The sequence below is a fragment of the Cryobacterium sp. TMS1-20-1 genome (assembly GCF_004402355.1).
Lineage (GTDB): Bacteria > Actinomycetota > Actinomycetes > Actinomycetales > Microbacteriaceae > Cryobacterium > Cryobacterium levicorallinum.
The window spans coordinates 1-113,681 of the sequence record NZ_SOGF01000055.1; the positions used below are offsets into that span (position 1 = coordinate 1).

Annotated in this window: 108 protein-coding genes, 1 tRNA gene and 1 other RNA gene (1 of these 110 running past the window's edge); 65 read left to right on the forward strand and 45 right to left on the reverse strand. The window is 63.0% G+C overall.

The window, feature by feature from the left end; all coding sequences use genetic code 11:
• On the reverse strand, positions 1-101 hold a 101-nt coding region (locus E3O45_RS13545; RefSeq protein ID WP_166789507.1), incomplete at its 3' end, for a recombinase family protein.
• A 1,188-nt stretch (positions 102-1,289) separates the two neighbouring features.
• Entirely contained in the window at positions 1,290-1,796 is a 507-nt protein-coding gene (locus tag E3O45_RS13550; RefSeq protein ID WP_134443857.1) for a GNAT family N-acetyltransferase, read from the reverse strand.
• A gap of 88 nt (positions 1,797-1,884) precedes the next feature.
• Between E3O45_RS13550 and E3O45_RS13555 the strand changes: the two genes are divergently transcribed.
• From E3O45_RS13555 to E3O45_RS13600, 10 genes are all read left to right on the forward strand, one after another.
• Entirely contained in the window at positions 1,885-2,931 is a 1,047-nt protein-coding gene (locus tag E3O45_RS13555) for a S66 peptidase family protein (protein ID WP_134443858.1), read from the forward strand.
• Positions 2,932-3,052: 121 nt separating this feature from the next.
• Positions 3,053-3,445 carry a VOC family protein gene (locus tag E3O45_RS13560; protein WP_134443859.1) on the forward strand — a complete coding sequence of 131 codons (393 nt, stop codon included), beginning with the start codon at positions 3,053-3,055 and terminating at the stop codon, positions 3,443-3,445.
• A gap of 84 nt (positions 3,446-3,529) precedes the next feature.
• A complete protein-coding gene (locus tag E3O45_RS13565) occupies positions 3,530-4,021 on the forward strand; it encodes a GNAT family N-acetyltransferase (RefSeq protein WP_134443860.1) in 492 nt (163 codons plus the stop codon).
• A gap of 4 nt (positions 4,022-4,025) precedes the next feature.
• Positions 4,026-4,463, forward strand: coding sequence for a VOC family protein (locus E3O45_RS13570; protein ID WP_134443861.1), 438 nt, complete (start codon positions 4,026-4,028; stop codon positions 4,461-4,463).
• A gap of 440 nt (positions 4,464-4,903) precedes the next feature.
• Complete coding sequence (locus E3O45_RS13575; protein ID WP_166789498.1) at positions 4,904-5,299, forward strand: GyrI-like domain-containing protein; 396 nt, start codon at positions 4,904-4,906, stop codon at positions 5,297-5,299.
• A gap of 582 nt (positions 5,300-5,881) precedes the next feature.
• Complete coding sequence (locus E3O45_RS13580; RefSeq protein ID WP_134443863.1) at positions 5,882-6,508, forward strand: hypothetical protein; 627 nt, start codon at positions 5,882-5,884, stop codon at positions 6,506-6,508.
• A 2-nt stretch (positions 6,509-6,510) separates the two neighbouring features.
• Positions 6,511-6,804: a transcriptional regulator gene (locus E3O45_RS13585; RefSeq protein WP_134443864.1), complete on the forward strand. Its 294-nt coding sequence runs from the start codon at positions 6,511-6,513 to the stop codon at positions 6,802-6,804.
• A 310-nt stretch (positions 6,805-7,114) separates the two neighbouring features.
• Positions 7,115-7,480 carry an SdpI family protein gene (locus E3O45_RS13590; RefSeq protein ID WP_134443865.1) on the forward strand — a complete coding sequence of 122 codons (366 nt, stop codon included), beginning with the start codon at positions 7,115-7,117 and terminating at the stop codon, positions 7,478-7,480.
• Between the two features lie 91 nt (positions 7,481-7,571).
• Positions 7,572-8,093 (forward strand): hypothetical protein, encoded by a 522-nt coding sequence (locus E3O45_RS13595; RefSeq protein ID WP_134443866.1) that lies wholly within the window; start codon positions 7,572-7,574, stop codon positions 8,091-8,093.
• Between the two features lie 292 nt (positions 8,094-8,385).
• Positions 8,386-9,597, forward strand: a complete 1,212-nt coding sequence (locus E3O45_RS13600) for an FAD-binding domain-containing protein (RefSeq protein ID WP_134443867.1) — start codon at positions 8,386-8,388, stop codon at positions 9,595-9,597.
• A gap of 783 nt (positions 9,598-10,380) precedes the next feature.
• On the opposite strand, the gene E3O45_RS13610 is transcribed toward E3O45_RS13600, so the two are convergent.
• The 4 genes from E3O45_RS13610 to E3O45_RS13625 form a co-directional block, all read right to left on the reverse strand.
• Complete coding sequence (locus tag E3O45_RS13610; protein WP_134443869.1) at positions 10,381-10,695, reverse strand: hypothetical protein; 315 nt, start codon at positions 10,693-10,695, stop codon at positions 10,381-10,383.
• A gap of 94 nt (positions 10,696-10,789) precedes the next feature.
• Positions 10,790-12,418, reverse strand: a complete 1,629-nt coding sequence (locus tag E3O45_RS13615) for a GMC family oxidoreductase (protein WP_134443870.1) — start codon at positions 12,416-12,418, stop codon at positions 10,790-10,792.
• Positions 12,415-14,001: an AMP-binding protein gene (locus E3O45_RS13620; RefSeq protein ID WP_134443871.1), complete on the reverse strand. Its 1,587-nt coding sequence runs from the start codon at positions 13,999-14,001 to the stop codon at positions 12,415-12,417. Before E3O45_RS13620 ends, E3O45_RS13615 begins: the two co-directional genes overlap by 4 nt.
• 58 nt (positions 14,002-14,059) lie before the next feature.
• Complete coding sequence (locus tag E3O45_RS13625) at positions 14,060-15,811, reverse strand: aldehyde dehydrogenase family protein (protein ID WP_241985362.1); 1,752 nt, start codon at positions 15,809-15,811, stop codon at positions 14,060-14,062.
• A 168-nt stretch (positions 15,812-15,979) separates the two neighbouring features.
• On the opposite strand from E3O45_RS13625, the gene E3O45_RS13630 reads away from it, so the two are divergent.
• The 5 genes from E3O45_RS13630 to E3O45_RS17805 all read left to right on the forward strand — a co-directional run bounded on the left by E3O45_RS13630 (position 15,980) and on the right by E3O45_RS17805 (position 22,200).
• Positions 15,980-17,230 (forward strand): CdaR family transcriptional regulator, encoded by a 1,251-nt coding sequence (locus E3O45_RS13630; RefSeq protein WP_134443872.1) that lies wholly within the window; start codon positions 15,980-15,982, stop codon positions 17,228-17,230.
• Positions 17,231-18,887: 1,657 nt separating this feature from the next.
• Positions 18,888-20,276, forward strand: a complete 1,389-nt coding sequence (locus E3O45_RS13640) for a hypothetical protein (RefSeq protein ID WP_134443873.1) — start codon at positions 18,888-18,890, stop codon at positions 20,274-20,276.
• A gap of 416 nt (positions 20,277-20,692) precedes the next feature.
• Complete coding sequence (locus tag E3O45_RS13645; RefSeq protein ID WP_134443874.1) at positions 20,693-20,962, forward strand: helix-turn-helix domain-containing protein; 270 nt, start codon at positions 20,693-20,695, stop codon at positions 20,960-20,962.
• Positions 20,955-21,326: a HipA N-terminal domain-containing protein gene (locus E3O45_RS17800; protein WP_198418264.1), complete on the forward strand. Its 372-nt coding sequence runs from the start codon at positions 20,955-20,957 to the stop codon at positions 21,324-21,326. The genes E3O45_RS13645 and E3O45_RS17800 overlap by 8 nt, the downstream gene beginning before the upstream one ends.
• 79 nt (positions 21,327-21,405) lie before the next feature.
• Entirely contained in the window at positions 21,406-22,200 is a 795-nt protein-coding gene (locus E3O45_RS17805; protein WP_198418265.1) for a type II toxin-antitoxin system HipA family toxin, read from the forward strand.
• A 482-nt stretch (positions 22,201-22,682) separates the two neighbouring features.
• On the opposite strand, the gene E3O45_RS13655 is transcribed toward E3O45_RS17805, so the two are convergent.
• Both E3O45_RS13655 and E3O45_RS13660 read right to left on the reverse strand, forming a co-directional pair.
• Entirely contained in the window at positions 22,683-23,087 is a 405-nt protein-coding gene (locus E3O45_RS13655) for a nuclear transport factor 2 family protein (RefSeq protein WP_134443966.1), read from the reverse strand.
• Positions 23,088-23,089: 2 nt separating this feature from the next.
• On the reverse strand, positions 23,090-24,664 hold the full coding sequence (locus tag E3O45_RS13660) for a cytosine permease (RefSeq protein WP_134443875.1): 1,575 nt from the start codon (positions 24,662-24,664) through the stop codon (positions 23,090-23,092).
• 96 nt (positions 24,665-24,760) lie between these two features.
• Between E3O45_RS13660 and E3O45_RS13665 the strand changes: the two genes are divergently transcribed.
• From E3O45_RS13665 to E3O45_RS13680, 5 genes are all read left to right on the forward strand, one after another.
• A complete protein-coding gene (locus tag E3O45_RS13665) occupies positions 24,761-25,429 on the forward strand; it encodes a cyclase family protein (protein WP_134443876.1) in 669 nt (222 codons plus the stop codon).
• 70 nt (positions 25,430-25,499) lie between these two features.
• Positions 25,500-26,438, forward strand: coding sequence for an agmatinase (speB, locus tag E3O45_RS13670; RefSeq protein WP_134443877.1), 939 nt, complete (start codon positions 25,500-25,502; stop codon positions 26,436-26,438).
• Between the two features lie 113 nt (positions 26,439-26,551).
• Positions 26,552-27,136: a helix-turn-helix domain-containing protein gene (locus E3O45_RS13675; protein WP_134443878.1), complete on the forward strand. Its 585-nt coding sequence runs from the start codon at positions 26,552-26,554 to the stop codon at positions 27,134-27,136.
• Between the two features lie 208 nt (positions 27,137-27,344).
• Positions 27,345-27,488: a hypothetical protein gene (locus tag E3O45_RS17575; protein ID WP_166789499.1), complete on the forward strand. Its 144-nt coding sequence runs from the start codon at positions 27,345-27,347 to the stop codon at positions 27,486-27,488.
• Positions 27,489-27,660: 172 nt separating this feature from the next.
• Positions 27,661-28,122: an SRPBCC domain-containing protein gene (locus E3O45_RS13680; RefSeq protein ID WP_166789500.1), complete on the forward strand. Its 462-nt coding sequence runs from the start codon at positions 27,661-27,663 to the stop codon at positions 28,120-28,122.
• Between the two features lie 147 nt (positions 28,123-28,269).
• Here the strand turns inward: E3O45_RS13680 and E3O45_RS17810 are convergent, their stop codons facing one another.
• Genes E3O45_RS17810 through E3O45_RS13695 form a run of 4 tightly spaced genes read right to left on the reverse strand, consistent with a single transcriptional unit; the run spans position 28,270 to position 30,139 of the window.
• Positions 28,270-28,581, reverse strand: coding sequence for a PLP-dependent transferase (locus tag E3O45_RS17810; RefSeq protein ID WP_198418271.1), 312 nt, complete (start codon positions 28,579-28,581; stop codon positions 28,270-28,272).
• A 15-nt stretch (positions 28,582-28,596) separates the two neighbouring features.
• Positions 28,597-28,758, reverse strand: a complete 162-nt coding sequence (locus tag E3O45_RS17815) for a hypothetical protein (protein ID WP_198418267.1) — start codon at positions 28,756-28,758, stop codon at positions 28,597-28,599.
• A gap of 39 nt (positions 28,759-28,797) precedes the next feature.
• A complete protein-coding gene (locus E3O45_RS13690) occupies positions 28,798-29,517 on the reverse strand; it encodes a B3/4 domain-containing protein (RefSeq protein ID WP_134443880.1) in 720 nt (239 codons plus the stop codon).
• 13 nt (positions 29,518-29,530) lie between these two features.
• Entirely contained in the window at positions 29,531-30,139 is a 609-nt protein-coding gene (locus tag E3O45_RS13695) for a helix-turn-helix domain-containing protein (RefSeq protein ID WP_198414327.1), read from the reverse strand.
• 66 nt (positions 30,140-30,205) lie between these two features.
• Here E3O45_RS13695 and E3O45_RS13700 point away from each other — a divergent pair, with 66 nt between their 5' ends.
• The 9 genes from E3O45_RS13700 to E3O45_RS13740 all read left to right on the forward strand — a co-directional run bounded on the left by E3O45_RS13700 (position 30,206) and on the right by E3O45_RS13740 (position 37,614).
• Positions 30,206-31,111, forward strand: coding sequence for a dihydrodipicolinate synthase family protein (locus tag E3O45_RS13700; RefSeq protein ID WP_134443882.1), 906 nt, complete (start codon positions 30,206-30,208; stop codon positions 31,109-31,111).
• A gap of 371 nt (positions 31,112-31,482) precedes the next feature.
• A complete protein-coding gene (locus tag E3O45_RS13705; RefSeq protein WP_166789501.1) occupies positions 31,483-32,070 on the forward strand; it encodes a phosphatase PAP2 family protein in 588 nt (195 codons plus the stop codon).
• On the forward strand, positions 32,060-32,734 hold the full coding sequence (locus E3O45_RS13710; RefSeq protein WP_134443884.1) for a response regulator transcription factor: 675 nt from the start codon (positions 32,060-32,062) through the stop codon (positions 32,732-32,734). The genes E3O45_RS13705 and E3O45_RS13710 overlap by 11 nt, the downstream gene beginning before the upstream one ends.
• On the forward strand, positions 32,731-33,744 hold the full coding sequence (locus E3O45_RS13715) for a HAMP domain-containing sensor histidine kinase (RefSeq protein ID WP_134443885.1): 1,014 nt from the start codon (positions 32,731-32,733) through the stop codon (positions 33,742-33,744). Before E3O45_RS13710 ends, E3O45_RS13715 begins: the two co-directional genes overlap by 4 nt.
• Positions 33,745-33,874: 130 nt before the next feature.
• On the forward strand, positions 33,875-34,693 hold the full coding sequence (locus E3O45_RS13720) for a hypothetical protein (RefSeq protein ID WP_134443886.1): 819 nt from the start codon (positions 33,875-33,877) through the stop codon (positions 34,691-34,693).
• Positions 34,694-34,765: 72 nt separating this feature from the next.
• On the forward strand, positions 34,766-35,419 hold the full coding sequence (locus tag E3O45_RS13725) for a DedA family protein (RefSeq protein ID WP_134443967.1): 654 nt from the start codon (positions 34,766-34,768) through the stop codon (positions 35,417-35,419).
• 149 nt (positions 35,420-35,568) lie between these two features.
• Complete coding sequence (locus E3O45_RS13730) at positions 35,569-36,249, forward strand: response regulator transcription factor (RefSeq protein ID WP_134443887.1); 681 nt, start codon at positions 35,569-35,571, stop codon at positions 36,247-36,249.
• On the forward strand, positions 36,249-37,196 hold the full coding sequence (locus tag E3O45_RS13735; protein WP_134443888.1) for a cell wall metabolism sensor histidine kinase WalK: 948 nt from the start codon (positions 36,249-36,251) through the stop codon (positions 37,194-37,196). The genes E3O45_RS13730 and E3O45_RS13735 overlap by 1 nt, the downstream gene beginning before the upstream one ends.
• Before the next feature lie 103 nt (positions 37,197-37,299).
• Positions 37,300-37,614: a hypothetical protein gene (locus E3O45_RS13740; RefSeq protein ID WP_134443889.1), complete on the forward strand. Its 315-nt coding sequence runs from the start codon at positions 37,300-37,302 to the stop codon at positions 37,612-37,614.
• A 987-nt stretch (positions 37,615-38,601) separates the two neighbouring features.
• Here E3O45_RS13740 and E3O45_RS13750 read toward each other — a convergent pair.
• Entirely contained in the window at positions 38,602-39,429 is an 828-nt protein-coding gene (locus E3O45_RS13750) for an SDR family oxidoreductase (RefSeq protein WP_134443890.1), read from the reverse strand.
• Between the two features lie 343 nt (positions 39,430-39,772).
• Between E3O45_RS13750 and E3O45_RS13755 the strand changes: the two genes are divergently transcribed.
• Positions 39,773-40,447 carry a haloacid dehalogenase type II gene (locus E3O45_RS13755; protein WP_134443891.1) on the forward strand — a complete coding sequence of 225 codons (675 nt, stop codon included), beginning with the start codon at positions 39,773-39,775 and terminating at the stop codon, positions 40,445-40,447.
• Between the two features lie 6 nt (positions 40,448-40,453).
• Positions 40,454-40,906 carry a HipA N-terminal domain-containing protein gene (locus E3O45_RS18125; protein ID WP_255452986.1) on the forward strand — a complete coding sequence of 151 codons (453 nt, stop codon included), beginning with the start codon at positions 40,454-40,456 and terminating at the stop codon, positions 40,904-40,906.
• Here the strand turns inward: E3O45_RS18125 and fdhA are convergent.
• The 3 genes from fdhA to E3O45_RS13775 all read right to left on the reverse strand — a co-directional run bounded on the left by fdhA (position 40,814) and on the right by E3O45_RS13775 (position 44,891).
• Positions 40,814-42,034, reverse strand: a complete 1,221-nt coding sequence (gene fdhA, locus E3O45_RS13765) for a formaldehyde dehydrogenase, glutathione-independent (protein ID WP_134443892.1) — start codon at positions 42,032-42,034, stop codon at positions 40,814-40,816. The two genes, E3O45_RS18125 and fdhA, sit on opposite strands and share 93 nt — an antisense overlap.
• Before the next feature lie 140 nt (positions 42,035-42,174).
• Entirely contained in the window at positions 42,175-43,590 is a 1,416-nt protein-coding gene (locus tag E3O45_RS13770) for a ferredoxin reductase (RefSeq protein ID WP_134443893.1), read from the reverse strand.
• Positions 43,587-44,891: an SRPBCC family protein gene (locus E3O45_RS13775; RefSeq protein WP_134443894.1), complete on the reverse strand. Its 1,305-nt coding sequence runs from the start codon at positions 44,889-44,891 to the stop codon at positions 43,587-43,589. The genes E3O45_RS13770 and E3O45_RS13775 overlap by 4 nt, the downstream gene beginning before the upstream one ends.
• Positions 44,892-45,046: 155 nt before the next feature.
• On the opposite strand from E3O45_RS13775, the gene E3O45_RS13780 reads away from it, so the two are divergent.
• On the forward strand, positions 45,047-45,979 hold the full coding sequence (locus tag E3O45_RS13780) for a LysR family transcriptional regulator (protein WP_134443895.1): 933 nt from the start codon (positions 45,047-45,049) through the stop codon (positions 45,977-45,979).
• 202 nt (positions 45,980-46,181) lie between these two features.
• Here E3O45_RS13780 and E3O45_RS13785 read toward each other — a convergent pair whose 3' ends face one another.
• The 8 genes from E3O45_RS13785 to purU all read right to left on the reverse strand — a co-directional run bounded on the left by E3O45_RS13785 (position 46,182) and on the right by purU (position 58,305).
• Entirely contained in the window at positions 46,182-47,162 is a 981-nt protein-coding gene (locus tag E3O45_RS13785) for an ABC transporter substrate-binding protein (protein WP_134443896.1), read from the reverse strand.
• A 65-nt stretch (positions 47,163-47,227) separates the two neighbouring features.
• Positions 47,228-49,168, reverse strand: a complete 1,941-nt coding sequence (locus tag E3O45_RS13790) for a proline/glycine betaine ABC transporter permease (RefSeq protein WP_198418268.1) — start codon at positions 49,166-49,168, stop codon at positions 47,228-47,230.
• Between the two features lie 104 nt (positions 49,169-49,272).
• Positions 49,273-50,307, reverse strand: coding sequence for a glycine betaine/L-proline ABC transporter ATP-binding protein (locus E3O45_RS13795; protein WP_092448690.1), 1,035 nt, complete (start codon positions 50,305-50,307; stop codon positions 49,273-49,275).
• The gene (locus E3O45_RS13800) at positions 50,304-51,794 is read right to left on the reverse strand and encodes an aldehyde dehydrogenase family protein (protein WP_134443968.1); all 1,491 of its coding nucleotides are present in this window, start codon (positions 51,792-51,794) and stop codon (positions 50,304-50,306) included. Before E3O45_RS13800 ends, E3O45_RS13795 begins: the two co-directional genes overlap by 4 nt.
• Positions 51,795-51,856: 62 nt before the next feature.
• Entirely contained in the window at positions 51,857-53,554 is a 1,698-nt protein-coding gene (betA, locus tag E3O45_RS13805) for a choline dehydrogenase (protein ID WP_134443898.1), read from the reverse strand.
• 493 nt (positions 53,555-54,047) lie between these two features.
• Positions 54,048-54,485: a hypothetical protein gene (locus E3O45_RS13810; RefSeq protein ID WP_134443899.1), complete on the reverse strand. Its 438-nt coding sequence runs from the start codon at positions 54,483-54,485 to the stop codon at positions 54,048-54,050.
• Positions 54,486-54,841: 356 nt separating this feature from the next.
• Complete coding sequence (locus E3O45_RS13815) at positions 54,842-57,334, reverse strand: FAD-dependent oxidoreductase (RefSeq protein ID WP_134443900.1); 2,493 nt, start codon at positions 57,332-57,334, stop codon at positions 54,842-54,844.
• 56 nt (positions 57,335-57,390) lie between these two features.
• Complete coding sequence (gene purU / locus E3O45_RS13820) at positions 57,391-58,305, reverse strand: formyltetrahydrofolate deformylase (protein WP_134443901.1); 915 nt, start codon at positions 58,303-58,305, stop codon at positions 57,391-57,393.
• A 120-nt stretch (positions 58,306-58,425) separates the two neighbouring features.
• On the opposite strand from purU, the gene E3O45_RS13825 reads away from it, so the two are divergent.
• A complete protein-coding gene (locus E3O45_RS13825; protein ID WP_134443902.1) occupies positions 58,426-59,109 on the forward strand; it encodes a GntR family transcriptional regulator in 684 nt (227 codons plus the stop codon).
• 26 nt (positions 59,110-59,135) lie between these two features.
• On the opposite strand, the gene E3O45_RS13830 is transcribed toward E3O45_RS13825, so the two are convergent.
• Complete coding sequence (locus E3O45_RS13830; protein ID WP_134443903.1) at positions 59,136-59,798, reverse strand: GntR family transcriptional regulator; 663 nt, start codon at positions 59,796-59,798, stop codon at positions 59,136-59,138.
• 133 nt (positions 59,799-59,931) lie between these two features.
• On the opposite strand from E3O45_RS13830, the gene glyA reads away from it, so the two are divergent.
• From glyA to E3O45_RS13860, 6 genes are read left to right on the forward strand one after another with little or no spacing between them, the layout of a single operon-like run.
• Positions 59,932-61,260, forward strand: a complete 1,329-nt coding sequence (gene glyA, locus E3O45_RS13835; protein ID WP_134443904.1) for a serine hydroxymethyltransferase — start codon at positions 59,932-59,934, stop codon at positions 61,258-61,260.
• A complete protein-coding gene (locus E3O45_RS13840) occupies positions 61,257-62,477 on the forward strand; it encodes a sarcosine oxidase subunit beta family protein (protein WP_092448680.1) in 1,221 nt (406 codons plus the stop codon). Before glyA ends, E3O45_RS13840 begins: the two co-directional genes overlap by 4 nt.
• Positions 62,478-62,509: 32 nt before the next feature.
• The gene (locus tag E3O45_RS13845) at positions 62,510-62,857 is read left to right on the forward strand and encodes a sarcosine oxidase subunit delta (protein ID WP_134443905.1); all 348 of its coding nucleotides are present in this window, start codon (positions 62,510-62,512) and stop codon (positions 62,855-62,857) included.
• Positions 62,854-65,802, forward strand: coding sequence for a 2Fe-2S iron-sulfur cluster-binding protein (locus E3O45_RS13850; RefSeq protein ID WP_134443906.1), 2,949 nt, complete (start codon positions 62,854-62,856; stop codon positions 65,800-65,802). The genes E3O45_RS13845 and E3O45_RS13850 overlap by 4 nt, the downstream gene beginning before the upstream one ends.
• Positions 65,795-66,457, forward strand: a complete 663-nt coding sequence (locus tag E3O45_RS13855; protein WP_134443907.1) for a sarcosine oxidase subunit gamma — start codon at positions 65,795-65,797, stop codon at positions 66,455-66,457. Before E3O45_RS13850 ends, E3O45_RS13855 begins: the two co-directional genes overlap by 8 nt.
• Positions 66,448-67,821 (forward strand): L-serine ammonia-lyase, encoded by a 1,374-nt coding sequence (locus E3O45_RS13860; RefSeq protein ID WP_134443908.1) that lies wholly within the window; start codon positions 66,448-66,450, stop codon positions 67,819-67,821. Before E3O45_RS13855 ends, E3O45_RS13860 begins: the two co-directional genes overlap by 10 nt.
• Before the next feature lie 888 nt (positions 67,822-68,709).
• Here E3O45_RS13860 and E3O45_RS13865 read toward each other — a convergent pair.
• From E3O45_RS13865 to E3O45_RS13875, 3 genes are all read right to left on the reverse strand, one after another.
• Positions 68,710-68,970, reverse strand: coding sequence for a Txe/YoeB family addiction module toxin (locus tag E3O45_RS13865; RefSeq protein WP_134443909.1), 261 nt, complete (start codon positions 68,968-68,970; stop codon positions 68,710-68,712).
• A complete protein-coding gene (locus tag E3O45_RS13870; RefSeq protein ID WP_134443910.1) occupies positions 68,967-69,290 on the reverse strand; it encodes a type II toxin-antitoxin system Phd/YefM family antitoxin in 324 nt (107 codons plus the stop codon). Before E3O45_RS13870 ends, E3O45_RS13865 begins: the two co-directional genes overlap by 4 nt.
• Before the next feature lie 400 nt (positions 69,291-69,690).
• Positions 69,691-70,095 (reverse strand): heavy metal-responsive transcriptional regulator, encoded by a 405-nt coding sequence (locus E3O45_RS13875; RefSeq protein WP_134443911.1) that lies wholly within the window; start codon positions 70,093-70,095, stop codon positions 69,691-69,693.
• 54 nt (positions 70,096-70,149) lie between these two features.
• Between E3O45_RS13875 and E3O45_RS13880 the strand changes: the two genes are divergently transcribed.
• Positions 70,150-70,449 carry a thioredoxin family protein gene (locus E3O45_RS13880; protein WP_134443912.1) on the forward strand — a complete coding sequence of 100 codons (300 nt, stop codon included), beginning with the start codon at positions 70,150-70,152 and terminating at the stop codon, positions 70,447-70,449.
• On the forward strand, positions 70,446-71,807 hold the full coding sequence (locus tag E3O45_RS13885; RefSeq protein WP_134443913.1) for an NAD(P)/FAD-dependent oxidoreductase: 1,362 nt from the start codon (positions 70,446-70,448) through the stop codon (positions 71,805-71,807). The genes E3O45_RS13880 and E3O45_RS13885 overlap by 4 nt, the downstream gene beginning before the upstream one ends.
• Before the next feature lie 212 nt (positions 71,808-72,019).
• Here the strand turns inward: E3O45_RS13885 and E3O45_RS18290 are convergent, their stop codons facing one another.
• Complete coding sequence (locus tag E3O45_RS18290; RefSeq protein WP_134443914.1) at positions 72,020-72,574, reverse strand: TetR/AcrR family transcriptional regulator; 555 nt, start codon at positions 72,572-72,574, stop codon at positions 72,020-72,022.
• 71 nt (positions 72,575-72,645) lie between these two features.
• Between E3O45_RS18290 and E3O45_RS13895 the strand changes: the two genes are divergently transcribed.
• The 7 genes from E3O45_RS13895 to E3O45_RS13920 all read left to right on the forward strand — a co-directional run bounded on the left by E3O45_RS13895 (position 72,646) and on the right by E3O45_RS13920 (position 79,549).
• Positions 72,646-73,002, forward strand: coding sequence for a DsrE family protein (locus tag E3O45_RS13895; RefSeq protein ID WP_092448666.1), 357 nt, complete (start codon positions 72,646-72,648; stop codon positions 73,000-73,002).
• 33 nt (positions 73,003-73,035) lie between these two features.
• Positions 73,036-73,329 (forward strand): putative quinol monooxygenase, encoded by a 294-nt coding sequence (locus E3O45_RS13900; protein WP_092448665.1) that lies wholly within the window; start codon positions 73,036-73,038, stop codon positions 73,327-73,329.
• A gap of 208 nt (positions 73,330-73,537) precedes the next feature.
• The gene (locus E3O45_RS17580) at positions 73,538-73,681 is read left to right on the forward strand and encodes a hypothetical protein (protein WP_166789502.1); all 144 of its coding nucleotides are present in this window, start codon (positions 73,538-73,540) and stop codon (positions 73,679-73,681) included.
• Between the two features lie 642 nt (positions 73,682-74,323).
• Positions 74,324-75,337, forward strand: a complete 1,014-nt coding sequence (locus E3O45_RS13905) for an endonuclease/exonuclease/phosphatase family protein (RefSeq protein ID WP_174843091.1) — start codon at positions 74,324-74,326, stop codon at positions 75,335-75,337.
• A 724-nt stretch (positions 75,338-76,061) separates the two neighbouring features.
• Positions 76,062-76,562 carry a hypothetical protein gene (locus E3O45_RS13910; protein WP_134443915.1) on the forward strand — a complete coding sequence of 167 codons (501 nt, stop codon included), beginning with the start codon at positions 76,062-76,064 and terminating at the stop codon, positions 76,560-76,562.
• 111 nt (positions 76,563-76,673) lie between these two features.
• Entirely contained in the window at positions 76,674-78,545 is a 1,872-nt protein-coding gene (locus E3O45_RS13915) for a bifunctional 3'-5' exonuclease/DNA polymerase (RefSeq protein WP_241985364.1), read from the forward strand.
• A 482-nt stretch (positions 78,546-79,027) separates the two neighbouring features.
• Entirely contained in the window at positions 79,028-79,549 is a 522-nt protein-coding gene (locus E3O45_RS13920; protein ID WP_134443916.1) for a DUF3145 domain-containing protein, read from the forward strand.
• Positions 79,550-79,700: 151 nt separating this feature from the next.
• Here E3O45_RS13920 and E3O45_RS13925 read toward each other — a convergent pair whose 3' ends face one another.
• The 6 genes from E3O45_RS13925 to aceE all read right to left on the reverse strand — a co-directional run bounded on the left by E3O45_RS13925 (position 79,701) and on the right by aceE (position 87,333).
• Positions 79,701-80,936: a beta-ketoacyl synthase gene (locus E3O45_RS13925; RefSeq protein ID WP_092448662.1), complete on the reverse strand. Its 1,236-nt coding sequence runs from the start codon at positions 80,934-80,936 to the stop codon at positions 79,701-79,703.
• A 104-nt stretch (positions 80,937-81,040) separates the two neighbouring features.
• The gene (locus E3O45_RS13930) at positions 81,041-81,289 is read right to left on the reverse strand and encodes an acyl carrier protein (RefSeq protein ID WP_092108059.1); all 249 of its coding nucleotides are present in this window, start codon (positions 81,287-81,289) and stop codon (positions 81,041-81,043) included.
• A 58-nt stretch (positions 81,290-81,347) separates the two neighbouring features.
• A complete protein-coding gene (locus E3O45_RS13935; RefSeq protein WP_134443917.1) occupies positions 81,348-82,352 on the reverse strand; it encodes a beta-ketoacyl-ACP synthase III in 1,005 nt (334 codons plus the stop codon).
• Between the two features lie 17 nt (positions 82,353-82,369).
• A complete protein-coding gene (locus tag E3O45_RS13940; protein WP_134443918.1) occupies positions 82,370-83,290 on the reverse strand; it encodes an ACP S-malonyltransferase in 921 nt (306 codons plus the stop codon).
• 108 nt (positions 83,291-83,398) lie between these two features.
• On the reverse strand, positions 83,399-84,601 hold the full coding sequence (locus E3O45_RS13945) for a CdaR family transcriptional regulator (protein ID WP_241978827.1): 1,203 nt from the start codon (positions 84,599-84,601) through the stop codon (positions 83,399-83,401).
• A gap of 5 nt (positions 84,602-84,606) precedes the next feature.
• Positions 84,607-87,333, reverse strand: a complete 2,727-nt coding sequence (gene aceE, locus E3O45_RS13950) for a pyruvate dehydrogenase (acetyl-transferring), homodimeric type (RefSeq protein ID WP_134443919.1) — start codon at positions 87,331-87,333, stop codon at positions 84,607-84,609.
• A 265-nt stretch (positions 87,334-87,598) separates the two neighbouring features.
• Between aceE and E3O45_RS13955 the strand changes: the two genes are divergently transcribed.
• The 3 genes from E3O45_RS13955 (at position 87,599) to E3O45_RS13965 (ending at position 88,504) form a co-directional block, all read left to right on the forward strand.
• A complete protein-coding gene (locus E3O45_RS13955) occupies positions 87,599-88,069 on the forward strand; it encodes a peroxiredoxin (protein WP_092448732.1) in 471 nt (156 codons plus the stop codon).
• A 39-nt stretch (positions 88,070-88,108) separates the two neighbouring features.
• Positions 88,109-88,181, forward strand: a tRNA-Val gene (locus E3O45_RS13960).
• A 104-nt stretch (positions 88,182-88,285) separates the two neighbouring features.
• Positions 88,286-88,504: a hypothetical protein gene (locus E3O45_RS13965; RefSeq protein WP_134443920.1), complete on the forward strand. Its 219-nt coding sequence runs from the start codon at positions 88,286-88,288 to the stop codon at positions 88,502-88,504.
• 114 nt (positions 88,505-88,618) lie between these two features.
• Here the strand turns inward: E3O45_RS13965 and E3O45_RS13970 are convergent, their stop codons facing one another.
• Positions 88,619-90,490, reverse strand: a complete 1,872-nt coding sequence (locus E3O45_RS13970; protein ID WP_134443921.1) for a PA domain-containing protein — start codon at positions 90,488-90,490, stop codon at positions 88,619-88,621.
• A gap of 757 nt (positions 90,491-91,247) precedes the next feature.
• Here E3O45_RS13970 and E3O45_RS13975 point away from each other — a divergent pair.
• The 6 genes from E3O45_RS13975 (at position 91,248) to rnpB (ending at position 95,172) form a co-directional block, all read left to right on the forward strand.
• The gene (locus tag E3O45_RS13975; protein ID WP_370450380.1) at positions 91,248-91,859 is read left to right on the forward strand and encodes a GAF and ANTAR domain-containing protein; all 612 of its coding nucleotides are present in this window, start codon (positions 91,248-91,250) and stop codon (positions 91,857-91,859) included.
• A 9-nt stretch (positions 91,860-91,868) separates the two neighbouring features.
• Positions 91,869-92,606: a GAF and ANTAR domain-containing protein gene (locus tag E3O45_RS13980; RefSeq protein ID WP_174843092.1), complete on the forward strand. Its 738-nt coding sequence runs from the start codon at positions 91,869-91,871 to the stop codon at positions 92,604-92,606.
• A gap of 112 nt (positions 92,607-92,718) precedes the next feature.
• Positions 92,719-93,054, forward strand: coding sequence for a hypothetical protein (locus tag E3O45_RS13985; protein ID WP_134443923.1), 336 nt, complete (start codon positions 92,719-92,721; stop codon positions 93,052-93,054).
• 81 nt (positions 93,055-93,135) lie between these two features.
• Positions 93,136-93,954 (forward strand): Nif3-like dinuclear metal center hexameric protein, encoded by an 819-nt coding sequence (locus E3O45_RS13990; RefSeq protein WP_134443924.1) that lies wholly within the window; start codon positions 93,136-93,138, stop codon positions 93,952-93,954.
• Between the two features lie 52 nt (positions 93,955-94,006).
• Complete coding sequence (locus E3O45_RS13995) at positions 94,007-94,744, forward strand: zinc ribbon domain-containing protein (RefSeq protein WP_134443925.1); 738 nt, start codon at positions 94,007-94,009, stop codon at positions 94,742-94,744.
• Positions 94,745-94,792: 48 nt separating this feature from the next.
• Positions 94,793-95,172, forward strand: an RNA gene (rnpB, locus tag E3O45_RS14000) — RNase P RNA component class A.
• Positions 95,173-95,179: 7 nt separating this feature from the next.
• On the opposite strand, the gene E3O45_RS14005 is transcribed toward rnpB, so the two are convergent.
• Both E3O45_RS14005 and E3O45_RS14010 read right to left on the reverse strand, forming a co-directional pair.
• The gene (locus tag E3O45_RS14005) at positions 95,180-95,932 is read right to left on the reverse strand and encodes a response regulator (RefSeq protein ID WP_134443926.1); all 753 of its coding nucleotides are present in this window, start codon (positions 95,930-95,932) and stop codon (positions 95,180-95,182) included.
• Positions 95,929-97,506: a sensor histidine kinase gene (locus E3O45_RS14010; RefSeq protein ID WP_241985366.1), complete on the reverse strand. Its 1,578-nt coding sequence runs from the start codon at positions 97,504-97,506 to the stop codon at positions 95,929-95,931. Before E3O45_RS14010 ends, E3O45_RS14005 begins: the two co-directional genes overlap by 4 nt.
• Before the next feature lie 175 nt (positions 97,507-97,681).
• On the opposite strand from E3O45_RS14010, the gene E3O45_RS14015 reads away from it, so the two are divergent.
• Genes E3O45_RS14015 through E3O45_RS14025 form a run of 3 tightly spaced genes read left to right on the forward strand, consistent with a single transcriptional unit; the run spans position 97,682 to position 100,788 of the window.
• Positions 97,682-98,689 carry a tripartite tricarboxylate transporter substrate binding protein gene (locus E3O45_RS14015; RefSeq protein WP_134443928.1) on the forward strand — a complete coding sequence of 336 codons (1,008 nt, stop codon included), beginning with the start codon at positions 97,682-97,684 and terminating at the stop codon, positions 98,687-98,689.
• 4 nt (positions 98,690-98,693) lie between these two features.
• Positions 98,694-99,245 carry a tripartite tricarboxylate transporter TctB family protein gene (locus tag E3O45_RS14020; protein WP_134443929.1) on the forward strand — a complete coding sequence of 184 codons (552 nt, stop codon included), beginning with the start codon at positions 98,694-98,696 and terminating at the stop codon, positions 99,243-99,245.
• Positions 99,238-100,788 (forward strand): tripartite tricarboxylate transporter permease, encoded by a 1,551-nt coding sequence (locus E3O45_RS14025; protein ID WP_092448648.1) that lies wholly within the window; start codon positions 99,238-99,240, stop codon positions 100,786-100,788. Before E3O45_RS14020 ends, E3O45_RS14025 begins: the two co-directional genes overlap by 8 nt.
• A gap of 92 nt (positions 100,789-100,880) precedes the next feature.
• Here E3O45_RS14025 and ppgK read toward each other — a convergent pair whose 3' ends face one another.
• Together ppgK and map are read right to left on the reverse strand one after the other, a co-directional pair.
• Complete coding sequence (gene ppgK / locus E3O45_RS14030) at positions 100,881-101,639, reverse strand: polyphosphate--glucose phosphotransferase (protein ID WP_134443930.1); 759 nt, start codon at positions 101,637-101,639, stop codon at positions 100,881-100,883.
• Between the two features lie 29 nt (positions 101,640-101,668).
• Positions 101,669-102,532 carry a type I methionyl aminopeptidase gene (gene map, locus E3O45_RS14035; RefSeq protein ID WP_134443931.1) on the reverse strand — a complete coding sequence of 288 codons (864 nt, stop codon included), beginning with the start codon at positions 102,530-102,532 and terminating at the stop codon, positions 101,669-101,671.
• Positions 102,533-102,544: 12 nt separating this feature from the next.
• Between map and E3O45_RS14040 the strand changes: the two genes are divergently transcribed.
• Positions 102,545-102,733 carry an SPOR domain-containing protein gene (locus E3O45_RS14040; RefSeq protein ID WP_092448646.1) on the forward strand — a complete coding sequence of 63 codons (189 nt, stop codon included), beginning with the start codon at positions 102,545-102,547 and terminating at the stop codon, positions 102,731-102,733.
• Between the two features lie 15 nt (positions 102,734-102,748).
• Here the strand turns inward: E3O45_RS14040 and panB are convergent, their stop codons facing one another.
• On the reverse strand, positions 102,749-103,603 hold the full coding sequence (gene panB, locus E3O45_RS14045; RefSeq protein ID WP_134443972.1) for a 3-methyl-2-oxobutanoate hydroxymethyltransferase: 855 nt from the start codon (positions 103,601-103,603) through the stop codon (positions 102,749-102,751).
• A 116-nt stretch (positions 103,604-103,719) separates the two neighbouring features.
• On the opposite strand from panB, the gene E3O45_RS14050 reads away from it, so the two are divergent.
• Together E3O45_RS14050 and E3O45_RS14055 are read left to right on the forward strand one after the other, a co-directional pair.
• A complete protein-coding gene (locus E3O45_RS14050) occupies positions 103,720-105,057 on the forward strand; it encodes a glutamine synthetase family protein (protein ID WP_092108031.1) in 1,338 nt (445 codons plus the stop codon).
• Positions 105,058-105,094: 37 nt separating this feature from the next.
• Positions 105,095-108,178: a bifunctional [glutamine synthetase] adenylyltransferase/[glutamine synthetase]-adenylyl-L-tyrosine phosphorylase gene (locus E3O45_RS14055; protein WP_134443932.1), complete on the forward strand. Its 3,084-nt coding sequence runs from the start codon at positions 105,095-105,097 to the stop codon at positions 108,176-108,178.
• Between the two features lie 72 nt (positions 108,179-108,250).
• Here E3O45_RS14055 and glnA read toward each other — a convergent pair whose 3' ends face one another.
• Positions 108,251-109,675 carry a type I glutamate--ammonia ligase gene (gene glnA, locus E3O45_RS14060; protein ID WP_092448643.1) on the reverse strand — a complete coding sequence of 475 codons (1,425 nt, stop codon included), beginning with the start codon at positions 109,673-109,675 and terminating at the stop codon, positions 108,251-108,253.
• Positions 109,676-109,819: 144 nt separating this feature from the next.
• Between glnA and E3O45_RS14065 the strand changes: the two genes are divergently transcribed.
• Positions 109,820-110,248, forward strand: a complete 429-nt coding sequence (locus E3O45_RS14065) for an RDD family protein (RefSeq protein ID WP_134443933.1) — start codon at positions 109,820-109,822, stop codon at positions 110,246-110,248.
• Between the two features lie 103 nt (positions 110,249-110,351).
• On the opposite strand, the gene E3O45_RS14070 is transcribed toward E3O45_RS14065, so the two are convergent.
• From E3O45_RS14070 to lipB, 3 genes are read right to left on the reverse strand one after another with little or no spacing between them, the layout of a single operon-like run.
• The gene (locus E3O45_RS14070) at positions 110,352-111,059 is read right to left on the reverse strand and encodes a DUF4191 domain-containing protein (protein WP_134443934.1); all 708 of its coding nucleotides are present in this window, start codon (positions 111,057-111,059) and stop codon (positions 110,352-110,354) included.
• Between the two features lie 59 nt (positions 111,060-111,118).
• Positions 111,119-112,108, reverse strand: a complete 990-nt coding sequence (lipA, locus tag E3O45_RS14075) for a lipoyl synthase (protein ID WP_134443935.1) — start codon at positions 112,106-112,108, stop codon at positions 111,119-111,121.
• Positions 112,105-112,785 carry a lipoyl(octanoyl) transferase LipB gene (lipB, locus tag E3O45_RS14080; protein ID WP_134443936.1) on the reverse strand — a complete coding sequence of 227 codons (681 nt, stop codon included), beginning with the start codon at positions 112,783-112,785 and terminating at the stop codon, positions 112,105-112,107. Before lipB ends, lipA begins: the two co-directional genes overlap by 4 nt.
• A 166-nt stretch (positions 112,786-112,951) precedes the next feature.
• On the opposite strand from lipB, the gene E3O45_RS14085 reads away from it, so the two are divergent.
• Positions 112,952-113,681, forward strand: the 5' end (the start) of a protein-coding gene (locus E3O45_RS14085; protein WP_166789504.1) for a protein kinase. 1,169 nt of this gene lie beyond the right edge of the window; 730 of the gene's 1,899 nt are visible here — the first part of the coding sequence; the start codon lies at positions 112,952-112,954; the stop codon falls past the right edge of the window.

A 113,681-nucleotide genomic window follows, 5' to 3' on the forward strand; every position in this document is an offset into this window, starting at 1 on the left:
AGTGACGATCTAACGCCCAGTCGTTCCAGGGCGTTTTGTTGGGCGGTGAGATCTTGTTCCTCTGTGGAAACGCGTGCGTATCCAATTAGTAATCCATCCAGGGCGAAACCATCCCGCTCTGATGTGAACGGGTCAATAACCGTCGCAGTGGGGGTCCGGCTTGCGGACTGCCCTTCAGGACCATCGGGTGACGGCGCTCACCGGCCGTGAACCGGACTAGGCCCACTGAATCTGCGACCGCACGAAAGCCCATCCATCCCGGCCGAGCCCTTGAATCTGACGCGAGCATTCAAGGGGGGGGGCGTGCTGCGTGCGTTCAAGTTCAGACGGCGAGTCATGGATCGCCTCAGGCTCGACTGTGACTGCTCGCCGTCTGCTTGCTCGAAAAGCGACGAGACACAGCAGCGCTGCGCCGTGGGCCGTGGGTCCCCACCAATAGATGTTCATGACGAATCCGGACCCGAACTGCATTCCGATGCCGACGACGGCCAGCGTCGCGGCCAGGGCCACGCTGACGCTCACTAATATTGCCCATGCGGTTCGGCTGCCGCGCCACACGCCGAACAAGATCACCGCATGGGGGATCAGCCAGAGGAGAGATCATAGGGCGTCCTCGCCGCCAAAGTATCCAACGACTGTCAGCAGAACCGCAATCGCAAACCATGCTGTTGCGCCTACGCGCGCGATTCTTTCCCACAGGCCCACCATGCAACGACTCTATGGCCGGACGTCCGCAGAGGGTTCGGCTTGCGGGTACATGTGAGGACCGCTGACTCTAGCGCTTGCCCTCGCAACCTGCGGTTTTACTCAAGTTGGGGCCATCGTCTCATCGAAGTGGCCGTGACACGTGGTGAGCTCTCATGGACTCGATAGGCTAAATCGTAAGGGGGCCTCAAAATGCGAACAGAGATCCGGAGCCGCACGCCATTCAGACGTACCTTCACCGTGCTGCGCTCGATAGGTGGAGTGGTCATTACGGTGGCCATAATTCTGGCCGATGTCGTGAAATCGATATCCGGGGGCGGGGCCTCCTCATCGGCGTATCAAACCGTAATATTGCCGAGTTCGAAGACCAATGCGTCAGCGGCCACCTCCTCAGAGGAGGGACCGATCACGAAGAAAAAGAGACCGCACAGGAAGCGCAGATCTTAGCCACACTGTTTCGGTTGTAGCGGCGCAGTGGTGGGTGGGGACCGCTGGGTTATCAGCTCACTGGCTGCGCCCAATTCCCGCAGAGGGTTGGTCTAGCGACACCGTGAACAGGGCTCCCCGTCAGGGACGAAATAGGGCTATCGAGCGCAGTTCTGCTCGCGTGTTATTTTCCAATAACTCACGTCTTCGGTATCGAATGGCAGTTCAATCATCCCCAATTTTGCTGCGACGCGTTTGGAGACCTCGTTCTCCTGTTCGATCGTCGCCGAGATCGAATCCAGCGAGGAGATGCGAAACACGTGGTCGAGCATGCCGATCCCGACTTCCGTTGCATAACCGTTGCCCCAAGCCTTCTGATGAAAGACATATGTGAGTTCATCGAAGTCTCGATCCGGCGCTCGAATCACGCCACAATAGCCTACGAACTCGCCAGATCGTGCGTCGAAGACGGCCGAGGTGCCGTAACCGCGATCGACATACTTTCGCTCGCAGATTTCGATCCACTGCGATACTTCGGGGCGGCTGAGGACGGTCCCGTCCCCGACAAATCGCATCACGTTCGGGTCCGCGCAGAGGTCTGAGAAGTCGTTGAGGTCGTCGTGGCGAAACTGTCGCACCGATAGGTGTTCGGTCTGGAATAGCATCGGGCCAGCCTATCCACGCCCGCAGGTCGTTCTTTTTGCGGGCGTTATGAACGTGCGTGGTGATCCGATCCTCTGATTCAATGACTGGATGCGCACATTCACGAACGCCCCCAAAGCCAGTGTCGGCGATCGAGTCGCGATCCTATCCCCGGCGTTCGCGGCTCCTGCGGTGTCCGAGGACGTTCACGAGCAGGCGATGCGACGCCTCACAGAAGTTACTGGGCTTGTGCCGGTTGAGTATCCAACGACACGGCAGCTCGGTGCGAGCGCCGAGGCGCGAGCTGCCGATATTGAGGCGGCGTTCGCTGATCCGAGTATTCGGGCGGTTCTTGCAACGATCGGAGGGGATGATCAGATCACCGTCATCCCACATATCGATACCGACATCCTTGCCTCAAACCCCAAACCGTTCCTCGGATACAGTGACAACACGAACCTGCACAACCTTCTCTGGAAGCTCGGGGTGCCCAGCTACTACGGTGGCTCAACACAAGTTCACCTCGGACCAGGCCCGCATGTCGATGACGTGCATGTGGCTTCGCTGCGTGCGGCGCTTCTTGACGGAGGCATTATCGACCTCACCGATCCGGGCGAGTCCGAAGACTTCGGCGTCTCGTGGACGGATCGCCGCGCCTTGACGGAATTCGGTATTCGTGAACTGACCGAACCATGGGCATGGGCGGGACTAAACACGGTGGCCGAAGGTCCGACGTGGGGCGGATGCATCGAAGTCATAGATCAGATCGCTCTCGCCAATCGGATGCCCGACGTCGCCGACCTGGACGGGGCGATTCTCTTGCTCGAAACGAGCGAGGAACTTCCAAATGCCGACACGGTGAAGCGTTGGGTGCGTGCCTTGGGCGAGAGAGGAGTTCTCAATGCCGTCGCCGGTGTCCTCGTCGCCCGGCCACCCGTTAGCGAACTTAATTCAGCCGTCCCGTTAGCGATCGAGCGCGCTCGACTGCGCGCAGTTCAGCGCGGCACCATCATCGAGCAAGTCGCTCGATATAACTCAGAAGCCGTTATCTGTGTCGGAGTGCCATTCGGACACACCAGACCGCAGTGGATCGTCCCGCACGGCAACACGATCCGCCTCGACGGTAAAGCCCGCACAGTCAGCGCCGACTACAGCTGAAGGCAACGCACTACGTTTCTAGCCGTCAGCCGCAACTGATGGTGGCGACTCCAAACATGTTGTCGTCCCGCAGTGGGTTCCCGTTGAGGCACGACCGGCTCCGCCATGGAACGATGGCCACATGGCATTTGGGGTTCACCACATTGAGATTTGGGTCGCTGACCTCGACAGCGCGCGAAGGTCCTGGGGCTGGCTCCTCGTGAAGCTCGGATGGTCGGTCGATCAGGAGTGGGACGGCGGGATGTCCTGGAGGTGTGGTGACGCCTACCTTGTGATCACACGACCGCCGGCCCTCTCCGGCGACGCGCATGACCGGAGACTCCCCGGAATCAACCACGTCGCGCTCCATGGAGGATCCGCGGCCGACGTCGACCGCACTGTTGGCGAAGCGATAGACCACGGTTGGAGTTCCCTCTACGCGGATCGCTATCCGCACGCTGGAGGCCCCGGCCACTACGCCGCATACCTCGAGAACGAGGCCGGCTTCAAGGTCGAGGTAGTGGGCGCATCCTGACCCAGAAGGGTTCGGGTTATGGCCAGCACTCGTGAACGGGGTGCGAGACAGTCACGTGGTGGCTCGGGAACTAGTGTGGAAGGCATGTTGCGTGCGTTGCCGATCCTTATCTCTACGACACTACCCACGTCTGCTCACGCCGAGGGCGTGTCCCTTCGCTACTACGAGGACATTGTGGGTCGCTACCACGGGCGTCCCGCGTCTCGGCAGGAGGTCTTGGCCGCTCAGGCAGGGTACCCCAGTGATGACCTCGTCGCTCCAACCGGGCTCCTTCTGCTCGCCAGCCAGGGGCACACCGTGCTCGGCTGCGCAGGAATGAGGGTTCGCCCCGGAGCGATCGGTGAGGTGACCAGAGTCTTCGTCGAGCCGACTGCCCGCGGTAACGGCGTGGGGCGGCGTCTCATGGAAACTCTGGAACGCGAATCCCGCGCCTTGGGGGTTATCGCGTTGCGGTTAGACACTCGAACCGACCTCGTCGAGGCGCGAAGTCTCTACGCGTCGCTTGGCTTCATCGAGGGCGAAGCGCACAACGCCGACCCGTATGCAAACCACTGGTTCCGAAAAGAACTGCGGTGAACCCATGACAAGCGCGGAAACCACGCCGGGTCCAGGCCTCGTCCCGGAGCTCCTGGTCAAATCGCTGGCTTCGAGTTTGGATTTCTGGTGCGGTTTCTGCGGATTTGAGGTCTTGTACGATCGGCCAGACGACGGGTTTGCCCATATCACCAGGGGTACGGCGCACATCATGCTCGAGCAACGGGGTGCAGGACGGAACTGGATACCGGCGGCTTTGGAGCACCCATTCGGTCGCGGCATCAATTTCCAGATCACTGTCCCGTCGATCCACCCGCTCGAACGCGCTCTCCGCGATGCTCGTTGGCCTCTCTTTATGGAACCGGAGACGAAGTGGTACAAGACAGGCGCTACCGAGGCTGGTGTGGCTCAGTTTCTTGTGCAGGACCCGGATGGATACCTGATCCGATTCCAAGCGTCGATCGGCCGGAGGACTGTCGCGTAAGCCCTTCGGCTTGCGGGACGTCTGGCAGCAGTCCTTGTCCATCGCACTTCCCCTCTGAAATGTCGTAGTTGTCATTGCCGTCCATCCGGCGCTTCGCGAGCGCGCCTGCCGCGCATCCGGTTTGGAAGCTTCCCGAACCGGATGCGGGTGCGTCTGTCAGCGTCGAAGGGAAGTGCATGTATTTCAGTTTTTTCTCCTGTGAAATCAGTCGTGTACTGGAATGTTGTGTACACCTGTCGAAGTGACCTTTCTGTCTGATGACCCTCCGCCTGCGGATCCGGATTCGACCATTCAGTCCATCAAACCGGCAACAGTCACTCTGGCTAGAGTGGGGAGGCCGTTTATCTTTCGGGTAAACGAGTAAATCGTTCGGGGCCAAGCTAGGAAGGCATCGATGGAGATTGTTGAACTTGGTGAGACTGCCGTCATCGGAATCGAAGTTGTCGCTTACTTCGGCCAGCTACGCATCCGAGATGCCTGCGGCCTGGCGCGAGTTATTTTCACGTCAAGACGAGCTGCCCACCTCAGGCGCCAGCGTCTTCGTCGAGGCCAGCAACCATTTAGGCGACGGCCTTTACCGCGAGACTATTGGAGCAATAGCTGTCGCGGCCGATGCTCCCGTGCCTGATGGTATGACTGTGGCTCTCCTGCCCGGTGGAAGATTCGTCCACCACCGGCATGTGGGTTCGGTGGCAACCATCACAGGCGGTTTCCAGAGCATTTATGACTGGGCTGCAGAGCAGGGATTGACTCTCGGGAACCGTAAGCTCGATGTTGGTTATACGGGCGCCGGTGTTCAGCGGCCGCACGAACTATACGTCAACGTTCTCATCTGACGGCCTTCTCCGTCACGACGGAGTCAGGCTATATCTGGCCGAACCGCAGTTCAATGCCAGCGATCCGCGCAGCTGTCGTAGTCGACCGGATGAGGCAGCCTCGTCTCCCTGGTGAGGACGGCGGGAACGGCTCAATCGCCGTGCTTTGGCGAGATTTCTTTCCGGCACGGGTAAGTCAGGGCAAGTTTGCTCGGATGGGGCGTGTGGTCCCGTCTTCGCGGGGCCGTTCCCGTTGGGGGTCGGCGGTCAACCCGCACGCGGTGAAGGTTGGGTCTGCGACGGTGGACGCGGCGCGCGCGCGCGCCGAGCAGTTCAGCATCAATACCGCTCCGCAAATCCTGTCCGTTCCCGCGACGGCTTGGACCAACACGCCCCCGAGAAGGACGGGCTATCACTCGCCGACTCAACATCCACTGGCCTCATGTACTTCGACACAGTCCGCACGGCTGAAGGGGTCCATGTGATTCGGTGTGGTCGGTTCCGAGACTCATCGGGCAGTTGTAGCGAGCAGGCCTTGACTTCGTATGGTTTGTAATTCAAACTGGTTGTAATTTACAACCAAAAATTCGATCGGGGAACGACATGACTCAGCAGACTCCAGCTTTTGATGCTGGCTCGGCGCTATCTGCGCTGCGCCAGAGTGAGGCGAGCGTCCGCCGCGCCACAAACCCTAATCCACCGATTCTGTATCTGCTGTGGGGCACGGTTTATACCCTGGGCTACCTCGCGGTGCATGCTGCGCTGTTCGGATGGCTACCGATGAACTTGCCGCTTGCGCTCACGATTTTCGCGGCGCTAACTGCGGTTGGCGCCGCGATTTCCGCGGCTTTGGGTGCCCACGCAGGGAAGGGACTACGGGGCGAATCCCGCCGTCGAGGTATGTTCTACGGGCTGACTTGGGCCTCCGGCATGATCTGTGTCGGATTCATCGTCATCGCTCTTCTGCGGCTCTACCTCGAGTCCGCCACGGTGATTTGGCTGTCTAGCGTGATCGCGACCCTTCTTGTCGGCGTCTTGTTCGCCGCTGCCGGTGCCGCATTCCTTGACCGGTTCATCTTCTTCCAAGGCATCGCTCTACTTGTGGCTAACGTGGGAACGCTGCTGATCGGCCCCGGCCCGTATGTCCTCGTCGGGTGGCTCGCCGCCTGTGCTGTTCTCTTCATCGGAGCGGTCATCGCGGCCCGTCGAACGACAAACAGAATGGGCTGACGATGAAGACGCCTCTTGATCCCGTTATTCACGCGGACGCCCGCCTGCGCATTATGACTGCGCTGAACGCCATCGGAGAAGGAGATTCGGTAACTTTCCCCAAGCTTCGCTCGATTCTCGACATCACCGCTGGCAACCTGTCGGTGCATTTGCGCAAGCTTGAGGACGCTGGCTATATCACTCAAGAGAAGACCATCCAGGGGCGCACCACAGCCACCTATCTTGGAATCACCCCGCGAGGTCGAACCGCCTTCCTCGAGTATCGAGGAACTTTGCTTGCACTTCTCGATGAGTGAGTAAATGGACAACGGAAAAACCTAGACACAGCACGTAACACCAAGCATTTCTGGCTTGCCGGATCATCGGGCACCCCGTCGACTTCAACCGGCCTTCCATTTGGGTATCTCGTCTCTAGGAAATGGGCCCTCGGATGGATACAAAAACTGCGCTACGGCTCGAAGCCTGGCCGCGCGTGGCGCTGATCCGACCCGTGAACAAATCCAGCACACCAGAAGTCGACGTTCACGAATAATCGCCCGCACAGCGTTCCGCTAACGGGTATGCACTCGCTTGGTCGGCGGATGACGCAGACCGTAGGGTGAAAGTATGGGCGAAGAGACAATAGCCAGGTTGGTGCTGTTCGTGGTCTCGGTGGGCTCTGGCGTGCTGGTGCTCTGGATGGCGCAGGCTGCAGCCAGCGGACGACTTAGACGCAATCCGGTTGCCGGAATTCGTCTTCCCGTGACCATGGCGAGCGATAGTGCGTGGCTCACCGCACATCAAGCAGCTAAACGGCCGACCCAGTGGGCCGGCTGGTGCGCGATTGTCTTTGCTTTTCCGTGTGTACTTCCTCTTTCTTTGCCGTTCGCGCTCACATCCATTTTCATTGGGGCCGTTGGACTGCTCGTCTTCGTGCTTTACGGCGCCGTCGTGGGAAGCCGTGCTGCACGCGCCCTAGCCGACGGGGATTAGAATGCGTTCCACCACAGACGGTGATGAAGACTGCGAGCGCCACGACCAATGGCTCCGCTGCCCTCAGTGGTACGGAGCGAACGGGGGCGACATGGCCAATACAGGACTGGCCACGGCGGGAAAGCGTCTAGTCGGTCTTGGCGCTGCGTTCATCGCAAGCGCAGTACTGGTGGGATGCTCGGGTCCGATGATGAATGCGTGCCCGGCGATAGGGTGGGCCAACACGCTCACCGTGACGCTCAACGGCGAAACGGATGACGTCAGCCTCGTGCAGCTGTGCATAGATGGTGAGTGTTCCACCCCTGCTCCAAGCCAGTCGCATTCCGACGAGTCGGCTCCGGGCGAGGTGCTGGGACCGGAGGATCTTGCGACGTACACGCCCGATCCTCGTGCAGTGGAGCTCCCGTATTTTGCTTCCAAGATCAGTGACCACTCGTGGGAGATCGCCCTCAGCATGTCGTCCCCGAGAAATGTGACACTCCGTGCGTTCTCAGCGAGTGGGATTGTCCTCGCCGACGAGGACGTGACGCTCAATTGGGTCCGAGTCGGCGGTACCGAGCGTTGTGGAGGCCCTGAGGAATCTGCCCCGGTCATCCTCGTGATTTCAGCCTGAAGCCTTCAGGCTTTCTCGAGATGGGGTGTGTCCCGCAAGAGGTTCCCGTGTGACACAGCGCCGGCGCACTCAGCCACCGGGTGCTTTGGCCCAAAAAACTGTGTCGCTCGACGTCCCCGAGTGACACGGCATCAGTGGGCGCGGCCGCCGGGCGGTTTGGCCCCAGATCTGTCCCGCAGTCCGGCGGCGAATTCAACAATTCGTTGCGACGACCGGTTGAGTTCGCCGTTCTGGGTTGCCCCAGGGGGCCGACCTGGACCTTCTCAAATTCACATGGTGCATGATGAGAGGGATGTTCACTCCTACCCGAGCTGCCGGCCTCGAAACCCTCGGCCTGTTCGTCCCTCATGCGGGGCTAGATTACACGCGAGACCGCAATCACGACACTGGACCCTCCCGTGAAAACGTCTCCGGTCTCTCTCCGTACCTCCGCCACAGACTCCTGACCGAGCGTGAAGTGGTTTCGGCTGTGCTTGAACGGCATCGGTTCGGTGCATGCGAGAAATTTGTGCAGGAAGTCTTCTGGCGGACGTATTGGAAGGGATGGCTCGAACAGAATCCCGAGGTGTGGCGACGGTATCGCCGCGATGTGGCCGAGCCCGGGCTCGCGAGTGACACACGCTCCGGAGGTTACCGCGAAGCCATCGCTGGGCACACCGGCATTGATGCGATGGATGCGTGGGTGCGTGAGCTTGTGGACACCGGATACCTGCACAACCACACCCGCATGTGGTTTGCGAGCATCTGGATCTTCACGCTCGGCCTGCCGTGGCAACTCGGTGCGGACTTCTTCTATCGACACCTTCTTGATGGCGATGCCGCCTCCAACACGCTCTCCTGGCGGTGGGTTGCCGGGCTCCAGACAGCCGGAAAGACCTACCTCGCGACGGCATCGAACATTTCTCGCTACACCGAGGGCCGGTTCTCGCCATCGGGACTCGCCACGTCGGCACGAGCGATCATCGAAGAGCCACTGCCAACGCGGGCACCGATTGCTCCCGCCGAGTCCACCCCATTAGGCGCCCGAGTGGGGCTGTTGCTGCACGAAGAGGATCTGGACGCGGCAAGCCTGCGCGCCGAGTTTTCCTGGTTGGATTCGAACCGCCGACTCGTGGCTATCGCCGGATCCACCGATCCCGACGAGCGCTCGCCCTCCGGCGCCTCGGATGCAGTGCGGCGATTCACGGCATCAGCCCTCGATGACGCTGCCAAGCGGGCCTTAGACGCCCTCGGGCGACCGGGGAGAGTACTGCCCGACGCGCTCCCCTCCACGGTTCTGAAGTGGGCGGAGTCCGAACGCCTCGATACGGTGGTTATGCCGAACGCACCGGTAGGCCCGGTGCATCAACGGATGCTGACGCTCGGCGCCGCTCTCGCCTCGGAGGGAATAACGGTCACGATCGTCAGGCGGCACTGGGACACGCTCGCTTGGCCCTACGCCGCGCGCGGGTTCTTCCCTTTCCGCGAGCGCATTCCTGAACTGCTGCGCCAGCAGGGCTTGTAGACCCGGGACCCTGACACAGGGCGACACGATCAGCAGAGTCGAGCATCCGCCGGACACATCACGCGGCACAATGCTTAGAGCGTCGGTAACTGCTTACTAGTCGGTCTGGGGAAATCGGAAAGCTCAAAACCCCCACTTCGGAGGTCAACGGGACACCGGCGGTGTTCAGTCCATACTGCGATGTATTTCACAACGCCGTGCCCACATTGGAGGAGCACGCGGAGAGTATCGTTGCAACCTCACATCGTCGAGGAAATGCCCTGTCACCAATGCTTTTCTGGGGATTTCGGCTACTGTCCCTAACCGTGTAGGAGACCCCGCAAGGGTTCCCCTCTGACACGGCCTCAGAGTATTCGACCGTTGCATGGATCAGCCCCAGATCTGTCGTGCTCGACGTCCGTCAAACGAGATGCTGGGGATGCTCTCTCCTGGCCAGGCACTCGACGGCGTACTGCCTCGAACGACACCCCGGGCCTAGGCTCGCGCTAGGTAGGGCGCTCAGGTGTCCGCGAATCGAGGGGTGGTCGAAATGGAATTCAGTGCTCTTTCGTGGTGGATCTTCTGGGTGGTGGTCCAGGTTCTCGTTGTGGTTGGCATCGTCGTGGCTCTGGGGCTTTTCATCCGCTGGGGACGGCGCAAGAGTGCGATTCTGGAGTCAAGCAATCCACGGGAGGGTCACGGGCCCGCTGCCACCGGAAAGTAGCGAGCGCATGGCTGGGCGCGATAAATGCACGCTTCCGATCTGGACAGGCATCGTCGTTGCCACCTCGCGGTTTTACTCGACTACGACCGCCTTTCGCTGACCTGCTCTAGCAGCGCAGGCAGTGTTCTGGCGATATAGGGGGACTCGGAGAAGTTCGACTCGGTATACGAGGAGAGAAGCCAAGCTTCAAAGGATCGCTCCCAGGTGTCGAGAATCACACCATCACCTTTCGGGGTGAACGCCGAAACCCCACCTCGAAGTCGTTGCGCACACTCCTCAACGAGGAGATCATTCACCGCATCCAACAGCACATCATCGGTAGGGAACAGGGAACGGCAGGCGTGCGGATGAAGCCCAATCTGTTTGCAAACATCGCTGACCAGCTTCTGCTTCACGCCACCGCCGGTCGCGAGGGAGACTCTGGCCGCGACCGTGATCCTGCGCCGAATGGATCCGCGCTGCCGCGCGATCCTCGCCGCTGGACTCACCTCAATGAACCGAAGCCGCTTCCACTCTGGTCGGCACCGATGCGCGCAGAAGATCAGCCGCCTTCTCGCCGATGATGATGGATGGAGCATTCGTGTGCCCCCGGATGATCTCCGGCATGATCGACGCGTCGGCGATGCGAAGTCCCTGCACGCCGCGCACACGCAACTCCGGGTCGACCACTGATCCAGCATCCGATCCCATGCGAGCGGTGCTCGTTGGGTGGTAGAGGGTCTGTGAGAACTCATCGATCACCGTGGCATCACGCTCGGCCGCTGTCTGAGCATCCGACCCGGCGGGTTGGATGAACTTGCCGTCAGTCCGCGTTGGAGCGAACGCCGTGGCGGCAAGAATACGCTCGCACACGCCGAGGCCCGCGAGCAAGGTGTCACGGTCTTCTCCGTTCGCATCGCCCAGGTAATTCGGATCGATCATCGGTTTCGCGAGCGGATCGGCGGAGGCGAGTCGCACGCTTCCGAGGCTCTTGGGCCGCAGCAGAATAGCGCCGACACTGACGCCGTGCCGCGGCGCGGCCACGAGCCCCTCACCGATATATGGCACGGCGGCGAAGAGCACCTCGATGTCGGGGAAGGCGAGCGATGGGTCGGTCTTGACGAAACCGTACGCCTCCGCAACGTTGGAGGTGAGCATGCCGCGCTGCTGCGAGACGAAGTCGTTGAGCTGCTCCTCGGTCTCGGCACCGAAGAGGGTGTCATCGTCGGTCTCGACTGCCAGCGCCGCGAACAGGTGGTCGCGCATGTTCAATCCGACCTCCGGAGCATCGACGAGCACGGTGATTCCGAGGGAGCGGAGGTGCGTCGCATCGCCGATGCCCGACAGCATGAGCAACTGCGGTGTGTTCACCGCTCCGCCGCTCAGCACGATCTCGCGGCGCGCGAAGACCGAGGTCGGGGTGCCCTCGCTGAGGTACTCGACACCGACAGCGCGGGTTCCGTCGAACAGCACTCGAGTGGCGTGTGCCCCGGTGAGAACGACCAGGTTGGAGCGCTCGGCTGCCGGCGCAAGGTAGGCGGCCGACGTGTTGTGCCGCATGCCGCCACGCTGGCTCACCATCGTTTGACTGACCCCTTCCGGGTTTGCCGAGTTCGGCGCGACGAGTGGCATTCCGACCTCGGCGGCAGCCTCAAGAAAGGTTGCGGTATGCGATCGAGGGCTGCGTTGGTGCGAGATCGAATTCGCGCCGTCCGTGCCTTGGTCGGGATCGCTGTTGCCCTCCACTGCCTCCGCCTTGCGGAAATACGGCAGGAGCGCCTCGTACGACCAGCCGTCCCCGGCGAGCCTTGCCCAGTTGTCATAGTCGGCAGCGAATCCGCGCACCCACATCATGGCGTTCAGGGAGGATGAGCCGCCGAGCACCTTGCCACGTGGCCAGTAGATCGACCTCCCCATTAGCTCGGCCTGCGGCGCGGTCTGGTAGTTCCAGTCGGCATCGGACTTGAACAGCTTCGGGAACGCGGCCGGGATGACGATTTCCTGCTTATCGTCGACACCACCGGCTTCGAGCAGCAGAACGGAGATACTCGCGTCTTCGGTGAGTCGAGCTGCGACAGCTGCTCCGGCCGATCCTGCACCGACGACGATGTAGTCGAATTCTTCAGCGTTGGTACTCATACGAGCGCTCCTTTTGACCGCAGATCCTTGCGCAGGATCTTGCCTGACGCCGACTTCGGGATGAAGTCGATCATTTCCACCTGTCGAACCTTCTTATGCGGGGCCACCCGATCGGCGACCCACATCATGATCTCCTCCCCGGTGAGCGTTGCCTCCGGTTGCAGTCTCAGGAATGCTTTCGGCACCTCTTCACCATCCGCGTCGATCACACCGATGACTGCGGCGTCGGCGATTTGGGGATGCCCCAGCAACAACGACTCAAGCTCTGCGGGCGCGACCTGATATCCCTTGTATTTGATGAGCTCTTTGAGTCGGTCAACGACAGTCACGTACCCCTCGGCGCTCACCGTTGCGATATCGCCGGTGTGCAGAAAACCGTCGGCGTCGATGGTCGCCCGGGTTGCTTCATCGTTTCCGAGGTAGCCCACCATTATGTTCGGGCCGCGGCACAGCAATTCGCCGGGCTCACTCACGCCCACGGCCGGGATCTCGATGTCGTCTCCGGTGAGCGGGTCAACGATACGGCACTGCACGTTTGGCACCGTCAGACCGACCGAGTTCAGGGGAATATCGGTTCGACCTCGGGGTGAGGCATGCGATACCGGGCTCATCTCGGTCATTCCATAGCCTTGGAGAACCTCGCAGTTCAGCCGCACGGCAACAGCGCCGCCGACGATGCCGTCCAGGGGCGCCGCCCCCGAGAACACCGTACGCAGGCTCGACAGGTCAAATTCGCTCACCAGCGGATGCTTCGCAAGCGCCACCGCGATGGGAGGAGCGATGAAGACGTAGGTGATGCGCTCGGACTGGATGAGACTGAGGAAATCAGTCAGATCGAATCGTGCCATGGTCACGAGGGTGCTTCGTTGTGCCAGAGAGATGTTGAGCAACACCGTCATGCCGTAGATGTGGAAGAACGGCAGCACAGCCAGAACGCGATCATCGGCGCTCACGCCGATGATGGGTGCCGACTGCGCAACATTGGCCACGAGATTGCGGTGGGTGAGCATGACGCCCTTGGCCTTGCCCGTCGTGCCCGAACTGTATGGCAGCACGGCCAGGTGCGTTGCCGGATCGAAATGTACCTCGGGCGCGGGATGCGCCTCCACGATCAGGTCGGCCAGACTCGTGCTCCCGCTGACCTCACCGATGCTGATGATGTTGTCTGCTGCCACACCGGCTAGATCGGCGGCTTCCGCAGAGACGGCGAACAGCGTATCCGCTGCGATGATGGCTACCGCTTTGGAGTCGGCCAGCTGCGTGGCCATCTCACCGGCCGTCGACAGTGCGTTGACGGTCGTCGCCGTAGCGCCAGCTCGCAGAATGCCATGGAACGCCACGGCGAAAGCGGATCGGTTCGGGGAGTGCAGCGCCACGACGCTACCCACACCGATGCCACGAGCGTCGAGTGCCCCCGCAACTGCTTCGATCTGGCGCACCAACTCGCCGTACGTGGTGGTCTCACGGGTCGCCCCGTCGACGAGGGCAATGTGGTTCGCGGATGCGACTTCGAGTGAACCGAAGAGGTGGTCAAAGACGCTGAGATTGGGGATTTCGACGTCGGGAAAGGGACTGGTGAACACGGCGGCTCGCCTTCTGGCTGGGGATGAGTGTGGGGGAGCGTGCGGGATGACCGGAGGGTCAGGCCCGGAATGCCGCCAGGAAGATGGCGGGCATCTTCAGCCATGACGGTTTGGCCGCGAAACCCGCGAGACGACGTCCGGTCGTCGCGGCGGAACGCGCCTGCACGAACCACGGCGGCTTCGGGAAAAGAGTGAATTCTCCGTGTGCGAACGATCGCGGAAACGGCCGGAACGGGCCGCGAACGATCGTGCGCTCTGGCCGATCGATGAGCAGGGCGTTGTGCACGGTTCCAATGCCACTCTGCACGTTGTCGATGGTGGCACCGGGGAAGGCGCCCCACGACGCGGTTGCTGTGAGGAATCCGAGGCCGGTCCACGCATTGATGGCGATCGTGCCGTAGCGCAGGCGTGCAATGGACTCGAGGAACCCGGTTCCGAGCTGCCGGATGACCTTGGGCTCGACAATGAGATTCGCACCGAGGGTGCCGACGAACTCGTCATTGGCCAGCGTGACGGCGGCGTCGAGGAAGGCTTGCCCCGTGCCCGGCACTTCGACAACGCCCAGCACCGGGGAGAAATATTCCGTGGTGATCACGTTCGATGCGTCGTCTTCGGCTGTGACATCGATCAGCAGGCGGCAGCCGTCTTGGCCCATCCGCTCGGCGGTCGGATACGCGGCCGATGCGGCTCTCATGCGCCCATCGCTGCCGGGGTACCAGGCGGGGCGTTGAGGTGCTGCCGCCAGTGCCCGTCGGAGTTCGGCGAGGAACGCTTTCTTCTGGGGCCAGTTGCTGCTGACGACAACCACTTGGCCGGCAATGCAGTTGTATCCGCCGTTGTGCAAGCGCTGAGTAACGACGTGCTCGGCCTGATAGCGCAGGTCATGCTTCGTCCATGCGCTCGGAAGCACAATGATGGGCGATACTCCGCCGAGTTCGCTGGTGATCGGTTTGCCTAGTAACGGGGTGCCCGTTGCTTTGCGCCTCGCGGCATCCGCGCCCGTTCCCCAGACGATGGCATCGTGTGTTGCCGCACTCCCAGTGATGTGCACGTGCGCGATGCCATTGTGCTGCGTGAGATACGCACCGACGTCGCCGGCGCCCTGCACGATACGAAGCACTCCGAATTTGATCAGGGGGGCGAGAGCCTTATCAAAAACGGATTTCATTCCAGCCATGACCGGGTTGAGTTTGAGCAGCACCGACCGGTTGTTCGCGACGATCTCGTACAGCACGTCGAGCGGCGGAATCGACGTGATATTGCCGGCGCCGAGCACGAGTCCCACTCCGCCCGACGTTGTCGGCGTGAGCTCACCCAGGCCAGCGCTGGCCCGTACCTCCTCGGGAGAGCGGCCAGGAGCCATCCAAATCTCAGCGCTGAATCCGTGCAGCAGCAACCACTCGTACCCGTTGGTCGGAAGTACCGGGACGATGACGCGACCGCCGGGGGCCGTTCTGAATCGGCTGCTGGCAAGGGGGCTCCTCCCCGCAGCGAGGGCTGCGATGGACTGAGCGAGGGTACCGGCGCCTGAAAGGCTGGCATACGGGCCGGAGATCCACTCTTCCCCGACGAGCTGTGATGACGGGTCTAGTCCCTTGATCGCAGCGGCAGTCTCCGCCCATTCCTGAGCGGCCGCCGTCATGGCTGCGTGCACAGCTCCCAGTAATGCGGCTCGTTCGGAAAGTGGGGTGCTGGCCCAGCGCTTGGCACCCGAGGCCAGCTCGATGATGGCGGCGTCGAGTTGGTCGCGCTGCTGCTGGTCGAGGGGCCGAATGGGCTGTGTCCTCGACATCGGATCGGTGGTAGTCATCAATCTCCTTTGATTGTTGCCTGACGGCGACCCGGATTCCGGGTTGCGGTGTCAGGCTAGTCTCGGCTCCACCGTCAGCGATAGCGATGGGCCGCCGCCGCGATTTCGGAACTGTGCATTGTGCGGCCGCACAACCAAACGGAAGAGTCACCGGATTACACTGTGCAAATGGAACGCAATGAAGCGCCGCAGAGCATGCCGACCCAGGATGTCATGGTGGACGGCGCTCGCGAGCTCTTCTCGGGCATGATCGACTCGGTCGGCGAGTTATCAGACAGCATCGTTGCCCAGATCATCAACGGCGAGCACGACTACGCCGAGAGCGTGCTCGGCGCCGGTGTGCTCGAAGGTATCGTGCATGACAACCTCGAGGCGATCCTGCAGTGCCTGCTCGGCATCAACGACTCGCTCGCCGCACCCCGCCATGCCGGCCGCGTGAAAGCGGAGCACGGCATCCCCATGGCGAGTCTCCTGCACGCATACCGGCTTGCCGGTCTACACCTGTGGGACGCGTTGATGGCGAAGGCGACGACGCCCGAACACGCAACAGCGCTGCTCACCGCGTCATCCGGAGTATGGGGCATTATCGACCGGTACTCGAGCGCCGCTGCGGAGACGTACCGAGAGGTCGTCGACGAACGGGAACGCAAAGACCAGCAGAGCAAGAACGTCGTGCTGCTCGCGATTTTGGAAGGCGAGTTCTCGGGGGATGCCGGTCGAGCGGTTCGTGCTCTTGGCCTTCCCAAGGAGGCAACCTTCGTCGTTCTTGCCGTTGAGATGCGGCACTCAGATGATGACCCAATTCCTGCCATAACCGACCGACTGCGGGGGATGGGGGTCAGCTCCGCCTGGGCTCCGTGGAAAGGTGAGTATCTGGGCCTGCTCGGAAGTGTGGCGGGTGCGCACCCTTCCGCCGCCGCGCACGCACTGGTCGGAACCGTCAGTTCACGAATCGGGGTGAGCCTGCCGATACAAGCCCTCGAGCGCGCGCCTGTCGCGGTGCGACAAGCGCTTTTGGCCATGCGTTGCATCGCCCCCGCCGCGGTGGGAGTGCATCTCTACGGCGCGGCCCCGATCGATACCATTCTTGTGTCTCAACCCGCATACGCTGCCGAACTCCGCGATGGCGTTCTCGGCGGGCTGGCTGACCTTGATCCAGACGATGCCCGCGTGCTTCTGGACACGCTTGAATGCTGGTTCACCACCGACGGTTCGACCGCCGAGTGCGGCAAGCAACTTCATTGCCACCGAAATACGGTACTTCACCGACTGGGGCGGATAACCGAGATGACCGGGCGTTCCGTAGCCAAACCCGTGCAGGCGGCCGAACTTTTCACCGCCCTTCGAGCGGTACGACTGGCCGGTTTGTGGGCGACTCCCGTGCGCGCGCCCTTGCGGGCAGCCCCCCGGAGCGCTTGAGCGGACTCACGTCTGATGGTGTTGTCGCTCGCTGGGCACTGCAACGGTCGTCGCAGCTTTCGCGGTCGTCGTGGTCGCGATGAACGTTGGTCCTAGGGGAAAAGGACCATGGCTCTCCCCGGTCTGGGCGGCGGCGGCGCGGGTGCATGTTTTCGGGCCACAGGGTGCGGCTGGGTCTATTTCAAGGCGGCTCGAGAGGAGAGGGCGGGTTACACAACAACGTGCAATCTTTCTCCTGAGGTACCTCAAGTTGATTATCAGACGGGGGAAGTCCTGAGAGAGGTGGGGGAGCCTCTGCTTATGGTCTATACCGCGCAACAGCGGAAGGGAAGGTAGCAGGCGCCCAACTGAGCTGCTCCGGAGAGTCTTCTTTTGTGGCGATAGTATTCGGCCCCGCCGGGGCTGTCTTGGGCGGCGTCCCAGGCATCCTCGAGGTCAGGCATGCGGACGAAGTGTGTTCGGATGCGGTGGTGGCGGGCGATGCGACGCCGGTGCAGGCCATCACAGGGTGGAAGGGGCTTTTCGGGTGGTGCTCAGTCACACCAGCGGCGCGAGCTGTCGATGGCGCTCACGTACATTAGGGGTGGAACTTACCGACGTAATTATTCAGGGGTGGGTTGAGCATTTCAGCACCACCCATTGGTGCATTTCAGCACCACCGATCGTGCGAGAGAACGCCAATCGTGGTTTGGCCGGGAGCCACTGACGCTATCCGTCATCAATCACGCGCTGGCCACCGCGCTGTGGTCCCTCATGTTCTAAGTACCCGTCTCCACCCAGACCGTGTTGTGGATGATGCGGCCCATGATCGCGTCTGTATGAACTCCGGGGCGGAGGCGCTGGTGTCAGCCCTTCTGCTGATATTGAGTGCAGAAGCGCGTCGACCCAGCAGCGTGTCGCGTTTCGATTCCGCTGGCCAGTCCAGCGGCTACTCGCCAATGACCAACGGCGTGAAGAATGTATATTCACACAGGAACGTGCAGGCGCAGCCAGGAGTGTCGTGGGCTGCGACCCAGGCTTTCTCGAAGTCGGGCATCCCGGTGCCATTCGCGCCGATGCGGTGCAAGCTGTTAACGCGATTGAAAATCGTCAGCAATGAATATAGTTACGCGGAGGTTTTCTTAAGAGTCAACGTGCACTCTTGACGACATTCGGGCGGTCTTTTAGAATTTCGGCCGTGCTTGATCTCGGAAAGGCGCCGGGTCGCGATGGCCGTTCGCGGTGAGATTTGACGGACGCACATTTATTCAACGTTTATTGCCTCGAAACAGGCCGAAGCCAGTCCAGCTATTTCGAGAGAACGGAGGCCTCTAGACCGAAGAACTCCTCGTCAGGTCGAGAATACTCGAGGTTTTGGCGCGTGCCTTGAAGACTCAATAAGGAGCAGGGCGCAAACCGTCGGTCCCGGGTTCAAGTCCCGGCCGCCCTACTGTAAATCTAATCTGATCAAGGTTTCTTGTCTGTACCGAAAGGGCAAGACTTGACTCACCCATTGTCTATCCATTGCTGATTCCAAAAATTTCCGTCCTTCTGGGGTTCCCATAGAGAAGGTGCACGACCCGGTTCGAGTCATCTGGCATGACCTCGATCCATTCGGCCTCGGCGTCGTGGGCGCTGAGGAGGTTTCAGTCTGCCATCGCTGTTTCACCACCCCGGCGTGAGCCGCATCCGTCTCGTGCACGATTGCAGTCTGCGTCGACGCAGCATCCTGTTCGCTGCCCGGAAGCGCGCGATGGGCTCGGTCGACCTGATAATTGGTGTGCGCGAGGTCGAGGCCGACCTTCTTGGCGACGAACTCTTCGCGTTGGATGGCTTCGCCGTCGCGTTCGACCTGGAAGATGCGCACTTAGCCTTCGGCGACGACGATGTGTCCTTTGGTAAAACGGGGCGCCCGGTCCGCGGTGGCGCGGTCGGCGACGAGATTGTAAAGCGTCTGCTCGATGGCGGTAGTGCGATATGCGCTGCGGAATCTGTCGGGCCTGTTTCGTCTTCGATTCGAATGAAAATCAACGGTTTGCACGCACGCGCCTTTCCAGCCTGTCCTGGACGGCTACGTCCGCGACGGGCCAGCGGTGGACGACGCTTCGAGGTCGGTGTTGCGGCGCGCAATAGACTCGGGAAGATGCGGCGACAAGGGAGACGAATGAGCGAGCTGGAGCATCACGTTCGGGCACTGTGGACGTTGTTTGAGCCGATCCACGCGGTGACGTATTTCTCCCCGGAGGCGAGGGAGGCGTTCGCGGATATCGGACTCACTCGTTACTGGGACGGATACTTCGCCGGTCGAGCCGCCCCGCTCGGGGCGGTGACGGCTGCTCCGGTGGTGGCGATTTTCAGTGGGTTCGCTCCGTTCTTGGTCGAGCGGGTGCTGCCGGCTGTGTGGTCGACGGTGACCGTAGACCGGGTCCTCGACGCGCGGTCGCGGGGTGCAGCAACGACGTTGCGAAATCTCGTGCCCGACGAACGATCTGTCGCCGAAGCGGCTGACGTACTTGCCGAGATAGCGGCTCGTGTCGATACCATTGGTCGACCCCTCGCGGCGGCGAACAGCGCGCTGGCGGTAGAGGCGGATCCGTATCGCCGGCTCTGGCAGGCCGCGGCCACGCTTCGCGAGCATCGCGGTGACGGTCATGTTATGGCACTGGTGGAGGGCGGGATCGCGGGCATCAGTACTATCGTGTTGCGCAGCGCGGTGGATATCGACGCGACGAGTGTGCGGAAGGCGCGCGGCTGGACAGAGGAAGAGTGGGCTGTCGAAGTCGAAGAGCTCATGACTCGGGGGCTGCTGACCGGCCAGGGCGAGATCAGCGAGAATGGCAGGGTGGCAGTGGAGCGCGCCGAGAACATGACCAACCAGCTGGCGGTCGGTCCGTGGCGCGAATTGAACGACGCTGAGATCGCACGTATTGCCCGCACGCTCGCGCCCATCGCGAGAGTGTGCCAAACGGTTTTTCCGTTTCCAAACCCGATCGGGATGCCCCGGCCCTGGGATCCGAATCTCGACCCGAACGCATCCGCCGTCCCGGTGTCGCCGCGGGCGAGTTGAAATGATTCCCCTGTGATATCGAGCGAGCCAACCGCGGCTCAGTAATTTGCCTGAAAGTGCGACGTCGGAGGTCCCGCTTGCGGGCCTGGATTGTGCTCGCTGACGACAGAATACATCTGACGTCTGACGACATCAGCCGGCGAGACGTGACCTCGCTGATTGGATAGGTGGTTGCCCGAGCCGCGGTACGTCACGCCATCATGCCGACGCCGATGCATCCCCACTCATCCGGTCGGAAGGCCACTCCCTCGCAAATTTTCAGAGATCATGCAGTCACCAACCGCCTGGTCGTGCGCTCCGCAAGTGGGGCCAGTTCAGTATTCGTCTCTTGACGGTAGTAAAGCCTTCGCCCCGCTTGACGGCGATATTGCCATCAGATAATCTGAAGGGAATAAGACCTTCGCGAGGAGAATGTCATGGCTGCACGTGGAGAAGTGAAGGGTCCTGAGGGTCTCGGTCGAATGCTGCAGCAGGGCCGTCTCGTGCGCGGCTTGACGCAGCGTGATCTCGCGGACAGGTTGGAGACCGACCAGAAGTACATCTGGGGTTTGGAAGCCGGAAAGAACACCATCGTGCTTGAGCGCATCTTTGCGATCATGCGGGAGACCGGTATTCGCATGTATATGGAGGTCGATCCAGGCACCGACGGGCCCCAAGACGACGTTGTGGATGAGCCCCGTGGGTGACTTGCGCGTCGAGCTATACGGCGAGCTGGTCGGGCATCTGGTCGGTGCGGACCGTCACACATTTGATTTCGTAACCGCGAAGAATGCCATCGAGACCTTTGGGCTCGGCAGCACGATCCTCTCGGCATTAGTGCCGTTCGACCTGGTCCGCAACCGCAGCCGGGCAGCGCGAAGACGCAACTTCTTCGCCGAGCTCTTACCTGAGGCCACCGCTCTGGATACCCTCGCCGCTGAAATCAGAGTCTCCACCGACGACACCATTGCGCTGTTGGCACGGTTCGGCCGCGACGTCGCCGGCGCTATTCAGATTTACGATCCAGAGGGGGCCGGGGGAGCCGCGAACGCCGGCCGTCGCGCTGGTTGACAGGGTCGAAGTGGGCCGGATGCTCACCAATACTCAAACCGCTCCTCTCGGAAACCGGCCGCAGTCTGGGCGCACGTCCTTGGCCGGCGTCCAAGACAAGATCGTGCTTGCGCGACAGGATGACCACTGGTTTCAGGTCCTCGAAGGGTATCCGTCGACCCACATCATCAAGCCGCCGTCCGTGCGCCACCCGACCATTACCTTCGACGAGGAATACGGCTTCCGAGCGGCCAAAGCGGCCGGCCTCACCATGCTCCACACCTGGATCGAAGACTTCAGCGGAGTCCCCGGTCTGGTCATCGAGCGCTATGACCGATCACCCGACGCGCCACAGGGACGCATTCACCAGGAAGACATGAACCAAGCTCTCGGCGCATCAAAGAACGAGAAGTATCAAGAGTACGGTGACAAGGTCTCCCTCAAGCGCATAGCGGATGTCCTCGGTCGCGACGGCGACCGAGCCTCCGTCGAGCAGCTCCTCCGGCTCCTGACCGTCTCGCAGGCCGTGGGTAACCTTGATATGCACGCCAAAAACATCAGTATGCTCCACCTCCCGGACGGCGGCACGAGGATCACCCCGGCCTACGATGTCGTTCCGCAAACGCACCTCGACAGCGACGGCAAAATGGCTCTGGCCATCAATCGAAAATACAGCCATGCCGCCATCACACTCGATGACCTCGTCGCCGAAGGCGAGGCGTGGAAGGTGCGCGCTCCCCGGCTAATTATCACGTCGGTGCTGGAGACCGTGGAATCCTTTGCCCGTTCAGAAACTCCGGTTGAACAGTCTTACGCCGGGCTCCAGGACGACATTGCGCAGTTCACCAAGAATCTCCTCAGCGGACGCCCCACGGGTAGCAACGTCGGCGCGTGAGGACTTGACGCACGCATGTTTATTCACCGATTATCGCCCCGAAACCCGCCGAGACGGCCCGAGGTGTTGAGATAATGACAACGACATCTCACGCAAGAAGCTCCAGATCAGATCGAGGAAAAGCGAGACTAACCGAGGTCTGAATCCGGCCCGAGTATCAGCCTAAATGGCCTCGGTGCAAACCGTCGGTCCCGGGTTAAAGTCCCGGGAGCCTCGTCAAAACGACACCTGATCAAGTCTTGTCTTCACTGGCGAACGTGTCACATTCGGAGCATTTCCATTAGTTCTGGGTTCAAGTCTCACCACCGCGATTGGAACTCCCGTGATCAGGAATTTCCAGCCCGCACAGATGCATGACACCCGATGCTGTCAACGTTTATTCAACGTTTATCCCGGAAAGCTGCCTATTGTTTGCGCTGGCGCAGAAGTCGCTCGAGTCACCTTAGAGTTACTAAGAGCGACTGCGATCGCCGTCGGGGGAGTTAGTCGGCGGCGTTGTTGGTGCGCATGGACAGGTGCTCGTGGATACCGAGCCAGGTTCCGCCTGTGAGTGAAAGCACGATGGTCTCAGATTCCTGACTTGTCGACCGTTCGCCCGCAACTTCGGAGACTGTCTCGACATCGTGGGTGAACACGGCGACGGAGCCAACCAGCTGAATGCGGCGGTTCGTAGACGTGCATGAGATGACCGTGAATCCGTCTGATTCCCATTCCAGCCAGAGCTGCTCATACTCTTCCCGCGACTCCAGGCGCCGCCCGACGTTGTGGAACATGAAGGTTGCCTGCGGGCTGAACCGGGCGAAATAGGCGTCGCGGTGGTGATGACCGAAGTCCTCGATGATCTGGTCGGCTGCGGCCAACGCATCCGCTGTCACTGCTTCGGGCATGCTCACGTTGCGGATCCGACTCGGCGTGCTGCGACCTTGGCGGCGGTGGACGAATGGTCGGTTTCGATGGCAGGGATAGTCGATTCTCTGGTTGGTACGCCGCGTGCGCCTTGATCACCAAACACGAATCGTGGCTCGGGAAAGAGCCAAAGCGCTCCAAGATAGAGAACGGCCGCCGAGATCACGGCGATCGCGAGGCTGAGATCGACGCCGCCGCCCAGATTGATGAAGGGTCCAACGATGATGGGCGGGTAGTTCGCAAAGAGCAGTCCGAGGGTAGCGGCTCCGATCCAGGCGACCATTCCGCGCCAGTTGACTCCGTTGTTGAACCAGTAAGCGCCGCCGATTTCACCTCGGTTGAAAACCTGGAGATCGCGCGGGCGAAAGCTGCCTCGGCGCACGATGTAGCCAATGGCCATGATGACCATCCACGGGGTGGTCGTGACGATGATGGCTCCGACGAAAGCGTTCACGGCGCCGAGCAGGTCGAAGAAGATGCGACCGGTCAGGATGAAGAGGAAGGCGACGATGCCGATACCGATGGTGGCCTGGGCGCGGGTGAATCGAGGAAAGACGGAGGAGAAGTCGAGGCCTGTGCCGTAGAGCGAGGTCGTGCCCGTCGACAGTCCGCCGATGAAGGCCACTCCCATGAGGAGTACCGCGTACCAGATGGGCGATGCCTGGATGAGGGCGACGACGTAGTCGCTCTCGCCAGCGACGATCGTTGCGGTCGCCACACCGAAGAGGAAGGGAATGAGGGTGAGGGACTGGCCGATCAGTGTTGCGCCGAGGATCTTGCGCGGAGGGGTGGTGCGGGGGATATACCGGGACCAATCTCCGAGGAACGCCCCGAACGAGATGGGGTTGGAGGCCACGATGAGCGCGGCGGCGACGAATGTCGGCCAGAAGGAGCCGAGCGCGAAGGCCGCGGGTCCGGGATTGTAGGAGCTGTCAAACACACCGTTGAACGCGACGATAGCCAGCAGGATGAGGATCGTGTTGGCGATGACCGCGGTCTTGTTCACCAGCAGCATGAACTGATAACCGAACACCACCACGACGATGACGATCACTCCGATCACTCCGTAGACCAGGGTGCGAAGTCCGATTGAGTCCGGTATGCCTCCAAGCCGGGTGAGCGCACCCACGAGTGCGTCGCCACTGACCCACACTGAGATGGAGTAGAAGGCGATGGCGGTGAGAAGGGAGAGGAACGAGCCGACCACTCGCCCGCGCACGCCGAAGAATGCAGCGGATGACACCGCGTTGTTGGTGCCTGTTTTCGGGCCGAATAGTCCCATCGGCATCAGGAAGAACGTGCCGACGAGCACTCCGCAGATCGTTGCGAGGGTGGCTTGCCAGAAGGATAGGCCAAGGACGATCGGGAAGGTACCGAGCAGCACGGTGGCAAACGTGTTCGCGCCGCCGAACTGGATGCGGAGGAGGTCGAGCCAGGTCGAGGTACGGTCGGCGTCGGGAATGGTGTCGACGCCGAGGGTTTCAACCTCGGTGATTTTTGGCCGCGCGTTTAGCTCGACGGCGGGCGCGGTGTGATGAACGCCATTGTTGTCACTCATGGGTTTGCCTTTGACTCGTGGAGGGGGGGCCGGCGGAGGCGGCAGGTTTTGATTGACACTAGCGGGATGTTGTCTCTTGTGCAATAGTTTTTGTCTATGAAGACAAACAAGGTCGTGGATCTCTCCCTCCTGGTGAACGCAGACACCCAGGTCTATCCGGGAGATCCTGTGCCACGGTTTGACCCGCACAGCACGATCGATCGCGACGGCTTTAACCTTCTCTCGGTGTCCATGGGGTCACAAACAGGCACCCACGTTGACGCTCCGTACCACTTTGATGATGCGGCCAAGAAACTCGATGAGTTGCCGCTGGACCGGTTCGTCGGCACAGGTGTACTCGTCGACGCCCGTGCCGCGGGCGCGCGCGGTCGCATCACGTGGTCGTACTTCAAGCCCGTCGAGGCGCAACTTCTGCCGGGAGCTATCGTGCTTCTCCACACGGGATGGAGCGCGCACTGCGGCTCACCGACCTACTTCGACAATCCATTCCTCGACGCCGATGCCTGCGCCAAACTCATTGCCCTGGGCATTCGCACCTTCGGGATCGACGCGATCAACATCGATGAGACACCGAACTCCACCCATCACGGTGAGGGCTTTCCCGTGCATCACCTCATTGCAGACGTTGACGGCGTGATCTGCGAGAACCTCACGAATCTTGCGTCGGTCGACTTCGATGAGCCCTTCATCTCCCTGCTGCCCATCGCCTTCGACGCGGCGGATGGAGCGCCCGTGCGGGCTGTCGCGCTGCAACTTACGCCATAGGCAGGCCGCACTCCCTGTCACCACCGGCTCGCAGTTCACTCTTCCACCGATTCCTTCCAAGAAAGCTCCCATGAACAATCCGATCGGCCCATCCGACGCCAGCATTTCACCCCGCTATGCCGGCATCGCCACCTTCGCCCGACTTCCCCGCATCGAAGACGTGTCCAACGCAGACATAGCCGTTGTGGGTGTGCCGTTTGACAGCGGTGTCAGCTACCGTCCCGGAGCCCGCTTCGGCCCGGCCCACGTGCGCGAGGCCTCCCGGCTGCTCCGGCCCTACAATCCCGTGCAGGATGTAGAGCCCTTCTCCGCCCAGCAGGTCGTCGACGCCGGAGACATTGCGGCGAACCCCTTCAATATCGATGAGGCAGTCGCTCAGATTGAGGCAGAGGCAACCCGTCTCGGCGCTGGCGGAACACGACTGCTGACGATTGGGGGGGACCACACCATCGCCCTTCCCCTGCTGCGGGCGGTCACCAAGGTGACGGGTCCGGTCGCGGTGCTGCACTTCGACGCTCACCTCGACACGTGGGACACCTACTTCGGCGCACCTGTGACCCACGGCACGCCCTTTCGCCGCGCATCCGAGGAGGGTTTAATCGACCTCGAAGCCAGCCTGCATATCGGTATTCGTGGCCCGCTCTACGGCCGCAAGGACCTCACCGATGACGCCCGCCTGGGCTTCGCTGTCATTGCCGCCCACGAAGTCGAGACCGAGGGCGTTGCCGGAGTCGTGAAGCGGATGCTGGCCCGCCTCGGCAACCGCCCGGTATACGTGTCCGTCGATATCGACGTTCTCGACCCCGCTCACGCTCCCGGAACCGGCACCCCGGAAGCGGGCGGGCTGACGAGCAGAGAATTGCTGGCCATCATCCGTGCGCTGAGCGCCGTGCGGATCGTCGGAGCCGACGTCGTCGAAGTCGCCCCCGCCTACGACCATGCGCAGATCACGGCCGTTGCCGCCTCCCATGTCGCCTACGAAATCCTTTCGGCCATGACACCGCGCTAAGCCCGGCCCGCGGCGACGCCGGCCGCGCTTATGGCGGGAAGCGGTGAGAGATCGCGAGATACTGGGAAACAGTCCCACGTCAGGTCGAAACCCGTTAAGAAAGGCAAGGCACTGTGCGAGCTCTCAACCCAGCACCATCGGGCGCACCGCTCGCGATCGGAGCGAAACTCCGGGCAACGCGGCTAGCCCAGGCCTTGACGATCGCGGACGTAGCCGAGGCAAGTAACCTCAGCACCGGCTTCATTAGCAGAGTGGAGCGAGACGAGACCTCGCCCAGCGTGTCTTCGCTCGTGGCACTGTGCCAGGTGCTTTCCCTTCAACTCGGCTCGCTCTTCGAGGCGCCCGATAACGAGGTCATAGCCCTCGCCGATGCGGCACTCATCAACATGGGTGGGAAGGGCGCGATCGAAAAGCTGCTCACCCCACGGGGCGAGTCACGGGTGCAAGTACTCCGCTCGACCCTCGCCCCCGGAGCCTCAGGGGGAGACGCGCTATACACGATCAACTGCGATGTCGAGGTGTTACACGTGTTATCCGGGAGCCTCGTCCTTCGGCTGGTAGGAGGCGAAGTTGAACTATCGGAGGGGGACACGATGACCGTCGCGGGGCGCCAACCCCACTCTTGGGACAACCGCAGTGGGGGACAGACCGAGCTTCTCTGGACCATCGTTCCGGCCGCATGGAGCGGCTCGTCCTGACCGTTCCCACGGTTCGGCGAAACGGTTTGAGCGCGATCCGCTGCAGGAAGACTCCTCTGGGAAATGGTGTGCGCGACACTTTCGCCGGCCGACATCCGATTCTAAAATAATCGTAGTCAGCCTCTTTTATGCGCCGTCGCTCGTTGCGACAGCTTGACGACTCTCCGTCTTTCAGGTTCTTGTTGCCGAACATCTGAAAGGCCGCGCCATGTTCGAACTCATTCTGGCCGCCACCGCCCGCACCTATTCTTTCTTGCGCCGGTTCATGCCGACCGCCCTCGCGATCGACGCCTTTAACACTCGGCGCGGGCTGAATTGGGGCGTGCCGGCGATGCTGCTCGCCGTTCCGTAGGCGTTTGCAGCTATCCATTGCCGAGCACACATCCGCGTTCACGGCGCTCACCCGGCCGTGAACAGATAGGCAATCATGGGTAGGCTCGACGAGGTGCGTTTGCAGAACTTATTGATGTGCCGCTCGGCGGGCAATGTCTCGTCGCGCTCGGCTTGAACGTGAAGGAAACACCGTGTCTGATCAGGCAAGAATCAAGGGGCACACCGTGACCCGCACCGTGCACATCGAGGCTTCGCGCGCGCGCGTCTGGAAGGCGCTGACCGACCCCAAGGTGATGGTCAAGTGGTTTGGCGACGGTGTGGTGTTCACCGCCCTCGAGCCCGGTGCTACTGGCAGCATCGACTGGGATGACTACGGTAGCTTCCCGATCGAAATCACCGAGGTCGTGCCCGACGGCTCGTTCGGCTTCCGTTGGTCGGGCATCCCCGCCGAACAGCTCGACGAGTACTCGACGCACGTGCGCTTCACCATCGCCGATGCTGGTTCCGGGACGGATGTCACGGTGATCGAATCGGGCTTCGACACCCTCCCCGGCGGCACCCGCTACCGTCGCGAACGTCTTGAGCAGAACCGGGAGGGCTGGGACGTCGAACTCGACGAGCTCGCGATGCTCTTCGAGGGTGTCGCTGAGTAGTTCACGCTCACGGGGGAGTCGCTCGACGAGTTGGCCACGTTGCTCGGCCGGTGGAGGACTACTTGGCGGAGCTCAGAGGATGCGCGTGAAAGCTCTCAAAATCTGCTCAGGGCGCGGTTCGTAACCCCGCAGACGTCGACCCAGGCGTCATGGCGGATTCGGTCGATCAGGGCGGCGTTGCCGGATTGCTTCCCGGACCGCGTCGAGGCCGGCGACGTCGACGAAGGACGCTTCGATCCCGTACCGTTCCGGCAGCAGCTCAGAGAACAGTCGCCAGACGGCCTCGCAGGTGACGTCGGAGACGATCACGTGATCGCCGGTGCGTAGCAGGGTGAAGAATACCCCGTGGAGGGCCGCGACATCGGTCGCGAACGCTACCGTCACCTCCCCGCCTTCGAGCGCTGCGATCTTTATTTCAAGGGCTTCCTGGTTGGCGGAACCATTCCGCCCGCAGACCAGCTGCTCGGTCGCTGATCAGTTCATCGATGCCGGGTCCTCGGGCAGTAAATAGGAGTTCGCCATCACCAACGGGCTCCGGATCGCGCCCGTACCGGCGTCGATGAGGTTACCACCATGGACGGCCCAGGTAAGTTCGCCAACGGTCGAGGCGTCGTGCTTGTCCGGTGAAGGCGTCATGGCAGTCCTGTTCCGGGAGGTAGAACGCGAGTGGCGAGGTCAGTTGGGGGTGGGGCGCACGAGGATTCGTGATTCGACGACGACGTCGGGGCCGAGCCGGGCGAGGTGGGTGGCGAGGTCTTCGGTCGCTGTGTGCAGCTGCTCGTCGGTCATCGGGGCGAGCCCATCCAAGATGAACAGGACACGTGTGGTGCTGTCGCGCAGCTGCGTGCGGCGGCCTTGACGCCAGTTCCACCGCCGGCAGGTGACGCCGGCGTCATCGCACCAAACGACCTCACCGGAGTCGGGGTGCTCGGTGACGTCGGCGCCGCCGGCAGTGGTATCGAAAGTTTCGTCGCCAGCGGCACGGATGAGGCGGGGTGCGCCGACGTAACGGTCAAGGTCCTCGCCGCCGAGAGGCACCTGATGCAGGACAGAGATCGCGTTATAGAGGTCCGTCAGCCGGTTCACCCGTGGCAGCCCGTCCCCGGCCCGGCGAAGGAGCGCCTCGAGGCTGTTCCGCGTGCGTTGTGGTTTCGCACCGAAGCCACGGTAGGCATCCCGCCACGCCGCAACGTGCGGCACCTCCTCGACCGGTGCTGCTGCCAGGAGGTGCCGGGCTGTTGTCTCCGCCTCGTGCAGCAGAGCGTCACTGGCGTCGTCGCTTTCCCCCGGGGTGAGGCCAGACACCGTGAGGAGGCAGGCGCGGTAGTCCGGTCGAAGCGCGAAGATCTCATCGTCGACGTAGGCCCCGCTGAGGAGGTCGTGATAGGTCGTCATGGTGTTCCTGTCGTCAGGTGGTCTGGTGGGAGGGGCGTGGGCTGGACGTACCGACGCCGGGCTCGAAGACGGCGAGCGTGAACTCCGCAGTGGAATTCGACGTGTTCGCGTAGGCGTGCGCTTGGTCGCCATCGAACGCGAAGGTATCGCCGGGGCTGAGGTTCACCTCATCGGGGCCGGCGGTGAGGTTCACCACGCCTCGGCCGACGTGCAGGATCTCTCGTGTGCCTGCAACATGGGGAGTGCTTTCGTGGGTATCTCCGGGGGCGAGGGTCCACTGCCACAGTTCCAAGACGTCGGGCGAGGGGGTACCCGCAAGCAAAATTCCACTACCGCCGCTCGGGCTTGACCACAGTTCGGCGCCGTCGCCGCGACGCGTCAGTGCCGCTGGAACACCGTCCCGGGCTGCGACCAGCGTCGGAAGGCCGATTCCGAGCGCATCACTGAGAAGGAGCAGGGTCGCCACGCTCGGGTTGGCCTCGCCTTTTTCGACCGTGACGATCATCCGACGGCTGACCCCGGACTGCGCCGCCACCTCATCGAGCGTCCACTTCAGGGCATGCCGGCCCGCTCGAATGCGCGCGCCGATGACCGCCGCCAAGTCATCCCGTTCAACACCCATACGGTGCATCATAGTGCACTATGCTGGAAGGACTGCCGCAGCTACTGCCATCCGAATGGAGTGCCCATGTTCACCGGTCTGAGCGCCTTCCCCTTGACGCCGCTCCGCAACGACGCATTCGACGAGACCGCCTACGCCGCTCTGATCGGGAAGTTGGTCGCTGCGGGTGTCGACTCGATCACCGCTCTCGGCTCGACCGGGTCGTACCTGTATCTGGACCGCGAGGAGCGACGCCGCGTGGCACTGTGCGCCGTCCAGCACGCCGAGACGGTGCCAGTTATCGTCGGCATTGGTGCGCTCCGCACGTCGCACGTCCTCGCCCTGGCGGAAGACGCGCAGGAAGCCGGCGCACGCGCCGTGCTGCTGGCACCGGTCAGCTACCAGCCGCTCACGGACGATGACGTCTTCGGCTTGTTCGAGGACGTGACCTCGAACCTGTCTGTGCCGTTGGTCGTCTACGACAACCCTGGCACCACCCACGTCACCTTTACCGACGACCTGTACGCCAGCATCGCCCGACTCCCGCAAGTGGCCTCGATCAAGATCCCGGGAGTCCCCGGAGTGCCAGCCCGTGCCGCCGCCCGGGTGCAAACAATCCGGGATGCGGTGCCCGCACACGTGACCGTGGGGGTCTCTGGTGATGCCTCGGCAGCGACCGGGTTGAACGCCGGATGCGACGCCTGGTACTCCGTGATCGGCGGAACACTCCCCGAACTCGCCCTCGCGATCACACGGGCCGCACAACACGGCGATAGCAGCGAAGCCGAGCAACAGTCCGCGCGGCTCGAGCCGCTGTGGGCCCTCTTCGCCGAGCTCGGCGGGAGCTACCGGGTGGTTGCCGCGATCGCAGAACAACTGGGCTTGGTGGCCCCGGACTGTCTGCCGCGCCCCATCCGAGGGTTGGACGCTCCGGCACGCGCCCGCGTCGAAGCCGTGATGACCAGGCTGCAGCTCGGAGCCGAGACCGCGTGAGCTATTCGACAACCGCAGCCTCCACGGCCCGCAGGCCGCTGCGAATGCGGCTGTCCACCCGGTTTCCCACGGCCAGTTTGCCGGGAGGTGCACTGCTTGTGTTCACCGCGTCGTTCGGTGAACTGCTCCGGGTAGGTGTTGAAGGAACCAACTCCTGCGGAGCGGGACTGAATCGTCAGTGAGAGCCCGTCCCGGCAGACACAATTCTTAGACGGTTCTGTGACGTGACGGGTGAGTCTGGGGGGATGAGCTCAGAAACCCGACCACTCCACAGCTTCGTTCGGACCGCTCTTCCCGCGGCTGGAGTCATTCTCACTGTCATAGCCGCTGGGTTCGTACTGACCGGGTCGGCGGGGTGGACGGACGGGGAGATGAATGTTCTCCGGCAGGTAAACGCTGACCACAGCGCGCCTCTGGACGCGGTGGCCCTCGGCATTGACTGGCTGTTCAGCCCCGCAGTGGGCGTGGTACTGGTCTTGTTGGCAGCCGGGTCGGTGCTGCTGTTGACCCGGCGACCCGGCGCGGCGATCCGCTTCGTGCTGGTGGTGATGATTCCCACGCTGGGCGCCGACGTGATCAAACTCCTGGTGCAGCGGGCGCGACCTGACATACCTTCGCTGCCGCACATCCTGCTGCTTGAACCGGGTGGTCTCAGCTTTCCGAGCGGACACACCAGCTTCGCCGCCTGCTTCCTGCTCGGGGTCGTCCTCGTCACGGCCGGTCACCGATGGCATCCGTTTGTAATTGGAACGGCCGCGGTGGTGGTGCTCGCCACGGCTGCGTCCCGGGTCTATTTGGGGGTGCATTACCCGTCGGATGTGGTGGCGTCGGTCGTGTACTCGCTTGCTGCCGTGGCGCTGGTAAACGCCGCCTCGGTGCTACTACTGGCACACTGGAGCGAACGTCGATCCGGCCTCCACGCTGGACCCGTGCACGGAGGAGTCTGGAATGCCCGCTGAGAGCACAGCTCGCCCCCGGCTGTTGTTGATCGAAGATGATGCCAAGCTCGGCCCGATGATCCGCGACGTGCTCACGGAAAACTACGATGTCACCCTGGTCGCCGACGGCGCGGAGGGACTTGCGGCCGGTCTCGGCGGCGAGTTCGAGGTGATGGTGATCGACCGGCGCCTGCCGACGCTGGACGGCCTCGGAGTGGTTGAAGCGCTCCGCCGCAAACTGGTGACCACTCCCATCCTGCTCCTCACTGCGCTGGGAACGACGGGGGACAAGGTGGCCGGGCTGGACATCGGCGCCAACGATTACCTGGTCAAACCGTTCGAATTCGATGAGCTCTTCGCCCGGCTCCGGGCCATCCGTCGGGTCTTCACCGGGGAGGGCCGCACGGTGCTGGTGGGCGCCTGGGAGTACTACCCCGACAGTCGAACGATCTATTCCCCGTATGACGGGCGCATCCTGCTGACGGTGAAGGAGAACGAACTGCTCAAATTGTTAGCGGATGCCCCACAACGCACGTTCTCCCGCCAGCAGATCCTGCAGACCGTGTTCAGCGCCGCGGACACCGCCGGGACGGTGGACACCTACGTGCATTATCTGCGGCGCAAGACCGAAACCGACATCGTCCTCACCGTGCGCGGTGCGGGTTACCGCCTGGGACAGCCATGATCCGAAGCAGAACCCGCATCGTTGACAGCGACACCCTCGCCATCCGTCGGGCCTCCCGACTCGTCGGGACCCGCATCGCGATCGCGTGCGCTGCGGTTGTCGCGGTGGTCATCGTGGCCGTCTTCGTTTACATCCTGTCCGAGATCTCGCCCGGTGAGCTGTTCGAACCGGTGCCCGACACCGACAACCTGCAGGTCAGCGCGGTCAACCTGCTGCGGGCCGCGGGAGTGTTGGGCGTGGCATTGATCATTCTGGCCGGTGTGTTGAGCTTTCTGGTCACCCGCCGGGCCGTGCAACCGCTCGGTGATGTGCTGCGCATCCAACGGGCGTTTGTCGCTGACGCCAGCCATGAACTCCGAACTCCGCTTGCGGTGCTTGATGCCCGCCTGCAAATTCTGCAGCGCACCCTCCCCGCCGATGACCCGTCGTCCTCGGTCGTTGCGGAGCTCCGCAGCGATGCGAAGGACCTCATCCACATCGTCAACGACTTGCTCGAATCTGCTGAAGTCGGCGGCGCGGCCGTGCACGACACCGTCGTCGTCGATCTGGTCGCTGCCGTCGATGCCGCGGTGCAATCGATGGCACTGATCGCCGTCGACAAAAACATCACCATTGAAATGGATGCGGCCCAGCCCGCGCCGGTGCGTGTGCCCGCCTCCAGCATCACCCGATGCGCGGTCGCGCTGTTGGATAACGCTGTGCGCTTCGCCCCCAGCGGGTCGATCGTCGCGGTGGGCGTGGCCGTGACCAAGAAGACGGTGGTGGTCACCGTGCGCGATCGCGGTCCCGGCATTCAAGGCATCGACCCCGCCCGCATCTTTGATCGATTCGCGCACTCCGGCGCGGCCGTGGACGGTGGCGGGGACGCCCGAACGGGGTTTGGTATCGGCCTGTCCTTGGTGCGGGAAATTGCGGTGCGCTACGGAGGAGCCGTGCACGTCGTCGACAGCGGCGCCGCAGGCACAGCGATCAGCCTCACCCTCCCGCGCGCGAAGCCAGCCGCATCCTGATCCTGCTCCGTCGAGCAGGTCGCCGCTCAGCCGGTAAGAAAAATCGTTTTCGATGATTGCCTTCTTCTGTGAGAAGTCTTAGACACCACCGTGTTCGCTGGTGTTACCGACCCCATCCCAGGAGGAACACATGTCCACGACCTCGACCCGCTCCACGACCTTTTCGCCCGTCCGGAATATCCTCACCAAGGTGCCCGAGGTCACCCTCATCTTCTGGGTGATCAAGGTACTCGCGACCACAGTGGGGGAGACCGCCGCGGACTTCCTCAACGTCGACCTCAACCTGGGACTGACGATCACGTCGATCATTATGGCGGTCCTGTTGGTCGCCGCGCTGATCGTGCAATTCAGATTGCAGAAATACACCCCGGCGGTTTACTGGCTGGCCGTGGTGCTCATCAGCGTTGTGGGAACTCTGATCACCGATAACCTCACCGACAGCCTCGGCGTTCCCCTGTGGGTGACGACGGTCGTCTTCGCCATCGCACTGGCCGCGACCTTCACCGTCTGGGCCATCTCGGAGAAGACCCTGTCCATCCACTCCATCTTCACGACTCGGCGGGAGTCGTTCTACTGGCTGGCCGTGTTGTTCACGTTCGCCCTCGGGACTGCGGCGGGCGACCTCGTCGCCGAAGGACTCAACCTGGGCTTCTTCGTCGCGCTGCTCGTCTTCGCCGCCGCCATCGCGCTGGTCGCTGTGGCGTACTTCGTCTTCCACTTGAACGCTGTGCTGGCCTTCTGGATCGCCTACATCCTGACCCGCCCGCTGGGCGCATCCACCGGCGATCTGCTGTCTCAGCCTGTCGCTGATGGCGGCCTGGGGCTGGGGACCACGGGAACGAGTGTGCTGTTCCTGGCCGTGATCCTCATCCTCGTGATCGTGCTCACCCGCCGCGCCCGCACCGCAGACGCCCAGCCGGAAGACGCCCAGCTCACGGCCACCGCCTAAACACCTCGCGCAGCAGCGGATGCCCGGATCGCCTTCAGAAAACTCAGAGAAAGTCCCTGCAGCATGAACACCATGGTCGCCACCGCACTACCCACGTCCGGTTTTCTGGATCCGCAATCTGTGATCGCCGGCGCCGGCGTCTGGGGTCTCGTGGTCGTCTGCGCGATCGTGTTCGTGGAGACGGGCCTGCTCGTCGGGTTCTTCCTGCCCGGCGATACCCTGCTGTTCTTCACCGGCGTGCTCGTCCTCGGCGGGGTGATCAGCCAGCCGCTCTGGATCGTGATCCCGGCCATTGCCCTATCGGCGGTGCTGGGCGACCAGCTCGGCTACCTCATCGGGCGCACGACGGGCCGACGTATTTTCGACCGGCGCGACTCCGGCCTGTTCAGCCGAAAGAGCGTCATCCGAACGCAGGGGTTCTTCGATCGGTTCGGCCCGGCGGCCGTCACCATCGCCCGCTTCGTACCGGTCGTGCGCACCTTTGCCCCCGTCGCGGCCGGCGTCGGCAAAATGCGCCGGCGGGTCTTCACACTGTTCAACATCATCGGCGCCGTGCTCTGGACGACCGCGGTGGTGCTCCTGGGCTTCGGGCTGGCACACATCCCGGGCGTCGCCGACTTCGCCGCACGCTACATCGATCTCGTGCTGATCGGCATCGTTGTGCTCTCCGTGGTTCCCGTCGTCATCCGAGCCCTCGTCTCACGCCGCCAGAATGCTCGGGTGTGAGGATCAGCGGAACGCGGCAGTGCATGCCGCAGTGATCGCCGTGAGGTTTCGGGCTTCTCATCCTGGTCTCATCGGCCACGGTCTAGGGTCGAGGCTATGACCATCACCCGCTGCCCGCCACGTCCGCAATCGGTCGGGCCGGGCAGCGTATGAAGATACTCGTCGTCGAGGATGACGTCCGCATCGCGGACGTCATCCGTCGTACCCTCACCGAATCCGGCTACGCCGTCGATGTCGCCCACACCGCGCCCGACGGCGTCCAGGCCTTCGAAATTGACACCTACGATCTGGTCGTACTAGACCTGATGCTCCCGGGACTGCCGGGCGGAGGGATGGACGTGTGCCGACGCATCCGCTTGATCAATAGCGACGTGCCCGTGCTGATGCTGACCGCGCTGGATTCGATGCGTACCAAGGTTGAAGGGCTCGACGCCGGCGCCGACGACTACATCGTCAAACCGTTCCACCTGGTCGAGCTGTTGGCCCGCGTGCGGGCGCTCCTTCGGCGTTCTCCGCGGGCGCACGCACCCGTGCTGCGGGCGCAAGGAGTATTCCTCGACCCCGCCACCCGCACCGCGGTCCGGGCCGGTCGCACGATTGTGTTGACGGCGAAGGAATTTGCCGTGCTGGAATACTTGATGAGCAACGCCGGCACGGTCATCAGCGCCACCGAGCTGATCGACCATGCATGGGACAGCAACTACGAGGGATTCAGCAACGTCGTGCAAACCTACATCCGCTACCTGCGGCAAAAACTCACCCTGCCCGGCGAAACGGACATCATCGAGACCCGGCGTGGCGCCGGCTACCTGATCCAAGCGGACAGCTGATGTTTCACCGCGCGCTGGTTCGACTCACCGTCACCTACACGATTGTGCAGCTGGTCCTGTTCGCCGCGTTCGCGGTTGGCATCTACATCTTCGTGACCGGGACCTTCGATTTCGACGCCGCTGAATCGGACGGTGCCGGCGCCCTCAACGCGGCCGAGCAGGGCTTCGCCAACCTCCGCACCGGCCTGCTCGTGCTCTACGCCGTCTTGTTGGTGCTGATCCCGATCGCGAGTTTTCTCATGGCCCGCGCCGCCCTGGCACCGTTGCAGAAAAGCTACGAGCTGCAGCAACGCTTCGTGGATGGCGCCTCTCACGAGATGCGCAGCCCGCTCAGTGTCATTCAGGGCGAACTCGAACTCGCCCTGCTCAGCATCCGCACTCCGGCCGAGTATGAGCGGGCGATGCAGACCGCGCTCGACGCCGTCGGCGGCCTCACCCAGCTCACCAATGACCTCCTGCTGCTATCGCGCGGCGCGGGAGCCGAGCTGAAGAAAACGTACGAACTCGTCGACCTGAATGACCTTGTCCGCCTCGACATTGACGCGCGCGCCAGTAGCCCAGTGGATGCCGCCCGGCTGGACGTTCACTGGGGGCGGGCCGCGGCCGTTCTGGGCTCCCCGGCCCTGCTCGCTCGAGCGTTCGCGAACGTCATCGACAACGCGTTGAAATTCACCCCGCCGACGGGCGTCATCACCGTCAGCACTGCCGTCCACGACAGCACCTGCACCGTCACCGTGCGGGACACCGGCATCGGCATGGACAACAACGACCTGAAACACGCCTTCGACCGGTTCTGGCGATCGGACCGGGCGCGATCACAGCCCGGGCACGGCATCGGCCTCAGCCTGGTGCAGCAGATCATCCACGCGCACGACGGGCGCATCACGCTCACCTCCCAGGTCGGCATCGGAACCACCGTGACAGTGAATCTTCCCCTCCGCCCCTAAAGTGACTCAGTAGCTCTGACTCTCACGCTCATCTCACGTGCCCCTCTCTAGCTTGGAAGTATGGCCCCGCAGTCGCGGAGCTCACTCACGAAAGGCACACACCATGCAGAAGAAGACGAAAATCGCCGGTGGCGCAGCAGTCGCTCTGGCCCTGGCCCTCGTCGGCGGCATCACCCTCACCGCCGGCGCTCAGACCACTCCCGCCAGCCCCTCATCGTCCACCTCGCACGTCGAACGAGGCGTCACGACGGCCGACACGGACAACGTTCAGGACGAGGTCGAAGACGGCACCAACGACGGCGAAACCGCCGACGAGTCCGGCACCGAGTCTGGTACCGAAACCGAAACCGAAACCGACACCGAGAACACGAGCGACGACATCAACGGTGTCGCCGTCGAAGACGGCACACAGGACTAACCCCTGATTAGGGATGGCCGGGGCACACATGCGCCTCGACCATCCCTCCGTCAGCATCGGGTTTCCCCCAATGCTTCGGGCGTCCACAAAGTCGTCCACTGTCCCGTGCTGTGCGTGGCAATATTTTGGCAACACTTGAATGAAATCGCATCGGTGTCCCGGGTGTTTAAAAGATTGAAAAACCCGGTAATCCTGCTGATCTGGGCGCGGTCCGGCGTCTGATTAGGGACGGTCTAGTTTTCAAATCCCACCGGTACGGTGGAGACCACGTCTCACAAGCTGGCGGCTGACGCCACGATGGGACAGGTCGACGTTGCGCGATCGTGACGAGCGCCACGGTCGACATCCTTCTCGGTGATCGGGTTGTGGGCATCGCAGTCTGAAGGCAACGTACGAAGCTGCGTGTCTCGCCTCGGCTGTCAACACTATGCCGGTAGGCAAGGACGGTTGCGAGACATCGGGAGGCGTCAATGACAAAGCTTATTGGGTCTGCGCGGGTATCGACCAAGAGTGAGACAACGGATCAGCAATTCAGCGATCCGCTCACTGCTGGCGTTCGCCGCCCCAGGCCCGTGGTCTGGGAGTTACGCCAGCGCAGCTGGCTCGGCTTTCCCTTGACCCCCGGCCGAGAGCGTCCGAGCGCCGCGGGTCACCCGAGCTGGCGGTTGTTTCTCACGAATCCGCCGCTGCGCTGCACGGCATCGGAAACCTGGATGCCGACGTCTACGAGCTCACCTTAGGGGGCCACAGAACAGTTCGCCTAGGACTGAGCCCCGGACCTCCTCCGCCAGCTAACGCGCAGCCCGACTTGACCGTGAACGCGCCAGGGATGATTGGATAAGAGGATGCGTGAGGCCCGGTACGCCACGCCCGCCGCGTTCCAGCGCACAGAATGCCACTTCGGGTCTGGATTTCGGCCTTTGAGGCAAGATTGGATCCGCTTGAGGTTGCGGTGTTCTTCACGTGGTGGTCTCGTAGTTTGGGCCGCTAGATGCTGCGGTGGTCGCGCACCGCGAGTTCGAGGGCTTCGAGGCCGGGAGCCAGTGCGGCATCCACGGCCAATGGGTCGGTGAGGTTGAGTTCCTGCATTGCTCGGCGGCCCTCGGGTGCGGTGTTGATTTCATGCTCACCTGCCTGCAACGCAGCGATCAGATCGGTGATGACGTCGGCCAGGCTGCGGCGGTCCCAGCCGAGGTCGGCGCCGGCGTTCTGCGAGGTCATCATGGCGGTATCGGTGGCCCCCGGGTAGACGGTCGCAACGTGCACGCCCGTTCCGATCAATTCCCGGCGCAGCGATTCGCCGAACTGGGCTAGGCCTGATTTCGTGGCCGCGTAGATCGAATAGAACGGCATCCCGACGAGGGCTATCCCGCTGGAAACGTTCAGGAGGATGCTTCCACGGCCCTTACCGCTCTGACGAAGCGCCGGCAGGAGGGCTTTGGTGAGCAGGATCGGAGCGGTGAGGTTCAGATCGATCATTGAATGGACATCCGCATCGCTGGTGAGCTCGAGCCGACCCGCGCGTACATTGCCGGCATTGTTGACGAGCAGGTCAACCGTGCTCCACGGTGCAACGGTGTCGGCGATCCGTTCAACAGCGCCAGGCTGAGTCAGATCTTCGACGAGGATTTCTGTTGTTCCGCCCGCGGCGGCGACGAGGCGGGCGGTTTCGGTGAGTGTGGCCAATTGGCGGCCGACCAGCAGGAGGTGACCACCGCGTCGACCAAACTCGAGGGCGATGGCCTGGCCGATGCCTTGTCCTGCGCCCGTGATGATTCCGCGGCGATTGGCGAGATCCAATTTGTTGAGGTCCATGGCGATCTTCTTTCCGTTGAGTTGAACGACGGTCCGTCGGGCGGCAGTACACCCGCCGATTCCGATACGTCTAGAAGACAACCATGAGGCAGGGGAGGAATTCCCGGCGGTGCATCCCACGCCTCACAGGATCAGTTTTAGGGCGCGGGCGAGGTTTTCGTAGACTGGAGGTCCGTGGATCCGTGGATCGCATCGTGTTCGCTGCCGTGACTCTGCCTATTGGGTGGAAGGGGTCGACCACATCGTTTGTCCGACTTCGTGTTTGAGTCGAGGCACGACCGGCGTGAACAGACGCCGTCGGTTTCCGATCTCGGGCACGTTGATCAATCTTAAGGAGCCCATCATGAATGCAGCCGCGTCAGTAATCGTTTTCGATGTCAATGAAACCCTCTCGGACATGTCACCAATGGAGAATCGTTTCGTGGAGGTCGGTGCCCCGGGTTATCTGGCCCGGATCTGGTTCGCATCATTGCTTCGGGACGGATTCGCCCTCGCCGCGTCTGGCGACAGTGCGAGATTCTCCGTGATCGGTACCGCGATCCTGCATGATCTGTTCCGCGGCATCGCCCTGACGCGCACTGTCGATGAGGCCGTATCCCATGTCTTGGAGGGCCTCGGGACGCTGAACCTGCACCCGGATGTCGCAGACGGGGTCAGGGCGTTGAAGGTCTCGGGGTACCGCCTCGCGACTTTGTCCAACGGGTCGGCACGGTTGGCACAAGCCATGCTGTCCGAGGCGGGGATTCGAGATAACTTTGACGCCCTTCTCACCGTCGAGGACGCACCGGCGTGGAAACCTGTCGGTTCCGCCTATCACTACGCAGCGAATGCTCTGGGGGTTCAGCCGGCCGACATGCTCCTGGTCGCCGTGCACCCCTGGGACATCCACGGGGCAGCCCAAGCGGGCCTCAGCACCGCTTGGATCAACCGAGGCGATGCCCCTTATCCGAGCTACTTTGCGCAACCGGACTACACCGTTCCCACCCTCCACGAGTTGGCTGCACACCTAAACGCCTAGGCAGCTGTGTGTTTGGGGCTCGGCAGCACGATCCTCTCCGCCTCGGTGCCGTTCGACCTTGTCAGCAACCGCAGCCGGGAGGGGCGAAGACGCAACTTCTTCGCAGAACTTTTGCCGGAAGGCACCGCCCTGGACGACCTCGCTGCCGAGATCAGAGTTTCCAGCGACGACACTATTGCGTTGCTGGCCCAGTTCGGCCGCGACATAGCCGGTGCCATTCAGACACACGTCATCAAGCCACCGTGCCGACATCGGCATAACATTCACCTGATCCGCAACACGTTCAAGCGCCTCGAAGACGGATTGGGCGGTGCACCGCCCACACGATATGGGTGGTGCACCGGCTGCTCTAACCTGCCTGTCGGACTATTTGCTGAGGTAGCCGTTCGGGTCCAGGACATACTTCGTGGCGGCGCCCGCATCGAATTCCGCGTACCCCCGCGGGGCATCCTGGAGTGAAATGGCTGTGGCGTTGACCGCCTTGGCGATCTGGATCCTGTCATGCAGGATCGCCATCATCAGCTGCCGGTTGTACTTCATGACCGGACACTGGCCGGTAGCAAAGGAGAGGGACTTCGCCCAGCCGGTGCCCAGGGACAGTGACAGGCTGCCCTTCTGGGCAGCCTCGTCCGCGGCGCCCGGATCCCCGGTGACATACAGGCCGGGAATGCCCAGGGACCCGCCGGCGGCGGTGAGATCCATCAGTGAATTGAGTACGGTGGCCGGCGCTTCCTGGGCCCCGGCACCATGTCCGTGTCCGCGGGCCTCGAAACCGACCGCGTCGATACCGGCATCGACCTCCCGGACCCCGAGAAGCTGCTCGATCTGGTCAGCCGGGTCCCCGTTGGCCACATTAACGGTTTCGCAGCCAAAGGATCGGGCCTGGGCCAGGCGATCCTCATTCAGATCCCCCACGATGACCACCGCAGCCCCCAGCAGTTGGGCGCTGGCTGCCGCGGCCAGCCCCACGGGACCGGCCCCGGCAACATAGACGGTGGACCCGACGCCGACACCTGCAGTAACGGCCCCGTGGAAACCGGTCGGGAGGATGTCCGAGAGCATGGTCAGGTCCATGATCTTTTCCAGGGCCTGGTCCCGATCGGGGAACCGCAGCAGGTTCCAGTCCGCGTAGGGGACCAGGACGAACTCCGCCTGCCCGCCGACCCATCCGCCCATGTCGACATAGCCGTAGGCGGAACCGGGACGGTCTGGGTTCACGTTCAGGCAGATTCCGGTCTTGCCTTCCTTGCAATTCCGGCAACGTCCGCAGGAGATGTTGAAGGGGACCGAGACGATGTCCCCGACCTTGATGAACTCGACGCCGGGCCCGGTCTCGATGACTTCCCCGGTGATCTCGTGCCCCAGGACGAGACCGGCCGGGGCGGTCGTGCGGCCACGAACCATGTGCTGGTCCGAGCCGCAGATGTTGGTGCTCACGGTGCGCAGGATGACCCCGTGCGGAATCTTCCGGCCGACATTGAGGGGATTGACGCCTGGGCCGGCTTGCAGTTCAAAGGTGGGATACGGGGTATCGATGATTTCCACGATCCCCGGCGCCTTGTATGCAACGGCTTTGTTACCTGACATTAAATGGCTCCTATGGGTTGGCGATCGAACCCTCACGGTGATGCGGGTCGCATCAGACTGCCTGTGAGGACGTTGTTGTCACTTTCGTGAAGCAAATCGGGTCTATTGATACGCTCCCGGCGGGGAGAAGCCGGAGGCGGCTAGGCATCGATCACTAAATCAGTGAGCGCGGTCGAGCAGCAGGGCAGGAACTTGCCTGCATCGATTTCCCGAGCCCGGATCCCGCCCTGGTGGTTCATGTCGACTTCCCCGGAAAGCTTGACGACTTTGCAGGAGCCGCACATGCCTTCCCTGCAGTTCGCGCCGATCCTGACGCCCGCACGCTGGGCCACCCCGAGGATATGTTCGGCGGGGTCGATGCGCACGTTGATGCCGGTGCGCAGGAAGGAAAGGGTGAGACTTCCCGTGCCGACCGTGTCGAAGCTCGAGACATCGGTGGACCCAGCCTCCGGCCCCACATCCGAACTGGCGTCGGGGGCTTCGGGACAGGACGAGTCCGGGTCGACGGTTTCCAGCGGCAGTCCCGTGGCCTCCAGGGTTCCCTCGGCATCGTAGCCGGGCTCGTAGAGCCCGAATGCTGCGGGCTGGCTTTCGTAGTAGTCCTCGGCGGAATCGGCGATTTCCTCGGCGATTTCCTCCGCAATATCCACTGCAAGCGCGACCTCCGCCTGGTATTCAAGAATGGTCTGGCGGTCTCCCGAGAAGAATTCCACGTGGATGGAGGTGTCGTCGACGCCGACTTTCTCAAGGAGCTTGGTGGCTGCGTTCAGGTAACCCTCGGGGCCGCAGGCATAAACCTGGCGGCCGTTGGCATCGGGGGCTACCTGGTCGAGCATGGCCGCCGTTAGCCTTCCGGTGAGCCCTTGCCACCCCTCGGGTTCGCTGCGGTTGCCCAGGGAGTAGAAGACCTTGACGCGTGAGTCCACGGAGGCGATGTAGTTCAATTCCTGGTGGAAGGCAAACCCTCCAGCATCCGCTCCGTGGAAGAGCAGCACGACATCGGCCTGTCCGGGCAGGGAGTGGATGGTCCGCACCATCGACATGATGGGGGTGATGCCGGAGCCGGCCGCCAATAAGAGGTACCGTGCCCGCCGATCGACGTCGGGCAGGTGGAAGGCCCCGACCGGCCCGAGCATCTCCAGGACGGTGCCGGGTTTGACGTTCGCGTGCACCCACGGCGAGACCTGCCCCGTGGGGTCGCATTTGACTGTTATCTCAAAGGTCCACGGCTTGGTGGGCGAACTGGACAGCGAGTAGCTGCGGTCCACGGCGTCCTGGTCCTCGCCGTTCACGGGAAAGGCGACATTCACGTACTGGCCCGGACGGAACGCCAGGGGCGCCCCGTCGGAGCGCCGGAACACGAAGGTCATCATGCCGCCCGCCTCGGGAATGGTCTCGACACATTCGGCCATAAGCTCCTGCGGATTCCAGGGTCCCAATGCGCGGGCCGCGCCGGCGGGTCCATCGGTGCTGCCCAGCACCCTGTTCCACGGCATCTCCAGGCCGCGAATGCGCTGTGGCACCTGGATGGCCGTGACGGTGCCGAGTTCAATCATGCCAAGTGCTCCTGCACGCGCTGTACATACCAGTTGATGAATGCCTCGACCTGGTATTCACTCTTCATGTACGGGCCGGGCTCGTAGGCGGGGCTGCTGGCGCCCTTCTGGCACAACTCCACGAACGCCTTGTCCTGCAGATTGGTCTGCTTCCAGGTGTGGGTGAGCTTCTCCAGGTCGTAATCGACGCCTTCCACGGCGTCGTCAGCCACCAGCCAGGTGGTGCGTACCAGCGTCTGGTGCTCATTGACGGGGAAGACGGCGAACGTGATGATGTGGTCCGCGACGAAATGGAACCAGCTGTTGGGCTGCAGGTGCATCGAGCAGCGGCCAAGGCGGAAGTCGCGCAAGTCACCGAGCAGCTTCTTGGAGAGTCTGCGCCCGTCGGGCGAGAACGATTCGCCGTCGCCGTCGAGAGCGTCTCGTGAGATGCGGATTCCCCCTACGCGGGTGTCGAGTTCCTCGACGGCCTCATAGGGAAGGCCATAACGGCGGCAACGGTCCTCGAGCGAGGACTGTGCTTCCTTGTTTCGGCCCCACACCTCCTCAAGATGGAGCGGGATCAGGCCCTCCGTCAGGCCCCAGGTGGGAAAGAGGGAGCAGGCGAGTTCCGGGTGGCCGTCGCAGTGGTAGCACTCACGGTTGTTCTCCATGACGAGCTTCCAGTTGCCCTCCTCGACGATGTTCTGCTGGTAAGCGATTTTCGTCTTCGATAGGTCGTGGGGCGCAAGGTAGGGTTCGAAGATCTTTCCGGTTTCGTCGAAGTCCGTTGGCGGTTCATCCGCAATGCAGACGAAGATGAGTCCTGCGAACACGCGGCTGTGGGCGCGCTTGAGACCGAAACAGCCCTTGTCGAACTGCGTTTCCCCCGGTGCCGAGGCATGGACCAAATCGCCGCGGGGGGAGTAGGTCCACGAGTGATAGCCGCAGACCAGGTTGCCCGTGGTCCCCGAAGCTTCGGTCAGGACGCGGGCGCCCCGGTGGCGGCACACGTTGTGCAGCACGTTCACGCCGCCGTCGTCGTCGCGCAGCACGATCAGGGAATACGGGCCGTAATCGACAGTGACGTAGTCTCCTGGTTCCGGGAGCTCGGCGATGCTGGCGGCAAAGATCCAATGCTGGCCAAAAATGGCCTTCATGTCAATGTTGAAAATCGTCGGATCGGTGTAGAAGGGGGCATCGAGGGAATATCCCACCCGCCGAAAATCAAACAACTCGGTAATTTCCGCCATCTGCTCGGCTGGCAAGTATGAAGCGAGTCTTCCACGTGAATTGAGGGGCATGTGTACTGGAGCAGCCATGGGTTTCCTCCCGAGAGGGTTGGATGAGTGTGCGATGAGTGAGACCCGGAGTGGGGGGCAACCGGCGTTGTCGAAAACGGCTAATCCTGAGATTAGGGAGCATAGATCTGCAACAAAAGCGCAAGATTTAGCAAATAACAGTGCAGAATAAGTGCATGATCGATCCACGGCTTATAACACTTCGGGTACTTGGCCGGTGCGGCACCGTTGGGGCTACGGCGGCGCTCACGGGTTATTCTCCCTCCGCGGTCTCCGCGCAATTGCGGGAGTTCCAGCGTGTGCTCGGAATGCAGCTGCTGACGAAGGACGGTCGAGGGGTACGGCTAACCGCCGCGGGCCGCTATCTCGTGGCGGGCTCGGACGCGCTCATTGCGGAATGGGAGAGCCTGCGCGCCGCGGCCATGGAGGCCGGCGACCAGGTGCCGTCCCGTTTGGGGCTCGGTGGATTCTCCACGGCGGCTGCCCAGCTGCTCGCGCCGCTGGCCGCCACGCTGCGCTCGACACGCCCCCTGCTGGAGGTACAGGTACTCGAGGCCAACCCGGCTCGCTGCTTCGACTTGTTGGTTGCCGAGCGAATCGACCTCGCGGTCATCGTCGCCATGCAGTCCGACACCCCGGTTGAGGATGATGCGCGCTTCGAACAGACTGTTCTGCTCGACGATCCCCTGGACGTGATCATTCCCGCCGACCATCCGTTGGCATCACGGCAAACGGTGACGCTCGAGGAGCTGGCCACGGAACCCTGGATCACCGAGGCGGCCGGCTCCACTTACCATGCCCTATTTACGGCGGCGTTCACGGCAGTCGGGGTGACACCGCGCATTGCCCATGAGGCCGTGGAATGGGAAACCCAGATCGCCTTCGTTGGTGCTGGGCTGGGCTTGGGACTGCTGCCGCGACTGGCGCCGCTGCACGGTGCCGAAAACGTGGTACGACTGCGCATTGCCGGCAAGGGCAAACCCTCGCGCCGCATTGTCGCTGCGGTGCGCACGGGCAGCATCACATCGCCCCTGATCCAGGAGTCGCTCGGCATTTTGCAGGTCAGCGCCAATCGGATCCTCACCGCCCGACCCGAAGACGATCTCTGAGAGCGGATGCCCACGATTCGTCGCAGACAGGGCCAGCAGATCCGCATGGTGGCGACACGTTCGCGCTGCCCGAACAAGGAGCTGAAAACAAGTCACCCACCCACCCACGGATTTCCGGTGGGTGGGTGAGTCTACCGACCCGGCTGAGATCAGTGAGACAGCCCCGGGAGGACTCGCCGCCGCATAATCTGAAAGATCTGGACTAGTTGAGCCAAGCGTTCACAGCATCCTCGTTAGCATCCACCCATTTCTTGGCCGCCTCCTCGGGCATCATGCCGCCCTGGATATCCGTAGCAACCGCATTCTGGTCCTCATTGGTCCAGTTGAATGATTTCGCAAGCTTGGCTGCGGGCGATCCACTGTCCGCAAACTTCTTCGAAATAATCTTGTTGAGCTTGTATTCCGGGTAGTCACAGGCTACTTCTTCCGCGTTCGCGTCGCAGCCCTCGGTCCACGCCGGCAAGTTGACCTTTTTAAGCGGCACCTGGGCCAGGAACCACTGCGGCTCGTAGAAATAGCCCAGGATCGGCGTCTTATTCTGCTCCGCTGTACGGAATGACTGGATCAGGGCGGCCTCCGAACCGGAGAACACCACCTTGTAGTCCAGATTGAGGTTCTTCACCAGCGCCTCGTCATTGGTGACGAAGGCGGGATCGCCGTCGAGTAGCTGCCCTTTGCCTCCGGATTCGGACGTGGCGAGCATCGAGGCATACTTGTTCAGGTTCTCCCATTCCGTGATGTCCGGATACTTCTCGGCCATCCAGGGCGCCACGTACCAGCCGATGTAGCCCACGTTTCCGGTGGCGCCAGCGTCGACGGCCACTTTCTGATCGGTGATGTACTGCTTGGCGAGATCATCGTGGCCCCAGTTCTCGATAACGATGTCCACCTCGCCGGAGGCAAAGCCCTGCCACGAAATCTGCTCATTCAGGTCCTTCTGCACCACGGTGCAGCCCAACTCGTTCTTCGCCACATAGCTGTACACGGCGGCATTGGCCGTGTACCCCACCCAGGCGTTCATTGCGACGTTGACCGTTCCGCAGGCCGCCGCGCCATCGGCAGCCGGGTCGGCAGCCGACTGATTGACGGAGGCACCGCCGCAGCCTGCGAACAGCAGGATCGCGGCAGCAGCTCCAGCCACTGCAGGGACAGTTCGATTCAACAGCAATCTAGCTTTGTTCATTATCTGATCTCCTTATTGGGGGGAATGCGGGGGTCCACCGCGCCGGGCGCAGGGCGATCATGCGGTCAGGTTGTCGATGTTTTGGGCGAAGGGATTTTTCGCGCCGGTGTGGCTGCGGCGGCCTGGGTCATCCTGTCCAGCAGGATGCCGAGGAAGACGATGGCAAGGCCTGCAGCGAGGCCCTTGCCGAAGAGCGCGCTTTGCACGAAGCCAGCAACGACGTCGTACCCGAGGCCGCCTGCGCCCACGAGCGCACCCACCACCACCATGGCCAGGACATAGATCAGGCCCTGGTTCGCGGCGAGGGCCAGGGTCTGCCTGGCCATCGGAAGCTGGACCTTGGTGATGACCTGCCAGGGGGTGGAGCCGCTGGATACGGCGGCTTCGACAACGGTGGGGGAGATCGCCGCGATGCCGTCGGCCGTGATCTTGATGGCCACGGGGGCGGCGTAGATGATTCCGGCGATGATCGCTGTAAAACGGGTGGCGCCGAAGAGGCCCAGGAACGGGACCAGGTAGACAAAGGCGGGCATGGTCTGGCCCGCGTCCAGCATGGGCCGCATAATCTGGTCCACCCGAGCGGACCGTCCCATGGCGACGCCGAAGACTATACCCAGGACCATGACCACCGTGGTTGCTACCAGCGTCGCGGCCAGGGTGACCATGGAGTCGCTCCAGAGGCCGAGGTAGATAATAACGCCCAGGCAGGCAGTGGTCAGGGCCGAGAGCTTCCAGCCGCCCAGGGCGTAGGCGGCTAGGGCAATAGCGGCCACCAGGATGTAGAAGGGTGTCTCGGTGAGCAGCGACTGGAACGGGTTGAGGATCCCGGTGGTGACGGCTTCCCGGAAGGAGACGGTGAAGAGGGATAGGTTGGCCTGCGTCCATTCGCTGGCCGAGCTCACGGCTTGGACGATCACCCGGCCGATGTCAAGGTTGGCCGGGAATGCGGCGGCCCACAGCATGGTCCGGGAGAACTGCACCATGACCAGGGCCAGCACCAGGGTGATGCTCAGGAGGATGTATCTGGTCCTGCGGGAGACCCTGCGGTTGCGGGCTGCTCCTGGTTCCGCGCGGCGGCTTGCGGCGGTGGTCACCCGGTCCAGCATGATCGCCAGCAGGACTATGGACAGTCCAGCGTTGACGGCGGTGCCGACGTCCAGCGACTGCAGCGCCCGGACCACCACCTGGCCGAGCCCGGGGGCTGCGATCAGGGCGGCGATGGTGACCATGGACAGGGCAGCCATGGTGCTCTGGTTGATCCCCATGACGATGGTGCGGCGGGCCATGGGAAGCTGCAGGGTAAGGAGCCGCTGCACACCAGTTGTGCCCAGTGAATCGGATGCTTCGCGGGTGTTCTCGGGGATGCCGCGGATGCCGTGCGCCGTCAGGCGGATCACGGGCGGAGCCGCGTAGATCACTGTGGCGATAACGGCCGATGCGGGGCCGATGAGGAAGATCAAAGCCAGGGGGGCCAGATACACGAACGTTGGCAGCGTCTGCATGAAGTCCAGTACCGGCGTGATCAACTTGGCGACGCGGCCGTACACGCCGGCCAGGACACCGAGTGGGATTCCAACCAGAAGGGTCAGCAGCACAGCGGTGACGACCAAGGCGAACGTGTAGGTGGCCTCGAGGAACAGGCCCTGGAAGCCAAAGAATATAAAGATGGTCACCGTCAACAGTGCGACCCGGGCATTTCCGATCGTTAACGCGATCCACCCCAGCAAGCCCACCGTTCCGAGCCAGCCGATTTCCGGCAGACGAAGGCCCGTGGAACTCGCCGCAAAGGTGGTGATGAACAGGTTGGCCACGGCGTCGACGCCGGCACGCAAGGGCGTTAAGACGTACAGGAAGACGGGTTTGTCCGCGCGGTTTGCCGCTACCCAAACGTTGAACTGGTTGAGGGAGCGGTGCAGGTCCGTCAGCTCAGAGGCCGGCAGCGTCAGGGTGGAGGTTCCATGCAGGAAAACGAATCCCAGGATCCAGACGACGACTGCGCTGGCCAACAGGATGGTGCGTCTGCTGGGCCTGCGGCGCGGTTCGCGGGTACGGGAGGGGGAGGAGAACGGTGCGGGCTGCGCCGTGGCCCGATCCCGGACGAGGACGGACACTAGGCCGCTGCTTCCGTGCGCTGTAGTACCGACAGGATGCTGTCACGGTCGATCTGCCCGGTGATCCGGCCGGAATCCTCCACCAGGACGGGGCAGGGGGACTGCATGACCGCCGCGATGGCATCGCGAATGATCATCCGTGAACTGAGAACGGGCGCGTCAGCCGGTGTTGCGGCCTCAACGGGCCGGGTGATCCACTTCAGGGTCAGGACATCCGCGCGGAGGACTTCGGACACGAAGTCCTCAATGTATTTGTCCGCCGGGGACCCCACCAGCTCATCTCCCGTGCCGCACTGGACCGTCTCTCCGTTTCGCATGATCAGGATGCGGTCGCCGAGCTTGAGCGCCTCGGAGAGGTCGTGGGTCACGAAAACCATGGTCTTGCCCATTTCCTTGTGCAGCCGGATGACTTCGGCCTGCATATCACGGCGAATGAGCGGATCCAGGGCGGAGAAGGGCTCGTCGAAGAGGATGGTGTCCGGATCCCCGGCAAGGGCCCGGCCCAGGCCCACGCGCTGCTGCATCCCACCGGACAGCTGGTCCGGGTAGTGCTGTTCGTAGCCCTTGAGGCCCACGAGTTCGATGATCTCCCGGGCCCGGGTGAAGCGTTCTTTTTTGGCCGCCCCACGGATCTGCAGCCCGTAAGAGACGTTGTCAAGCACGGTGCGGTGCGGGAGGAGGCCGAAATGCTGGAACACCATGGACATCTTCCGCCGGCGCAGTTCGCGAAGCTCGGCCATGCCTGCCTGGAGAACATCCTTGCCGTCCACCAGGACCTGCCCGGAGGTGGGTTCGATCAGCCGGGTCAGGCATCGGATCAGGGTGGACTTGCCGGATCCGGAAAGTCCCATGACCACGAAGACCTCGCCTTTGGCGACGTCGAAACTCAGGTCACGGACGGCAGCGTTGCAGCCGGTACGTTCCAGCAGTTCCGCTGAGTTGAGGCCCGAGAGTTCGGGGTTTCCGGGAATCTGGTCACCCCCCGGTCCGAAGACCTTCCAAAGGTTGCGCACGGAGATGTCGGGACTGTTCATTGCTGTACTCCTGCCGGTGGAGACTCGAACCAGTGGCTGGGCTGGGGGTTGATGTTTTGCCAGATGTGTTTGGTTTCTCGGTACTCCGCGAGACCCTGGAGCCCAAGTTCGCGGCCGTTTCCCGACTTGCCGAACCCGCCCCACTCAGCTTGGGGAAGGTAGGGGTGGTAGTCGTTGATCCACACCGTTCCGTGCCGGAGCGATCCGGCAACGCGCTGGGCGCGGGAACCGTCATTCGTCCAGACGGCGCCAGCCAGCCCGTAGGCGGTGTCGTTCGCCAGCATGATGGCTTCCTGCTCAGTGCTGAAGGTCTCCACGGTCAGGACCGGTCCAAACGACTCTTCCTGGACGGCGTTCATGGACGTGTGGCAGCCATCCAGGACGGTGGGAGGGTAGTAGCTGCCGATTGCCAGCGCGCCGGTGTCGGGGATATATCCGCCGCACAGCAGCGTGGCTCCTTCCGCGATGCCGGCCTGGACATAGGCGTGGACCCTGTCACGGTGCGCGGCCGAAATCAGCGGGCCGGTTTCCGCGCGCTCGTCGAAGGGACCGCCAAGCCGGATGGACTGGGCGCGCCGCACCAGTTCGGCCATAAACTCGTCGTGGATCGATTCCTCAATAATGAGCCTCGTGCCGGCCGAGCACACCTGCCCGGAATGCAGGAACACCGCAGTGAGGGCATTATCCAAAGCAGACTCGCGGTCGGCGTCAGCGAAGACAATGTTCGGATTCTTCCCGCCCAGTTCCAGGGCGACCCGCTTCACGGTGTCGGCCGCGGCCTTCATGATGCTGATCCCGGTGGCCAGGCCGCCGGTGAAGGAGACCAGGTCAACGTCCGGGCTTTCGCTCAGGACGGCGCCGACCTCGGGGCCCGTGCCGGTGACGAGGTTTGCGACGCCGGGCGGCAACCCGGCTTCCAGGAGCGTTTCCATCAGCAGGATGGCCGTGGAGGGAGTCAATTCGCTGGGTTTCAGGACGAAGGTATTGCCGGCCAGCAGGGCCGGGGCCACCTTCCAGGAGGCCTGCAGGAGGGGGTAGTTCCATGGCGTGATGAGTCCGCAAACCCCGACCGGTGCGTGGACAACGCGGCTGATGCTGCCGGGATTTCCGGTGTCGATCACACGGCCTGCGTCCGTCCCGGCGATGCCGCCGTAGTACCTGAAGCAGGCGGCGATATCGTCGATGTCGTATTCCGCTTCGACGAAGCGCTTGCCCGTGTCGAGGGCCTCGGCCCGGGCATACCGGGCCTTGTCGCGCTCCAGCAATTCGGCGGTGCGGAGCAGGACCTGGCCACGCGCCTTCTCGCTGGTTCCCGGCCACGTTCCGCTGTCGAACGCTCGACGGGCGCTGGCGACGGCTTCCCGGGCGTCGGCGGACGTGCATTCGGCAACCTCGGCGACCTGTTCACCGTCCGCCGGGCAGCGGATGACCCGGGTGTACCCAGCGGCCGTTTCAGTCCACCGGCCGTTCGCAAACAGCCCCGGCACCGGTGCGGCATCGGGGACCGTGACGGTTCCAAGGCCGGTCAGCTGAACACCCTGAACGCGGTTCATGCGAGACCCACACTGGGCGCGGCCTCGGTAGTAGCTGCAGGTGCGTGCCGGTAGAAATCGGCGTGCTGGGGTGCCAGTGGGGTACGGTCCAGGATGAGGTCCGCAGCCTTTTCGGCGAGCATCATGACCGGTGCGTAGATGTTGCCGTTGGTCACATAGGGCATCGCGGAGGCGTCAGCCACGCGGAGCCCCGAGGTCCCGTGGACCTTCATGGTGAGCGGATCCACCACCGCCAGGGGGTCAGAGGCCGGGCCCATCTTGGCGGTACAGGAGGGATGGAGTGCCGTTTCGGCGTCCCGAGCCACCCAGTCCAGGATTTCCTCGTCCGTCTGCACGGACGGGCCGGGTGAGAGTTCGCCGCCGCTGTAGGGAGCCAGGGCCGGCCGGCCGAGAATGTCGCGGGTAACCCGGATGGCTTCGACCCATTCGCGCCGGTCCTGGTCCGTGGACAGATAGTTGAATTGCAGGGACGGGTGCGTGGCCGGGTTCGTGGAGATGATCTTCAGACTGCCCCTGGTGTCGGAGTACATGGGGCCGACGTGGACCTGATACCCGTGTTTGGCATCGGCCTTCTGGCCGTCGTAGCGCACAGCCACCGGCAGGAAGTGAAACATCAAGTTGGGGTAGGCGACGTCATCGTTGGAGCGAACGAATCCGCCTCCTTCGAAATGGTTGGTGGCAGCCGGGCCCTTGCGGCTCAGCAGCCACTGGAGTCCGATCAATGGGTAGCGCCAGAGGCTGAGGCTAGGCTGCATGGACACGGGCTGCGTGCAGGAGTGCTGGACATAGACCTCCAGGTGGTCTTGCAGGTTTTCGCCGACACCGGGCAGAGCCACGACAGTCGTGATGCCCAGCGACGAGAGGTGGGCCGAATCACCAATGCCGGACAGTTGCAGCAACTGGGGCGTGTTGATGGCCCCGCCGCACAGCACCACCTCCTTGGCGCTGACGGTGTGTAGCCTCCCGTTCCGGCGGTAGCTGACCCCCGTGGCCGTTGTGCCGTCGAAGTTGACCCTGGCCACCAGCGCCCGGGTGCGGACTGTCAGGTTCCGACGGCCCTTGTTGGGGCGAAGGTAAGCCCGGGAAGCCGACAGCCGCTGGCCCTTGTGGATGTTACGGTCGAACGGGCCGAAGCCTTCCTGCCTGTACCCGTTGACGTCATCGGTGCGTTTGTGACCCGCTTCCTCGGCCGCGCGGAAGAAGGCCTGGAACAGGGGATTGCGGGCGGGCCCGCGCTCCAGGACCAGAGGTCCGTCATGGCCGCGCAAGTCATCGTCCGGAGCTGCGGCCAGCGTGGTTTCCATGCGTTTGAAGTAGGGCAGACAGTGCGCGAAGTCCCAGGTCTCCATGCCGGCGTCCGCTCCCCAGCGTTCGTAGTCCAGGGGGTTACCGCGCTGGAAGATCATCCCGTTGATGGAGCTGGAGCCGCCGAGCACTTTGCCGCGGGCGTGGGCGATCTTCCGACCGTGCATGCGGGGTTCGGGGTCGGATTCGTATTGCCAGTCGTAGAACCTGTTGCCGCTGGGGAAGGTGAGGGCCGCCGGCATCTGGATGAAAAGGTCCCACGGGTAGTCGCTGCGGCCCGCTTCAAGGACCAGCACCGTGTGCTGTCCGTCGGCGCTCAGCCTGTCTGCGAGGACCGATCCGGCGCTTCCGCCGCCGACTATCACGTAATCGAAGCTCTCGTTCGTCATAAGGTAAATCTCCTTGGGCGTGATCTGGGAGTCATTTTGGAGGGCCAGCAATGTTAAGGACGAACGGACAGGATCTGCCGTTTGCTGAGCCGTGTGTGGATGCGGTATTCGCGGATGTGGTCCATTGCGCGTCGCTGTCGAAACAGTTCCGAAAATGCGGCCGGGCGCCAAGGACTGTTAATCAGGGCGCGGGACGCCGCCGCAGTCAACGAGGACCGAGGTCACTGTCAACATACGAGCCCGGGCGGTTCCCGTGGTCGTGTTGGCAGTTGCAGCCGCCATCCAGTTGCAGCTGAACAGTGACTGGATTTGAGCACTCCAACTGGATATCCACGAACTCCTTACCGGCGCTGCTAATCCGTAGAGTCTCGTGTTGGTCTCGGAGCTGGGACATGTAGTTACCTTTGCTATGCGTGGGGGTCGGTGTGCCTGGGCGGCATGGGCCGGAACAAGCCGGTTGCCGCCAAGGTGGACTGGTATTGAAGGTGCGCAGTTATTTTCTGTCCGGGTCCGGGTCCGGGTTGGGATGCTGGGGCTTGCGGGTTGGAATACTGCCCGTCGAAGTGTCCGACAGGCTGTCGCGTCCTATGAAGCTCCAGACAATAAAGGCAATGGCGATGACGCCGGTGATTCCGAACGTGATCTTGTCGAGGACGAGCTTGTGGTTCCGGCGATCCGCAACTGCCTCGTCGGTCTTGGCCTGGCGCAACTCTTCGAGGATTTGCTCGTTCTCGACGTCCGGCAGGGGGTGTGCGCCTCCTTCGTCCGGATCGAGGTCAGCGAGGTTTCTGTCTACTTCGCCGGATGCACTAATGAATGCTTTACTCTTGCCGACACTTTCAAGTTCTTCGTTGCGCGGAGTGCCTGCCACATCGTTGTTAGCAGGTAAGTCCTTGGGTGTATGGGATTTCAGGTCACTCCTAGAGTGCATAAGCGTGTCCTTTGTTCGGTGTGGCAGGGGCCTGCGGTTAGATATGGCCCGTGGTAGTCAGATCGGGCAGAAGGTTGAGGACCTCGTCCGATTCGATGATCATGATGCTGTCTTCTACGACTGATATGCCTAAATCACCATTTCAGATATATCAGAAGCAGCGTATTGCAGGACTGGGTGTGTGTCCAGAGATTTCTTAGCGCCCGTATATCACGGCTGAGCGCTTCAGTCCGGGCCGCCGGCAGATCTAGCTCCCCGCGGACGGCTAAGTGATTGTCTTCGCCCGGGCTTGAGGACACCGCGCATCGACCCAGAGAGGTGCTCGCGCTCAACCACCTGGATGGCCCCCGGGGCTCTTAGCCGCGCAGCCTGGACATTGTGGGGTCGTAGAGCGGATCTGCGGTGACCGTGGCCTGAATGCGCCGGCCGAAGTACTCGATCTCAACAGAGTCCCCGACAGTGACAGCCGCCGGAAGGTACGCGTAAGCGATCGGTTTAGCGACGGTGTAGCCGTAGGCGGCGCTGGTGACGTAGCCGACCGCCTGGTCCTTGTAAAATACCGGTTCCTTGCCCAGGACGATACTCCGGCCGTCGTCGACCGTCAGGCAGCAAAGGTTCCGTTCGGAGTTTTCCTCGCTACGGTCTTCCAGCGCTTTTTTTCCGACGAAGGATGCCTTGGCCATCTTCACGGCGAATCCCAGTCCGGCTTCCAGGGGGTCGTGCTCGGTCGTCATGTCCGTGCCCCAGGATCGGTAACCCTTTTCAAGACGCAGCGCACCAAAGGCTGCACGGCCTGCCGCTATGACACCGTGAGGCTGGCCGGCCTTCCAGAGCGCATCCCAGAGGCGCTGACCGTTGTCGGCACTTGTGTAGAGTTCCCAGCCCAGTTCGCCGACGTAGGACAAGCGCATGGCCGTTACGTTGACGCCGCCGATGACTACCTTTTTAGCGCGGAAGTATTTGAGACCTTCATTGCTGAAATCATCGCTGCTGACGGTGCTGATCAGGTCCCGAGCGAGGGGCCCCCAGAGGCCAATGCAGCACGTGCCGCCCGTCGTGTCGCGCACCTGTACCCAGTCGCTGGCGCTCCCGCTTTCAGTCTGATGGCGGGCTGCCCTTTCAAAATAGGCAGTGTCGATGTTTCCGTTGGCTCCGAGCTGGAAGGTGTCTTCGCTCAACCGGGCCACGGTGATGTCGCTTCGGATGCCGCCGGCGTCGTCCAGCAGGAGGGTGTACGTGACTGCACCGGGCTTCTTGGCCAGGTCCGCAGTGGTGAGTTCCTGCAGCAGCTTCAGAGCGCCCGGGCCGGAGACCTCGAGGCGCTTGAGCGGAGTCATGTCGTACATGGCAACTGCCGTGCGGGTCTTCCAGGCTTCCGCGGCAGCAATGGGCGAGCTGAACATCCCCGACCACGCGTCGCGAGCTGGCGGCAGCCAGCTGTCCGGCATCTCCTTCAACAGCGCCGCGTTTGCTTCGAACCAGTAGGGGCGTTCCCATCCGCCGCTCTCCAGGAAGAACCCGCCCAACTGCTTGTGGCGCGCGTGGAACGGACTCACGCGGAGGTTGCGGGGGGACAGCTTGGACTGGAGTGGGTGGAGGACGTCGTAGATTTCGACGAAATTCTGCTGTGATGTTTCGCTGACGTATTCCGGGGTTAACTGGACCTCTTCAAAGCGGTGAATATCACAATCACCCAGATCGATCTCCGACCTTCCGGTGGTCAGCAGTTGGGCAACGGCGCGGGCGATACCGGCAGAGTGGGTCACCCACACGGCTTCGGCAACGAAGAAGCCGTCCAACTCCTTGGACTCGCCCACCAGGGATCCGCCGTCGGGGGTGAAGGAGAAAATGCCATTGAAGCCATCCTCTATATTGCTTTCCGAAAGCGCGGGCAGGATCCGCTTGGTGGCCTCCCAGGCCGGAAGGAAGTCATCCACGGTGAAGTCCAGCCGGGAGGGCATGTTGTGTTCGCTGATCGTGGCGGGCTCAAAGGTGCCGAGTTCGTCGAGGTCCACGGGCATTGGGCGGTGGGCGTAGGAACCGATGCCGTAGCGCTCGCCGTGCTCGCGGTAGTACAGGTCCTGGTCCTGGTGTCGCAGGATGGGTAAGGAGGCCCCGTTGGGCAGGCTGTTCTTGCCCTTCAACGCTGGTACCGGAGTGGTCGTGACGTACTGGTGGGCCAAGGGTAGAAGAGGAACGGACATGCCGATCATTTCGCCGATCTTGGCCCCCCAAAAGCCTGCGCAGGAAACCACGATGTCCGCGGGGATAACACCGTCGGACGTCTGGACACCTGTGACGCGCCGGCCGGACTGTTCAATACCCGTGACAGTGGTGTTGCCCAGGTACTGGACGCCCGCGGCTTCCGTGCGCTTGATCAGCAACTGAACGGCGCGGGCGGCGTTGGCCAGGCCGTCGCTGGGAACATGTAGTCCACCGAGGATATCTTCCTCGTTCAGGAGCGGGTAGAGCTCCATGCACTCTTCACGTGAAAGAATTTTTCCGGTAATTCCATACGATGCTGCGTATCCGAGCTTTCGCTTCAGGTCAGCGAGACGGGTCTCGGTGGTGGCGACTTCGAGGCCGCCGACCTGGTTGAAGCAGTTGACGCCGTCTTCGGTCAAGGAGAGTAGCTTCTCCACCGTGTATTTGGCGAAGAGTGCCATGGATTTCGAGGCGTTTGTCTGGAAGACGAGACCGGGGGCGTGGGACGTTGAGCCCCCGGGCATGTGCAGCGGCCCTTGGTCCAGCACAGTGATGTTGTTCCAACCCCGGGTGACGAGTTCATCGGCCAGGTTCGTTCCGACTATTCCAGCTCCGATAATGACAATGCTTGGCGTCGATGCCATATGGTTTCTCCTCCTGATTTATGTGTGTCAATACCTGCTGGTTTGGTGGCTTCTACTTACCGGAACACGACGGTGCTGTTCCGATCCAGAAGTACACGGTGTTCGCAGTGCCAGCGCACGGCCCGGGAGAGTGCCAGTGCTTCGGCGTCCTGTCCGACTGTTGAAAGAGCGGTCGGTCCATAGCTGTGGTCGACCCTGATGACTTCCTGTTCGATGATTGGACCCTCATCGAGTTCCGCAGTAACGTAGTGGGCCGTGGCACCCACCAGCTTTACGCCACGGTCGTAGGCCTGGTGGTAAGGGCGTGCGCCCTTGAATCCCGGGAGAAAGGAATGGTGGATGTTGATAGCGCGGCCTTCCAGCGAGCGGCAGAGGTCATCGGACAGAACCTGCATGTACCGGGCAAGCACGACGAGGTCGATTTTCTGCTCCTCCACCAGTTCCAGTAGGCGCCGCTCGGCGTCCAATTTGGTCGCGGGGGTCACCGGGAGGTAGATGAAGGGGACGCCGGCGGCCTCAACCATTGCCCGGTGGGTTTCATGATTGGAAACCACAAGGGCAATGTCGCCGTGGAGGCTTCCGCCCCGCCAGCGAAAGAGCAAGTCGTTCAGGCAGTGCCCGAACTTGGACACCATGACCAGGATGCGTTGCTTCGTCTCGTCATGAAAGCTAAATTTCATGTCGAAGCGGGCAGCAATCGATCGGAATTCTTCCTCGAGACCGTCCGGGGTGTAAGTAGAAGGGCCCGAGAATGCGGTGCGGAGATGCAGAGTCTCTCGGAGGCCGTCATCGAACTGCTGGTGTTCTTCAATGTTGAAGCCACGCTCGAAGAGGAACGTGGTGACCCCGTGGACGATGCCTGCGCGTTCGACGCACGACAACGTGAGGACGAACTTCTTCGCCTGCTCTTGCCCAAGAACCTCCGATTGAGGCAGTGTGCTGGTAGATGAGTCTGTCGCCATTAGCGTCATGTCTCCGCCCTTATATATATTGGCAGTATTACTACTGATATATCTGATTTGGTGATCAGCGTATACTGGCGACTGAGATAGGTCAATAGCCTTCTTGCTCGATTTGAAAGGGGTCAGCGAATGGCGGTTGAAGCTTGGGTGAGTGCTGGTGCTGATGCCACACGGAGGTCGTTGGCGGATATAGCCTACGAACGCGTTCGCGATCGGCTGCTGACTCTGGACATCAAGCCTGGTGATCTACTTAGTGATGGCGAGCTCGCCAAAGACTTGGGCGTCGGGCGCACGCCGGTGCGCGAAGCCCTGAAACGGCTGGAGCTCGATCGCCTCGTTGTGTCTTACCCGCGGAGAGGAACTTTCGCGACCCGCGTGGACGTTACTGACCTTGCTTTCATTTCCGAAATCCGCACGCAGCTGGAACCCCTTGCCGCTTCCCGGGCTGCCCGCGTGGCCACGGCGTCTGCCAGGGAACAGTTGCGGGAGGTCATGCGCGCCGTCGAGGGATTCGACGCGAGCGCAGCGTCCGTCGTCGAAACACTGCGGTTGGACGCCAGCGTGCACCGCGGCATTTATGCGGCGGCCGCCAATCCCCACCTCGAAGATGTCCTGATCCGCTACGACAATCTTGCGACACGAATCTGGTGCATGGTCCTGGATCGCCTGCCCGACCTGTCCCGGCATGTCCATGAGCATGTGGACCTGCTCCGTGCCGTTATCGACGGAGATGAGGCAGGTGCCGCCGAACTCGCGCGGATCCACGTGAGTGGCTTCGAGCAGGCGGTACGCGAAGCTCTTTTCGCCGCCTGAGGCAGGCACCGCCCACCAGGAACCGTCTAAAGGGCGGTGCGGATGGTCTTCTCAAAGTTGGTCACGTGCTCGAGGGCCAGCCCAGCGGAAAGTTCACCGTCACCGTCGGCGATGGCCTGGAGCAGCTTGACATGCTCGGTGATGTGCCCGGCCACGGACGGGATTTTGTCGAGCACCAAACACCAGATGCGCGTTGCCAGGTTGTCGTACCGGATCAGGACGTCTTCCAGATGCGCATTGCCGGCTGCGGCATAGATCTGCCGGTGTACTTTGATGTCAAAGCGCATCAGGTCATGCTGGTCCGAGTTGCCAGGTTCTGAACGCGCAATATTAGCGGCTAAATCTCGGAATTTTGCGCGCATTGGCGCCGTGGCGTTCCGCGCCGCACGTCGGGCCGCGAGTGGCTCCAGTAATTGGCGGATCTCCGAAATGTCTCCCAACTCGGTGAAGTCGACGCGAGTGGCAAAAGTTCCGCGGCGCGGGTACGAGACGACGAGGTGATCGCTCTCGAGTCGCTTGAGCGCCTCGCGCACGGGGGTACGCCCAATACCGAGGCTCGCCGCCAGGGCCGAATCGTTGATGGCATCGCCCGGGCGTATCTCCAGCATGATCAGCTGGTCGCGCAGACTGCGGTAGGCATGCTCTGACAACGACAGATCTGGCTCGGCCGCTGCTGTAGCGTTCGTCATGGTTTCTCCTCGGGTCGCTTGCCCCAGAGGAAGTCCTTGACGTCGAACTGGCCGCACTATATTGTTGCACTTAATCTAATATATCAATTGGCTAATAGTTACGTATTAGCGGCGATTTGCAAGGAGCTAGCCCATGGCCGATGTGCTCACCGGTACTCTGTCCAGCGTAGATGCCGAGGTCGGCGAGGCCATCACTCGAGAACTGGCTCGTCAGCAATCGACACTGGAAATGATCGCCTCTGAAAATTTCGCCCCCGCAGCCGTCATGGAAGCACAGGGCTCGGTACTGACCAACAAGTACGCGGAGGGTTACCCGGGCAAGCGCTATTACGGTGGCTGCGAGCACATTGACGTGATTGAACAGCTTGCGATCGACCGAGTGAAGGCACTCTTTGGTGCCGAGGCCGCCAACGTGCAGCCACACTCGGGCGCGCAGGCGAACGCTGCCGCCATGGCGGCGCTCCTAAACCCCGGCGACACCATCCTGGGATTGGACCTGTCCCACGGCGGGCACCTGACTCACGGCATGCGGCTGAATTTCTCCGGCAAGTTGTACAACGCCATTGCGTACCACGTGCGCGAATCAGACATGACCGTGGATATGGCCGAACTGGAAGCGCTGACATTGGAACACCAACCCAAGCTGATCGTGGCCGGGTGGTCCGCATACACCCGACAGCTCGATTTTGCGGAGTTCCGCCGCATCGCAGACCTCGCCGGCGCATATCTGATGGTGGATATGGCGCACTTCGCCGGGCTGGTAGCTGCTGGTCTGCACTCGAACCCGGTTCCGTACGCCGACGTCGTCACCACGACGACACACAAGACCCTGGGTGGCCCTCGGGGCGGGGTGATCCTCAGCCGTGAGTTCCTGGCACGAAAGATCAACAGCGCGGTGTTTCCCGGTCAGCAGGGCGGCCCGTTGGAACACGTCATCGCCGCGAAGGCGGTCGCCTTCAAAATTGCAGCCACGCAAGCTTTCCGCGAGCGCCAGGAACGCACCCTCGAGGGTGCCAAAATCCTCGCCGAACGTCTGCTCGCCCCGGATGTCGCGGAATACGGAATCTCCGTGGTGGGCGGCGGCACGGACGTGCACCTCGTGTTGGTCGACCTGCGCAACTCCGCCCTTGACGGCCAGCAAGGCGAGGATCGGCTGCACCGCATCGGCATTACCGTGAACCGTAACGCCGTTCCGTTCGACCCGAGGCCGCCCATGATTTCCTCCGGGCTGCGGATCGGCACACCGGCACTGGCCACCCGCGGATTTGGCCGTGCCGAATTCACCGAGGTGGCTGACATTATCGCGGCCGCCATTTCGGGTGACCTGAGTGAGGATTCCGCAATCCTGTTGCGCGAGCGGGTTCGGAAGCTGACGGAGAAATTTCCGCTGTATCCGCAGCTGTCCGCGCCGGTATCGTCCGAAGAACCAATCGTGGCCGTGCTGAGCGGAGTCGCCCAGTGAGTACCCAACAGCTGAAGGAGCACCCGGAGTTCCTGTGGCACAACCCCGATCCCAAGAAGTCGTACGACGCCGTGATCATCGGTGGCGGCGGTCACGGGTTGGCGACGGCGTATTACCTGGCGAAGAATCACGGGATGACGAACATCGCGATCCTGGAGAAGGGCTGGCTGGCAGGCGGAAATATGGCCCGCAATACCACCATCATCCGCTCTAACTACCTGTGGGATGAGAGCGCAGCCATCTACGAGCAATCGCTCAAACTCTGGGAGATCCTGCCGGAAGAGCTCGAATACGACTTTCTCTTCAGCCAGCGTGGCGTCATGAACCTCGCCCATACTCTTGGGGACGTTCGTGAAAGCATCCGTCGGGTCGGCGCCAACCAACTCAACGGGGTCGACGCCGAATGGCTCGACCCGAAGCAGGTGAAGGAACTCTGCCCGATCCTGAACATCAGCGACAACATCCGTTACCCGGTCATGGGTGCCACCTACCAACCCCGGGCCGGCATCGCCAAGCATGATCACGTGGCGTGGGCGTTTGCCCGCAAATGCGACGAGCTGGGGGTCGACATCATCCAGAACTGTGAGGTCACCGGCTTCATCAAAGACGGCGAGCGGGTCACTGGCGTGGAAACCAGCCGTGGCACCATCAGCACCGGCAAAGTGGGACTGTGCGCGGCCGGACACAGTTCGTTGCTCGCCGAAATGGCCGGGTTTCGGCTGCCGATCCAGTCCCACCCGCTGCAGGCATTGGTGTCCGAGCTGCACGAACCCGTGCACCCGACGGTGGTGATGTCGAATCAGGTACACGTGTATGTCTCCCAGGCCCACAAGGGCGAACTGGTGATGGGGGCCGGAGTCGACTCGTACAACGGCTATGGCCAGCGTGGATCCTTCCACGTCATCGAAGAGCAGATGGCCGCCGCCGTCGAGCTGTTTCCGATCTTCGCCCGGGCCCATGTGCTGCGCACCTGGGGCGGCATCGTCGACACCACAATGGATGCCTCGCCCATCATCGGGACCACACCGGTTGAGAATATGTACGTTAACTGCGGGTGGGGAACCGGCGGCTTCAAGGGAACGCCGGCAGCGGGCCTGACCTTCGCCCACACCATCGCCACCGGGGCCCCGCACGCCCTGAACAAGCCGTTCTCTCTGGAACGTTTCGAAACCGGCGCCCTGATCGACGAGCACGGCGCCGCCGCCGTGGCTCACTAGAAATCGACCCCTCAGAACGTAAGGAGCACGCCATGCTGCTGTTTCCATGCCCCAACTGCGGGCCGCGCAACGAAACCGAATTTCATTATGGGGGACAAGCCCACGTGGCCTACCCCGAGCATCCGGCAGAACTCACCGACCGGGAGTGGGCGGAGTACCTCTTCTACCGCCAGAACACGAAAGGGCTCTTTGCGGAGCGATGGGTGCACAGTGCGGGATGCCGAAAGTGGTTCAATATGCTCCGGGACACCGTGAGCTATGACATCACGGCCGTCTATCGCATTGGCCAGGAGCCGCCAGCCCTGCGGACGTCGCAACCCACGACGGGTCTGGCCACGAGTACTACCCGCCAAGGAACACCGGAAGGAGTCCAGCTATGACCGGTCAGCACACTCAATCCAATCGGCTCAGCCATGGCGGACGAATTGACCGCGGTACGGTCTTCAAATTCACCGTGGACGGCGTCGGGTACGCTGGCCATCCTGGCGATACTCTGGCCTCCGCGCTGCTCGCCGCAGGCCGCGTGTCGGTTGGCAATTCTCTGTATGGGAACCGACCGCGCGGCATCATGTCCGCCGGCGTGGAGGAGTCCAATGCGCTGGTCAAGGTGGCGGGACGATTCCCCGGCCACGTCGCCGAATCTATGCTCCCAGCCACGACCGTGGAGCTGGTTGACGGTCTTGAGGCTGAATTCCTGTCCGGTCTGGGTCAGCTCGACCCGAGCGATGACAAAGCGGTGTACGACAAGAAGTATGTTCACGCCGACGTTCTTGTGGTCGGCGGCGGTCCAGCCGGGCTGGCAGCGGCACGGGAGGCGGCCCGCACTGGCGCCCGCATAATCCTCATCGACGACCAGCCCGAGCTGGGCGGAACACTGCTTTCCGGCCGTGATGAGCAGGTAGCCGGCGTCGATGCCCTCGAGTGGGTCGCCGACATCAAAGCCGAACTTGCCAGCATCCCCGAGTGCACGATCCTGTGCCGCACCACGGTGTTCGGCTCCTACGACAGCAACTTCCTCATCGCCGTCGAGAACCGTACCGACCACCTGCAGACGGCCCCGGCCGACGGCGTCTCGCACCTCCGCATCTGGCACATCCGTGCGAACCAGGTGGTGCTGGCGACCGGCGCGCACGAACGACCGATCGTCTTCGAGAACAACGACCGCCCCGGCATCATGCTGGCGTCTGCTGCCCGCACGTACCTCAACCGGTACGGTGTGGCAGCTGGCTCCCGCGTCGTGATCGGGACCACAAACGACAGCGCATACCTGCTCGCGTCCGACCTGTGTGCGGTGGGTATAGAGGTGGCAGCGGTAGTCGACGCTCGGCCAGCGCCGTCGGCGCTCGCAGCGCTCGTGACGGCCAAAACGGGCGCACGCGTTCTCTACGGCAGTGCTGTGGTTGACACCGTGGGTGAGCAGCGCCTGGCGCGGGTCTCGGTCGCCCGGATCGACGACGACGGTGCGCCGGTGGGTGGCATTGAGGAATTCGAGGCTGACCTCCTGGCAATCTCCGGCGGTTGGAGCCCCGTGGTACACCTGCACAGTCAGGCCCAGGGCAAGGTGCGTTGGGACCAGGACCTGGTCGGATTCGTACCGTCGACGGTGGTTCGCGACCAGCAGGTCGTCGGCGCAGCGCGGGGGAGCTATGCACTGGCCGACTGTATCGCCGAGGGTGTATCCGCGGGAGCGATTGCCGCTGTCAACGCCGGATTCTCCACGGGAGCGGCCGTAGCTGCTGCCATCGCCACGTTGGCCCGTCCCGCTCGTCCGGCGCAGCCCGTCGCGCCGACCCGTGCCCTCTGGCTGGTCGGCGGAACCAAAGGGACGACGTCCGACTGGAACCATCACTTCGTCGATTTTCAACGCGACCAAAGCGTGGCCGATGTCTGGCGGTCTACGGGGGCGGGGCTCCGCAGCGTGGAGCACATCAAGCGCTATACCTCTATCAGCACCGCCAATGACCAGGGAAAGACCTCTGGTGTGAACGCGATCGGCGTCATTGCTGCTGCTTTTCGCCGACAGGGCACCGCCGTTGACGCCGACATCGGCTCGATCGGCACCACGACGTACCGTGCTCCGTTCACGCCGGTGTCGTTCGTGGCCTTGGCCGGTCGAAAGCGCGGGGACCTGTTTGACGCCGCTCGCCGGACGTCCATCCACACCTGGCATGAACAGCGCGGTGCGCTGTTCGAGGACGTCGGCCAGTGGAAACGTCCGTGGTACTACCCGCTTGCGGGCGAGGACATGGACGCTGCCGTGCTGCGGGAATGCGCGGCTGTGCGCGACTCTGTGGGCTACATGGATGCCACGACTCTGGGCAAGATTGAAATCCGTGGCACGGGAGCGGGGGAGTTTCTCAACCGCATTTACACCAATGCCTTCAAGAAGCTCGCGCCCGGCTCGGCCCGTTACGGCGTCATGTGCACCCCCGACGGCATGATCTTCGACGACGGCGTGACGCTTCGACTGGATGACGACCGCTACTTCATGACCACCACAACCGGCGGTGCAGCGAAGGTGCTGGACTGGCTCGAGGAATGGCTGCAGACCGAGTGGCCGGAGCTGGACGTGAGCTGCACGTCAGTGACGGAGCAATGGACCACGATCGCCGTCGTCGGGCCGAAGTCCCGTGCGGTGCTCGGCAAGCTGGCGCCGGGGCTTGATCTGTCTACCGAGGCCTTCCCTTTTATGACGTTCCGCGAAACGGTGCTCGCCTCCGGCGTTGCCGCTCGAATCTGCCGAATCTCCTTCTCCGGTGAGCTGGCTTACGAGATCAACGTTCCGGCTTGGTACGGGCTGCAGACTTGGGAAGACGTGACGGAGGCCGGCGCAGAGTTCAAGATCACCCCATACGGTACGGAAACCATGCACGTGTTGCGCGCAGAAAAGGGATACCCGATCGTCGGCCAGGACACCGACGGTACCGTCACCCCGCAGGACGCGGGCATGGAGTGGGTGGTGTCCAAGGTCAAGGACTTCATCGGCAAACGCTCATACGAGCGTGCCGGTGTGCGCTCGGAGGGCCGGAAACACCTGGTGAGCGTAATGCCCACGGATGGGACGATCCGGTTGCCGGAAGGTACCCAACTCATCGACCACGGTGTGCCCATCACCCCCGCAGTCGGACCCGTTCCGATGCAGGGTTTTGTGACGTCGAGTTATCACAGTGCTGCCCTGGGCCGGTCCTTCGGGCTCGCGCTGATCACGAACGGTCGAGACCGGATCGGGGAACACCTGGTGGCCGTCTTCGGAACAGAGCTCGTGGATGTCGTCGTTGGGGAAACAGTACTTTTTGATGCCGAAGGGAAGCGCCGAGATGGTTAACACGATTGAAAGCACGGATGCTCAAATAACGGATGTCCACCAAACGCACCTGACGGCGCGTCGCCACAGTCCCGCGGAACATCTTTGGGCGGAATTCGCGAAAACCGCGTCGGCCGAGGCTCGGGTCTCCCTCCGGGAGATCCCCTTCCAAGTCATGGTGGGCATCCGCGTCGACCCGCTCTCCGAGGGTGGTCGCCGCATCGGCGCCGTCACCGGAGGGCTGCCGACCGCGTGTGGGCAGGTGACCACAGGGGTCGATGGAATGGCCGTGCTGTGGCTGGGGCCGGACGAGTTTCTGCTGGTTGCCGAGGAGGAGGCACTTGACGGCACACTCGCTGCCGAGCTCGTGGCGGCCCTCGGCGATGGAGCCGGACAAACCGTCGACCTCTCCAGCAACCGCACGACGTTCGAACTAGCCGGCCCCTCCGCCCGGGCAGTGTTGGAGAAGAGCTGCGCGGCCGACTTGCATCCCCGCGCCTTCTCGACCGGCGTGGCAATCGCCACCGTGATCGGCAACGTTCCGGTCGTCCTGTGGAAAACTGAGAACGAAACGTTCCGCGTATTCCCGCGGGCATCATTTGCCGACTACCTGGGACGCTGGCTCCTGGACGGGATGCGCGAGTTCACGGTAGCGGAGAGCACGACATGGCATTGAGCGTGTTGGACCTTTTCTCCGTGGGCATCGGGCCCTCGTCCTCCCACACGGTGGGTCCGATGCGCGCGGCGAAACGCTTTGCCGAGGGTCTGGCTCGGGACGGTCTGCTCGACGGAATCGTGCGGGTTCAGGCAGAGCTGTTCGGCTCGCTGGGCGCGACCGGCCGTGGCCATGGCTCGGACAAGGCTGTGGTTCTCGGGCTCCAGGGCCAGGACCCGGAAACCGTGGACACGGCAACGGCCGACGACCAGGTGGCGGCGGCCGCACTCGACGCACGGTTGATGCTGGCCGGTCGGCACGGCATCGACTTCAACTTCACCGAGGACGTGCTCCTACATCGGCGCAAATCATTGCCCGCACACCCGAACGGCATGATCTTTCGGGTCATGAGCCACGATGGTGGCGTGGTGCGGGAGCGCACCTACTACTCCGTCGGTGGAGGCTTCGTCGTGGATGAGGATGCCGTGGGTGCGGATCGTGTGGTTGTGGATGAAACCGTCCTGCCGCATCCGTTTACGACGGCCGATGAACTGCTGGCAATCTGCGCCCGGGAGGGACTCGGCATCTCCGACGTGATGCTGGCCAACGAGCGCACCTGGCACACGGAGATCGAGCTACGCACGAAGTTGCTGAACATTTGGTCCGTCATGCAGACGTGCGTGGCCAACGGATGCGCTGCCGACGGTATTCTGCCTGGTGGCCTGCAGGTCACGCGCCGGGCACCGGGGCTGTTCCGCGCGCTGCAGGCGCCGGAGGACACCACCGACCCCCTGCGGGCGATGGAATGGGTGAATCTTTTTGCGCTGGCCGTCAACGAGGAAAATGCGGCCGGTGGGCGGATCGTCACGGCGCCCACCAACGGGGCAGCCGGGATCATCCCAGCCGTGCTGCACTACTACGTAAAGTTCGTCCCGGGGGCCGACGACGACGGTGTCGTGCGTTTCCTGCTGACGGCCGCGGCGATCGGAATCCTGTTCAAGCTCAATGCGTCCATCTCAGGCGCTGAAGTCGGGTGCCAAGGCGAAGTCGGCGCGGCCTGCTCCATGGCCGCCGGCGCCCTTTGCGAAGCGCTGGGAGGAACTCCCATCCAGGCGGAGAACGCTGCGGAAATCGGAATCGAACACAATTTGGGCCTGACCTGCGATCCCGTCGGCGGGCTCGTGCAGATCCCGTGCATCGAGCGCAACGCTATTGCCAGCGTGAAAGCTATCAACGCTGCCCGCCTCGCCCTGCACGGAGACGGCAGCCACAAGGTGTCACTCGACAAAGCGATCAAGACCATGCGGGACACCGGTGCCGACATGATGACCAAGTACAAGGAGACGTCCCGAGGTGGCCTCGCGGTGAACGTGATCGAGTGCTGAAGGAGCATCCAATCCGCCCGGTGCCGATCCCGACGATGACGGGCACCGGGCGGTATGTTGCACAGTGATTTGAGCGACGCGATGGCGCTCGTCTCGATCGAGGTACATGTACCAGTGCGGTGATCGAGTCGGCTCCGGCGAGGATGCGGTCAGGGCTGGCCCTGATTCGCTGTCGGCTGCCGGCTGCCGACTGTCGGCCGGGAGGCGAAGGCCATCCCTGTCTGTTTCATACTCGGATGGGCCGACTCGCGTCATGCCGTCGAGGATAGCGTTCGGTCAACCGTCGAGGCCACGGCGGTGACACTCGACGGCGCCCGGGCGAATAGTGCGCTCGCCACGGATGAGCGCGAGCCTGTGTCGGGAGCGCGGGCCAGCATCCGCTCTGAAAATGCACGCGAGGAATTTCGCGCCATTGACCACGCATGCCGTCGAAACGATAGTGGGTCATGGCCACCGCGTTGAGATCGGCCTCGTCCAAAGACTTGCGCGCGTGCCTAGCGGAAAGCCCGCGAACCGTTTCAGCGGGATCGGGACCGGTTCAGCTCGCCAAGCGAGGCAGGGGTGAGCCGATTCTCGCCATCTACGGCACCCTCGGCGGGTGGGACCAAAGGCGCGTGGCGGTCGAGTACCTGCGCGTGAACGGGTTCCGAATCATCGCTCCGAGCATGCCTGGGTGCCTGGGAACACCGCTTGCGACGGGGCAGACCTTTGCGCTGCCGGGCTACGCGATGGCAGCGCTGCTCGATGCGCTCGAGATCGACCGCATCATCGTGTTGTCGGGCCAGGCAACTCAGCAACGGGAGAACCAAACCCAGAGACCGGCAGCAGTCATTCCGATAGTCGAGCCGTGCCACAGGGAGACCTCTTGCAGGACACGTAGACCTCGGGTCAGTAGCGGTCGCGAGCTTGCAGGATGATGATGTGGTCATCCGTGACGTAGTAGACCAGCCGATTCGTGTCGTCGATGCGGCGGGACCACGCGCCGGCAAGGATGTGCTTGAGGGGCTCAGGTTTGCCGATCCCCGCGAACGGATCGCGCAACGCGTCGTTGACTAGCTGGTTGATGCGCCTCAGAGTCTTGCGGTCCTGGGTTTGCCAGTAGATGTCGTCGTCCCACCCATTCGGGTCGAAGGCGACAGTCCGACTCACTCGGTTGTCAGGTCGTGCTGCTCGAACTCTCCGCGCCGCACCCGCTCGATCGCCGTGAGCAGCCGCTCGGCCGTCGCAGGGTTCCGAAACAGGTAGGCAGTTTCGGTTATCGCGTCGTAGTCGTCTTTCGACATGATCACCGAGTTTCCGTGCCGGGAGGCGACCTTGACAACGGTGTGGTCATCGTTGACCTGCTGGATGAGCCTTGAAAAAGGCTGCGTGCTCGAAGCACTCCGGCGCTGAAACCGACACGACAGTGAGCGAACGATTGGCGCTAAAGATGGGCGGAGTGAACTCGTCGAGGTAGTAGAAAAGTTCATCAAGGAGTGCAGTGCTCGAGACCGAAGTAGGCATGATCTCTAACTCTAAGCTCGAGAAATGTATGAGGTCACGATGACCCGGTCGCTTGTGCGCACTGACACTCGGTTCTGATAAGTCTTCTGAAGGGTCCCGTTGTTCCAAATCTGAACCGGCGCTTGGTACAGGTAAGTGGCGTTGGGCTTTTGATACGTCGCACTCGACGGAGAACCAAGAGTTTGCCCGATGCACCACTTCGCGAAAGTGTCCCAGCTCTTGCCCGAGGGAGCACCAATTTTGCTGTAGTCCCCCTTGTGTCCCTCGGCAATGTGCCGAAGACAGTCCGCATGGTTCCACGTCTGAATTGCAGCGGTAAATGGCGGTGAATTCGCACCGATTAATGGCGTGAATGAACGTTGTGCGCTAATGGTGAGCTTGGGTGAAGAGGTGACAGACACTGCCCGCTTCGCAATCGCCCGGATCAAGAGGTTGGCTCGCTTCGATGAAGTGGTGCAACTCTGATTCAAGAAGTGCAAGTTCCTGCTGGCGGCGGTGCACATCCGTCAGTTTCGCCGCGAGAAGGTCTAAGACGTGCCCGCACGGCACCTCGCCTGCTTCTCTCACCGTGATGATGCTGCCAATTTCGGACAAGGTTAAACCAGCCGTCTTGGCAGACCGAATGAACTGCAGACGCGAGAGGGCCGCGTCGTTGTACCGCCGGTAACCGTTCCCCGCACGTTCGGCGGGATCCAACAGGCCGCGCCGCTCATAAAACCGTATGGTCTGTGCGGTTGCGCCACTCGCGATGGCCAGGTCTCTAATTTGCATAGTCCCATTCCACTACTTGACCTTGCACCGTGGTGCAACGTCTACGGTAAGGGCATGGATATTACGTTGCAGTACTTCAATGGGTGCCCGAACTGGAAAATTGCCGCTGAGCGGCTAGCGGTGATCGCAGTCGAACGCCCCGGCACCGTCGTGACCCGGCGGTTGGTCGAGAATCTGGAAGACGCAGAGGCAATCAATTTTCGGGGATCCCCGAGCATTCTGGTGGGGGGAACAGACCTTTTTCCGGACCAGTCGGCGTCGGTCGGGATGGCGTGCCGCATTTATAAGACTCCCACGGGATTAGCCGGCGCCCCCACTCTGGAGCAACTGCGCGATGCGATCACCACAGCATGAGCGACACGTTTGAGGAATACGACCTGTTTGTGATCGGCGCCGGAATGGCCGGCACCACAGCAGCCAATAGGTGCGCTGCACAGGGATGGCGCGTGGGGATCGTTGATGCCCTGCCGTACGGGGGCACGTGTGCGCTGCGCGGGTGTGACCCGAAAAAGATTCTCCGTCGGGGAGCGGAAGTGATCGACGCCGCCCATCTGATGCAGGGCAAAGGCATCAGCGAGAATGAGCTCACGCTGGACTGGGCGGCGCTGATGCGTCACAAGCGCGGTTTCACCGACGGTGTGCCTGAGAGCATGGAAGACGAACTTCTGCGCAACGGTGTGAGCACTTTTCACGGTGCCGCTCACTTCACCGGGCCCCATCACCTCGAAATCAACGGCGTGCGGCACCAGGCGAAGCGGTTTCTCATAGCGACTGGTGCCCGACCGCGCCCCCTCGATTTCCCCGGACACGAGCACCTCATCGATAGCACCGACTTTCTCAACCTCGAGGAGCTTCCCGGCCGGATCGTATTCGTCGGGGGCGGGTTCGTCTCCTTCGAGTTCGCCCACATCGCAGCCCGCGCTGGTGTGGACTGCGTGGTCATCGATCACGGGGCGCGGCCGTTACGCGCGTTCGACCCCGATCTCGTCGATCTGCTGGTGCAGCGCAGTGAGCAAGCCGGCATCCGCGTGAATCGCAGCACCTCAGTTATTGCAGTGGCGCGCACCGCGACGGGGCTTCAGGTGAGCGTGGAGGAGCACGGCGTCACGACCGTCGTCGAGACAGATCTGGTGGTGCACGGCGCAGGCCGGGTGCCCAACATCGACGGCCTGAATCTGGCGGCGGCAAACATTGCCTGGGGCCCGAAGGGGATCGATGTGTTCGGACACCTGCAAAGCCGCAGTAATCCGTCGGTCTTCGCCGCCGGCGACGCCGCCGACACTCCCGGAGAACGCCTCACGCCCGTCGCCGTTTTTGAGGGCAAGGTGGCAGCATCCAACATGCTCAAGGGCACGGTGACCGTGCCGGACTATGCCGGCGTCCCCACCACAGTGTTCACGATCCCGGAACTGAACCGCGTCGGCATGCTCGAGCACGAAGCCGTGCGTGATGGCCGTGATATCGCTGTGCGCTACAACGACACCAGCAGTTGGTACGCCAATTACCGAGTCGGTGAGACCGTCGCGGCGACGAAGGTCATCATTGATACAGCAACCGATCAGATTCTCGGCGCACATTTGCTCGGCCCCGGCTACTCGGAAGTGATCAACATCTTCGGCCTCGCAATCAAGCTGGGCCTAACCACCCGACAACTAAAATCGGCGACCGCGACCTATCCGTCCGTCGGTTCCGACCTTGGCTCCATGCTCTGACCCCGGTCTCCGCAGACGACCGTCCATGGAGCACCCACGCTCATCCATGCGTGTACGTGGTCTTTGGCGCTACTTGGTGGCGTTCTGAGGTCGCTTCCTCCCAGCGTTGGTCGGGCGCCACCCGGGAGGGCGGGTGCACCGGTCGGGTGTTGAGCTCGAATGCCCGCAACGCAGCTGATGTCTTCACTGATCGCTTCCCTGGAAGCTGAGTTTTAGACGAGTTCTTGTGCCATGGTGCTGGCCTGACGCACGAGTCCAGCGTCGCGGCCCACTTTAGCGGCCGTGATGGCCGCGTCGTAGAGCAGAAAGAGGCGAGACACCAAGGTGGAGGCTGGGTCCTCGCCGGCGATGGAAGCGAGGTGGGCGCGAACGACTTCACGGTAGTGTTCGGCTACCCGGCGCACGCTGACGCACTCGGGCAGCTCGATCACCGCGTTGGTGAACGGGCAGCCGTGAAAGGTGTGGGATTCGACTGAGACCGCTAGCGCTTCGAACAGGGCAGCCACGCGCTCCGGGCGCGCGCCGAATGGGTCGTCCAGAGAGCGCGAGTGCTGAACCCAGCCGTCCAACTCTTGTTCCAGATAGGCCACGACGAGCGCTTCCTTGCTCGCGAAGTTGTTGTACAGGCTGGCCTTTGCTACTCCTGCGTTGCGAACGACGAGGTCGATTCCGGTCGCGTTGATGCCGCGTTCCTGAAACAGCTGAGCCGCGGATGCCAGCAGGCGTTCCCGGGCGCTGCGTGTCGCAGCGGTAGTCGTGGATCCCATGATTGGACAATACCAGACAGATCGGTATAGTTATAAGTGGCCAGATCGGTCTACCTAGGAGGTACATGTTTATGTCTGAACTCAAGATCGCCGTTGTCATCTACGAGCCCATCGGCTCCGACACCTCACGCGTTTACCGCGGCCTCAAGACCGCCCTCGAATTCAAGGAGGCCGGCGATGAGGTCGTGGTGGTCTTTGACGGCTCCGGCGTTGAGTCTCTCGCCGCCATCTCCGACCCCAAGCACAAGATGAACCCGCTCGCCGTCGCGCTTCAGGACAACATCTTGGGTGCCTGCGGTTTCTGCGTCAACTCCCACGGAGTCTCCGACCCGATCGAGACCGGCGGATGGCCATTGCTCACCGACTACAAGGGCGAAGCGAGCACACGCAACCTAGTCGTTCAGGGCTACCAGATCCTCAGCTTCTAGACGCTGCACCAACCCCACCTGATCGGAGCATCCATGGCACTCACCGTTTTACTCGACCTTCGTCTGAAAGCAGAGGCTGTCGCCAATGCACCGGCCATGCTGAGAGATATCCTCACCGGCACCCGGGCATTTGACGGCTGCCTCGGTGTCGACGTCCTAGTCGATGCCGAAGATTCCTCCCACCTGATCCTGCTCGAGCGATGGGCCTCCGCCGAAGCCGACTCGGCCTACCGTGCCTGGCGTGCCGGCGCGGGTGCGACCGAGCTCGGCTCACTCCTCGTCAGCGCCCCGCAGGTCTCGCAGTTCGAGATCGCCACCGACATCTAAATCACGCCATGCGGCGCAGACCTGAGGTAGACCTCGGTTCTGCGCCGTTGTGTGTCGCGTGTCACGGACGTGGAGCCTGCAGGGCGCCGATGCCTGATGCAGGCGCGGGTCCAAGGGCGGAGACCCCGAGCAGGCTCACGACTTGTTGGCCTAGTGGCCGTTGCGGCGAGCCTGTAACGGGCAGCGTGCAGGCGGTCAAGGCTTTGTGATGGCCGGCCCTGCTGGCTGGACCGCCGCGATCACGTTCCACGTATGCACTGCCGGTGCATCCGTTGATGGAGTCCTTACCGCCATCGGAAATACGCGTACGCGCCCCTGGGCCGCACCGGGACGCCAGGGCATTCCCGGCTAGGCGTCCCGCAAGACGTTCCCCATCCGGGATGACAGCGACGGTCGATGCCGGCAGAATGACCAGTGCAAACGAGTACTGACCCACGCGACCAGTCCGACGCTCACTGCACTGTTCCTCGTATTGGGCAGCCAGACCAAGGCGGTCGCGTCTGATCGCGCTGCGCTGCTCGCGGCGATCCCCGGCCGCACAGCGCAGCTGGAGGCGACGCTTCGCGCGTCGCTCGGTGCGAAGCGACGTCGGCGGGGCGTGGAGAACGACTTCCGTCCGTTCACTCCGGCATCGCTGGATCGCGTCACGTGCCCGACGCTGATCGTGCACGCGCGCTCGGATAACTCGGTGCCGCCGTCCAGCACCGAGCATGCCCATGCGCGTCCTGCCGGCTCCGAGCTGGATGGATGGACCGGTCCTCGTGTTCGCTCTCGAGGCCGCCGACACGGCTTCGGAGTACGTCCTGAACTGGCTGCGCAATGCCGGCGCGTGGTGCGCAGATGCGGTCGCCACCAGTTCGATAAAGTACCGTTCGCGGCGGCGGCGGCCGCTACCTTACGTACGTGAGTGTGCGGAGATATGATCTTTTCAGATTTCCATTACTGAGTGCCGTACGGCCCATCCGTCTGGGCAGGGCAGTTTGGTTCACAAATCATGACGACAACAATGCCGCCCGACGTGGCGGAAAACCTGATCGCGTTCAGAGCAGCGCTGGCCGCAGTGGTGCCGCCGAAGCACCCCGACGATCTACTGATCGCGACCTGGAACCTTCGGGCATTGGGGGATCTGACAGCCAAGTGGCACGCCGAACCGGGGGATACTCCCAAGCGGGACTGGTACTCCCTCGCGTGCATCGCTGCGGTAGTGGCCTGCTTTGATGTGATGGCAGTTCAAGAAGTGCGTCGCAACACAACCGCCCTGCAATTTCTGCTCGAGTTGCTCGGAGACGACTGGAGAGTGGTCGTCTCCGACGTCACCGAGGGCGGTCCAGGAAACGGAGAACGGTTGACGTTTCTGTATGACTCGACTCGGGTGCAGCCTTCGGGACTGGTGGGTGAGATCGTGCTGCCAGCACAGGTCGACGGGCCGGCCGAACAGTTCGCCCGAACGCCGTACGCCGCCAGTTTTGTGCGCGGCTCAGCGGAATTCACCTTGACCACCGTGCACGTCATCTGGGGGGCTGACCCGACTGCGCGGCTGCCGGAGATCACGGCGTTCGCGGAGTGGATGCGTGCCTGGGCCGATCGGACCGACCGATGGAACCAAAACCTTCTCGTGCTGGGCGATTTCAACCTCGACCGCATTGGTGACCCGCTGTTTGAAGCATTTGTATCGACCGGGCTGTGGCCTCCGACCGAGCTGAATGACATCCCACGAACGGTGTTCGACAACGACACCTCGAGGCACTTCTATGACCAGATCGCATGGTTCTCGGACCCAGACGGAAAATCCCTGCTGACCTCCCTGACCTACACCCTGCGGGCGGGTTCGTTCAACTTTCTGCCACACCTGCTCGGCAGCCTGACACGCACCGAGGTCTCCTGGCGGATCTCTGACCACTTTCCGTTGTGGGTTGAATTCCAGCTGGCTCCATGCGCCACCTTCTCTCAGCGTGTGCAAAACCGGGGAGCGAGCTCAGGTATTCCGCGATCAGAATCCTCTCTTTGACGCATTGGCGATCTGGTCCGGTCGGCGCGCCAGGCAACGAGAACGCCGAGGCCCGACGTCGAATTTGATCGAAGAAGTTGACCAGCCCGGATGCAGCGCTTACATCCGCTTGCACCCGCCTAAATTGGGGGCATGGATCTGCTGGCGAAAGGAAGACCATGAGCATCACCTGCAGCAAAGAAAAAAGCTGCCCAGCAAAAGCAGCACAGGCGGGCGACGATCTGGAGGCCGCGCGCCGCGCAGCGATATAGCAGCCGACCGGCACGGCCCGACTCACCGCGCGCCGCTTTCATGCTCGACATTTGGTAAAACTTGTCCCTGTTTATTCTCGTGGAAACATCAGAAACGATTCGCGGCACGTTCCTGCGATGGCTGAAAGCGCCGCTGTCACATTAAGCGAATGCTTCTGCCGGACGCACATCTCGACGAGGTCGACTTCTGGCCGATCTGTTCTGCCGTGACCAATCTGACCGCTGCCGAACAGGACCAACTTGTGGCACTTCGGGAAAGGGCCGTCAGGTTATCGGCACACCCGCGTTCCTATGTCGGCGCAGACTCCAAGATTGCAGCCTGATATCGATTCAGTGGATATGCTCTGCCGGGCTGAACCAATCGGCATGGCATCTCGTTCTAATTCACGTAGCCCCTCGTTACGCACCACGTGATCACGCACCGCTCAATCACGCACCATTTCAAAGCAGTGCACCGAGAAAAGGAAGCAATCATGAACAGCAAAATATGGCTCAAGGTCGGGCCCGTCGTCGGGGCGCTGGCGATCAGCGTCCTCGCACTGACCGGATGCTCGCAGGGCGCGACGCCGCCGGCGGCAGACGAGTCGAGCTCGTCAAGCGAAGTAGCCGAACCGGGCGCCGACGCGACTCTCGCAACGGCCGACAGCGACCTCGGCACGATCGTCGTCGACAGCGCCGGAATGACCCTGTACGTGTTCGACAAGGACGTCGCCGACTCCGGTGAGAGTACCTGCGAGGGTGACTGTCTCGTCAAGTGGCCGCCGGTCGTCGCGGAATCGGACACCCCGACGGTCGACGGAGTCACCGGTACCGTTGGCGTGATCACCCGAACGGATGGCACAAAGCAGGTCACCCTGAACGGTCTCCCGCTTTACTACTGGGCTGGCGATGCGGCGGCCGGTGACACCACCGGTCAGGCTGTCGGCGACGTCTGGTGGGTGGTGTCACCCAGCGGCGACAAGATCGCCGGCTAGACGGCACGCACAACCCCCGTACCCATCGGCACCACGAAGCCGATGGGTACGGTGCCGTTCTGCCCGGCGCCGTGAACAGGTCAGCCACGCTGAATCGGGCAGAATAGGAGGGTGTATGTACTGGTGCGGCAGGCGGGCGGTGGCGACCTGGTCGTCGAACCCCGCGATGAGGCCGGAGCTTCGCTGCAACCGCCGCGCCGGCTGAGTCTGGACGAATTTCGAACGTTTGTGGCCGCCAGGGAATCCTGGGCCATTGTAGGCCGCCCGCGCTGGGTCTGGGACGACACCGGCCACACCTATCCGCTGCTGCTCAGTGCCGGAATCCGGGTGGAGCGCTGCCACGATCTGCGCCTGTGCCACGTGATCCTCAAGAATTCCGCCCTGACCCAGTTGAGCGAACTGGCCCTCGCCGCGCCGGATCGCTGGGACGCAGCGAGCGCGGTGACAACCGACCAGATCAAGCTCCGGGCGACCCTGTTCGAGTTTGATGTCGACGATGACCATGGTGGTGACGATCTCGCCGACCACGCCGCTGACGGCACCGGCGACTCTGGTGGCACCGAACCTGGCCTCGATTCTCGCGCCCCCGAATCGACGTCCGGGCGTGAGTTCCGCCGTCAACTCGACGCCGTGGCATCCGCTGCCGAACCGGGCCGGTTGCGCCTGCTGCTCGCTGCGGAATCGGCGGGCGCGCTCGTAGCCGCCGAAATGCGCTTCGCTGGGCTTCCGTGGCGCACCGACGTGCACAATCATCTGCTGACGCGGGAGCTGGGACCCCGCGCCCTGCCGGGTGTGAGACCGGACCGTCTTGAGCTGCTCGCCCAGCGGATCCGGCTGGAACTGGATGATGATGCCCTCAACCCGGACTCGTCGCAGGAACTGTTCAAGGCCCTGCAACGCGCGGGACTGGCCGTGACCTCGACCAGGGGCTGGGAGTTGAAGAAGCTCGAGCATCCGGTGATTGAGCCCCTGTTGCAGTACAAGAAGCTTTCCCGGTTGCTCAGCGCCAACGGCTGGACCTGGATGGAGTCCTGGGTCGTCAACGGTCGATTCCACCCCGACTACGTGCCGGGAGGCGTGGTGACCGGCCGCTGGGCGACGCGCGGCGGGGGAGCGTTGCAGCTGCCCAAGCAGATTCGCGGCGCGGTGGTCGCCGATGAGGGCTGGAAACTCGTCGTCGCCGATGCCGCCCAGTTGGAGCCGCGCATTCTCGCCGCGTTGGCCCAGGACGAGCGAATGGCTGCGGCCGGGCGTGGAACCGACCTCTATGCCGGAATCGTTGCGAGCGGCGTCGTGGAGACGCGCGATCATGCCAAGGTCGCCATGCTCGGAGCTATGTATGGCGCCACGACGGGGGAGAGCGGTCGGCTGTTGCCGCGCCTGGCGCGTGCCTACCCTCGGGCGATCGCCCTGACGGAGTTGGCGGCCCGGGCCGGCGAGCGAGGCGAAGTCGTCACCACCCGGCTGGGGCGGTCGTCGCCGGTACCCGGGCAGGGTTGGCATGAGGTGCAAGCTCAGGCGTACGATCCGGCGGCCACAGCGACCGATGAGCGCCGGGCCCGCAGCCAGGCGAGGGACTGGGGCCGCTTCACCCGAAACTTCATCGTTCAGGGCAGCGCCGCGGAATGGGCGCTGTGCTGGATGGCCGAAATTCGCCGAGAACTTGCCGCCCTCCCGGCGTCCGGTGCCGGTGCCGGTGCGACCAGCGCACTCAGACGAGCGGATGGTGGGCCCGGCCTGGCTGCGTCGGCCGCGCGTCCCGCGGCACCAGGGCGGGCGGGCGCGCCCTTCGACTACGCGCCGCACCTGGTGTTCTTTCTGCACGACGAGGTCATCGTGCACACGTTGGCAGCCCAGGCGGAGGTCGTGGCGAAGATCATCGTCACGGCCGCCGAAACCGCCGGTCGGCTTCTCTTTGGCGACTTTCCGGTCGATTTCATGCTCACGGTTGCGACCGTCGACAACTACGCCCAGGCCAAATAGGGCGAGACCACCAGCGCACCGACGTGACCAGGCCCACGGGACGCGCCCATCCCGTCGGTCGAGATCTCAACAGGCTGGGTCCAAGCCCGGCATACGAGGCTAAGTCGATCAACGCAACCGATCTGCGGGGGAGGCACGCAAAAGGGCGGGCCCCGCGGGCTGTGTGCACGTGGGGTCCGTCTGGTTTCCTGCGAGGGAATTCTTGGTGGGAGCTAGCCGGGAGGTGAGTCCTGCGGCCTTGGCGCCCTTGCGGCGTGAGGCGGATCTGCCACTCGCGATCATCAGGTCGTGATGCCCGCGCCCGCTTGTCAATCCACAGCTCCCTGGGGCATAATGGCGCTATCGTCTGCACGGGATCTCCATTGGGGTGAACGCGACTGCCGCACAATTTCACATCCACCATCGTGCTCACAGCCTCAGGTTGGGAGTCCGGTCGTTCCGAGGTCGTTGGGGAAGACGCACCTACAGAACGGAGAAACGCGATGGACGCAGTACAGAACCGTCGGGCGCCGATCGCGCGGGGGGTGCTTTTCGTGCACTCTTCTCCGCGCGCCTTGTGTCCGCACGTCGAGTGGGCCGCTGGGCGTGCGCTCGGCGAGGCGGTGAACTTCGACTGGTCTGAGCAGCCCGCGCTGCCCGGATCCCAGCGGGCTGAATATTACTGGCAGGGCGCCCCGGGTACCGGTGCTGTTCTCGCTTCTAGCCTGAGAGGCTGGGACCACCTGCGCTTCGAAGTGACCGAAGATGCCGGGCGGGGAACGGATGGCGGCCGTTGGCTGCACACACCGGGTCTGGGCATTTTTCATGCCCAGACGGACAGCGTGGGCAACGTTGTCGTGCCGGAGGACCGCATCCGCTCTGCTATGGACAGCGCCGGCGCCAATGCAATCGACCTGCACCGCAAGTTGCGGCTCGCCCTCGGGCAATCCTGGGACGACGAATTGGAACCATTCCGGCAGGCGAGCGACCTGAACGCGGTGGTCTGGCTGCACCAGGTGGGTTGAACCGCCAGGCCGCGCAACGTGCGGTTCGCCGGTAATGGCGCGGCCTGTCGACCGGTGACTTTACCCGGCGGCAAGATCACGAAGTCACCTGAACCGCCCGACAGAAATGACCCCGTCCAACTGGACGGGGTCATTCTCTATTCGCGCAAAACTAGACCGAGCGGAACGCGACGACGGCGTTGTGACCGCCGAAGCCGAAGGAATTGCTCAGGGCGAGCAGATCTCCGGCCGGCAGTGCGCGCGGCGTCGTCACGACGTCGAGCGGAATTTCCGGGTCCTGTGACGTGAGGTTGATCGTCGGCGGCGCGGTGCGCTCAGCGAGGGCCTTGACCGTGAAGAACGCCTCAAGGGCGCCGGCGCCACCGAGCAGGTGACCGGTCGACGCCTTGGTGGCCGAGACCGGGATGCCGTCGAGGAGATCTCCGAAGACGCGCTTGAGGGCGTTGTATTCGGCAATGTCGCCGACCGGGGTGCTGGTGGCGTGGGCGTTGATGTGCGAGACGTCGGCGAGCGAGGCGCCGGCGTTCTGAACGGTCGACACCATCGCGCGGGCGGCTGCGGTCCCCTCGGGGTCCGGCGCGGTCACGTGGTAGGCATCGCTGTTGACGACACCACCGACCAGTTCGGCGTAGATGTGTGCGCCACGTGCCTTGGCGTGCTCTTCGGTTTCGATGACGAGTGCGGCAGCGCCCTCACCGAGCACGAATCCGTCGCGGGTGACGTCGTAGGGGCGGCTCGCGGTTGCCGGGTCGTCATTGCGCGTCGACAGGGCGTGCATCGCCGCGAAGGATGCGATGGGCAGCGGGTGGATCGCGGCCTCAGAGCCACCGGCGATGACGATGTCGGCTAATCCAGCCTGCAGACGGTTGTAGGCGTTGACCAAAGCCTCGGTACTGGAGGCACAGGCGGAGACCACGGTGGTGATGCCGGCCCGGGCGTGCAGGTCCATTCCGATGGCCGCTCCCGGGCCGTTCGGCATGAGCATCGGCACGGTCATCGGCAGCACGCGACGGGGGCCGCGTTCGCGCAGGGTGTCCCAGGCGTCGAGCAGGGTCCAGACCCCACCGATTCCGGTGGCCCAGTCCACGGCCAGGCGTTCCGGCTCCACCTCGGGGGCGCCGGCATCCGCCCAGGCTTCGCGCCCGGCGATGAGGGCGAACTGGCTGGACGGGTCAAGGCGTTTGACCTCAAAGCGCTGCAGCACGTCCGCGGTCTTCACCCGTGCCTGTGCGGCAAAAGTTACGGGGATCGCCGTTTCGGCGACCCAGGCCTGTTCGAGGGTGGTAGCGCCCGATTCGCCGGCCAGAAGGGCCGTCCAGGTGTCGACCGCCGTGCCGCCCAGCGGCGTAGTGGCACCGATTCCGGTGATAACGATTTTCTTGGTCATAAGTCAACTCTCCATGGAACGACAAACGTGTGGGCCGGCGCGATCTGCCACCAGCCCAATGAACAGGTCGGCCGATTTCCGGCCGACCTGGTTCAGGATCGGGCCTAGTCCTGTGCCTTCACGATGAACTCAACGGCGTCGCCGACGGTCTTGAGGTTCTTGACCTCTTCATCGGGGATCTTCACGTCGAACTTCTCTTCTGCGTTGACGACAATGGTCATCATCGAGATGGAGTCGATGTCGAGGTCATCGGTGAACGACTTGCCGAGCTCAACCGTGTCGGTTGCAATTCCGGTCTCGTCGTTGATGAGCTCGGCCAGGCCGGTCAGAACTTCTTCGGTGGACAGTGCCATGTTTTTCTCCTTGAGGGGTGTCTCGGTTGACCGAGACCTAGTTTAGGGGGTGGGTTGGTTAGGGCAGCACAACGACTTGCGCACCGAACACGAGTCCGGCACCAAAGCCGATCTGCAGAGCGAGGCCGCCGCTGAGCTCGGGGTGTTCCTCGAGCAGACGGTGCGTGGCGAGCGGAATCGAAGCGGATGACGTGTTGCCCGTGTTCGCGACATCACGCGCGATGACCACGGACTCCGGCAGCTTGAGCTGCTTGGCGAACTCGTCGATGATGCGCATGTTGGCCTGGTGGGGAATGAACGCGGCAAGGTCGGCGCTCTCGATTCCGGCGACTTCGAGGGCTTTCTTGGCCACCTTGGCCATGTCCCAGACGGCCCAACGAAAGACGGTTTGCCCTTGCTGACGCAGGGTTGGCCAGTCGGCCTCGCCGCGACGGTACTCCTGAAGGGTGTGATTCATGTGAATCGCGTCTGCTTTGGATCCGTCGGAGCCCCACACCGTGGTGGAGATACCCGGGTAGTCGCTCGGGCCGATCACGATAGCGCCGGCACCGTCGCCGAGCAGGAACGAAATGCTGCGGTCGGTCGGGTCGACGAGTTCGGAGAGCTTCTCGGCGCCGATGACCAGTGCATAGTGCGCGGCCCCAGTGCGAATCAGCGCGTCGGCCTGGGCGACGGCGTAGGCATAACCGGCGCAGGCCGCGTTGATGTCGTAAGCCGCGGCCGGGTTGGTGCCGACCCGATCGGCGACGACGGCAGCGATCGACGGGGTCTGGCGGCTGTTGCTGATGGTCGCGACGATCACGGCGTCGATGAGGGCTGGGTCGATGCCGCTTCTCTCGATGGCCTCGCGGGCGGCATCCGTTGCCAGATCGACGGCATCGATGTCCTGGCCGGCCCGAGCACGCGTGATGATGCCGGTGCGCTGCTGAATCCACTCGTCAGACGAATCGATCGCTTCGACCAGGTCGTCGTTGGGCACGAGGTGTTCGCCGCGGGCGGCGCCGACGGACAGAATGCGGGTGAACTGCGGTCCGTGGGACTGCTGGAGTGTGGGCTTTGGCATTGTCTCTCTCATAACATTCAGGACTGCTGGTCGATCATGGCCCAGGCGGCGGGCAGGTCGTCCGGGGTCTTGATGGCGACACTCGGGACGCCTTTCAGGCCGCGTTTGGCGAGACCGACGAGGGCGCCGGCGGGTGCGAGCTCGATGATTCCGGTGACTCCCGCCGCAGCGAAAGTCTCCATGCACTTGTCCCACCGTACCGGCGAGGACACTTGACCGACGAGTAGCTTCACAAAACGGATGCCCTCACTCACCCGGTCGCCGTCGCGGTTGGTCCAGATCGGGAGGGTCGGATTGGCGGGGCTGAGCGAGTCGGCGACTACGGTCATCCGCTCGACGGCCGGTTGCATATAGCGAGTGTGGAATGCACCGGCGACCTGAAGCGGGATGACCCTGGCGCGGTGCGGGGGAGTCTCGGCGAGGGCGGCGAGGGCGTCGAGGGCACCGGCGACGACGATTTGGCCGCTGCCGTTGAAGTTGGCCGGTTCCAGACCGAGCTCGGCGACCCGGGCCAGCAGCTCGGTTTCGTCGGCCCCGATGACGGCGCTCATGCCCGTGGGTACCAGCGCGGAAGCCGCCTGCATGGCGAGGCCGCGTTCGCGGACAAAGCGCACCGCCTCGGCGTTGCTGAGGATGCCGGCGCCGGCAGCCGCGGTGAGTTCGCCGACCGAGTGTCCGGCGATACCGGCAATGCGGTCGCGTCGTCCATCCGTGAGCAGAGCCTCGAGGGTAAGGATGCCGGCGGCGACGATCAGCGGCTGGGCGATCGCAGTGTCGCGGATCGTGTCGGCGTCGCTGATGGTGCCGTGGGCGACGAGGTCGAGTCCAGCGTCTTCGGAAATTTGGCGGAGACCGGCACTGAAGGCCGGCATAGCCAGCCAGGGTTCGAGGAATCCGGGGGTTTGGGAGCCCTGACCCGGGCAGACGACAACGATCACTTAATTAGTCTTCCAATCTGGCAACGCGAATGAGTGTGCAGATCACACTAAGTATTCATGAAACCTTTGTTTGCAGCAGCACATTTGGCCGGTGAACGCGGGTGGCGGTCAGCGGCGGCGGGTGGAACCGTCGTGGTCGCTGATCGAGCCGATAATCAGGGCGGACTGCAGAATGAGCGCCTCGCGGGCTCCTGTGGCGTCGTAGCCGATGACTTCGGAGACTCGCTTGAGGCGGTAGCGCACGGTGTTGGGGTGCACGAAAAGTTCCCGGGCGGTCGCCTCGAGTGAGCGCCCATTGTCGAGGTAACACCACAGCGTCGTGAGCAACTCGGTGGAATGCGCCTGCAACGGCCGGTAAATCCGGTGGATGAGCGTGGCTCGGGCGAGCGGATCGCCAGCCAGGGCGCGCTCGGGCAGCAGGTCGTCGGCTTGCACCGGGCGCGGCGCATTCCGCCACGACCGAGCAACGGCAAAACCGGCCAGCGCCGCTTTGGCACTCTTGGATGCGTCGACCAGGTTGGGCACCTCGTGCCCGAGCACCAAATGTCCCGGCCCGAAGATGGGCTCGAGCGCCATGGCAATCTCCATGAAGGTCAGCGCTGCCGCTGTGCCGACGTCCTCACTGTCGACCGGCGCCGGGCGGGCACGCCCGATCACGAGCACCAGCCGATTGCCCTGCACACCGATGAGCACGTCGGCCGCCATATGGCGCGCGGCGCGGCGCAACTGGTCGACGTCAAGCATCTGCGATGTGGTCCCGACGAGCACACAGACCTCGCCGTGGCCGTGCCAGCCGAGGGCCGCGATGCGACTGGGCAGCTCATCGTCGTATTCCCCGCTGAGAATGGAATCGACGACGAGGGCTTCGAGGCGGGCGTCCCAGAGCCCGCGCGCCTCGGCGGCGCGCGCGTAGACATCCGCTGCCCCGAAGGCAATCTCGCGTGAGTAAAGCAGGATCGCTTCGCGGAGAGACTCTCCACCGTCCTTGACGCGTTCCTCGACGACCTCGACGGTCACTCGAATGAGCTGCAGCGTTTGCTGCAGGCTCACCGAGCGCAGCAGCTCGCGCGGAGCGGCGCCGAAGACGTCTGCGGCGATCCACGGGGTTGACCGCGGGTCGTCGAACCACGAAATGAAGCTCGTAATTCCGGCCTGGGCGACCAGGCCGACAGCGGACCGCCGCCCTGGTGGCATATCGCCATACCAGGACAGCGTGTCTTCGAGTCGTTTCAGCGTCTGCGTGGACAACTCACCGGAGATGGTGCGCAACCAGTTGAGAGTCTGCTCTTTCGTCTTGGGCGCCGGTGCCACTGCTTTCAGCTCTCGCCCCCGGCGGAGCCGGTGGTGCCCGCGCTCACGTCGTGCAGGCGATACTTGGCGATGGCCTGGCCGGCCAGGCTCCGGTCGACCTCGCCGCGGCGGGCGAGCAGCTCGAGAGTGCGCACCACCATCGACGGGCCGTCGATCTTGAAGAACCGACGCGCTGCCGGGCGGGTGTCCGAGAAGCCGAAGCTGTCGGCGCCGAGGGTGGCGAAGTCGCTCGGCACGAACTGGCGAATCTGGTCGGGAACGGCGTGCATGAAGTCCGACACGGCCACGAACGGGCCGGCAGCTCCCTCGAGCTTCGAGGTGACATACGGAATACGTGGCTCGTCGTCGGGATTGAGAAAGTTGTACTCCTCGGCGGCCAGGCCATCGCGACGCAGCTCCGTCCACGACGTGACCGACCAGACATCGGCCGAAACACCCCAGTCGTCGGCGAGAAGCTTCGCAGCTTCCAGCGCCCACGGAACGGCAACACCCGAGGCCAGCAACTGGGCCTTCGGTCCGCTGACCGTTGACGCGCTCACCCGGTGGATACCGCGCAGAATGCCGTCAACGTCGACATTTTCAGGCTCGACCGGCTGCACGGCCGGCTCGTTGTAGACGGTGATGTAGTACATGACGTTCGGGTCGGTGTGGGCGCCGCCGTACATGCGCTCGAGGCCGTCGCGCACGATGTGGCCGATCTCGTACCCGTAGGCGGGGTCATACGAGACGACGGCCGGGTTGGTCGACGCGAGAAGGGGAGAGTGGCCGTCGGCGTGCTGCAGGCCCTCTCCGGTCAACGTCGTGCGCCCGGCCGTAGCGCCAATGATGAACCCGCGGGTCATCATGTCGCCGGCTGCCCACAGGGCGTCGCCCGTGCGCTGGAATCCGAACATGGAGTAGAAGACGTACACCGGAATGAGCGGTTCACCCTGGGTGGAATACGACGTGCCGACGTTGGTGAATGCTGCGGCGGCGCCGGCCTCGTTGATGCCCACGTGCAGGATCTGGCCCTGCGGGCTCTCCTTGTAAGACAGCAGCTGGGCGTGGTCAACGGACGTGTAGTGCTGGCCGTTGGGGTTGTAGATCTTGGCGGTCGGGAAGAACGCGTCGATACCAAAGGTACGTGCTTCGTCGGGGATGATCGGCACGATGCGATTGCCAAAGTCCTTGGCCCGCACGAGCTCCTTGAGGAGCCGCACGAACGACATCGTCGTAGCGATCTCCTGGGTGCCTGAACCCTTCTTGGCGACCTTGTAGGTGTCGTCGCCGGGAAGGTTCAGCTTGGCGTGCTTGGTGCGACGTTCGGGCAGGTAACCACCGAGCGCACGACGACGCTCGTGCATGTACTGGATCGCCTCATCCTGGTCGCCGGGGGTGTAGTACGGCGGAAGGTACGGGTTTTCCTCGAGCTGGGCATCCGTGATCGGCACGTGCATGCTGTCTCGGAACGACTTGAGGTTGTCGAGGGTCATCTTCTTCATCTGGTGGGTCGCGTTGCGGCCCTCGAAGCTCGGACCGAGGCCGTAGCCCTTAATCGTCTTCGCCAGGATGACGGTGGGCTGGCCCTGGTGCTCGGACGCTGCCTTGAACGCGGCGTACACCTTGCGGTAATCGTGGCCGCCGCGCTTGAGGTTCCAGACCTCGTCGTCGCTCAAGTGTTCGACGAGCTTGAGCGCACGCGGATCGCGACCGAAGAAGTTCTCACGCACGTAGGCGCCGCTCTCGGCCTTGTAGGTCTGGTAGTCGCCGTCGGGCGTGACGTTCATCAGGTTGATCAGGGCGCCGTCGACGTCGTTCTTGAGCAGGTTGTCCCACTCGCGACCCCAAACGACCTTGATGACGTTCCAGCCGGCACCGCGGAAGAAGCTTTCCAGCTCCTGGATGATCTTGCCGTTACCGCGCACCGGGCCATCGAGTCGCTGCAGGTTGCAGTTGATCACGAAATTGAGGTTGTCGAGGCCCTCGTTGGCGGCGACCTGCAGCTGGCCGCGGCTTTCGACCTCGTCCATTTCGCCGTCGCCGAGGAACGCCCAGACCTGCTGGTCGCTCGCATCCTTGATGCCGCGGTTGGTCAGGTAGCGGTTCAGCTGCGCCTGGTAGATCGCGTTGATCGGGCCGAGGCCCATCGACACTGTGGGGAACTGCCAGAACTCCGGCATCAGACGCGGGTGAGGGTACGAAGAGATGCCGTCGGGGGCATGCGACTTTTCCTGGCGGAAACCGTCGAGTTGGTTCTCGGTCAGGCGGCCCTCAAGGAAGGCACGCGCGTAAGTACCGGGGGAGGCGTGGCCCTGGATGAAGATCTGGTCGCCGCCGCCCGGGTGGTCCTGGCCGCGGAAGAAGTGGTTGAATCCGACCTCGTAGAGGGCAGCGGATGACGCGTACGTCGCGATGTGCCCGCCAACGGCGATGCCGGGGCGCTGGGCCCGGTGCACCAGAACGGCAGCGTTCCAGCGGATCCAGGCGCGGTAGCGGCGCTCAATGTCTTCGTCGCCGGGAAAGTCGGGTTCGTTCTCCGTAGCGATGGTGTTGATGTAGTCCGTCGTCGGTACCATCGGCACGCCGAGGTGCAGCTCCTTCGAGCGCTTTAACAGGCTCAGCATGATCTCGCGCCCGCGTTCGTGGCCGTGTTCGGCAACGAGCGAATCGAGGGATTGCGACCACTCAGCAGTCTCCTCCGGATCTGAGTCGGCGTTGTTCGTCGAATACGGGTCCTGGTCGTTGACCGTCATAGTCGACCTCTCCTCTGTGGTTGATGCAGCCTGGGGTATATGCAGCGATGATGCCCCGCGGCTTGAACACAACGGTGGCAGGTGCCGTAACAGAGCAGGTTGGATTGCAACCGGCGGCACCACGTAAGCCTACAGATTTCGCAACTTGTCCGTGCGCGGGCGTGGCTGAACCAAAAAGCGTGTCCGCTGTGACACCGGACAGATTGCAGAGCTAGAGTATGTCACCGGCCAATCCATGCGCCCGGCACCTAGGAAAGAAGCTCTCATCGCTCTCGAAAATGACACCCAGGCCCCCGATTTCAAGCTCATCAATCAGTTTGGTGAAACGGTTCAGTTGAGCCAGTATCGGGGGATCAAATCCGTCGCTCTGGTATTCTTCCCGCTGGCGTTCTCCGGCATCTGCAGTGGCGAACTGTGTGAACTGCGTGACAACCTGGCCCTGTTTGAAGACGGCGGAGTCGAGCTCATCGGAATTTCGGTCGATTCCCGTCATGCTCTGCGGGCCTTCGGTGAGCAGGAAAAATACACCTTCGACCTCGTGGCCGATTTCTGGCCGCACGGCGCCGTTGCGAAAGAATACGGCGTCTTTCTCGAGGACAAGGGTTTCGCTAACCGCGCCACGTTCCTGATCGATCCGAGCGGCATCATTCGGGCGAGTTTCATCACAGCACCGGGCGAAGCTCGTCCGATCGACGCCTACCGGGCAGCCCTTGGACAGCTCGTACCCGCCCTCTGACCTATACTGAACAGACCCGGTGACCTTGAGTCGTCGTCGGGGCCTTTAGCTCAGTTGGTAGAGCGCCACGTTTACACCGTGGATGTCATCGGTTCGAGCCCGGTAGGGCCCACAGTATTAATGCCCTGATCAGAGAAATTATCTGCGTAACACGCAGTCTTCGCGACGCTCAGCTTGTTTTAGTCCGACTTGGCGTTCAGGTTGTGGCCATTGGCGATGATCCGCGTTTTGTGGGACGGCGGAGCCTCGCTGACCGCCACCGAGAACCACAGCAGCAACGAGCCCGAACTCATGCGTCAGATCAGCGATACGCTCGCACCAACCGTGGGTCGTCTGGTCTTCAACGGCTTCCCGACGGGGGTTCGGGCGTCATGGGCTCAGCACCACGACACGATTCCCCGTCACATCGACGGTGCCCGGGTGCTGCCCCGGTGAACCGGCGGGTCGAGATGGTCCGGCGCCTCCCACAGCGCACCGGGACAAACGAAATCGCTCCTGAGGGCTTCTCAGGAGCGATTTCGTGTGGGTAATTCAGATCAGGCTGTCGGCTCAGTTTCCCGTGTATCGGAAGATGTACAGCCCGAAATCACGGTCGCTGGCGGCAACGTATTCGACGCCGTTGTTCTCGAACACGTCCACACCCCAGAAGTTGTTGCCGCCCTCGTCAATGAAGCGACCCGTCTCGACGAGTTTGTCGTCGATGATTTTGGTCACTCGAAAACCTCCCACGTAATACGAGAAGTACGCCAGGTCGGCCCGCTGCTTGGACGTGGCCACCTCGTGAACCGAGAGGTCGCCGAAGCCCGCAGCGTAGGCCGGGTCCATGGCTTCGGGAATTGCATAGGTGTCCAGCTCGGACATCTTTCCCGTCGAGTTGTCGAAGAGGTGCACATAACCCCAACCGTCGAAGAACGCGCGCACGGAAACGAGGTCTCCGACGGCGCCCAGACTCAGGCCGGGAATCACGCTGGCAGCACCGGCGAGGCAGGCCGCGTTATCGTACGAGGCCTCAAGGTCGAAGAAACCGAATCCGGTTTGACGGTCGACCGAAGAGGTCGAGATGGTGCCGGCAACGCTCATCCCGAACGCGCCGCATCCGTCGGTACCCTCGCGGTTGATAATGACGATTCCGTCATAGCCGCCGGCCGCTTCAACGTTCGCCACCTTCTCGGTGAACGCGCACAGGCCGCGGGTGACGATCGCGATCTGGCTGCCGCTTGCGGTGACCGGTGCGGGTAGCACAATCGGATCACCGGAACATGCCTGTCCCGCGTAGACGGCATCACCGGTCAGCGACTCGCCGCCTTGCAGCTGCGGGGTGTCGCTGCCCTGCGAGATCTGAAACGGCGTCGCGGCATCATCCGTGGTGCCCTCCGCGCCGTTGGGCGCGAAGTCCTCGTCGGCACCGATTATGAACCTGTTGTCCAGGGTGAACTCGCCCTGGTGGCCGTTGCCTTCGGGCTTCTCGATCAGGCCTGTCGACTCCTGAAGCTGCGGGTCGGGATTGGTGAAGTCTGTATCGCCGATATAGCTCGGGTTGTGCACGTCGGTCATGTCGACCGTGACGTATCCGGCGTCCCAGTAGGACAACAGCATCACCTGTTTTCCGTCGATCTGCTTGACGACGAGGTCATGCAGAAACACGTCGGTCAGGTTCGCCGGTGCGTTCTGGAGGATCTGCGGAAAGGTCTTGTCCAGATCGTATTCCGCGGTCAGGAACGGCTTCTTCGGGTTGGTGATGTCCATAATGTCGACATCGGTGCCCTCGTCATTGTCAACGATGACCGCGTACGCCTTGTCGCCGGCATCCCAGGCGAAGACGCTGTGGGTCTGGTTGGCGGTCTTCTTGCCCTGACCATCGGCTGTTGAATCACCAAAGCCCACGGCGAGTGGTGTGGGGTGCTCGGGATTCGTCACGTCATAGAGATTCATGCCGCCGAAACCTGCTTTGTCCTTGCACTTCTCGTTGTTGGTGACGAGCACGTCGCCGGTAAAGGCTGGCGTATCGAGTTGCAGGGCCTGGACACCCTCGCCCGGGTAGCTGCCCTCCTTGGACTGGATAAACGCGACCTCCTTCGGCTTCGCGGGGTCCTTGATATCCACGACGTGCACCCCGTTGTAAGTGCACGATACGACGCCCCACGCAGCAAGGTAGGCATAATCCTTGAAGACGCCCACGTCGGCGATCTTTTCAGGCACCGCGTTCTTCATCTTCAGTTTGGAGACTACGGTGACATTGGACTGTGTTGCCGGCAGATGACCGACTGTTCCGCCGTGCTGGTGGGCGTCGCGAGCGCCGTCGGCGGTCGATATCGAGCCGTCGTCCCCGGGTCGGGCCGATGCGACGGATGTTGTGGCGAGGATCAACGCTGCGACGGACACCAGCGTCAGTCCAGCGCGAATGGCAGGTGATTTGACCATGACACTCCTTCGGTGCGGAATTTTGAATCGAACGTTCGAACCGTAGTCCGCCCCTACACACTTTGGCAAGGAAGTACAAATCGACCAGGGTGTGGCCGCCATGGCGATACGGTGCGCATGCGTCGCCATGGCCTGCCCCTCGCGGTGGATTTCGATCCGAATTTCTGCCGGACGCTTGTTCATCGGAAGCGTGGTTCAACGGACAGCAGGATGGCCGAGAGCGCGACTAGAACCCGCGGGGAGAAGGTCCTCTGGACGCGTGCATTCCGTGGCCTCATGAGGGCCTGCTGCCCTCGGTCCGCGGGAGCCCCGGGTCACGACCAGCGGCACCGCCGGTGTTCGGTGCCGCCAAGCTCGTCATGCTCGGCTAGTGTTGCGTACAGGCAGAACAAATCTGCTGGGTGTTTTGAGCTGGCGAGGCGTTGGTGTTCCAGCATCAGGATTCGCCACAATCCCGGATTTTCGGGCGAGTGACCGCAAATGCGCAGTCAGTGAAAGCCCGTGTTCTTGCGGATTTTTTATTGAATTTGGTTGCGACCGGACCTTTTACACCGTGGATGTTATCGGTTCGAGCCCGGTAGAGCCCACAGAGAATTCTTCCAGAACTTGTGATCGTGAGGTCGAATGGCACGCACGATGCAGGGCTTCTGGGTTGGGCTGGTGTGTTGTGCCTGATCGGCTGGCATTCGGGGCCGCGGTCGAACAGCTGTCACTCGCTCACGAAAGCCGCACCAGTATCTGTGCCCCTTTCATACAGGTGCTGCCGGTCAATGCCGCAGCGGTGTGCACGCTCGGGGCCCCGTTTGGGTCCGAGACCGTGAGCGCGAGCAATGCCATGGCGGCCCACTTCGACGAGCTGCAATTCGACCTGGGTGAGGGGCCTGCCTGGGCGGCGCTGGCCACCAGACGGCCCGTACTCGTCGACAACTTTGCGACGTCGTCGGGCGCGACCTGGCCGGCGCTGATGAAAGCCGCACGGAACACCGAAGTGCACGCCGTCTACGCCTTTCCACTCATCATGGGGTCGGTCGATATCGGAGCTGTCTCGCTGTTTTCGACCCGCTCCGGCGGCCTCACACCCGCGCAGATTCTGGACGCGGAAGTGCTCGCACAGATCGCCGCGCTCCAGGTCTTACGTCGATCCCTCACCGCGCAAACATTGAAAACGAATCTGGAAGATAATGAAGGATATTCGCGGCGTGTCGTTCATCAAGCGACCGGAATGGTTCTGGCCCAGCTCAATCTTTCCGCGGCCGACGCGCTTCTAATAATTCATGGACATGCTTTTGCTCATGGACGAACTGTTCGGGAAGTCGCCGCAGATGTAGTGACACGACGATTGGATTTCTCGTCGATTCCCGAGTCTTAGAATGGAAATATGGTGACAAAAACCCGGGAAGGTCAACTCCTTGAGACCTTCGTTACCCTGGCCGACACACTCGTCGCCGACTACGATGTCGTCGACCTCTTGCACACCCTGGTTGAGAAATGCGCCGCCCTGCTGGAGGCTTCGGCGGCGGGCATCATCCTGTCGGCCGGTGACGGCGAGCTGGAAGTCGTGGCGTCGACCAACGAACGCAGCCGCCTGGTCGAAATTCTGCAGCTGCGAGCCGGGAGCGGCCCGTGCGTTGAGAGCTTCACCTCCGGGCTGGCCGTCGCCGTTCCCGACATCGACAGCACGGGCGATAAATGGCCCAAGTTTCGCCAGGGGGCACTCGCCCAGGGCTTCGCCTCGATGCACGCCGTACCGCTGCGCCTGCGGGCAACGACCATCGGCTCACTCAATCTGTTCTGGGATCGCACCGGCGGGCTGAGTACGGCCGACACCAACACGGTGCAGGCACTCGCGGATGTCGCGACCATCGGCATCCTGCAGGAGCGCGCTATTCGCGAAAGCGATATCGTGCGCCAGCAACTTCAGCACGCGCTGAGCAGTCGAGTGTTGATCGAACAGGCCAAGGGCGTCGTGGCGTACACCCACGGAGTGCACATGGGCGATGCCTTCGACAAGATTCGCGAGTATGCCCGTCATAACGGTCTTCCGCTGGCCGATGTGGCCGAGCGCATCGTCAATCGCGTACTGATCCTCTCGCGTTGCAGCGTAAGCCGCGACTAGTTGCGAACTAGCCGAGACTTACCTCCCGTTTAAGCTGGGCGGGCATATACTGATATTCGCCGCCCCGGACCCTGGCAGCACACGCACTGAACGTGAGCTTGCGAGGGAGATCATGAAACGTATATTTCACCCCGGTGGGTCAGTGATTACCGGCAGCGATCTGGCTGATGCGGTCTTGCTGTATGCCGAGGCACTGTGTAACCGTCGACAAGTCGACGTCGTTGATATACCGGTCATGGGCGACGGCGGTATTCTCCTTCGTGCTCAGTTTTTGATCGGTTCCGCGAGTCAGCTGGTCAGCGTCACCGCGGACAGTCTGTCGCCAGAACTGGTCGAACCGGAAACCACGGACTTTCTGCACCGCAAGGCCCAAACCGGAGCCATGATTCCGGCAGCGTGGACCCGAGAGGAGTCGGCTGCCGCGCAGTTCGACGAGTTCGACTACTGACCTATCTTTTCGCGGACCCGACGCATCGGGTTGCGTCGTGTCCGCGAAACCTTGGCACCGGTCGCCCGGTAGGCTGAACGGGTGCCATTCTCGCTCGCCGACGTTACCCTCGTCGCCCATACCCTCTGGCCCCCGGGCGGTGCCGAAGCGTGGGATGCACCGGGGCTGATCAGTGGCGATCCGAACGGACCGATTCGCAGCATTCACTTGGCCGTCGATACCGTCGCCGACACGGTCGACGAGGCCATTGCGGCCGGCGCCGACCTGTTGCTGACGCATCATCCGTTGCTGCTGCGCGGTGTCACGAGCATCGCCGAGGACACCTATAAGGGTGCACTGCTCAGCCGGCTGATTCGCGCCGACTGTGCCCTGCTGGCCGCCCACACCAACGCAGACGTGGTCGCTGACGGCGTATCCGACGTGATCGCCAGTCGGTTGGGGCTGATCGACGCACTGCCCATCACGAGTGGCGCTGTGCCGGGCACCGGCATCGGACGGGTTGGTCGTCTGTCGAAACCGACCACGCTCGGACACCTGGCACACACAGTGCTGGCCCTGTTGCCGGCCACGGCTTCCGGGGTTCGCGTCGCCGGCGACTATGCAGCCCCGATCACGACGGTTGCTCTCTGTGGCGGTGCCGGTGATTCCCTGCTTCGCAATCCGCAGGTGCTGGCAGCGGATGTCTACATAACCTCCGATCTGCGCCATCACCCGGCGCAGGAGGCGCGCGAGCAGGCGCTCTGCGTTGGCGGACCCGCCCTCATCGACGTCGCACACTGGGCCAGCGAATGGCTCTGGCTGGAGCCGGCGGCCGTGCAGTTGCGGGCGAGCCTGCCGGGGGTGTCGGTCACGGTAAGTGAGTTGAACACCGACCCGTGGGATTTTTCCGTCGTGCACTAATTCTTTTTTCTTTCGTCAGTACAACTCAATTCCAGCGTTAGGTCAGGACATCGTGAAGGCATCACCACTCCAGCAGAAAGAACTTCTGCGGCTTCAGGCCCTCGACATCAAGGTTCTTCAGCTCAGCCACCAGTCAAAATCACTCGCGTCGCACACCGAGCTTGCCGCGCTCAACCGGGAGGCTGAGGCCAGCCGCATGAAGCTGCTCGGCCGGTCCGGCGAGCTCGACGACGTGCGCACCGAATTGGGACGCATCGAGAGCGACGTTGAGGTCGTTGAGAAGCGCATTGCCCGCGATACCGACCGCCTGCAGCACACCTCATCGATCAAGGACATCCAGGCCCTGGACTCCGAGGTGGCCTCACTCAAGAAGCGCCTGTTCGATCTCGAGGAGATTGAGATTGCCGTGCTTGAGCGCCAGGAAGAGCACGAGGCGGCCGTCGCTGTGGTGGAGCAGGAACGCGACGCCATCGCCGATCGGGTCGCCGCGACGGAAGCCGTTCGGGATGAGTCGCTGGTCGACCTCAACCGTCAGCTCGGCGAGTTGACCCGTGATCGCGCGACGATCGCGGCTACCATCCCCGATGACCTCGCTGCCCTGTACGAGCGCCTGCGCATCAGCGGCCACGGCAACGCCGCGGCGCTGCTACGTGCCCGCACCTGCAGCGGATGCACGATGACCCTGACCGGGAGCGACCTCGCTGATGCCCGTCAGGCTCCGGCGGACGAGGTCATCTTCTGCCCCGACTGTGGCGCCGTGCTGGTGCGCACCGAAGAGTCCGGAATCTAGCGCCGGTTCGCACGTCGCCTGCTCGCCCGGTAGGCTTTGTACTCGGAATGGGTCGGCAAGACGGTCGCGTCATTCGGGAGATCTTCGGGTCAAGCGGATGCCGAGGAACGTCCGGGCTCCATAGAGCAGGATGGTGGGTAACACCCACCCGGGGTAACCCGCGAGACAGTGCCACAGAAAGTAGACCGCCACCAGCGCGAGCTGGGGGTAAGGGTGAAACGGTGGTGTAAGAGACCACCAGAGGCCAGGGTGACCTGGTCGGCTAGGTAAACCTCGTCCGGAGCAAGGTCAGACAGAAAGCGTTGAGGCGGCTCGCCGAGCTTTCGGGTAGACCGCTAGAGGGCTGCGGCAACGTAGTCACGAGATAGATGGCCGTCGACGGTGTGCAAGCACCTGGACAGAACCCGGCGTACTAGCCGGCCCATTCCGCTTCATTTACCCCGCGGTCCAGTGATAGAGCTTCTCCGGACGCCCGGCGTGACCATATTTTTGGGTGATGCCGGCACGTTCGGCGGCGACCAGGAATTCAAGATATCTGCGGGCGCTCACCCGAGCCAGACCCAGGTTTTGGGCTACGTCGCTGGCCGAGATGCTCACGGTGGCGCGCTTGAGCGTGGCCACGACGGCGTCGAGCGTCACCTCGGACAGCCCCTTGGACAGCGCCAACCCGGTGGGCCCAGGGGCACTGGCTGGCGGCGCGACCGTGCCGGGTTGCAGCATCCGGTCTATTCGGGCCTGGTCGAGCATCGATGCTGTTACGGCGGCGTGTTCGTGCAGGTCCAGCCGATGTTGAACGTACTGGTCGAGTCGCTCGAGCAGCACGGTCGAGGTGAACGGTTTGACCAGGTAATGCATGACCCCACCGGCCATCGCCGCCCGCACGGTATCGAGCTCCCTGGCAGCGGTGATGGCAATGATATCGACCGGGTCGCCGGGAAGATTACGCGCGGCCCGCAGCACCTCGATGCCGGACATACCGGGCAGATGGATGTCCAACAGCACCAGGTCTGGCTTCAGCCTCGTGATCAGATCGAGGCCGTCGGTGCCGGTATAGGCGACGCCGACGATCTCGAACCCACCGTGAGCGAGCAGAAAACCGGTGTGAATTCCCGCGACTGCACGGTCATCGTCGATGACGACCGTGCGGATGAGAGCCGTGCAAACGGGATCCGTGCGAATGAGTGTCATGAGTCGGTTCCAATGGGGTTGGGCGAAGATGGTACGGCGGCCAGGAGCACGGTGAAGGTTGCTCCGCCGTGCTGCGACGGCTCGGAGGTGACGAATCCGGTGCGGCGCACGGCTACGCGCTGCACGAGCGCCAAGCCGAAACCGCGTGCTCCGGGGCGGCTGGTGTCCCGGGTGGACTGGCCGGCTTCAAATATTCGCACGCGGTCCTTCTCCTTGATTCCGGGGCCGTCATCGGAAACGACGATGGTGGCACCGGTCCTGTCTTCACTGAGGCGAACGTGGATGGTGCCGTCGGCACCGATCGCCTCCATCGCGTTGTCGATGAGATTGCCGAGTACAGTGACCGGATCCGTCGTCCCATCGGGTGCCAGAGTAGAATTTCCGTCGATTACCAGATTGATGCCCTTCTCCGCTGCGATGGTGCTCTTGGCCATGAGCAGACTCGCCACGTCGGGGTCGGTGATGCCGGGGGAGAGCGCACGGGAGAGCACGGAACCACCGTGCCCGGCGCGAGTGATGAAATCCACCACCTGTTCGGTACGCCCCAGTTCGATTAACCCCGAAATGACATGCATCTTGTTGGCGAATTCGTGGGCCTGGGCGCGCAAAGCCTGTGTCACATCCCTGGCGCCATCCAGGTCTTGCAGAAGCTGGTGCAGCTCGGTCCGGTCCCGCAGAATCAATACCCGGCCGACCAGTCGACCGTCGACGGCGGCATCGTTGGACCGCGCCAGCAGAACGCGTTCACCGACGAGCACGGTCTCATCGCTTTCCCCGCTCTCGGCCAGCATCCTGGCCAGTTCCGCACCGACCACGTCCGTCGCCGGACGCCCCACCGAGTCATCGTCCGCGCCGAGAAGTCTGCGAGCCTCGTCGTTGACCAGCGCGACGGAACCGGCGGCATCCACCGCGACGAGGCCCTCGCCGATACCGTGCAGCATCGCCTCGCGGGTCTCCAGCAGGGAGGCGATCTCTTCGGGCTCCAGCCGGTGGATCCGGCGCCACACCATCCGAGAGATCATCGTGGCCCCGGCTGTTCCCACCAGGGCAGCCCCGACGAGCCAGATCACCAGTTCGGGCAGCACCTTGTATAGGTCGGCGCGCAGCGTCTGCTCCAGAATTCCCACCGAGGCCATGCCGATAATGACTCCGGACTCGTCGTAGATGGGTAGTTTGACCCGCCAGGTTTCCCCGAGCGTGCCGGTCTGCGTGCCGACATAGGTCGCACCAGACAGCGCAATCGACGGATCGGTCGAGGTTACGCGGCCGATCATGGCCGGGTTTGGATGCGAATAGCGCACGCCGGTGTCGTCGGTAACGACGACGTAGGTCACATTGGCGGCCTCGGAGATCAGCTCGGCAATGGGCTGAATGGTGGCGCTGGGATCACTGTCGTCAAAGGCATCCACGATCGCGGGCAGCTCGGCCACCGACTGCGCGACTCCCACCATGCGGGCTTGATAGGCATCACGAATCTGCTGCTCCTGCAAGCGGATGGCGACCGACCCGGCAACGAGGACGACGATGAGAACAATAAAGAGTTGCAGAAAGAACAACTGTGTTCTCAGCGACATCGACTGAATCATTTTCCCATTCTCCCATCTGGCCAGGCGTGCAGTCCGACGGGCGCTGTCCGTAATGACCAATATGCGCACTATGACCGAATTCTTCCTCGGGCCGACGGGGCTCCATACGCTGGGGCACAGCGTAGCCATACGCATCACAGTGAAGTGAATAGAGGAAGACAGCATGAAACAAGGCTCAATGACGCGTCGAACCGGTTTGATCGTGACGGCGGCAGCATCCGTTCTGCTACTCGCCGGGTGCAGCACCCCGGCAGCGACCAGCGGCGGCAGCGATGAGGCTGCAGCCGGCATCGACAAGCTCAACATCATCGTCCCAGCCGACCCGGGCGGCGGCTGGGACCAGACCGGTCGGGCCATCGAAAAGGACCTGCAGGCCAACGACCTCGTGACAAGCGCCTCCGTCGTCAACGTCGGCGGCGCCGGCGGCACCAACGGGCTCGCCGCCATGAAGACCGAGAAGGACATCAACACCCTCATGGTGATGGGCTATGTCATGGTCGGTGCCGTCGAAACGAACAGCGCGGCCAACCGCATCGAAGACACCACCCCAATCGCCCGCCTCACCGACGAACCGCTCGTCGTGGTCGTTCCGGCGGATTCCCCGTACGACACCATTGGCGATCTGCTCGACGACATCGGCGAGACCGGCCAGGCCGTCTCGATCACCGGCGGATCGGCCGGCGGCGCCGACCATATTCTGGCCGGCATGATGCTCAAGGAACAGGGTATCGGCGCTGACAAGCTCAACTACATCCCCTACTCGGGCGGCGGAGAGTCCCTGGCCGCGCTGCTCGGCAATAAGGTCAACGCCGGCATCTCCGGCGTCGGCGAGTATGCCGAGCAGGTCAAGGCCGGCAAGCTACGGGCCCTGGCCGTGTCGGGATCGGATGCTGCCCCGCAGCTTCCCGACACCGAAACACTGACCGATCAGGGAATCGACGTTGTGCTGACGAACTGGCGCGGAGTGGTCGCCCCCGGATCCATCGATGCCGCACAGGCGAAGATCCTGACCACGCTGATGGAAGACCTGCACGCCACCGACACCTGGCAGACTACCCTCACCGATAACAACTGGGCGGATGCCTTCATGATCGGCGACGAGTTCGCCGATTTCCTCACCGAAGACATCGCGACGGTGAAGGTCACGCTGAAAGACATCGGTCTGCTGTAACCCGATGACCGTTCCCACAGCCGAGTCGCTGGGCGGGGGTGGCCCGCACTGGGCTGCTCCAGCCCGGCCCGTCGGAGAAATAGTTTTCGCGTGTGTCATCCTCAGCCTGGGAGTCGTCGGCTTTATGGCCGGCGCGGACTTCCGCACGCCGCCATCAGCCAGTGACATCGGTCCCCGCGCGTTCCCCTTTGTGGTCTCCGGATTGCTCGTCCTGATCGGCGTCGGCCTGATTTTCCAGCTGCTGCGCGGCCACGTCGGCGTCGCCGAAGAGGGCGAAGACGTCGACCCGAGCATCAAAACCGACTGGCTCACCGTCGTGAAACTGGTTGGCTTCGTCATCGTTCATATCGTGCTGATCGTGCCGCTAGGCTGGCCCGTCGCGGCCGCCGTGTTGTTCTTCGGCGCGGCCTGGTCGCTCGGCGCCAAGCCCTGGTGGCGGAACGCCCTGACCGGCATCGTGCTGGCGTTGATTCTGCAATTCGTGTTCGCGGGCCTCCTCGGCGTGTCCCTGCCGGCCGGTTTCCTCCTGGAAGGGGTGGCCATCTTCAATGGATAACTTCATCAACCTGATGAATGGCTTCAGCGTCGCGATGCAGCCGATGTATCTGCTCTACGCGCTCGGCGGGGTCTTCATCGGCACCGCCATCGGCGTGCTGCCGGGCATCGGCCCGGCCATGACCATCGCCCTGCTGATGCCGATCACCTACAGCCTCGAACCGACAGCAGCCATCATCGTCTTCGCTGGCATCTACTACGGCGGCATGTATGGCGGGTCAACGACATCGATCCTGCTCAACACCCCGGGAGAGTCGGCGTCGATCGTGACGGCCCTCGAGGGCAACAAAATGGCCAAGGCCGGGCGGGGCGCTGCGGCTCTCGCCACGGCAGCTCTCGGGTCGTTCGTCGCGGGAACCCTCGCGACGGTGCTGCTGAGCTTCCTGGCACCGTTTGTGGCTGAGTTCGCCATCCAAATCGGGCCGGTAGAGTACGTGGCTCTGATGCTTGTCGCCTTTCTCACGGTAGGAGCCTTGCTCGGGGCATCCGTTCTGCGGGGGCTGGCCTCACTGGCCCTCGGTCTGTTCATCGCGCTGATCGGCGTCGACGCCCTCACCGGTCAGCAGCGCTACACCTTCGGTAATCCGTTTCTGGCCGACGGTATCGACGTTGTGCTCGTCGCCGTTGGCCTGTTCGCCGTCGGCGAGGCCATGTACGTGGCGTCCCGGCTGCGGCACGGTCCGGTCAAGGTGATTCCGGTCACCGGCGGCTGGACGACCTGGATGAAGAAGGACGACTGGAAGCGGTCTTGGAAGCCGTGGCTGCGCGGCACCTTCATCGGCTTTCCGATCGGTACGATTCCCGCTGGGGGCGCGGATGTCGCCACCTTCCTCTCGTACGCGGCCGAACGTCGACTGGCCAAGGGCAAGAACAAGAAGCAGTTCGGCAAGGGCGCCATCGAGGGCGTCGCCGGCCCGGAATCGGCCAACAATGCGGCGGCGGCCGGAGTTCTGGTGCCGTTGCTGACCCTGGGAATTCCGACGACGGCCACGGCCGCGATGATGCTCGTCGCGTTCCAGCGCTACCAGATTCAACCGGGGCCGCTGCTTTTTGAAACCCAGGGCGCACTGGTCTGGACACTCATCGCCAGTCTGTACGTCGGCAACCTGATGCTGCTGATTCTCAACCTGCCGTTGGTGGGCATCTGGGTCAAGATTCTGCAGATCCCGCGCCCGTACCTGTATGCCGGAATTCTGGTGTTCGCCGGGCTGGGTGCCTTCTCGCTCAATTTCACGCCGGTTGACGTGGGTATTCTGCTCGTCGTTGGCGTGCTGGGCTTCTTCATGCGGCGTTACGGCTACCCGATCGCGCCAATGGTGGTCGGGCTCATTCTTGGCCCGATCTTTGAGAACCAGCTGCGTCGGTCGCTCGCGATCTCGCAGGGGGATCCAACGGCGCTCATCGCGTCACCGATCGCGGCCACTATCTACGTTTCGCTGATCGTGATCTTCGCCCTGTCGTATTGGATGAAGCGACGCCAGCGTGCGATGGAGTCTGAGCGAGTTTCCGAGGACGACCCCGTCGACGAACGGATGGCACGGTAGCGTTCGTCTAGCCCAAACGTCAGCAGGACCGACACCACAAAAGTGATGTCGGTCCTGCTGACGTTTGGGCGGTGAGCCTCAGCTGGTGCGAATCAGCCGGGGAACCTGGCGGCGAGGGCGGCCGCACCGAGGATGCCGGCGTTGTTGCGGTGCACGGCCGGAATAATCCTGGTTTTCAGGCGCAGCAGCGGCAGAAAGTCCTCGTGATGTTTGGAGACGCCGCCGCCGACGATGAACAGGTCGGGGGTGAACAACAGTTCCAGGGTTGAGTAGTACTTCTGCAGGCGTGACGCCCACTTGTCCCAGCTGAGGTTCTCGCGTTCCTTAGCCGAGTACGCCGCCCGGGTCTCATAGTCGTGACCGTCGATTTGCAGGTGGCCGAGTTCCGTGTTCGGAACCAGCACACCGTCATTGAGCAGCGCCGAACCGATTCCGGTGCCGAGCGTGGTCAGCAGCACGACGCCGACAACGTCCTTCGCCGCCCCGAACTGCGCTTCGGCGTATCCCGCGGCATCCGCGTCGTTGACGAAGTGGATGGGGAGCCCCAGGCTCTTTTCGAACAATGCCTCAGCGGCCAGGCCGATCCACTTCGACGACACGTTCGCCGCCGACATGGTGTGCCCGTTCTTGACAACCGCGGGAAAACAGATGCCGACCGGCAGGTCGCCGACTCCCTGGGACACCGTCCCGAGCAGCGTGCGCGTGGTTTCAATGATGTCCTGCGGTCGGCCACCCTTGGGTGTCGGCAGCTTCACCCGCTCCGAGAGCAGGTCACCGGTCGACAGATCGACGACGGCTCCCTTGATTCCGGTGCCACCGATGTCGATGCCGATTGCCGTCGTTGCAGTCATGTAGTGAACCTATCTGGTCGAAAGAGCGGTCAGGGCAGGGTCAGAATTTCGGCGCCACGTTCGGTCACCACGAGGGTGTGTTCGAACTGCGCCGTGATGCTGCGGTCGCGGGTGAGGACCGTCCAGTCGTCATCCCAGATGTCCCAGTCGCTCGTGCCGAGGGTGAGCATCGGCTCAATGGTGAAGACCATGCCGACCTCCATCACGGTGTCGTACTGCGGGGCGTCATAGTGCGGAATGATCAGGCCGGAGTGGAAGGCTTCGCCGACGCCGTGCCCGGTGTAGTCGCGCACCACGCCGTAGTTGAACCGTTTCGCATAGGACTCGATCGTGCGGCCGATCACATTGACCTGCCGGCCGGGGGCGACGGCCATGATGCCGCGGGCCAGTGCCTCGCGGGTGCGCTCGACCAACAGGGTGACCTCTTCGCGGGCTTCGCCGACGATGAAGGTGACGTTGGTATCGCCGTGCACGCCATTCTTGAAGGCGGTGATGTCGATGTTCACGATGTCACCGTTTTCGAGCACGGTGTTATCGGGGATTCCGTGGCAGATGACCTCGTTCACCGAACTGCACAGCGACTTCGGGTAGCCGCGGTATCCGAGCGTCGAGGGGTAGGCGTCGTTGGCGACCATGTAGTCGTGACCGATTTGGTCGAGTTCCTCGGTCGTCACGCCGGGAACGATTGCCCGGCCGACAGCGGCAATGGCCTCGGCGGCGATGCGGCCCGACTCACGAATGAGCTCGATCTTCTCGGCCGAGTAGACGTCGGAGCCGGTGAACGGGCTCGGGCCGGTCTTGCCGACGTACTCCGGGCGAACGATATGGGAGGGAACGGAACGGGTCGATGACACCGTTCCCGGGATGAGGTGACCGATTGAATCCTTAGGCATAGGATCAAGCTTATGGCCGAGGACAAAGAACACGCATTCTGGTACAACATGCGCACCGGCGAGGTCGAGCACGGCCTGCAGTCGACGTCGCTGGATCGGGTCGGTCCGTTCAATACCCGCGAGGACGCCTCCCACGCGCTGGAGAAGCTGCGGGCGAACAGCGCCAAGTGGTCTGAGGATGACGCGCGAGACGCTCGCTAACGGCCCGAAAGCGCGTTACTCATAGCTGTGCTCTGGAGCCGGGTAGGCGCCGGAGGCGACATCGGCGGTGAACCGTTGCACGGCATCCGTTAGCACCGCTCGCACGTCAGCATACTGGCGCACAAATTTTGGTACCCGGCCGCTGGTCATGCCAGCGAAATCGGTCCAGACCAGCAATTGACCGTCAACGGATGGTCCGGCACCGACCCCGATAGTCGGGATCGACAGGCGTTCGGTCACCTGGGCAGCGACCGAGGCCGGGACCATTTCGAGGACCACGGCAAAGGCACCGGCCTCCTGAACGGCGAGGGCGTCGATAATGAGTGCTTCGGCCGCTTCGCCGCGGCCCTGGATCATATGACCGCCAAGCCCGTGCTCGCTCTGCGGGGTGAAGCCGATATGACCCATCACCGGGATACCGGCCGACACGATGCGCCGAATTTGTTTGTGGCTGCGCTCCCCACCCTCCAGCTTGACCGCGTGCGCCTGGGATTCCTTCATGAACCGCACCGCCGTGGCCAGGGCCTGATCCGGACCGCTCTCGTAGGACCCGAACGGCAGGTCCGCGACGACGAGCGCGCGGGTGACCGCGCGCGCCACGGCGCGGGTCAGCGGAATGAGCTCGTCCACGGTGACCGGCAGGGTGGTCTCGTAACCGAAGACGTTATTACCGGCCGAATCACCGACCAGGAGAAAGTCGATACCGGCCTCATCAAAAATCTGTGCGGTGAGCATGTCGTAGCTGGTCAGGCCGGTAATCGGGATGCCTTGCAGCTTCGCGGTCTGGAAATGTCTGGTGCGTACCCGCTTGGGGCCCTCGGGAGCGTGTCCATACGGCTGCTGAACCGGGACATCGGCGGGAGGGACCATGGGCTCTGGCACTGTCAACTCTGGCATGCGACAAGTTTAGTCAGGCAAGCAATCGTCCTTGGAGCCAGTAGCCTAGGCAGTAGTTATTAAAGTTGGAGCAATCAGAAAGAGCGTGAATGGACAAGCAGCGCGACTTCGTTCTTCGGACCATCGAGGAGCGAGGAATCAAGTTCGTTCGACTCTGGTTCACCGATGTCGTCGGCACCCTGAAATCGGTCGCCATCGCGCCCGCCGAGGTTGAAGGTGCCTTCAACGAAGGCCTCGGTTTCGATGGCTCGGCCATCGAAGGTCTCACCCGTTCTTTCGAAGCGGATGTCCTGGCTCACCCGGATCCCACCACGTTCCAGATTCTGCCGTGGCGCGGCGAGGTCGACCCGACCGCCCGCATGTTCTGCGACATCACCACGCCCGACGGGCAGCCCGCCGTGGCCGACCCGCGCAACGTGCTCAAGCGCACCCTGGCCAAGGCAGCCGACCGCGGCTTCACGTTTTACACCCACCCCGAGGTGGAGTTCTACCTGCTCAAGTCCTCGAAGTATGGCAAGAACGGGCCGATCCCGGTCGACTCGGCGGGCTACTTCGACAACGTTCCCGGCGGTACCGCGCACGACTTCCGTCGCCGGTCCGTGCGCATGCTCGAAGACCTGGGTATCTCGGTGGAGTTCAGCCACCACGAAGCGGGACCCGGCCAGAATGAGATCGACCTGCGGTACGCCGATGCGCTGACCACCGCCGATAACATCATGACCTTCCGCACCGTGGTCAAGGAAGTCGCCATTGAGCAGGGCGTTTACGCGACGTTCATGCCCAAGCCCATGTCTGAGCACCCCGGATCCGGCATGCACACCCACATGTCGTTGTTTGAGGGCGACGCGAACGCGTTCTACGAGGCTGGTGCCAAGTATCAGCTGTCCAAGATCGGCCGCCAATTCATCGCCGGACTGCTGAAGCACGCGCCGGAGATCACCGCGGTGACCAACCAGTTCGTCAACTCCTACAAGCGGCTGTGGGGCGGCGACGAGGCCCCGAGCTTTGTCTGCTGGGGCCACAACAACCGTTCGGCCCTCGTGCGAGTACCGCTGTACAAGCCGAACAAGGGCCAGAGCGCTCGCGTCGAGTACCGCGCGATCGACTCAGCGGCCAACCCCTACCTCGCCTACTCGCTCATGCTGGCTGCCGGTCTCAAGGGCATCGAGGAGGGCTACGAGCTGCCGCCCGAAGCCGAGGACAACGTCTGGAGCCTGAGCGACACGGAGCGCCGTGCCCTCGGCTACACTCAGCTGCCGGCGAGCCTGGACCATGCCATTCAGTTCATGGAGGAGTCCGAACTCGTCGCGGAGACGCTCGGGGAACAGGTCTTCAACTACGTCCTGCTGAACAAGCGCCAGGAATGGCGCGACTACCGGTCGCAGGTCACTCCGTTCGAGCTGCAGAAAAATCTGGAGATGCTCTAACTCGCAACCCTGTCGATGATCGAAGGAATCACCCGCGATGGAGCGTTTGTATTTAACACTGACCGAGCTTGTTCGGGTCGGCTTCGTGGACCTCACCGAGGTGCGCGGTCGGCTCGACGAGGTCGCGCACCTCGGTGCGAGCAGCCCACACAGCGCGTCCGAGGCGACTGACCGGTTGACCGACACGCACCAGCTGCTTCCGCTCCTGACGAAAACGGCCAGTCCGGATGCGGCGCTGGTCGCGCTGCTTGCGCTGCTCCGGCAGGGATCCGCTGAACTGTTCCACCTGCTGCAGTCGCCCGCTGCGGCCGGGCGTCTGCTCCGGGTGCTTGGGGCGTCGAGTGGCCTCGCCGAATTCTTCCTGCGACACCCGAACGAATTGTCCGTCCTCAAGGTACCGCTGGCCGTGCTGCCCAGCGTCGATGACCTGGTGCGCGACCTGTTGGACTCGGTGGGCGCGAGCGACGGATTCTCCCGCCTGGTGGACGAGGAGGCCTGGATCGCCCTTCGGGTGCGATACCGTCGCCGGCTGGCACAACTTGCCGCCTTCGACCTCGAACAAGATGACCCCGTGGCCGGGCTCGACGGCGTGGCCCGCACCCTGTCCGACCTGGCGACGGCGGCTCTCGAGGCCGCCCTCGCTGTCTCGCGCACCATGTGTAGCGGCGAGTCGGCCGGCCGCGGCGTGTTGCCCACCGAACAGGTGCGCGCGACCCGGCTGGCGATTATCGGTATGGGCAAGGCCGGCGCGAGTGAACTTAACTACGTCAGTGATGTCGACGTCATCTTCGTCGCCGACGGTGATGACATGGTCGGGCTGGAAAGCTCCCGCGCCGTCGAAATAGCGACCCGGCTGGCCGTACTCATCATGCGTGCACTCAATGAGTCCGCTGTCGAACCGGAACTCTGGGAGGTCGATCCCAACCTGCGCCCGGAGGGCAAGAGCGGTGCGCTCGTGCGTTCGATCGAATCCCACCTCGCCTACTACGATCGCTGGGCCAAGAGTTGGGAGTTCCAGGCCCTGCTCAAGGCGCGCACGCTCGCGGGGGACCGCGAGCTCGGGGGACGCTACATCGACGCCGTCACACCCAAGGTCTGGAACAGCGCCAGCCGCGAGAATTTCGTCGAGTCCGTGCAGCGGATGCGGGAACGCGTCACCGACAATATCCCCGACGATGAGGTCGATGTGCAGCTCAAGCTCGGGCCGGGAGGCCTGCGCGATATCGAGTTCACGGTGCAGCTGCTGCAGCTCGTGCACGGCCAGACTGATCCGGAGGTGCGCCAGGCCGGCACCCTCCCCGCCCTGACCGCACTGGCCACGGCCGGCTACGTCGGTCGGGCCGAAGCGACCGAATTCGCCCAGGACTACCGCGTGCTGCGCCTGATGGAACACCGGCTGCAGCTGCAGAAGCTGCGCCGCACCCACCTGGTCCCCCGGGACGAGGCGAACCTGCGGGTGCTGGCCCGGTCGACCGGTCTGGCGACGAGCGCTGCCGGGCTGACCATCCGCTGGTCGGAGACCAAGCAACGCGTGCGCGGCCTGCACGAGCGGTTGTTTTACCGTCCGCTGCTCTCAGCGGTGGCCTCACTGCCGGCCGAGGGTCTGAATCTGACCAGTGCGCAGGCCGAGGCTCGGCTGGCCGCGATTGGTTTCCTTAACACCAAGGGCGCCCTCGCCCACATCGCGGCGCTCTCGGGTGGGGTCTCACGACGCGCGGCAATTCAGCGTCATCTGCTGCCCGTCCTGCTGCAGTGGCTGTCCCAGGGGGCTGACCCCGACTATGGCTTTCTCGCGTTTCGGCGGCTCAGCGACAACCTTGGCTCGACCTACTGGTTCCTGCGCATGCTGCGCGACTCGTCCGGCGCTGCGGAGCGACTCACCCGTGTGCTGTCCGGCAGCCGCTACATCGGGGAACTGCTCGAGAAGATCCCCGAAGCGGTGGCCTGGTTGGAAGACGAGGACGACCTGCAGCCTCGTCCACTCAAGGCCCTACGGGACGAAACACGCGCGGTACTCGGCCGACACGAAAGTGCGGATGCCGCCAGCACCATCCTTCGGGCGGCGCGCCGGCGTGAGATGCTCCGCCTGGCCTTCGCCTCGCTCCTCGGCCAGATCAACCTCGACCAACTGGGTCAGGGCCTCACCGATGTCAATGCGACCTATATCCAGGGAGTGATCGCGGCCATTCGCGGGGGCGAACTCAGCGATTCGGCTGAGAGCGCAGCATCCGCTTCTCCCGATGGTATTGAATTTGCGGTCGTCGGAATGGGCCGATTCGGTGGTGCTGAACTCGGTTTCGGCTCCGACGCCGATGTCATGTATGTCTTTCGTGCCGGCACCCTTGAGGGTGAAGCCGCCAACGAGCGTGCCAGGTTTATCGTTCGTGAACTCAACCGGCTGAGCGACGACGCCCGCCTGCCGTTGGATCTGGACATCGGCCTGCGCCCGGAGGGCAGCAATGGGCCGGTGGTGCGGTCGCTTGAGTCGTACCAGGCCTACTATCGGCGCTGGTCGCTCACCTGGGAAGCCCAGGCGCTGCTGCGCGGCCGCGGAGTCGCCGGGGATGCCGCTCTACTGCGCGACTTCGAGGCCGTGGCCGACGAGGTGCGGTATCCGAGCAATATCAGCGAGCAGGCGGTGCGTGAGGTCCGCCGCATCAAAGCGCGGGTCGAGAACGAGCGTCTGCCGCAGGGAGCCGACCCGAACCGGCACCTCAAGCTGGGACGCGGGTCGCTCAGCGACGTCGAATGGCTCGTGCAATTGCTGCAACTGCAGCATGCTGCGGCCACTCCCGCGCTCCGCACGACGTCGACGCTGCAGGCGCTGACCGAGGCGGTGACTGCGGGTTTGATTCCGGCAGCGGATGCCGCGGTGTTGCGCAGCGCCTGGGTCTTCGCGTCCCGCGCGCGCTCGGCCATCACCCTGTGGACCAATCACACCTCGAACGTGCTCCCGACGGATCGCGCAGCCCTCGAAGGCATCGCCCGCGTGATGGAATACCCACCGGGGTCGGGCAATCAGCTGGAAGACGACTACCTCGCCGTCACGCGGCGCGCCCGCGCCGTATTTGAGCGTTTGTTCTATGGCCCGGTGGAGCGCCCGGGCCCGACGGCCGGCTGAGCCTGCGCGGAGACGTCAGCTACGAGAAAAGGACCGCATCCGAAGATGCGGTCCTTTTGTCATACGTTGGGTTTAGACGCCGTAGTAGAGCTCGAACTCGAACGGGTGCGGGCGCTGAGCGAGCGGCTTGATCTCGTTTTCGCGCTTGTACTCGATCCAGGTCTCGATCAGCTCAGGGGTGAAGACGTTTCCGGCCAGCAGAAAGTCGTGGTCCGCTTCGAGGGCCTGCAGGGCTTCTTCGAGCGAAGCCGGAACCTGGGGGATGTTCTTGGCTTCTTCGGGCGGCAGCTCGTAGAGGTCCTTGTCGACGGGCTCGTGCGGTTCGGTGCGGTTCTTGATCCCGTCGAGGCCGGCCATGAGCTGCGCCGCGAACGCGAGGTACGGGTTGCCGGAGGCATCGGGTGCACGGAACTCGAGGCGCTTGGCCTTCGGGTTGGTGCCGGTGATCGGAATGCGGATGGACGCCGATCGGTTGCCGGCCGAGTAGACCAGGTTGACCGGTGCTTCGAAGCCGGGAACGAGGCGGTGGTAAGAGTTCACCGTCGGATTCGTGAACGCGAGCACGGCCGGGGCGTGCTTGAGCAGGCCTCCAATGTACCAGCGGGCCACATCGGAGAGTCCGCCATAGCCGGCCTCATCGTAGAACAGCGGCTTGCCGTCGGCCCAGAGAGACTGGTGGGTGTGCATGCCGGAGCCGTTGTCGCCGAACAGCGGCTTGGGCATGAAGGTCGCCGTCTTGCCCCAGTCGTGCGCGGTGTTCTTGACGATGTACTTGAACTTGAGCAGGTCATCGGCCGCGTGCACCATGGTGTCGAACTTGTAGTTGATCTCGCCCTGGCCGCCGGTGCCGACCTCGTGGTGGCTGCGTTCGAGGATGAGGCCGGCTTCGATCAGCTTGAGGCAGATGTCGTCGCGCATGTCGACGTGCTGGTCGACCGGGCTGACCGGAAAGTAGCCGCCCTTGAAGGGCGTCTTGTTGGCGAGGTTTCCGCCTTCTTCTTTCTTGCCCGAGTTCCAGGCGCCTTCGCTGGAGTCGACGGAGTAGAAGCTCGTGTGCTGGTTAACTTCGTAACGCACGTCGTCGAAAATGTAGAACTCGGCTTCGGAGCCGAAGAATGCGGTGTCACCGATGCCGGTGGAGGCGAGATACTTCTCGGCCTTCTTGGCTACCTGGCGCGGGTCTTTGGAGTAGATCTCGCCGTTGCGCGGGTTGTAGATGTCAAACAGCATGATGAGCGTGCGCTCGGTGCGGAAGGCGTCGATGTACGCCGTCGACACGTCGGGGATGAGCTGCATGTCGGATTCGTGGATCGACGCGAAACCGCGGATCGACGAGCCATCGAACATCTGGCCAACGGTGAAGAATTCTTCATCAACGGTGGATGCCGGGATGTTGAAGTGCTGCTGCACACCGGGAAGATCGGTGAAACGGATGTCAAGGAACTTGACGTCCGTGTCTTTGATGAATTTGAGCACTTCTGACGAATCGCGGAACATGCGGATAAACTCCAGACGACGTGGGCGTGGAAATAGCCGAATCGGACACATCGGCTTTACTGAGATTAGTAGCGCTGCGTTACTTGTCCGTGACGCTTATGTTTCACACATGTTACAGGGGAGCCTGCTCGGTAGACTCATCGGGTGCCAGACTCCAGCTCCCGCCCGAACACTTTTGGTCCCGTGCCACCGAGCAAATGGCCGGGGGAGCGCCTCGGGCTACCCCAGCACGGGCCGAGTTCGATCGGTCGGCCGAGACGGCGAATTCTGGGCTTCGCCATCGACTGGGCCATCGCGATCGCGGTGTCGGCGATCTTCTTCAACTACGATCCGGCCGCGAACCTGATCATCTTCGTCATCCTGCAGATCGTGTTTATTCCGACCATCGGGGCCAGTATCGGCCACCGGCTCGTTGGCCTGCGGCTCATCTCCATTCACGGCGGCTGGATCGGGCTGTGGCGGCCGGTGGTGCGCTCGCTGCTGCTCGGGATCGCGCTTCCCGCCCTGGTCTGGGATTCCGATCAGCGCGGCTTCCACGACAAGATCGCCGGAACGGCCCTCATTCGTCAGTAGCGGTCCGGTCTGTGCCGCACAGTCCGAACAACCAAAAGAAGGGCCGCACGCGAAGCGTGGGCCCTTCTTTTGGTTGCCCGGAATCGGGTGAATCTGTCTGGAGTCAACCGCGCTGCGGGCGCGCCTTCATCGGGTCGACGCCCTTGGGAATGGGAAGCTTGGTGCCCATGGAATTCAGGCGGTTGTTGACCGCAAGAACTTCGGCCTTGGTCAGAGTGGGCTTGATCCGGGTCAGACGGCGGGCCAGCTTGTGCAGCGGCACGGCGTCGTCGTCGGGTCCGACCGAGATCACGGTCACGCCGACGTTGCCGCCGATGCGCACGATCTTGCGCTTTTCTTCGTCGAGCATGCGTGCAGTGCGCGTTTTCGGGCCCTCGCTGATCAGCACGACTCCACCGCGACCGACAGCGCGATAGACAGCATCCTGAGTCTTGCCGTTGACGGCGACCGGCATTTCACTGCCGACCCACCCCCGCTTGAGCGAGCTGCGCAGCACGGCACCGACAGCACCGGGCTGGCCCTCGATCTGCGAATAGGCGGCTTTCTCGGCCCGCCGCCCCAGAATGATGAGCATCGCCAGGATTCCGGCGAGCACGCCGGCGACGATCCACAGCACCATCGTGAAGACGTTGCTGCCGGGGATCAGCAGGGCAAGGGCCAGGCTGATCAGAACGGGGATGAGGAAGGCCAGAACCAGAATCCAGACGATATTCGAGTCATATCGTTTCGTCATCTGGAAAACCTGCCACATTTGCTTCAAGCGGCCGGGTTTCTTCGGTTTTTTGGGGGTCTTTTCCTTGCTGCGTGCCATGGGTATAAGACTACCCAGTCACTCGAATGCCGAGTGACCGAATTCACCCCCTCCTCGCATTAGGAGACAGCCTGGGCGAACCCAAGTTGGGCATCCGCCAGCTGGCGCAGCTCGGTCGGAATCTCCCGGCCGGTAGCGACCATGGACTGGGCCCACAGCCGGCCAGCCCGATAGGACGACCGCACCAGCGGACCGGAGAGCACGCCGAGAAAGCCGATTTCTTTGGCCTCCTCATTGAGTTCGACGAATTCCTCCGGGCGCACCCAGCGGGCGACCGGCAGGTGGCGGGCACTCGGCCGCAGGTACTGCGTGATGGTGATGATGTCGGTGCCGGCTTCGTACAGGTCGTGCAAGGCCTGGGTGATTTCCGCGCGTTCTTCACCCATTCCCAGGATGAGGTTGGATTTGGTGATCAGACCGGCGTTGCGACCCTGGGTGAGCACGTCGAGCGACCGGTCGTAGCGAAAGGCCGGGCGGATGCGCTTGAAGATGCGCGGCACGGTTTCGACGTTATGCGCGAAAACCTCCGGTTTGGCCGAAAAGACCTGGGCGAGATGCTCCGGATTGCCCGAGAAATCCGGCACCAGAATCTCGACGCCGGTACCGGGGCTCTGCTGGTGGATCTGGCGAATGGTCTCGGCATAGAGCCAGGCCCCCTCGTCGGGCAGGTCGTCCCTGGCCACACCGGTCACGGTGGCGTAACGCAGGTTCATCGACACGACCGATTCACCGACGCGGCGCGGCTCGTCGGTGTCGTAGTCGGCGGGTTTGCCGGTGTCGATCTGGCAGAAATCGCACCGGCGAGTGCACTGAGAGCCGCCGATCAAAAAGGTTGCTTCGCGGTCTTCCCAGCACTCAAAGATGTTCGGGCATCCGGCCTCCTGACAGACCGTGTGCAGGTTCTCGCTCTTCACAAGCGCCTGCAGCTTCTGGTACTCAGGCCCCATCTTGGCGACGGTCTTGATCCAGGCCGGCTTTCGTTCGATCGGAGTTTCGGCGTTGCGAATTTCCAGGCGCAGGAGTTTGCGGCCTTCGGGTACTGCGTTCATGCGTTCGTCCTGACGTTGTCGAGGCTGACGGGGTTAAGGCTGTCGGTGTCGGCTCCCAGCGTGCGCCGAAAGCCAGCGGTGATGGGGTCGATCAGGTCACTCGGGTCTACGGTGCGGCCGAGGACGCGGGACATTGTGGTGACTCCGGCATCGCGAATTCCGCAGGCGATGATGCGGTCGTACGGCTCGAGGGAGTTGCTGCAGTTGAGCGCGAAGCCGTGCATGGTGACGCCCTGGGCGACACGGATGCCGATGGCGGCGATCTTGTCTTCGTGGCCGGCCGGTCCGACCCAGACTCCCGAACGTCCGGCTACCCGGACGGCGTCGATGCCGAAGCCGATCAGCACCTCGATCAGCATGCCCTCGAGAGATCGAACATAGCCGACGACGTCGACCGGTTCTGCGAGGTGCAGGATGGGGTAGCCGACCAGCTGCCCCGGTCCGTGCCAGGTGATTTTACCGCCGCGGTCGACGTCGATCACCGGGGTGTCGTCGACGGGGCGTTCTTCCGGCAGGGTGCGTTTACCCGCGGTGTACACGGCGGGATGCTCCAGGAGGAGGACGGTGTCCGGTCGCTCACGGGCGACGACGGAACGGTGGACTGCGCGTTGGAGCTCTAGGCCCTCAACATACGGCACGGAGTTGGCGCTTAGCCCCGCGACGACAAAGTCGAGCATTGGCCCAGTCTAGGGTGCTGCGGGGGAGTTGGGGCGAGCTGCAGACGTTTGTCAGTCTGGCTGCCGTCAGGTTTCTGCGCTCCTCCCCGCTTTCCTGGTTCGCCGGTTGTGCACCGGTGCGTGCCGGCCAGGTCTGTGCACCGGATTTCAGCGAGAACATGGTCTCGTGAAACAACGCAGCGCAGCGCCCCCGACTCCGGTCGATGACCCGATCCGATTCAGAGACCCGATCCGCCGTGGTGACCCGACTCGCTTCGGCCCTCGGCCGCAGCTGGAGGTCGACGGAAATCGCGCGCCGGGGTCGGCAGCGCTGCAGAGCGAATGCGTCGTCGCCGGCTACCGACTGATTCGGCTGCTTGGCACGGGGGACCGCGCTGCTATCTATCTCGGACATTCCGGCAGCGGCGCGATGGTCGCCCTCAAGGTATTTCGTGCCGACACCGAGTCGGCGAGCATCGAGAGCGACATTGCCGTCCTCACCTCGGCAGCAGCGCCGGGGCTGGTCCGGTTGCTCGATGTCGCGCAGCTCGGTGATGGTCGAATCTGCCTGATCCTGGAACGGCTCGCCGGCGGGTCGTTGGCGCGCTATTTGATCGAACACCCCGTGCTGTCGCCGGGCGAAGCGGTGACCCTCCTCGCCCCCGTCGTGGTGGCCCTCAACGCGCTGCATTCTGCCGAGTTCGCACACGGCAGCCTCAGCCAGGCCACCGTACTGCTCGACGCGACCGGCCGCGCCGTGCTGACCGGATTCGGTGCGATCCGCCAGTTCAGCGACGCCCTACGAGAGCGGATGCCGCTCCTCCGCGCCGATTACACCCGGCTGGCGACCATCGGGCGGTGCGTCTGTGCTGGGCTCGCCGAGACTGACGCGCGCAGCCACGGCGGGGCAGAATTGA

Excerpts from the sequence above, each read along its gene's own strand:
- E3O45_RS13550 (WP_134443857.1), bottom strand. The coding sequence starts at position 1,796 with ATGCTATTCCAGACCGAACACCTATCGGTGCGACAGTTTCGCCACGAC.
- E3O45_RS13555 (WP_134443858.1), top strand. The coding sequence starts at position 1,885 with ATGCGCACATTCACGAACGCCCCCAAAGCCAGTGTCGGCGATCGAGTC.
- E3O45_RS13560 (WP_134443859.1), top strand. The coding sequence starts at position 3,053 with ATGGCATTTGGGGTTCACCACATTGAGATTTGGGTCGCTGACCTCGAC.
- E3O45_RS13565 (WP_134443860.1), top strand. The coding sequence starts at position 3,530 with ATGTTGCGTGCGTTGCCGATCCTTATCTCTACGACACTACCCACGTCT.
- E3O45_RS13570 (WP_134443861.1), top strand. The coding sequence starts at position 4,026 with ATGACAAGCGCGGAAACCACGCCGGGTCCAGGCCTCGTCCCGGAGCTC.
- E3O45_RS13580 (WP_134443863.1), top strand. The coding sequence starts at position 5,882 with ATGACTCAGCAGACTCCAGCTTTTGATGCTGGCTCGGCGCTATCTGCG.
- E3O45_RS13585 (WP_134443864.1), top strand. The coding sequence starts at position 6,511 with ATGAAGACGCCTCTTGATCCCGTTATTCACGCGGACGCCCGCCTGCGC.
- E3O45_RS13590 (WP_134443865.1), top strand. The coding sequence starts at position 7,115 with ATGGGCGAAGAGACAATAGCCAGGTTGGTGCTGTTCGTGGTCTCGGTG.
- E3O45_RS13595 (WP_134443866.1), top strand. The coding sequence starts at position 7,572 with ATGGCCAATACAGGACTGGCCACGGCGGGAAAGCGTCTAGTCGGTCTT.
- E3O45_RS13600 (WP_134443867.1), top strand. The coding sequence starts at position 8,386 with ATGTTCACTCCTACCCGAGCTGCCGGCCTCGAAACCCTCGGCCTGTTC.
- E3O45_RS13615 (WP_134443870.1), bottom strand. The coding sequence starts at position 12,418 with ATGAGTACCAACGCTGAAGAATTCGACTACATCGTCGTCGGTGCAGGA.
- E3O45_RS13625 (WP_241985362.1), bottom strand. The coding sequence starts at position 15,811 with ATGACTACCACCGATCCGATGTCGAGGACACAGCCCATTCGGCCCCTC.
- E3O45_RS13630 (WP_134443872.1), top strand. The coding sequence starts at position 15,980 with ATGGAACGCAATGAAGCGCCGCAGAGCATGCCGACCCAGGATGTCATG.
- E3O45_RS13645 (WP_134443874.1), top strand. The coding sequence starts at position 20,693 with ATGGCTGCACGTGGAGAAGTGAAGGGTCCTGAGGGTCTCGGTCGAATG.
- E3O45_RS13655 (WP_134443966.1), bottom strand. The coding sequence starts at position 23,087 with ATGCCCGAAGCAGTGACAGCGGATGCGTTGGCCGCAGCCGACCAGATC.
- E3O45_RS13660 (WP_134443875.1), bottom strand. The coding sequence starts at position 24,664 with ATGAGTGACAACAATGGCGTTCATCACACCGCGCCCGCCGTCGAGCTA.
- E3O45_RS13665 (WP_134443876.1), top strand. The coding sequence starts at position 24,761 with ATGAAGACAAACAAGGTCGTGGATCTCTCCCTCCTGGTGAACGCAGAC.
- speB (WP_134443877.1), top strand. The coding sequence starts at position 25,500 with ATGAACAATCCGATCGGCCCATCCGACGCCAGCATTTCACCCCGCTAT.
- E3O45_RS17575 (WP_166789499.1), top strand. The coding sequence starts at position 27,345 with ATGTTCGAACTCATTCTGGCCGCCACCGCCCGCACCTATTCTTTCTTG.
- E3O45_RS17815 (WP_198418267.1), bottom strand. The coding sequence starts at position 28,758 with ATGACGCCTTCACCGGACAAGCACGACGCCTCGACCGTTGGCGAACTT.
- E3O45_RS13690 (WP_134443880.1), bottom strand. The coding sequence starts at position 29,517 with ATGACGACCTATCACGACCTCCTCAGCGGGGCCTACGTCGACGATGAG.
- E3O45_RS13695 (WP_198414327.1), bottom strand. The coding sequence starts at position 30,139 with ATGGGTGTTGAACGGGATGACTTGGCGGCGGTCATCGGCGCGCGCATT.
- E3O45_RS13700 (WP_134443882.1), top strand. The coding sequence starts at position 30,206 with ATGTTCACCGGTCTGAGCGCCTTCCCCTTGACGCCGCTCCGCAACGAC.
- E3O45_RS13705 (WP_166789501.1), top strand. The coding sequence starts at position 31,483 with ATGAATGTTCTCCGGCAGGTAAACGCTGACCACAGCGCGCCTCTGGAC.
- E3O45_RS13710 (WP_134443884.1), top strand. The coding sequence starts at position 32,060 with ATGCCCGCTGAGAGCACAGCTCGCCCCCGGCTGTTGTTGATCGAAGAT.
- E3O45_RS13715 (WP_134443885.1), top strand. The coding sequence starts at position 32,731 with ATGATCCGAAGCAGAACCCGCATCGTTGACAGCGACACCCTCGCCATC.
- E3O45_RS13720 (WP_134443886.1), top strand. The coding sequence starts at position 33,875 with ATGTCCACGACCTCGACCCGCTCCACGACCTTTTCGCCCGTCCGGAAT.
- E3O45_RS13725 (WP_134443967.1), top strand. The coding sequence starts at position 34,766 with ATGGTCGCCACCGCACTACCCACGTCCGGTTTTCTGGATCCGCAATCT.
- E3O45_RS13730 (WP_134443887.1), top strand. The coding sequence starts at position 35,569 with ATGAAGATACTCGTCGTCGAGGATGACGTCCGCATCGCGGACGTCATC.
- E3O45_RS13735 (WP_134443888.1), top strand. The coding sequence starts at position 36,249 with ATGTTTCACCGCGCGCTGGTTCGACTCACCGTCACCTACACGATTGTG.
- E3O45_RS13740 (WP_134443889.1), top strand. The coding sequence starts at position 37,300 with ATGCAGAAGAAGACGAAAATCGCCGGTGGCGCAGCAGTCGCTCTGGCC.
- E3O45_RS13750 (WP_134443890.1), bottom strand. The coding sequence starts at position 39,429 with ATGGACCTCAACAAATTGGATCTCGCCAATCGCCGCGGAATCATCACG.
- E3O45_RS13755 (WP_134443891.1), top strand. The coding sequence starts at position 39,773 with ATGAATGCAGCCGCGTCAGTAATCGTTTTCGATGTCAATGAAACCCTC.
- fdhA (WP_134443892.1), bottom strand. The coding sequence starts at position 42,034 with ATGTCAGGTAACAAAGCCGTTGCATACAAGGCGCCGGGGATCGTGGAA.
- E3O45_RS13770 (WP_134443893.1), bottom strand. The coding sequence starts at position 43,590 with ATGATTGAACTCGGCACCGTCACGGCCATCCAGGTGCCACAGCGCATT.
- E3O45_RS13775 (WP_134443894.1), bottom strand. The coding sequence starts at position 44,891 with ATGGCTGCTCCAGTACACATGCCCCTCAATTCACGTGGAAGACTCGCT.
- E3O45_RS13780 (WP_134443895.1), top strand. The coding sequence starts at position 45,047 with ATGATCGATCCACGGCTTATAACACTTCGGGTACTTGGCCGGTGCGGC.
- E3O45_RS13785 (WP_134443896.1), bottom strand. The coding sequence starts at position 47,162 with ATGAACAAAGCTAGATTGCTGTTGAATCGAACTGTCCCTGCAGTGGCT.
- E3O45_RS13795 (WP_092448690.1), bottom strand. The coding sequence starts at position 50,307 with ATGAACAGTCCCGACATCTCCGTGCGCAACCTTTGGAAGGTCTTCGGA.
- betA (WP_134443898.1), bottom strand. The coding sequence starts at position 53,554 with ATGACGAACGAGAGCTTCGATTACGTGATAGTCGGCGGCGGAAGCGCC.
- E3O45_RS13810 (WP_134443899.1), bottom strand. The coding sequence starts at position 54,485 with ATGCACTCTAGGAGTGACCTGAAATCCCATACACCCAAGGACTTACCT.
- E3O45_RS13815 (WP_134443900.1), bottom strand. The coding sequence starts at position 57,334 with ATGGCATCGACGCCAAGCATTGTCATTATCGGAGCTGGAATAGTCGGA.
- purU (WP_134443901.1), bottom strand. The coding sequence starts at position 58,305 with ATGACGCTAATGGCGACAGACTCATCTACCAGCACACTGCCTCAATCG.
- E3O45_RS13825 (WP_134443902.1), top strand. The coding sequence starts at position 58,426 with ATGGCGGTTGAAGCTTGGGTGAGTGCTGGTGCTGATGCCACACGGAGG.
- E3O45_RS13830 (WP_134443903.1), bottom strand. The coding sequence starts at position 59,798 with ATGACGAACGCTACAGCAGCGGCCGAGCCAGATCTGTCGTTGTCAGAG.
- glyA (WP_134443904.1), top strand. The coding sequence starts at position 59,932 with ATGGCCGATGTGCTCACCGGTACTCTGTCCAGCGTAGATGCCGAGGTC.
- E3O45_RS13845 (WP_134443905.1), top strand. The coding sequence starts at position 62,510 with ATGCTGCTGTTTCCATGCCCCAACTGCGGGCCGCGCAACGAAACCGAA.
- E3O45_RS13850 (WP_134443906.1), top strand. The coding sequence starts at position 62,854 with ATGACCGGTCAGCACACTCAATCCAATCGGCTCAGCCATGGCGGACGA.
- E3O45_RS13855 (WP_134443907.1), top strand. The coding sequence starts at position 65,795 with ATGGTTAACACGATTGAAAGCACGGATGCTCAAATAACGGATGTCCAC.
- E3O45_RS13860 (WP_134443908.1), top strand. The coding sequence starts at position 66,448 with ATGGCATTGAGCGTGTTGGACCTTTTCTCCGTGGGCATCGGGCCCTCG.
- E3O45_RS13870 (WP_134443910.1), bottom strand. The coding sequence starts at position 69,290 with ATGAACTTTTCTACTACCTCGACGAGTTCACTCCGCCCATCTTTAGCG.
- E3O45_RS13875 (WP_134443911.1), bottom strand. The coding sequence starts at position 70,095 with ATGCAAATTAGAGACCTGGCCATCGCGAGTGGCGCAACCGCACAGACC.
- E3O45_RS13880 (WP_134443912.1), top strand. The coding sequence starts at position 70,150 with ATGGATATTACGTTGCAGTACTTCAATGGGTGCCCGAACTGGAAAATT.
- E3O45_RS13885 (WP_134443913.1), top strand. The coding sequence starts at position 70,446 with ATGAGCGACACGTTTGAGGAATACGACCTGTTTGTGATCGGCGCCGGA.
- E3O45_RS18290 (WP_134443914.1), bottom strand. The coding sequence starts at position 72,574 with ATGGGATCCACGACTACCGCTGCGACACGCAGCGCCCGGGAACGCCTG.
- E3O45_RS13895 (WP_092448666.1), top strand. The coding sequence starts at position 72,646 with ATGTCTGAACTCAAGATCGCCGTTGTCATCTACGAGCCCATCGGCTCC.
- E3O45_RS13900 (WP_092448665.1), top strand. The coding sequence starts at position 73,036 with ATGGCACTCACCGTTTTACTCGACCTTCGTCTGAAAGCAGAGGCTGTC.
- E3O45_RS17580 (WP_166789502.1), top strand. The coding sequence starts at position 73,538 with ATGGCCGGCCCTGCTGGCTGGACCGCCGCGATCACGTTCCACGTATGC.
- E3O45_RS13905 (WP_174843091.1), top strand. The coding sequence starts at position 74,324 with ATGACGACAACAATGCCGCCCGACGTGGCGGAAAACCTGATCGCGTTC.
- E3O45_RS13910 (WP_134443915.1), top strand. The coding sequence starts at position 76,062 with ATGAACAGCAAAATATGGCTCAAGGTCGGGCCCGTCGTCGGGGCGCTG.
- E3O45_RS13920 (WP_134443916.1), top strand. The coding sequence starts at position 79,028 with ATGGACGCAGTACAGAACCGTCGGGCGCCGATCGCGCGGGGGGTGCTT.
- E3O45_RS13925 (WP_092448662.1), bottom strand. The coding sequence starts at position 80,936 with ATGACCAAGAAAATCGTTATCACCGGAATCGGTGCCACTACGCCGCTG.
- E3O45_RS13930 (WP_092108059.1), bottom strand. The coding sequence starts at position 81,289 with ATGGCACTGTCCACCGAAGAAGTTCTGACCGGCCTGGCCGAGCTCATC.
- E3O45_RS13935 (WP_134443917.1), bottom strand. The coding sequence starts at position 82,352 with ATGCCAAAGCCCACACTCCAGCAGTCCCACGGACCGCAGTTCACCCGC.
- aceE (WP_134443919.1), bottom strand. The coding sequence starts at position 87,333 with ATGACGGTCAACGACCAGGACCCGTATTCGACGAACAACGCCGACTCA.
- E3O45_RS13965 (WP_134443920.1), top strand. The coding sequence starts at position 88,286 with ATGATCCGCGTTTTGTGGGACGGCGGAGCCTCGCTGACCGCCACCGAG.
- E3O45_RS13970 (WP_134443921.1), bottom strand. The coding sequence starts at position 90,490 with ATGGTCAAATCACCTGCCATTCGCGCTGGACTGACGCTGGTGTCCGTC.
- E3O45_RS13980 (WP_174843092.1), top strand. The coding sequence starts at position 91,869 with ATGGTGACAAAAACCCGGGAAGGTCAACTCCTTGAGACCTTCGTTACC.
- E3O45_RS13985 (WP_134443923.1), top strand. The coding sequence starts at position 92,719 with ATGAAACGTATATTTCACCCCGGTGGGTCAGTGATTACCGGCAGCGAT.
- E3O45_RS14005 (WP_134443926.1), bottom strand. The coding sequence starts at position 95,932 with ATGACACTCATTCGCACGGATCCCGTTTGCACGGCTCTCATCCGCACG.
- E3O45_RS14010 (WP_241985366.1), bottom strand. The coding sequence starts at position 97,506 with ATGTCGCTGAGAACACAGTTGTTCTTTCTGCAACTCTTTATTGTTCTC.
- E3O45_RS14015 (WP_134443928.1), top strand. The coding sequence starts at position 97,682 with ATGAAACAAGGCTCAATGACGCGTCGAACCGGTTTGATCGTGACGGCG.
- E3O45_RS14020 (WP_134443929.1), top strand. The coding sequence starts at position 98,694 with ATGACCGTTCCCACAGCCGAGTCGCTGGGCGGGGGTGGCCCGCACTGG.
- E3O45_RS14025 (WP_092448648.1), top strand. The coding sequence starts at position 99,238 with ATGGATAACTTCATCAACCTGATGAATGGCTTCAGCGTCGCGATGCAG.
- ppgK (WP_134443930.1), bottom strand. The coding sequence starts at position 101,639 with ATGACTGCAACGACGGCAATCGGCATCGACATCGGTGGCACCGGAATC.
- map (WP_134443931.1), bottom strand. The coding sequence starts at position 102,532 with ATGCCTAAGGATTCAATCGGTCACCTCATCCCGGGAACGGTGTCATCG.
- E3O45_RS14040 (WP_092448646.1), top strand. The coding sequence starts at position 102,545 with ATGGCCGAGGACAAAGAACACGCATTCTGGTACAACATGCGCACCGGC.
- panB (WP_134443972.1), bottom strand. The coding sequence starts at position 103,603 with ATGGTCCCTCCCGCCGATGTCCCGGTTCAGCAGCCGTATGGACACGCT.
- E3O45_RS14050 (WP_092108031.1), top strand. The coding sequence starts at position 103,720 with ATGGACAAGCAGCGCGACTTCGTTCTTCGGACCATCGAGGAGCGAGGA.
- E3O45_RS14055 (WP_134443932.1), top strand. The coding sequence starts at position 105,095 with ATGGAGCGTTTGTATTTAACACTGACCGAGCTTGTTCGGGTCGGCTTC.
- glnA (WP_092448643.1), bottom strand. The coding sequence starts at position 109,675 with ATGTTCCGCGATTCGTCAGAAGTGCTCAAATTCATCAAAGACACGGAC.
- E3O45_RS14070 (WP_134443934.1), bottom strand. The coding sequence starts at position 111,059 with ATGGCACGCAGCAAGGAAAAGACCCCCAAAAAACCGAAGAAACCCGGC.
- lipA (WP_134443935.1), bottom strand. The coding sequence starts at position 112,108 with ATGAACGCAGTACCCGAAGGCCGCAAACTCCTGCGCCTGGAAATTCGC.
- lipB (WP_134443936.1), bottom strand. The coding sequence starts at position 112,785 with ATGCTCGACTTTGTCGTCGCGGGGCTAAGCGCCAACTCCGTGCCGTAT.